Genomic DNA, 115,343 nt, shown 5'->3' on the forward strand with positions numbered 1-115,343 from the left:
TTTCACGTGTTCCGCCGTACTCAGGATCCACTCAGGAGAGAACGAAGTTTTGACTACAGGGCTGTTACCTCCTATGGCGGGCCTTTCCAGACCTCTTCATCTACCTCGTTCTTTTGTAACTCCGTACAGAGTGTCCTACAACCCCAAGAGGCAAGCCTCTTGGTTTGGGCTAATCCCGTTTCGCTCGCCGCTACTCAGGGAATCGCATTTGCTTTCTCTTCCTCCGGGTACTTAGATGTTTCAGTTCCCCGGGTCTGCCTTCTCATATCCTATGAATTCAGATATGGATACCACTCCATTACGAGCGGTGGGTTTCCCCATTCGGAAATCTCCGGATCAAAGCTTGCTTACAGCTCCCCGAAGCATATCGGTGTTCGTCCCGTCCTTCATCGGCTCCTAGTGCCAAGGCATCCACCGTGCGCCCTTTCTAACTTAACCGTTAAAAAGAATCACTATGTGATATCTTGTGTTACTAATTGAATGTGATGTCTACTGTTATCTAGTTTTCAAAGAACACGTTTCGAAGGAATGATCCTTCAAAACTAAACAAGACAGGGAACGTTCTGTTTATAAGACCCAAGGTCTTATATTCCGTATAATATCCTTAGAAAGGAGGTGATCCAGCCGCACCTTCCGATACGGCTACCTTGTTACGACTTCACCCCAATCATCTGTCCCACCTTCGGCGGCTGGCTCCTAAAAGGTTACCTCACCGACTTCGGGTGTTACAAACTCTCGTGGTGTGACGGGCGGTGTGTACAAGGCCCGGGAACGTATTCACCGCGGCATGCTGATCCGCGATTACTAGCGATTCCAGCTTCACGCAGTCGAGTTGCAGACTGCGATCCGAACTGAGAACAGATTTGTGGGATTGGCTTAACCTCGCGGTTTCGCTGCCCTTTGTTCTGTCCATTGTAGCACGTGTGTAGCCCAGGTCATAAGGGGCATGATGATTTGACGTCATCCCCACCTTCCTCCGGTTTGTCACCGGCAGTCACCTTAGAGTGCCCAACTGAATGCTGGCAACTAAGATCAAGGGTTGCGCTCGTTGCGGGACTTAACCCAACATCTCACGACACGAGCTGACGACAACCATGCACCACCTGTCACTCTGCCCCCGAAGGGGACGTCCTATCTCTAGGATTGTCAGAGGATGTCAAGACCTGGTAAGGTTCTTCGCGTTGCTTCGAATTAAACCACATGCTCCACCGCTTGTGCGGGCCCCCGTCAATTCCTTTGAGTTTCAGTCTTGCGACCGTACTCCCCAGGCGGAGTGCTTAATGCGTTAGCTGCAGCACTAAGGGGCGGAAACCCCCTAACACTTAGCACTCATCGTTTACGGCGTGGACTACCAGGGTATCTAATCCTGTTCGCTCCCCACGCTTTCGCTCCTCAGCGTCAGTTACAGACCAGAGAGTCGCCTTCGCCACTGGTGTTCCTCCACATCTCTACGCATTTCACCGCTACACGTGGAATTCCACTCTCCTCTTCTGCACTCAAGTTCCCCAGTTTCCAATGACCCTCCCCGGTTGAGCCGGGGGCTTTCACATCAGACTTAAGAAACCGCCTGCGAGCCCTTTACGCCCAATAATTCCGGACAACGCTTGCCACCTACGTATTACCGCGGCTGCTGGCACGTAGTTAGCCGTGGCTTTCTGGTTAGGTACCGTCAAGGTACCGCCCTATTCGAACGGTACTTGTTCTTCCCTAACAACAGAGCTTTACAATCCGAAAACCTTCATCACTCACGCGGCGTTGCTCCGTCAGACTTTCGTCCATTGCGGAAGATTCCCTACTGCTGCCTCCCGTAGGAGTCTGGGCCGTGTCTCAGTCCCAGTGTGGCCGATCACCCTCTCAGGTCGGCTACGCATCGTTGCCTTGGTGAGCCGTTACCTCACCAACTAGCTAATGCGCCGCGGGTCCATCTGTAAGTGGTAGCCGAAGCCACCTTTTATGTTTGAACCATGCGGTTCAAACAACCATCCGGTATTAGCCCCGGTTTCCCGGAGTTATCCCAGTCTTACAGGCAGGTTACCCACGTGTTACTCACCCGTCCGCCGCTAACATCAGGGAGCAAGCTCCCATCTGTCCGCTCGACTTGCATGTATTAGGCACGCCGCCAGCGTTCGTCCTGAGCCAGGATCAAACTCTCCGATAAAGTAGTTTGACTGACTACGCACATCGCTGTGCGATTTTTTAAAAACTGAATTAACAGGTACGTTTTGTCTTGTTTAGTTTTCAAAGATCATTTTGTTTGTCCACTTTGTTAAAGTAACTTTATTAGTATACAACGTCACTTCTTCAAAGTCAACAACTTTTTAAAAAAATTACACTAACGTGCAATTGCTTGGCGGCGTCCTACTCTCACAGGGGGAAACCCCCGACTACCATCGGCGCTGAAGAGCTTAACTTCCGTGTTCGGTATGGGAACGGGTGTGACCTCTTCGCTATCGCCACCAAACAAATTGAGAGTGTTCTCTCAAAACTAGATAACAGGTGTGACATCATTCAAAAATATGGTTAAGTCCTCGATCGATTAGTATCTGTCAGCTCCATGTGTCGCCACACTTCCACCTCAGACCTATCAACCTGATCATCTTTCAGGGATCTTACTTCCTTGCGGAATGGGAAATCTCATCTTGAGGGGGGCTTCATGCTTAGATGCTTTCAGCACTTATCCCGTCCGCACATAGCTACCCAGCGATGCCCTTGGCAGAACAACTGGTACACCAGCGGTGCGTCCATCCCGGTCCTCTCGTACTAAGGACAGCTCCTCTCAAATTTCCTGCGCCCGCGACGGATAGGGACCGAACTGTCTCACGACGTTCTGAACCCAGCTCGCGTACCGCTTTAATGGGCGAACAGCCCAACCCTTGGGACCGACTACAGCCCCAGGATGCGATGAGCCGACATCGAGGTGCCAAACCTCCCCGTCGATGTGGACTCTTGGGGGAGATAAGCCTGTTATCCCCGGGGTAGCTTTTATCCGTTGAGCGATGGCCCTTCCATGCGGAACCACCGGATCACTAAGCCCGACTTTCGTCCCTGCTCGACTTGTAGGTCTCGCAGTCAAGCTCCCTTGTGCCTTTACACTCTGCGAATGATTTCCAACCATTCTGAGGGAACCTTTGGGCGCCTCCGTTACCTTTTAGGAGGCGACCGCCCCAGTCAAACTGCCCACCTGACACTGTCTCCCCGCCCGATAAGGGCGGCGGGTTAGAAGGTCAATACAGCCAGGGTAGTATCCCACCGATGCCTCCACCGAAGCTGGCGCTCCGGTTTCCAAGGCTCCTACCTATCCTGTACAAGCTGTACCAACATTCAATATCAGGCTGCAGTAAAGCTCCACGGGGTCTTTCCGTCCTGTCGCGGGTAACCTGCATCTTCACAGGTACTATAATTTCACCGAGTCTCTCGTTGAGACAGTGCCCAGATCGTTGCGCCTTTCGTGCGGGTCGGAACTTACCCGACAAGGAATTTCGCTACCTTAGGACCGTTATAGTTACGGCCGCCGTTTACTGGGGCTTCAATTCACACCTTCGCTTACGCTAAGCGCTCCTCTTAACCTTCCAGCACCGGGCAGGCGTCAGCCCCTATACTTCGCCTTACGGCTTCGCAGAGACCTGTGTTTTTGCTAAACAGTCGCCTGGGCCTATTCACTGCGGCTCTCTCGGGCTTGCACCCTAACAGAGCACCCCTTCTCCCGAAGTTACGGGGTCATTTTGCCGAGTTCCTTAACGAGAGTTCTCTCGATCACCTTAGGATTCTCTCCTCGCCTACCTGTGTCGGTTTGCGGTACGGGCACCTCTCACCTCGCTAGAGGCTTTTCTTGGCAGTGTGGAATCAGGAACTTCGCTACTATATTTCGCTCGCCATCACAGCTCAGCCTTATGGGAAACGGATTTGCCTATTTCCCAGCCTAACTGCTTGGACGCGGATATCCAATACCGCGCTTACCCTATCCTCCTGCGTCCCCCCATTGCTCAAATGGTGAGGAGGTGGTACAGGAATATCAACCTGTTGTCCATCGCCTACGCCTTTCGGCCTCGGCTTAGGTCCCGACTAACCCTGAGCGGACGAGCCTTCCTCAGGAAACCTTAGGCATTCGGTGGAGGGGATTCTCACCCCTCTTTCGCTACTCATACCGGCATTCTCACTTCTAAGCGCTCCACCAGTCCTTCCGGTCTGGCTTCACAGCCCTTAGAACGCTCTCCTACCACTGTTCGAAGAACAGTCCGCAGCTTCGGTGATACGTTTAGCCCCGGTACATTTTCGGCGCAGAGTCACTCGACCAGTGAGCTATTACGCACTCTTTAAATGGTGGCTGCTTCTAAGCCAACATCCTGGTTGTCTAAGCAACTCCACATCCTTTTCCACTTAACGTATACTTTGGGACCTTAGCTGGCGGTCTGGGCTGTTTCCCTTTCGACTACGGATCTTATCACTCGCAGTCTGACTCCCAAGGATAAGTCATTGGCATTCGGAGTTTGACTGAATTCGGTAACCCGGTAGGGGCCCCTAGTCCAATCAGTGCTCTACCTCCAAGACTCTTACCTTGAGGCTAGCCCTAAAGCTATTTCGGAGAGAACCAGCTATCTCCAGGTTCGATTGGCATTTCACCCCTACCCACACCTCATCCCCGCACTTTTCAACGTGCGTGGGTTCGGGCCTCCATTCAGTGTTACCTGAACTTCACCCTGGACATGGGTAGATCACCTGGTTTCGGGTCTACGACCACGTACTCATGCGCCCTATTCAGACTCGCTTTCGCTGCGGCTCCGCATCTTCTGCTTAACCTTGCACGGGATCGTAACTCGCCGGTTCATTCTACAAAAGGCACGCCATCACCCGTTAACGGGCTCTGACTACTTGTAGGCACACGGTTTCAGGATCTCTTTCACTCCCCTTCCGGGGTGCTTTTCACCTTTCCCTCACGGTACTGGTTCACTATCGGTCACTAGGGAGTATTTAGCCTTGGGAGATGGTCCTCCCGGATTCCGACGGAATTTCACGTGTTCCGCCGTACTCAGGATCCACTCAGGAGAGAACGAAGTTTTGACTACAGGGCTGTTACCTCCTATGGCGGGCCTTTCCAGACCTCTTCATCTACCTCGTTCTTTTGTAACTCCGTACAGAGTGTCCTACAACCCCAAGAGGCAAGCCTCTTGGTTTGGGCTAATCCCGTTTCGCTCGCCGCTACTCAGGGAATCGCATTTGCTTTCTCTTCCTCCGGGTACTTAGATGTTTCAGTTCCCCGGGTCTGCCTTCTCATATCCTATGAATTCAGATATGGATACCACTCCATTACGAGCGGTGGGTTTCCCCATTCGGAAATCTCCGGATCAAAGCTTGCTTACAGCTCCCCGAAGCATATCGGTGTTCGTCCCGTCCTTCATCGGCTCCTAGTGCCAAGGCATCCACCGTGCGCCCTTTCTAACTTAACCGTTAAAAAGAATCACTATGTGATATCTTGTGTTACTAATTGAATGTGATGTCTACTGTTATCTAGTTTTCAAAGAACACGTTTCGAAGGAATGATCCTTCAAAACTAAACAAGACAGGGAACGTTCTGTTTATAAGACCCAAGGTCTTATATTCCGTATAATATCCTTAGAAAGGAGGTGATCCAGCCGCACCTTCCGATACGGCTACCTTGTTACGACTTCACCCCAATCATCTGTCCCACCTTCGGCGGCTGGCTCCTAAAAGGTTACCTCACCGACTTCGGGTGTTACAAACTCTCGTGGTGTGACGGGCGGTGTGTACAAGGCCCGGGAACGTATTCACCGCGGCATGCTGATCCGCGATTACTAGCGATTCCAGCTTCACGCAGTCGAGTTGCAGACTGCGATCCGAACTGAGAACAGATTTGTGGGATTGGCTTAACCTCGCGGTTTCGCTGCCCTTTGTTCTGTCCATTGTAGCACGTGTGTAGCCCAGGTCATAAGGGGCATGATGATTTGACGTCATCCCCACCTTCCTCCGGTTTGTCACCGGCAGTCACCTTAGAGTGCCCAACTGAATGCTGGCAACTAAGATCAAGGGTTGCGCTCGTTGCGGGACTTAACCCAACATCTCACGACACGAGCTGACGACAACCATGCACCACCTGTCACTCTGCCCCCGAAGGGGACGTCCTATCTCTAGGATTGTCAGAGGATGTCAAGACCTGGTAAGGTTCTTCGCGTTGCTTCGAATTAAACCACATGCTCCACCGCTTGTGCGGGCCCCCGTCAATTCCTTTGAGTTTCAGTCTTGCGACCGTACTCCCCAGGCGGAGTGCTTAATGCGTTAGCTGCAGCACTAAGGGGCGGAAACCCCCTAACACTTAGCACTCATCGTTTACGGCGTGGACTACCAGGGTATCTAATCCTGTTCGCTCCCCACGCTTTCGCTCCTCAGCGTCAGTTACAGACCAGAGAGTCGCCTTCGCCACTGGTGTTCCTCCACATCTCTACGCATTTCACCGCTACACGTGGAATTCCACTCTCCTCTTCTGCACTCAAGTTCCCCAGTTTCCAATGACCCTCCCCGGTTGAGCCGGGGGCTTTCACATCAGACTTAAGAAACCGCCTGCGAGCCCTTTACGCCCAATAATTCCGGACAACGCTTGCCACCTACGTATTACCGCGGCTGCTGGCACGTAGTTAGCCGTGGCTTTCTGGTTAGGTACCGTCAAGGTACCGCCCTATTCGAACGGTACTTGTTCTTCCCTAACAACAGAGCTTTACGATCCGAAAACCTTCATCACTCACGCGGCGTTGCTCCGTCAGACTTTCGTCCATTGCGGAAGATTCCCTACTGCTGCCTCCCGTAGGAGTCTGGGCCGTGTCTCAGTCCCAGTGTGGCCGATCACCCTCTCAGGTCGGCTACGCATCGTCGCCTTGGTGAGCCGTTACCTCACCAACTAGCTAATGCGCCGCGGGTCCATCTGTAAGTGGTAGCCGAAGCCACCTTTTATGTTTGAACCATGCGGTTCAAACAACCATCCGGTATTAGCCCCGGTTTCCCGGAGTTATCCCAGTCTTACAGGCAGGTTACCCACGTGTTACTCACCCGTCCGCCGCTAACATCAGGGAGCAAGCTCCCATCTGTCCGCTCGACTTGCATGTATTAGGCACGCCGCCAGCGTTCGTCCTGAGCCAGGATCAAACTCTCCGATAAAGTAGTTTGACTGACTACGCACATCGCTGTGCGATTTTTAAAAACTGAATTAACAGGTACGTTTTGTCTTGTTTAGTTTTCAAAGATCATTTTGTTTGTCCGCTTTGTTAAAGCAACTTTATTAGTATACAACGTCACTTCTTCAAAGTCAACAACTTTTTTAAAAAAACTTTTGGTGGAGCCTAGCGGGATCGAACCGCTGACCTCCTGCGTGCAAAGCAGGCGCTCTCCCAGCTGAGCTAAGGCCCCATAAAAAATGGTCGGGAAGACAGGATTCGAACCTGCGACCCCATGGTCCCAAACCATGTGCTCTACCAAGCTGAGCTACTTCCCGATTCCCTATCTATTCTATTAAAAGATATGGCGCGCCCGAGAGGAGTCGAACCCCTAACCTTTTGATCCGTAGTCAAACGCTCTATCCAATTGAGCTACGGGCGCAATTCAATTTACAATATCCCGTTAGGATAAATGGAGCGGAAGACGGGATTCGAACCCGCGACCCCCACCTTGGCAAGGTGGTGTTCTACCACTGAACTACTTCCGCATATCGCAATAAAAAAAGCTTTCTCCTTATGAGAAACCTTGGTAATAATACATTTAATAAAGCTTCCAAGCGGGCTCGAACCGCTGACCTCTTCCTTACCATGGAAGTGCTCTACCTGCTGAGCTATGGAAGCAATGGCTCCGCAGGTAGGATTCGAACCTACGACCGATCGGTTAACAGCCGATAGCTCTACCACTGAGCTACTGCGGAATAATATAAAGCTTCATAAACAAACATGGTAGAATTAATAAACTGCTTGGCGGCGTCCTACTCTCACAGGGGGAAACCCCCGACTACCATCGGCGCTGAAGAGCTTAACTTCCGTGTTCGGTATGGGAACGGGTGTGACCTCTTCGCTATCGCCACCAAACAAATTGAGAGTGTTCTCTCAAAACTAGATAACAGGTGTGACATCATTCAAAAATATGGTTAAGTCCTCGATCGATTAGTATCTGTCAGCTCCATGTGTCGCCACACTTCCACCTCAGACCTATCAACCTGATCATCTTTCAGGGATCTTACTTCCTTGCGGAATGGGAAATCTCATCTTGAGGGGGGCTTCATGCTTAGATGCTTTCAGCACTTATCCCGTCCGCACATAGCTACCCAGCGATGCCCTTGGCAGAACAACTGGTACACCAGCGGTGCGTCCATCCCGGTCCTCTCGTACTAAGGACAGCTCCTCTCAAATTTCCTGCGCCCGCGACGGATAGGGACCGAACTGTCTCACGACGTTCTGAACCCAGCTCGCGTACCGCTTTAATGGGCGAACAGCCCAACCCTTGGGACCGACTACAGCCCCAGGATGCGATGAGCCGACATCGAGGTGCCAAACCTCCCCGTCGATGTGGACTCTTGGGGGAGATAAGCCTGTTATCCCCGGGGTAGCTTTTATCCGTTGAGCGATGGCCCTTCCATGCGGAACCACCGGATCACTAAGCCCGACTTTCGTCCCTGCTCGACTTGTAGGTCTCGCAGTCAAGCTCCCTTGTGCCTTTACACTCTGCGAATGATTTCCAACCATTCTGAGGGAACCTTTGGGCGCCTCCGTTACCTTTTAGGAGGCGACCGCCCCAGTCAAACTGCCCACCTGACACTGTCTCCCCGCCCGATAAGGGCGGCGGGTTAGAAGGTCAATACAGCCAGGGTAGTATCCCACCGATGCCTCCACCGAAGCTGGCGCTCCGGTTTCCAAGGCTCCTACCTATCCTGTACAAGCTGTACCAACATTCAATATCAGGCTGCAGTAAAGCTCCACGGGGTCTTTCCGTCCTGTCGCGGGTAACCTGCATCTTCACAGGTACTATAATTTCACCGAGTCTCTCGTTGAGACAGTGCCCAGATCGTTGCGCCTTTCGTGCGGGTCGGAACTTACCCGACAAGGAATTTCGCTACCTTAGGACCGTTATAGTTACGGCCGCCGTTTACTGGGGCTTCAATTCGCACCTTCGCTTACGCTAAGCGCTCCTCTTAACCTTCCAGCACCGGGCAGGCGTCAGCCCCTATACTTCGCCTTACGGCTTCGCAGAGACCTGTGTTTTTGCTAAACAGTCGCCTGGGCCTATTCACTGCGGCTCTCTCGGGCTTGCACCCTAACAGAGCACCCCTTCTCCCGAAGTTACGGGGTCATTTTGCCGAGTTCCTTAACGAGAGTTCTCTCGATCACCTTAGGATTCTCTCCTCGCCTACCTGTGTCGGTTTGCGGTACGGGCACCTCTCACCTCGCTAGAGGCTTTTCTTGGCAGTGTGGAATCAGGAACTTCGCTACTATATTTCGCTCGCCATCACAGCTCAGCCTTATGGGAAACGGATTTGCCTATTTCCCAGCCTAACTGCTTGGACGCGGATATCCAATACCGCGCTTACCCTATCCTCCTGCGTCCCCCCATTGCTCAAATGGTGAGGAGGTGGTACAGGAATATCAACCTGTTGTCCATCGCCTACGCCTTTCGGCCTCGGCTTAGGTCCCGACTAACCCTGAGCGGACGAGCCTTCCTCAGGAAACCTTAGGCATTCGGTGGAGGGGATTCTCACCCCTCTTTCGCTACTCATACCGGCATTCTCACTTCTAAGCGCTCCACCAGTCCTTCCGGTCTGGCTTCACAGCCCTTAGAACGCTCTCCTACCACTGTTCGAAGAACAGTCCGCAGCTTCGGTGATACGTTTAGCCCCGGTACATTTTCGGCGCAGAGTCACTCGACCAGTGAGCTATTACGCACTCTTTAAATGGTGGCTGCTTCTAAGCCAACATCCTGGTTGTCTAAGCAACTCCACATCCTTTTCCACTTAACGTATACTTTGGGACCTTAGCTGGCGGTCTGGGCTGTTTCCCTTTCGACTACGGATCTTATCACTCGCAGTCTGACTCCCAAGGATAAGTCATTGGCATTCGGAGTTTGACTGAATTCGGTAACCCGGTAGGGGCCCCTAGTCCAATCAGTGCTCTACCTCCAAGACTCTTACCTTGAGGCTAGCCCTAAAGCTATTTCGGAGAGAACCAGCTATCTCCAGGTTCGATTGGCATTTCACCCCTACCCACACCTCATCCCCGCACTTTTCAACGTGCGTGGGTTCGGGCCTCCATTCAGTGTTACCTGAACTTCACCCTGGACATGGGTAGATCACCTGGTTTCGGGTCTACGACCACGTACTCATGCGCCCTATTCAGACTCGCTTTCGCTGCGGCTCCGCATCTTCTGCTTAACCTTGCACGGGATCGTAACTCGCCGGTTCATTCTACAAAAGGCACGCCATCACCCGTTAACGGGCTCTGACTACTTGTAGGCACACGGTTTCAGGATCTCTTTCACTCCCCTTCCGGGGTGCTTTTCACCTTTCCCTCACGGTACTGGTTCACTATCGGTCACTAGGGAGTATTTAGCCTTGGGAGATGGTCCTCCCGGATTCCGACGGAATTTCACGTGTTCCGCCGTACTCAGGATCCACTCAGGAGAGAACGAAGTTTTGACTACAGGGCTGTTACCTCCTATGGCGGGCCTTTCCAGACCTCTTCATCTACCTCGTTCTTTTGTAACTCCGTACAGAGTGTCCTACAACCCCAAGAGGCAAGCCTCTTGGTTTGGGCTAATCCCGTTTCGCTCGCCGCTACTCAGGGAATCGCATTTGCTTTCTCTTCCTCCGGGTACTTAGATGTTTCAGTTCCCCGGGTCTGCCTTCTCATATCCTATGAATTCAGATATGGATACCACTCCATTACGAGCGGTGGGTTTCCCCATTCGGAAATCTCCGGATCAAAGCTTGCTTACAGCTCCCCGAAGCATATCGGTGTTCGTCCCGTCCTTCATCGGCTCCTAGTGCCAAGGCATCCACCGTGCGCCCTTTCTAACTTAACCGTTAAAAAGAATCACTATGTGATATCTTGTGTTACTAATTGAATGTGATGTCTACTGTTATCTAGTTTTCAAAGAACACGTTTCGAAGGAATGATCCTTCAAAACTAAACAAGACAGGGAACGTTCTGTTTATAAGACCCAAGGTCTTATATTCCGTATAATATCCTTAGAAAGGAGGTGATCCAGCCGCACCTTCCGATACGGCTACCTTGTTACGACTTCACCCCAATCATCTGTCCCACCTTCGGCGGCTGGCTCCTAAAAGGTTACCTCACCGACTTCGGGTGTTACAAACTCTCGTGGTGTGACGGGCGGTGTGTACAAGGCCCGGGAACGTATTCACCGCGGCATGCTGATCCGCGATTACTAGCGATTCCAGCTTCACGCAGTCGAGTTGCAGACTGCGATCCGAACTGAGAACAGATTTGTGGGATTGGCTTAACCTCGCGGTTTCGCTGCCCTTTGTTCTGTCCATTGTAGCACGTGTGTAGCCCAGGTCATAAGGGGCATGATGATTTGACGTCATCCCCACCTTCCTCCGGTTTGTCACCGGCAGTCACCTTAGAGTGCCCAACTGAATGCTGGCAACTAAGATCAAGGGTTGCGCTCGTTGCGGGACTTAACCCAACATCTCACGACACGAGCTGACGACAACCATGCACCACCTGTCACTCTGCCCCCGAAGGGGACGTCCTATCTCTAGGATTGTCAGAGGATGTCAAGACCTGGTAAGGTTCTTCGCGTTGCTTCGAATTAAACCACATGCTCCACCGCTTGTGCGGGCCCCCGTCAATTCCTTTGAGTTTCAGTCTTGCGACCGTACTCCCCAGGCGGAGTGCTTAATGCGTTAGCTGCAGCACTAAGGGGCGGAAACCCCCTAACACTTAGCACTCATCGTTTACGGCGTGGACTACCAGGGTATCTAATCCTGTTCGCTCCCCACGCTTTCGCTCCTCAGCGTCAGTTACAGACCAGAGAGTCGCCTTCGCCACTGGTGTTCCTCCACATCTCTACGCATTTCACCGCTACACGTGGAATTCCACTCTCCTCTTCTGCACTCAAGTTCCCCAGTTTCCAATGACCCTCCCCGGTTGAGCCGGGGGCTTTCACATCAGACTTAAGAAACCGCCTGCGAGCCCTTTACGCCCAATAATTCCGGACAACGCTTGCCACCTACGTATTACCGCGGCTGCTGGCACGTAGTTAGCCGTGGCTTTCTGGTTAGGTACCGTCAAGGTACCGCCCTATTCGAACGGTACTTGTTCTTCCCTAACAACAGAGCTTTACAATCCGAAAACCTTCATCACTCACGCGGCGTTGCTCCGTCAGACTTTCGTCCATTGCGGAAGATTCCCTACTGCTGCCTCCCGTAGGAGTCTGGGCCGTGTCTCAGTCCCAGTGTGGCCGATCACCCTCTCAGGTCGGCTACGCATCGTTGCCTTGGTGAGCCGTTACCTCACCAACTAGCTAATGCGCCGCGGGTCCATCTGTAAGTGGTAGCCGAAGCCACCTTTTATGTTTGAACCATGCGGTTCAAACAACCATCCGGTATTAGCCCCGGTTTCCCGGAGTTATCCCAGTCTTACAGGCAGGTTACCCACGTGTTACTCACCCGTCCGCCGCTAACATCAGGGAGCAAGCTCCCATCTGTCCGCTCGACTTGCATGTATTAGGCACGCCGCCAGCGTTCGTCCTGAGCCAGGATCAAACTCTCCGATAAAGTAGTTTGACTGACTACGCACATCGCTGTGCGATTTTTTAAAAACTGAATTAACAGGTACGTTTTGTCTTGTTTAGTTTTCAAAGATCATTACCGCCGCTTAACGAAGCAGCTTTATTACTATAACATTTAGCTTCTTTTAAGTCAACAACTTTTTTCAGAGTACTTAATGAAGCTTTTAGTTGATGTCAGCTGTTTATCAGCGACGAATAATAATATATCACGGATATTATCAAAAGGTCAACACCCAATTTAGGCTGTATGTGAAGAGACATTTTATCGGTTATATTCAATTGTCCATGCTCATAAGATGTAAAACAAGAATGATGGACAAGATAAGGAGGCATCATCAGTGAATCACTTCTATGTGTGGCACATTAAACGGGTGAAACAATTAATTATTATACTTATCGCCGCATTTGCAGCTGCCAGCTTTTTTTATATCCAAAGAGCTGTCCCGCTTCCCGTGTTTTCAACTGACACCGGACCTAAAGCCATTTATAAAGGAGAAACAGATTCTAAAGATATTTCACTTACTTTCGATATCAGCTGGGGCGATGAGAGAGCAGAACCGATACTTAATACTCTGAAAGCAAACGGGATTAAAAATGCAACGTTTTTTCTTTCAGCTTCTTGGGCAGAACGCCATCCCGACACAGTGGCCCGTATCGTAAAGGACGGCCATCAAATCGGGAGCATGGGCTACGCTTATAAAAACTATGCCAATTTAGAGAGCAGCGAAATAAAAAAGGACATGAACCGTGCGCAAACAGCCTTTGAAAAGTTAGGGGTCAAAGACATACAGCTATTAAGACCCCCTACCGGCCAATTCAATAAGAATGTTCTAAAGGTCGCAAAGCAATACAATTATACAGTCGTTCATTACAGTGTGAACTCTCAAGACTGGACAAATCCCGGAGTTGAAAAAATCATCGACAATGTGACCAAGCAAGTTTCCGGTGGAGACATTATTCTTTTACATGCCTCCGATTCGGCAAAACAAACAGAAGAAGCATTGCCTGATATCATCCATCAGCTGAAAGAAAAAGGATTAAAAAATGTAACCGTGGGTGACCTCATCGCAAATTCTGATGCCAAATCCGCAGAGGTAAAGTAATTACTTTGCTGCAAACTTCGGCAGCATCAGCAATTGGAAGGCATTACATGCCATTAACGGAAAAAGCATTAAATAAAGCCAGTCCTCATCATTTACTCTTAATGCAGGGAACCATTCTAATGCGGTAATCACAACCATCAAAAACAACGATGACACAAATGTTTTCTTAGAGGACTGCTTTTGCTTTATATAAGCTGTAATCACTCCAAAGATCAATAAAAACATCGGTAACCACGCATAGCCAGCCAGCGATTCTCCGCTCTCTCCAAAAAATAAAAAACGCACGTACATTAAATCAAAAGCAACAAACAGGATGAAAAACAACTGCAGCAAATTCCACAAAGAGGAGGACCTTAATATCTCAAGCGCAAACCGATGAACTGTTAAAAACACGAAAAAACCCATTTGGCTGATCACACTGAAAATCATGCCTACACCGATAAACCAAAATAAAACAGAGAAAATCTGCCCCGCTTCAAATGTAAGAAACAGCCCTCTATATTCTCCCCATTTTAAAGCAAAACCCACAATACTCGTGATAAGCGCTCCGACAGCTAAAATAGAAAAGAAAAAACGAACTAAACCACGGCTTTTCATTTCTTTATTCATCCCCTCAAAAATCGCGAACAGCGATATTTTGTTATGTATAATTCCAAACAGATGAATCATATTAAAGGTAAGACAAGTATGTGAAAGGAGCTTAAGCATGTCAAAAGCCAAAACGCTATTGATGAGCTGTTTTTTGTTATTATCTGTAACAGCTTGCGCTCCAAAAGACCAAGCAGCGGATATGGACTATGATCAGACCAAAAAAATGGTTGTTGATATATTAAAAACTGATGATGGAAAGAAAGCTATTAAGGAATTATTAAATGATGATGCCATGAATGAAGCGCTGGTGATTGACCAAGATGCAATTAAAGGAACAATAGAAAAAACACTCACATCTAAAAAAGGTGAAGAATTTTGGAAAAACATCTTTGAAGACACTGATTTTGCTGAGGGCTTTGCCAAAACTCTTCAGACAGAGCATGAAAAAGTGATTAAAAAGCTGATGAAGGATCCAGATTACCAGAAGATGCTGATGAGCGTTATGCAGGATCCCGGCATGGATAAAAAGTACAGCCAGCTGGCAAAAAGCCAAGAATTCCGCAGTTATTTAGAAGAGGTTATTAACGAAACACTTTCTAGTCCGCTTTACAAAAAGCAGTTCGAAGATGAGCTGAAAAAAGCAGCAAAAGACACAGCCAAAGAAAGTGAATAAAGGGAAAGCCGGGATCTGGAATCCCGGTTCACCTTTTATACCTGCACAGACATTTTTGCATCTATTTTTTTTGCGATGTCCTGATATATTTCTCCGATTGGATGATTCTCGTCGTAAACAGACGGAGCAAATTGGTCCTTATCCCAATCTGGCTGTTTCAATGGGATTCTGCCGAGCAAAGGCACATTTAGTTCCTCAGCCAGTTTATCTCCTCCGCCTTTTCCAAAGACATATTCTCTTTCCCCTGTCTTTGCACTTTCATAATAAGCCATGTTCTCTATGACCCCCACGACCTCATGATCGGTTTTAATCGCCATAGAGCCCGCTCTGGCCGCGACAAAAGCAGCTGTCGGATGCGGCGTAGATACGATGATTTCTTTGCAGCTCGGAAGCATTGTATGTACATCGAGAGCAACATCCCCTGTACCAGGCGGAAGATCAAGAACGATATAGTCTACTTCTCCCCACTCTACTTCATGGAAAAAGTTATTCAGCATTTTGCCGAGCATCGGTCCTCTCCATACGACCGGAGCATTTTCTTCTACGAAAAAGCCCATTGACATGACCTTTACTCCAAAGCGTTCAACAGGAAGAAGTTTCTCTCCTTCAATCGTTGGACGCACAGTGATACCCATCATGTCCGGCACACTGAACCCATAAATATCCGCATCAATTAAACCAACCTTTTTCCCTAGACGAGCCAGAGAAATAGCTAGGTTTACGGACACAGTTGACTTGCCTACGCCGCCTTTTCCACTTGCTACGGCAAGAAAGACTGGCGGGTTATCCATATTTAATAATGTTTTTTTCTCAGCTGACGGCGCCCGGAATTTAGCAACCGTTTCTTCAGGCAGCTCTTCAAATCGAAGGCCGACTGTCTCAGCTCCTGCCCCTTTTAATACGTTTACGATCTCTTGCTGAATCTGCATTTGTTCTGCAGTTCCTGTTTTTGCAAGAGCGACTTTTACACTGATATGCCGTTTTTCAGGCTTTATTTTAATTTCCTTAACGGCATCCAATTCTCCCAGAGGTCTTTGAAGAAAAGGTTCGCGCATTTCTCCGACTAGTTTTCTTACTTCATCTTCTCTTATCATCGAACCTCACCCTTTTGTGTATTCGTTTACAATTATTATTATATCATACATAAATGGCGGGTGTCTTATGCTTAGAACCACAAGAAAACCCTCCATTACTCCGGAGGGTCTCCTTTTTCTGTGAAATATCGCAAAATGCCTTTATATATGGAAGATGCCACCTTGTCTTGATATTTCGGTTTACCGAGCAACGTTGCTTCACTTGGATTGGATAAAAACCCGACTTCTATAAGCGCCCCCGGTTTGGTGACGTTTTGCATTAAGTAGATACCATGAATCCGCTTTGCTTTCCGGGTTGTGTTTTCCAGATTTCTTCTCAGCTCATCCTGAATGTATTTTGCGACTTTCTCATTTTCCGCATATTTCCCGTAATAAAAGCTTTGGGCGCCGCTCCATTTTTGTGACGGAATCGCATTAAGATGAATGCTGATATAGAGCTCCGCCTCTGAATGGTTTATTAATTTGACTCGTTGTCTTAGATCCTCAGCTTTTCGTCGGCTATAGCCTTTTGTTCCTTCTGGAGCGAGATCAGTATCACTTTCTCTGGTCATGATAACAAGCGCTCCTTGTTCTTGAAGATAATCCCTGACTCTAAAGGCCACTTCCAGGGTAACATCCTTCTCTAACAGCTTTCCGCCGACTGCTCCGCCGTCAGGCCCGCCATGACCTGGATCTAGATAAATGATTTTACCGCTCAAGGGCAGGCTCCACGGCTTCCAAGAGTCGTTATTGCTGAACTGATACTTGAACAGAAATAGTAATATGATGAAGCCTAGCAAAAAACTGAGCCATTTAAGCTTTTTCCTCATCCCTTCCCCTCCCGCTTGTCCGTTATTACATAACTATGGGACAGGGCCGGGAAATATGATTACCGCATGCGAAGCTTACACTGTTTTTCTCTTTGAACAAACCCTGCTGTCCACCAATCTTTAATGAACTTGCGTGCCGCTTCATAAACCGTGTTTTTATCAAATGTTGCGTATTGCTCGTGTATCCAATTATAGAGATAATCAAAAAACTCCATACGTAGCTCTTCTTCTTCTCTTGCAGAGCGGGCACTGATACTCTGCATGGATTCTCCGTAATAGCCGAATATCCCAAAACGCCCGCCTAACAAATAGGCTTCTATAGCAAAATCAATACAGCCTTCGGTAATAATATCTCGTTCATCATGTAAAAATGGAAATAATGGTTCTAAACAATCCTTAACAGACTGGATAATTTGTCTCAGAGAGAGTTCTTTGAGCAAGTTCTTTTCTAATTCAAAATCCTTTTGGCGTTTCACATCCATAAAAGACAGTACTTCTGCCATATAAATTCACTCTCCTTTTATCGATTATTTTGAGGTTTGGATGATGAAACAATGCCCGAATTCGGTTGGAAATTCGCCCAAATGAAGGTGTAAAATTGATAAAAAATCACCTTTCTGCAGGGTCTGGAACAAACGTTCTATAATTAGTTATGAAAAAAGCAGCCCCTCTAACAGGTCGCTGCTTTTCATACTTTCACGCTTCTTGTTGCAGAATATGTATGGATATATTGGTCTAATACAAACCCGCCTTTATCTTCATAAAAACCAGTAACGATAAAACCGGCATCAATTTGGCCTTTGATTTGGTCTTCTAAGGAATGGCCGAATTCCAAAGCCTCATTATTTTCGATCAGTTTTTTCACTTTATGTTTCGGAAGATCTTCTGGGTCAGCGTATGGAATGGAGTGTTTTACTTTTAAAACACCTTGCTGTTCTAATTCTGTATCAAACAGAAATACAACAGGATTGACAAAACCCGAGATTAGAACGCCGTTCCTTTTCAACACACGGTGCGCTTCCTTCCATACCGGGAGGACATTCTCAACAAAAACATTGGCAACAGGATGTACAATGACATCAAATGATTCATCATTAAATACACTTAAATCGTCCATGCTTCCTTTGACAGTGTGTATTGTGAGACCATCTCGCTCAGCAATCATTTTATCCTGATTCAGCTGTTTTTCTGAGTTATCTAGTACGGTGACATCCGCGCCTGCGGCTGCCAAAACTGGGCCCTGCTGGCCGCCGCCTGATGCTAAACAGAGTACTTTCAGACCTTTGACAGGCGGAAACCAATCCTTCGGTACATCTTTCATTGGTGTTACCCTTATATCCCAATTGCCTTTTTTTGCTTGTTCGATCACCTGCTGCTCAACAGCAACAGTCCATTCATTGCCTGTTTCTACTTTTTTATCCCAGGCTTTGCTATTATGAGCTACTAACGCATTCATGAATCTTCTCCTTACTTTAATGTATAGAGTATAACAAATATTTCTAGATTAATATCGCTTTCCCTTTGCATATTTAGAAAAAAGTTCATAAAAACGCAAAAAAACCACAAAGGAGATATGTGATTTATATCATCAGATTTACTTTTACTTCGTTACATAAAGCCATTAGCAATGAGAGCTATTGTTTCTCCGGGTTAGGAATCAGCAGTGAACTTTAACGGATGAGATACAGTGGTTAGATGAAGCTGGGCTGATCACATAACGATAATAAACATTGACCGAAGTTCCAATTGAATAAGAATGAAAGCTATCATGATTATTACAAAGAGACCGTTTATAAACAAACAATTAACCCCGTCAAGCGTCCATTCAGTTGTTATTTTTATGCGGGGCTGCCACGTTTTATTAAAGAAAAAAGCTCCCAACCCAAGGTCGAGAGCTTTTTGAAAACGCAAAATTAACGTTTTGAGAACTGAGGTGCACGACGAGCGCCTTTAAGACCGTATTTTTTACGTTCTTTCATACGAGCGTCACGAGTCAGAAGACCTGCACGTTTAAGAGTTGTACGGTATTCTGGATCTGCTTCAAGCAAAGCACGAGCGATACCGTGACGGATTGCTCCAGCTTGACCAGATAAGCCGCCTCCATGTACGTTTACTAAAACATCATAAGTGCCAGCTGTTTCAGTCAAAGTTAATGGTTGTTTGATATCTTCGATTAAAGCTGCAGATGGGATGTGTTCGCTGATTTCACGATTATTAACGACGATACGGCCTTCTCCTGGAACTAAACGCACACGCGCTACAGAGCTTTTACGACGGCCAGTACCGTAATATTGAACCTGTGCCAAATTGGTAACCTCCTTTTTAATTAACCGCGAAGTTCGTAAACTTCAGGTTTTTGTGCTTCGTGTGGATGCTCAGAACCACGGTATACGTTCAATTTTTTGAACATTTGACGACCTAGAGAACCTTTTGGAAGCATGCCTTTGATAGCAAGCTCAAGCATTTTCTCAGGGTAGTTTGTACGCATTTCAAGAGCAGTTCTTGATTTTAATCCGCCTGGATGTTGAGTGTGACGGTAGTAGATTTTGTCAGTTAACTTTTTACCAGTTAACTCGATTTTTTCAGCGTTGATGATGATCACATGATCTCCAGTATCAACGTGTGGTGTGTAAGTTGGTTTGTGTTTTCCGCGAAGGATAGCTGCAACTTCTGAAGAAAGACGACCTAAAGTCTTGCCAGCAGCATCAACAACTAACCACTTGCGTTCAATAGTACTTGCGTTAGCCATAGGTGTTGTACGCATTGAATTTCCCTCCTAAATGATCTGTCATTTTCAATAAACTTCGATTACGTTCTATTTCACAACACAATAAGTTCCGGGGCTTATCGTGGGGTTGAAATACATACCATATGATATCTTATAACTTTATGCAGACTCTGTCAAGAAAATATTATACACCTGGTTTAGTTGTCATAGTAAACGTTCCATAAATATAGCCCGTGCCCCGGCGCTGTGCGCCCTGCCGCTTCGCGATCCTTCGCTTCCAGCATGGATTTCACCTCATCGGGAGAAATTTTTCCAATACCTGCATCAAGCAAAGTACCCGCAATAATTCTGACCATATTATATAAGAAACCGCTGCCTGTGATCCGCATTTGCAGGCCGTCAGCCGTCTCAGTCCAATCAAGTTCGTATATCGTTCTTACCTTGTCCTGCACTTCTGTTTTAGCCGCGCAAAAGCTCGTAAAATCATGTGTCCCTATAAGATGCTTTGCCGCTTCTCTCATGTCCTGCACATTAAGGCGATATGAAAAATGGTAAGCGTAATGCCGTTTAAATACGTCCGGGTGTTTCTCCGTGTATACAAAGTAGCGATATTCTTTTTTGACTGCGCTAAATCGTGCATGGAACCCATCATCCGCAATTTCTGCCTGTTTGACTGCGATATCGTCCGGAAGCAGTGCATTTAAGGCATATGGCCATCTCTCAGCCGGGATAGACAGTGGAGTGTCAAAATGAATCACCTGTCCGGCTGCGTGAACCCCGCTGTCTGTTCTTCCAGACGAAACGACCGGAATTCTGTCTTTTGACTTATGCAGGACAGCCAAAGCCTTCTCCAGTTCATCCTGAACCGTTCTTTTGCCCGGCTGAACCTGATAACCGTTAAACAAATGTCCGTCATAAGAAATCGTGCATTTCAGTCTCATACAGCACCTCTAAGCCCTTAAGAAAAATAACAAAGCAGCTAATACAATTAAGCTGACAATGACAGAAGTGTCTTTTCCTGTCCATACAAGCTTTCTATATTTCGTACGTCCTTCTCCGCCTTGATAGCCTCTTGCTTCCATTGCCACCGCAAGCTCTTCGGCGCGTTTAAATGCGCTGACGAAGAGCGGGACAAGAAGCGGGACAATAGCCTTCACTCTTTCTTTGACAGGCCCGCTTGTAAAATCAACGCCTCGCGCCATCTGAGCCTTCATGATCTTATCTGTCTCCTCCATCAGTGTCGGAATAAACCGTAAAGAAATTGACATCATAAGAGCCAGCTCATGAACAGGAAGCTTTAATTTTTTCAATGGGTTCAGCAGCTGCTCCATTCCATCGGTAATCTCAATCGGTGTGGTCGTAAGCGTTAATAAAGTTGTGATTAAAATCAAATAGACGAATCTAAGAGAAATGAATATCCCCTGAACCAGACCGCCCTCATAGACTTTGAAAAAACCTATTTGAAAGATAATCGGTCCTTCATGTGTCATAAGGATGTGAAGAAGGAACGTAAAAAGGACAATCCAGATGATTGGCTTCAGCCCTTTCATTAAAAAAGAGAAAGGAACTCTTGTTAAAGAAACGACGCCAATTGTAAATAAACCAAGCAACGCGTATGTCTGAACATTATTGGCTAAGAATACAATGCAGACAAATAAAAAGATCGTGATCAGTTTTGTTCTGGGGTCAAGCCGGTGAACAAGTGAAGTCCCCGGTACATACTTGCCGATAATCATGCTGTCCATCATAAAGTCTTCTCCCCCTGAAAAAGAGCACGGATTTCAGCAGCGGCATCTTCGATTGTGAGCATAGGCTCATTAAATCTCACACCCAGTACAGCTTCAAGGTGTCTTTGGAATTTTATTGTTTCAGGAAGATCCAGCCCCCAGCCGGCCATCTCTTCACCCTTTAAAAACAGATCACGCGGACTGCCTGATGCTTGTATCGTTCCTTTATGCATAACAATCATTTCATCAGCGTATGCAGCTGCATCCTCCATGCTGTGTGTCACAAGGATCGTCGTCAGGTTCCCGCGTTGATGAAGCTCATAAAACATGTCCATAATCTCTTTTCGCCCTCTTGGGTCCAATCCTGCAGTCGGTTCATCCAGAACAAGCACTTCAGGGTCCATTGCAAGTACGCCGGCAATTGCAACTCTGCGCATTTGTCCCCCGCTTAATTCAAAGGGTGACCTGTCCAAAAGCTCTTCTGATAAACCTACAAGCTGCAGCATCTCTCTCGCTTTTTGTTCCGCATCTTCTTTTTTAACACCAAAGTTCATCGGTCCGAATGAAATATCTTTAAGAACTGTTTCTTCGAATAATTGATGCTCAGGAAATTGGAAAACGATTCCGACTTTTTTACGAAGTTTTTTCAGATCTTTATTCTTTTTCCCTGCCTGAATGACAGTGCTGCCTAGTGATATCTGTCCCTTCGTCGGCTTCAGGAGACCATTTAGGTGCTGAAGAAGAGTGGACTTGCCAGAGCCTGTATGCCCGATAACGGCTACGTAGCTTCCTTCTTTAATCGATGCATTGATATCATACAGTGCTAGGCGCTCAAACGGCGTCTTCATCTGATAGCGATGCTCTACATCTTTGATTGTAATGTCCACAGCTCTTTCACCAGCCCTTCCTGAGTCAAATGGTTTTCTTCCAAAGCCAGTCCATTTTCTCTTAAAAGCTGGCTAAGCTGGAATGAGAAGGGTAAATCAAGCCCGATTCGAACAAGTTCTTTATTCAATTTAAAAATCTCTTCAGGCGGCCCTTCAGCATATTTTTTACCGCCATTCATGACAATGATCCTGTCTGCTTTTGCTGCCTCATCCAGATCATGTGTAATGGATATGACAGTCGCCATGCCCTGCTCTTTTAAATGTCTTACCGTTTCAAGCACTTCTTCTCGCCCGATCGGATCAAGCATGGATGTTGCTTCATCTAAGATAATAATATCAGGACGTGCGGCAATAACCCCCGCAATCGCAACTCTCTGCTTTTGGCCTCCGGAGAGATGGTGCGGCTCTTGATCGAGAAAATCTTGCATATTAACCTGTTTTACTGCCCAGTCTACTCTCTCAATCATTTCTTCCCGCGGTACACCATTGTTTTCTAAACCAAAAGCCACATCATCGCGAACAGTCGTTCCGACAAATTGGTTATCCGGATTTTGAAAGACCATACCTATCTTCTTACGCACTTCCCAAACAGATTCCTCTGTCAATTGAATCCCGGCAACCTCAATGTCGCCTGATTCAGGAAGAATTAAACCATTCAATGCCCGGGCCAGTGTTGATTTCCCTGAACCGTTATGACCTACGATTGCAAGCCATTCACCCTCATACACCTGCAGGGAGACGCCGTCTAGTGCTCGTCTTTCTGCGTCCTTCCGATATCGAAATACGATATCCTCTACCGATATCAACTGATTTTGATTCATGGAAAACCGGCCTCCTCTCAGCTAATGCTCTGCTTTTCTCTCTATATTAAAAGTTGCAGTATCTAAAAAAAGGGCATAGATCCAGTTAGAAACTGTCCCGCCCTTCTTTAGATACACAAAAATATGTGATTAAACCAATTCGATAATTGCCATTGGTGCTCCGTCACCACGGCGAGGACCAAGCTTCATAATACGTGTGTATCCGCCTTGGCGCTCCTCGTAACGAGTTGCAATGTCAGAGAATAATTTTTGAAGTGCATCTTGGTTATTTTCTTCGTTTGCAACCTCGTTGCGGATGTATGCAGCAGCTTGACGACGAGCGTGAAGATCACCGCGTTTGCCAAGCGTGATCATTTTTTCAACTACAGAGCGAAGTTCTTTCGCACGTGTTTCAGTTGTTTCGATTCTTTCGTTGATGATCAAATCAGTTGTAAGATCACGAAGCATAGCTTTACGCTGTGCACTCGTACGTCCTAGTTTTCTGTATGACATGTGATGTCCCCTCCTTTATTGGAATGCTGTTTCTGAATAATAAACACACGAAAATCCTAGTTCACAAGGGAAACTAGTCAATCGTCTTTGCGAAGTCCGAGTCCAAGTTCTTCTAGTTTCGCTTTCACTTCTTCAAGTGATTTGCGTCCTAGATTTCGAACTTTCATCATATCTTCTTCCGTCTTGTTCGCAAGCTCTTGAACCGTGTTAATACCCGCACGCTTTAAGCAGTTGTAAGAACGAACAGAAAGATCCAATTCTTCAATTGTCATTTCAAGAACTTTCTCTTTTTGATCTTCTTCTTTTTCAACCATGATTTCAGCATGTTGAGCTTCGTCAGTTAAACCAACGAATATATTAAGGTGTTCAGTTAAAATCTTTGAACCAAGCGCAATTGCTTCTTTCGGTCCAGTGCTTCCATCAGTCCAAACATCAAGTGTAAGTTTATCATAGTTTGCAACTTGGCCTACACGAGTGTTCTCTACCTGATAAGATACACGAGAAACTGGCGTATAGATAGAATCGATCGGAATCACGCCGATTGGCTGATCGTCTCTCTTGTTTGCGTCAGCAGGCGTATACCCACGTCCTCTTTGAGCAGTAAGGCGAACTCGGAAACTCGCATTCTCACCAAGAGTCGCGATATGAAGATCAGGATTTAAGATCTCTACATCACTATCGTGTGTAATATCAGCTGCCGTTACAGTTCCTTCACCCTGTACATCAATTTCTAGCGTCTTCTCTTCATCAGAGTAGATTTTCAATGCAAGCTTTTTAATGTGTAAGATAATCGTTGTAACATCTTCCACAACGCCTTCAATTGTCGAGAATTCGTGCAGTACACCATCTATCTGGATTGATGTTACAGCGGCACCAGGGAGTGAGGATAAGAGGATACGACGTAAGGAGTTACCCAGAGTTGTACCATATCCACGCTCAAGTGGCTCTACGACAAACTTACCAAATTTGGCATCGTCGCTGATTTCAACCGTTTCGATTTTTGGTTTTTCAATCTCGATCATTACTTAAAACCCTCCTTCAAAACGTCGAAACCTCGAATAGAATCATATGAGATTCCATCCGAAATTCCCCATTGTTTAGTCCCGTATGTGCTCAGGCAACGAGTCGGTGCATTCGTTTCATAAATAACTGTATCATAACCCATTATTGACAGGGACACAAAATCTATACAAACAAATTACACGCGGCGACGTTTTGGTGGACGGCATCCGTTATGAGGAACAGGAGTTACGTCTCTGATAGCAGTGACTTCTAGTCCAGCAGCTTGAAGTGCACGGATTGCAGCTTCACGGCCTGAACCAGGTCCTTTAACAGTAACCTCTAGAGTTTTAAGACCATGTTCGATTGAACCTTTAGCAGCTGTTTCTGCAGCCATTTGCGCAGCAAAAGGAGTAGATTTACGAGAACCTCTGAATCCTAAAGCTCCGGCACTAGACCAAGAAATAGCATTACCATGAGTGTCAGTGATCGTAACGATCGTGTTATTGAAAGTTGAACGAATATGAGCAATTCCAGACTCAATATTCTTTTTCACGCGACGTTTACGCGTGTTAGATTTACGAGCAGCAGCCATTGTTTAAGAACCTCCCTTACTTATTTTTTCTTGTTAGCTACAGTACGACGCGGACCTTTACGAGTACGCGCGTTGTTTTTAGAGTTTTGTCCGCGAACAGGTAATCCTCTGCGATGACGGATTCCGCGGTAGCTTCCGATTTCGATCAGACGTTTGATATTAAGAGAAACTTCACGGCGAAGGTCACCTTCTACTTTCAGTTTGTCAATAATATCACGGATTTTACCAAGTTCTTCTTCAGTAAGATCGCGCACACGAGTATCTTCTGAAACTCCAGCTTCTTTTAAAACTTGCTGAGCCGTTGTGCGGCCAATTCCGAAGATGTATGTTAAAGAAATAACAACACGTTTGTCACGTGGGATATCTACACCAGCAATACGAGCCATTCTCTGGGCACCTCCTTATAAATTATCCTTGTTTTTGTTTATGCTTTGGATTTTCACAGATCACCATTACTTTTCCTTTTCTGCGAATAACTTTACATTTTTCGCAGATTGGTTTAACTGATGGTCTCACTTTCATGTGTTTCCAACCTCCTTCAGTTTCCGGAGTGCTTTATTTGTAACGGTACGTAATCCTGCCACGAGTTAAGTCATATGGAGATAATTCTACCGTAACTTTGTCTCCAGGTAAAATGCGAATGAAGTGCATGCGGATTTTACCAGATACATGAGCCAAAACAGTGTGGCCATTTTCAAGTTCAACTTTGAACATCGCGTTTGGCAGTGTTTCGACTATAGTACCTTCCACTTCAATTACATCGTCTTTCGCCATTCAAGTGTTCTCCCTTCTTCAAATCAGTAACTTGCTTTCTGACAAATTTCAAAAGAAGTTTGTCACACGCCCTGTTTCGTTTATACTGTTCTGAACTTCCGGAGATACGCAATCATAAAGGGTTAAATGATTGATATTCTTTTTCTTAGGAGAATGAAATGTACGCTTTTCTCCGTCTGCTGTTAGTACATTGATGATGGTTAAAATTCCAACGACAAGCAGCAAGATGAATTCAGTCTTGCCAATGTTCACCCAAGCTTTCTGCCCTATCAAGCTTGAAAAACATCTGTCTTCGGAATTATTTTCATCATCTAGACTCTCGTCAGTATATCAAAACCCGTTTCCGTAATCGCAATCGTATGTTCAAAATGAGCACACTTTTTCCCATCTACCGTTACAACCGTCCAGTTATCAGCCAATGTTTTCACGTAGCGGCTGCCAGCGTTCACCATAGGTTCAATAGCGAGAACCATGCCAGGTTTAAGCCGTGGTCCTTTGTTGGGCGGACCGTAATGAGGAATTTGCGGGTCCTCATGCAAGTCTTGACCAACACCATGTCCGACATACTCCCTAACAACTGAAAACTGCTCATTTTCGACATACGTTTGTATTGCGTGGGAAATATTCGACAAACGTTCACCTGGTTTTGCTTCCTGCAAGCCTTTATATAAAGACTCCTCTGTCACTTCCAGAAGTTTTTTGTCATCATCGCTGATGTTTCCTACCGGATATGTCCATGCAGAGTCACCATGATAACCATTTAATTTAGCACCGATATCAATACTGATGATGTCACCGTCCTTCAGCACCCTGCTGCCAGGTATGCCGTGAACGAGTTCTTCATTAACTGATACGCAAATGCTCCCGCGAAACCCATTATACCCCTTAAAAGATGGGATTGCACCCTGCTTCTTAATAAAACGTTCGGCAATTTGATCCAATTCTTTTGTCGAGATTCCTGGTTTAATGTGCTTTTTTAACTCTTCATGAGTTAAAGCCACGATTCGCCCTGCTTCCCGCATGATACCAAGTTCACGTGGGGTTTTACAGATAATCATTTTTTTAATCCTCCAAGAAGATCCTTCACATCTGCATAAACGTCTTGAATGTCCTGTTGGCCATTCACGTTTGCAAGATAACCTTTCTCTGAATAGAAATCAAGTAAAGGCTGAGTTTGCTTCATGTTTACCTCAAGCCGTTTAGAGACGGTTTCCTCATTATCATCTGCCCGTTGATAGAGTTCGCCTCCGTCTTTATCACAAATACCCGGCGTTTTCGGCGGATTAAAGACTAAATGATAGGTTGTGCCGCAAACACTGCAAATTCTGCGTCCAGTCAGACGTTCCATGAGAGCGTCTTTGTCGACTTCAATGTTAATGACATAATCAATCGGCTTGCCGTATTCCTCAAGAATTTCTTCAAGAGCTTCGGCTTGAGCGACTGTTCGCGGAAATCCGTCCAGAAGAAAACCTCTTTCACAATCATCTTTGCCAAGTCTCTCTTTTACAATTCCGATTGTGACTTCGTCAGGTACGAGCTCTCCCTTATCAATATAAGATTTTGCTTCAAGTCCGAGTGGTGTTTCTTCTTTCATAGCAGCACGGAACATATCTCCTGTTGAGATATGAGGAATCCCATAATCCTCAACAATTCGTTCGCCCTGTGTGCCTTTACCGGCACCAGGAAGCCCCATTAAGACTAAGTTCATTCGGATTTCCCCCGTCCTCTCTTTATTAAGAGGGAATGGATAAATCCATTTCCTCTAGTTTTTCATAAATCCACGGTAGTTTCGTTTCACCAACTGGCTTTCTAGTTGTTTCATTGTCTCCAAGGCTACCCCGACAACAATTAACAAAGATGTTCCGCCAATTTGTGCACTTTGAGGCAATCCAGCGAATTGAATGAAAAAGATAGGAAGAATGGAAATCACGGCTAAGAATATAGAACCCACAAACGTAAGTCGATACAAAATGCTCGTAATTCTATCTTGAGTCATTTTCCCTGGACGAACCCCCGGGATATAGCCACCCTGTTTTTTAAGGTTATCAGCCATTTGTTCAGGGTTTACCTGTACAAAAGCATAAAAGTACGTAAAGGCAATAATCAACGCAACATATATCGCCATACCCACCGGATGCGTATTATCAAAGTTGTTTTGAATCCACTTTGTCACATCGTTTGTTCCAAAGAATGACGCGATCGTCCGCGGCGTTATCAAAAACGCAACCGCAAAGATTACCGGAATAACCCCTGCAGGATTCACTTTCAATGGAAGGTGTGTAGACTGACCCCCGCCAGCAGGTGAACGACCTGTGCCTTTAGCATATTGAATCGCAATTTTCCGTACGGCTTGCTGAATGAAAATAACTCCAACAATAACTGCTAAAATCGCAATCACAAGAAGTGCGACTTTCACAATATGAATAAACAACTGATCGTTGCTGCCGACAAATTGAGTCTCATATATTTGCCCAATTGTTTTTGGAATACTAGACACAATCCCCGCGAAGATAATGATCGATATTCCGTTGCCTACTCCATGAGAAGTAATTTGTTCCCCAAGCCACATTAAAAAGGCAGTTCCGCCAGTGAGTACTAAAGCAATGATAAGATATGTCGATACACCGGATTTTTCGATCAGCATACCGTTTGCCAGATTGTTGAATCCATATGACATACCTAACGCTTGGATGAAACCAAGCACAATCGTAAAGTACCTTGTGAACTGAGCTAATTTACGGCGGCCAACTTCACCTTGCTTAGACCACTCGGTAAACTTCGGTACAACATCCATCTGAAGCAGCTGAATGATGATCGAAGCCGTGATATAAGGAGTAATTCCCATTGCGAAAATGGAAAATTGGTAAAGCGCACCGCCGCCAAATGTATTAAGGAGATCAAAAACACCCATTTGAGACTGCGCCTGTAACGCTTCAGCGTTAACGTAAGGCACAGGAATAAACGCACCTATGCGAAAGACGATAAGCATGAGTAAAGTGAATATGATTTTATTCCTGATATCACTCACACGCATAAAGTTGGAGATTGTTTTAAACAAGTTAGATCACCTCAGCTGTACCGCCAGCAGCTTCAACAGCTTCTTTCGCAGAAGCAGAGAATTTATTGGCTTTTACAGTTAATTTTTTCTCTAATTTACCGTTGCCAAGAATCTTTACTCCTGCATTAAGTTTGCTAATAACACCAGTCTCTAGAAGAAGTTCAGGAGTGACTTCCGTTCCTTCTGCAAAACCGTTCAATTTGTCTAGGTTGACTACAGCGTATTCCTTGCGGTTGATGTTAGTGAAACCGCGTTTAGGAAGACGTTGGAATAAAGGCATTTGTCCCCCCTCGAATCCAGGGCGTACACCGCCGCCAGAACGAGCGTTTTGACCTTTGTGACCTTTACCAGCTGTTTTACCGTTGCCAGAACCAATACCACGACCTACGCGATTACGCGTTTTGCGTGAACCTTCTGAAGGTTTTAATTCATGAAGTTTCATTAGGACACCTCCTTATCCGATCAAATATTTTTATTGTTCTTTAACAGAAACTAAATGAGATACTTTATTAATCATACCACGGATCGCAGCGTTGTCTTCATGAACAACAGTTTGGTTTGTTTTCTTTAAACCAAGTGTTCTTACAGTAACGCGTTGGTCTTCCGGGCGACCGATTACACTTCGTTTGAGGGTAATTTCTAATTTAGCCATTAATGTTCCCTCCTTATCCTAACAGTTCTTCTACAGATTTTCCACGAAGCTTCGCAACGTCTTCAGCACGTTTAAGTTCACTTAAACCTTGAAGTGTTGCACGAATCATGTTGATCGGTGTGTTAGAACCTAAAGACTTAGAAAGGATATCAGCTACACCAGCTAGCTCAAGTACCGCACGTACAGGGCCTCCAGCGATAACTCCAGTACCTTCAGAAGCAGGTTTTAACAAGATGTTACCTGCACCGAAACGTCCGATGATTTCGTGTGGAATTGTAGTTCCAACCATTGGTACTTCAATCAAATTCTTTTTCGCATCTTCAACAGCTTTGCGGATCGCTTCTGGTACTTCTTGTGCTTTACCAGTACCGAATCCTACGTGTCCGTTTTTGTCACCGACAACGACTAGAGCTGCGAAGCGGAAACGACGACCACCTTTAACAACTTTCGCTACGCGGTTAACCGTAACTAAGCGTTCTTCTAACTCTAATTTGCTTGGGTCAATACGACGCATAATCATGTGTCCCTCCTTCTTTTATTAAAATTTAAGTCCAGCTTCACGAGCGGCATCAGCCAAAGCTTTTACACGTCCATGGTATAAGTATCCGCCACGGTCAAATACTACGTCAGAAATGCCTTTTTCAGCAGCGCGTTTTGCAACTAATTCTCCAACTTTAGTAGCAGCAGAAGTATCTCCAGTGCTTTCAACGTTCAAGTCTTTATCGAGAGTAGATGCACTAGCAAGTGTTACACCATTTACATCATCGATGATTTGAGCGTAAATGTGCTTGTTAGAACGGAAAACGTTCAGGCGCGGTCTTTCAGCAGTACCGGAAAGTTTAGCGCGAACACGAGCGTGTCTTTTAAGACGAGCAGCATTTTTGCTAGTTTTCGTAATCATCTAGGTCACTCCTTTCTTCACTTTAAGCGATCTTACTTAGCAGATTTACCTTCTTTACGGCGAACAACTTCACCTTCGTAGCGGATTCCTTTACCTTTGTAAGGCTCTGGAGAACGTACAGCGCGGATGTTAGCAGCAATAGCTCCTACGCGTTCTTTGTCTGTACCTTTTACAACTACTTTTGTTTGAGAAGGAACTTCGATTTCGATGCCTTCTTCAGGAACGATCTCAACAGGATGAGAGTATCCAACGTTTAAAACAAGTTTATTTCCGGATTTAGAAGCACGGTAACCGACACCGACTAATTCCAAACCTCTTTCAAATCCTTTAGATACACCTTCAACCATGTTGCCAAGCAGACTGCGAGTCGTACCATGCAGGGCACGGTGCTCTTTTTGATCAGAAGGACGAGCGACTGTAAGCACATTGTCCTCTACTTTAATCTCCATATCAGGGTGAAACGTACGAGTTAATTCTCCTTTTGGTCCTTTCACAGCTACAGTGTTGTTATCATTTAACGTTACTGTAACATCAGAAGGAATCTCAAGTAGCTTCTTACCTACACGAGACATACCAAACACCTCCATTCATGTTAAACTTCTTACCAAACGTATGCTAGAACTTCTCCACCAGCTTGTTTTGCACGGGCTTCTTTGTCCGTTAAAACACCTTGTGATGTAGAAATAATCGCGATTCCAAGACCGTTAAGTACGCGAGGTACTTCATTAGATTTAGCATAAACACGCAAACCAGGCTTGCTGATTCTTTTAAGACCAGTGATAACGCGCTCGTTGTTTTGTCCGTATTTCAAGAAAACGCGGATAATACCTTGTTTGCTGTCTTCTACGAACTCAACGTCACGAATGAAACCTTCACGCTTTAAAATTTCAGCAATTTCTCTTTTCAATTTAGAAGCAGGAATTTCAAGCTTCTCATGACGTACCATGTTTGCATTGCGAATACGAGTTAGCATATCTGCAATTGGATCTGTCATAACCATTATATAATTACCTCCTTCCCTTTCTTGGGGATTACCAGCTGGCTTTTTTCACGCCAGGAATTTGTCCTTTATATGCAAGCTCACGGAAACAAATACGGCAAAGTTTAAATTTACGAATGACTGAATGCGGACGTCCGCAGCGTTCACAGCGTGTGTACTCTTGTACTTTAAACTTTGGTGTACGTTGTTGTTTCGCAATCATAGACTTTTTAGCCACGATTTCGCCTCCCTTTCATTGATTATTTCTGGAACGGCATACCTACTTGAGTTAATAGCTCACGAGCTTCTTCGTCAGTATTAGCAGTTGTTACGATAACGATGTCCATTCCGCGAACCTTTGTTACTTTATCGTAGTCAATTTCAGGGAAGATTAACTGTTCTTTGATACCAAGTGTGTAGTTACCGCGACCGTCGAAAGATTTTTTAGAAACCCCGCGGAAGTCACGTACACGCGGTAAAGATACAGAAATAAGTTTATCAAGGAAATCATACATGCGCTCTCCGCGAAGAGTTACTTTCGCACCGATAGGCATTCCCTCACGAAGACGGAATCCAGCAATTGATTTCTTCGCACGAGTAACGACAGGTTTTTGACCTGCGATAAACGTTAATTCTTCAACAGCACTGTCGATTGCTTTGGCGTTTTGAACAGCGTCACCAACACCCATGTTGATTACGATTTTTTCGATTTTAGGCACTTGCATGACTGAATCATAGTTGAACTTAGTCATTAAAGCAGGTGCAATTTCTTTATTGTACTTTTCTTTAAGGCGGTTCATGAGATAGACCTCCCTTCCTTTTAATACTATTTATCTAGAACTTGCCCAGATTTTTTTGCTACACGAACTTTTTTGCCATCTTCCACTTTGTATCCTACGCGAGTCACTTCACCTGTTTTAGGATCGAGCGGCATAACGTTTGATACATGAATTGGCGCCTCTTGATTAGAAATACCGCCTTGAGGGTTAGCTTGAGTTGGTTTAGAGTGTTTCTTTACCATGTTAACACCTTCAACTAAAACGCGGTCCTTTTTAGGGAAAGCAGCAAGGATTGTTCCTTGTTTGCCTTTATCTTTACCAGAGATAACCATAACTTTATCGCCTTTTTTTACATGCATCCTGATCGCACCTCCTTGAGTAAGGCATTTATTTCATTAGATAACTTCTGGAGCTAGAGAAACAATTTTCATAAAGTTGTTTTCACGCAATTCACGAGCAACTGGTCCGAAGATACGAGTTCCGCGTGGGCTCTTGTCGTCACGGATGATAACACATGCATTCTCATCGAAGCTGATGTATGAACCGTCACTTCTGCGCGCTCCGCTTTTAGTGCGAACGATAACAGCTTTTACGACTTCACCTTTTTTGACAACGCCTCCTGGTGTTGCTTGTTTAACCGTGCAAACAATTACATCACCAATGTTAGCTGTTTTACGTCCAGAACCACCAAGAACTTTAATAGTAAGTACTTCACGTGCGCCAGAGTTGTCAGCTACTTTTAAACGAGTCTCTTGTTGAATCATTATTTGTTACCTCCCTTCGGAAAAAGAATTCCGAACTTTATTAGATAATAACAGCTTCTTCGACAACTTCAACTAGACGGAAACGCTTAGTTGCAGACAATGGACGAGTTTCCATGATCTTAACGATGTCACCGATTTTAGCTTGATTATTTTCATCATGTGCTTTGAATTTTTTTGAGTATTTTACGCGTTTACCGTAAAGTGTATGTTTTTTGTATGTCTCAACAACAACAGTAATGGTTTTATCCATTTTGTCAGAAACAACACGGCCTTGGTAAACTTTGCGTTGGTTACGTTCGCTCATGCTCACGACCTCCCCTCAGTGATTATTTATTAGCAGCAATTTCTCTTTCACGAATCACAGTTTTCATGCGCGCGATAGCTTTGCGCACTTCACGAATGCGAGCAGTATTTTCAAGTTGTCCTGTCGCTAATTGAAAGCGAAGATTGAAAAGTTCTTCTTTAAGAGACTTTACTTTTTGTTCAATTTCAGCAGTGGTAAGGTCACGAATTTCATTAGCTTTCATTTGATTCACCACCAATTTCTTCACGTTTTACGAACTTCGTTTTAATTGGCAATTTGTGAGATGCAAGGCGAAGCGCTTCACGAGCAACCTCTTCAGACACACCAGAAATTTCAAATAAAACTTTGCCCGGTTTTACAACAGCTACCCAACCTTCTGGAGCCCCTTTACCGGATCCCATACGTACCTCAAGTGGTTTAGCAGTGTAAGGTTTAGAAGGGAAAATTTTGATCCAAACTTTACCGCCACGTTTCATGTAACGAGTCATCGCAATACGTGCAGCTTCGATTTGACGGTTAGTAATCCAAGAAGCTTCAAGAGCTTGGATACCGAATTCTCCAAAATGTACTTCAGTACCGCCTTTCGCACGGCCACGCATTTTTCCGCGATGCTCTCTGCGATATTTAACGCGTTTTGGTAATAACATATTATTTTCCTCCTTCCTCTTTTTTCTTCTTAGTAGGAAGAACCTCTCCACGATAGATCCAGACTTTTACACCAAGCTTACCGTAAGTAGTATCAGCTTCAGATGTTGCATAGTCAATGTCCGCACGTAATGTGTGCAATGGAACAGTTCCTTCACTGTAGTATTCAGAACGAGCGATATCTGCACCGCCAAGACGACCAGAAACCATTGTTTTCACACCTTGTGCTCCAGCACGCATAGTACGTTGGATTTGTTGTTTCTGCGCACGGCGGAAAGAAACACGGTTTTCTAATTGACGAGCGATGTTGTCAGCAACTAGCTGTGCATCAAGATCTGCTCTTTTGATTTCAAGAATGTTAATGTGTACACGCTTGCCAGTAAGGCTGTTAAGGGCTTTGCGAAGTGCTTCGACTTCAGAACCGCCTTTACCGATAACCATACCAGGCTTAGCTGTGTGGATCGTAATGTTAACGCGGTTTGCTGCACGCTCGATTTCTACTTTAGAAACAGAAGCGTCAGAAAGGCGTTTGCTAATGTATTCACGAATTTTTAAATCTTCGTGCAGGAAGTCAGCGTAATCTTTACCAGCGTACCACTTAGATTCCCAATCACGAATGACTCCGATACGAAGACCGACTGGATTTACCTTTTGACCCACTACTTATCCCTCCTTCTTTTCTGATACAACGATTGTAATGTGGCTCGTACGTTTGTTGATTTGGCTCGCACGTCCCATAGCACGTGGGCGGAATCTTTTTAACGTAGGGCCTTCGTCAACGAATGCTTGAGAAATAACCAGGTTGTTAGCGTCCATTTCATAGTTATGCTCAGCATTTGCAATAGCGGATTTTAATACTTTCTCGATAATTGGAGAAGCAGCTCTTGGTGTAAGGTTCAAGATTGATACTGCCTCACCTACTTGCTTGCCTCGAATCAGGTCCATTACTAGACGTGCTTTACGAGGAGCAATACGGACTGTTCTTGCAACAGCTTTAGCTTGCATTTAAAAGCCTCCTCTCTTAGCGTCTTGTTTTTTTGTCATCACTAGCATGACCTTTGTACGTACGAGTTGGAGCGAATTCACCCAACTTGTGCCCTACCATATCTTCAGAGATGAATACAGGCACGTGTTTACGTCCGTCATAGACTGCGATTGTGTGACCAATAAACTGTGGGAAAATAGTTGAACGACGAGACCAAGTTTTTACGACTTGTTTCTTGTCTGTTTCATTTAATTTCTCGATTTTAGTCATCAAGTGTCCATCGACAAATGGTCCTTTTTTTAAGCTGCGAGCCATTTTGGAACCTCCCTTCGTGATTGCACTACGGTCCGAAAAGAACCGTAGACAACCCCGTTATTTATTTTTACGACGACGTACGATAAATTTATCGGATTTGTTCTTTTTCTTACGAGTCTTGAATCCAAGAGTTGGTTTGCCCCATGGAGACATTGGTGATTTACGTCCGATTGGCGCACGTCCTTCACCACCACCGTGTGGGTGATCGTTAGGGTTCATTACAGAACCACGAACTGTAGGACGGATGCCTTTCCAGCGAGAACGTCCAGCTTTACCAATGTTGATAAGTTCGTGCTGTTCGTTACCTACTTGACCGATAGAAGCACGGCAAGCAGAAAGGATCATGCGAACTTCACCAGAGTTAAGACGTACAAGAACGTATTTACCTTCTTTACCAAGAACCTGAGCAGATGTACCAGCTGAACGTACAAGCTGTCCGCCTTTACCAGGTTTTAATTCAATGTTATGCACAACTGTACCAACAGGGATGTTGATAAGTGGAAGTGCATTACCTACTTTAATGTCAGCTTCAGGACCTGACATGATTTCAGTACCTACTTGAATTCCTTTAGGAGCAAGAATGTAACGTTTTTCTCCGTCTGCATAGTTGATTAGAGCGATGTTAGCTGAACGGTTTGGATCGTATTCAACTGTAGCAACGCGTCCAGGTATACCATCTTTATCGCGTTTGAAGTCGATAACACGGTATTGGCGTTTATGTCCGCCACCTTGGTGACGTACAGTCAATTTACCTTGGTTGTTACGTCCGCCTTTTTTGTGAAGGGGAGCAAGCAAGGATTTTTCCGGCTTGTCAGTCGTGATTTCAGCAAAATCTGAAGTTGTCATGCCACGACGTCCATTAGAGGTCGGTTTATACTTTTTAATCGCCATTTTGAATTTCCCTCCTTCTTTTTACAGATAATTAAGCTTCAAAAATTTCGATTTCTTTGCTGTCTGCAGTAAGTTTTACGATCGCTTTTCTGCGACGGCTAGTCATACCAGTGTAGCGTCCAACACGTTTTGATTTACCTTTGTAGTTCATGATGTTGACTTTGTCAACTTTCACTCCAAAGATGCTTTCAACCGCGTCTTTCACTTCTGTTTTGTTAGCTCTTACATCAACTTCAAAAGTATATTTCTTTTCAGTCATTAAATCAGCAGAACGTTCAGTAATGACGGGGCGCTTTAGAACATCACGAGGATCTTTCATTATGCAAGCACCTCCTCTACTTTTTCAACCGCTGCTTTTGTAATCAGAAGCTTCTCGTGGTTGACAACGTCTAAAACGTTGATTCCATTAGCTTCAACAACAGTAACTCCAGGAATGTTACGAGCAGATAATGCTACTGCTTCGTTTGCATCCGCAGTTACGATTAAAGCTTTTTTCTCAACAGATAACCCTTTAAGGATAGCTGCCATTTCTTTTGTTTTAGCCGTATCAAGAGTAAGATCTTCAAGAACGATGATATTGTTGTCGATCACTTTAGAAGACAATACTGATTTGATTGCCAAGCGGCGAACTTTTTTAGGTAATTTATAAGAATAGCTGCGTGGTGTTGGGCCGAATACGACACCACCTCCGCGCCATTGCGGTGAACGGATTGAACCTTGACGGGCACGTCCAGTACCTTTTTGACGCCATGGTTTACGACCTCCGCCGCGTACTTCAGAACGATTTTTTACTTTGTGAGTTCCTTGACGTAAGGAAGCTCTTTGCATAAGAATAGCGTCGAATACAACACTCTCATTTGGTTCGATACCAAATACAGAAGCGTTTAATTCGATGTCACCAGCAGTAGAACCGTTTTGGTTGTATAATGCTACTTTTGGCATAATCAATTTCCTCCTTTCCTAAGAGAATTATTTAGATTTAACAGCACTTTTAACAGTGATTAAAGATTTCTTCGCACCAGGTACGTTACCTTTGATCAAAAGAAGATTGCGTTCTGCATCAACTTTAACGATTTCAAGATTTTGAACAGTGATTTGCTCTCCGCCCATACGTCCAGGTAATAATTTACCTTTGAATACACGGTTAGGATCTACAGGTCCCATTGAACCAGGACGACGGTGGTAGCGTGAACCGTGAGACATAGGTCCGCGAGATTGTCCGTGGCGCTTGATCGCACCTTGGAAACCTTTACCTTTAGATACTCCTGTTACATCTACGATTTCTCCAGCAGAGAAAATTTCAACCTTGACTTCCTGACCAACTTCATACGCATCCATTTCCACTCCGCGTAATTCTTTAACGAAGCGCTTAGGAGCAGTTTCCGCTTTTGCAACGTGCCCTTTTTCAGGTTTGTTAGAAAGCTTTTCACGCTTGTCGTCAAAACCAAGCTGGATTGCTTCGTAACCGTCGTTTTCAGCTGTTTTCTTTTGAAGAACAACGTTTGGAGCAGCCTCGATAACAGTTACCGGAATAAGATCACCATTCTCAGCGAATACTTGCGTCATACCAATTTTTCTTCCTAAGATTCCTTTGGTCATTCGTCACACCTCCTATTAAGATCATTCTATATTTTAGAATTAAAGTTTAATTTCGATATCGACACCAGATGGTAAGTCTAATCGCATAAGAGCATCAACAGTTTGTGGTGTTGGGTTCACAATGTCGATTAAACGTTTATGTGTACGCATTTCAAATTGCTCACGAGAATCTTTGTATTTGTGCACCGCACGAAGGATTGTGTAAACTGATTTTTCAGTTGGCAACGGAATCGGACCAGATACGCTGGCACCAGAACGTTTTGCCGTTTCAACAATCTTCTCTGCAGATTGATCAAGGATTCTATGATCATATGCTTTCAAACGAATACGAATTTTTTGTTTTGCCATTATTTTCCCTCCTTTTCGCCTACATCACGTTAGACAGTTCTCCGTGAGAAAAACCTGAACACCTTGCCATGGCAAAGCGGCCGGGTGTGTCAGCAACCTCTCACTTCATCGCAGTCAAAGACCAACATACACCATTATACAGAAAATAGGCGCATGTTGCAAGACTTATTTAAAATATGCATGATTTGCACACTTTTTTTATTATACAGGGGTTTTTCTTATTTATCAAGGATCTATCATAAATGGTGTCGTGCATGTCGACTTAATGTGTTCGCGAATAATGCCGGCTCCTCAATATGCGGGGTGTGAGCTGAGTTCTCAAATTGAAACCAGCGCTTTTCGGGTGCCTCAAGCACTTGATAATACTGTTTCGATATTTCAGCAGGAACAATTAAGTCATGTTTCCCTGAAATGAAAACACACGGTACTTTAATAGAAGGAACTGATGTAAAAGCATTAAACCGGTACAACTCACCAGTTAAATGTTTTTTACTGAAGCGCAATCCATTGAGGAAGCTGTGCATGTTCCGCACTCCATACTCATTGCCAGTAAGCATTTGAAATAATACAGCTAGAGATTGACGATGACGGCGAGTGAAGCCTCCCCTGCTTAGCTCGACACAAAACCGATAGATAAGGTGCTGGATATCCTGCTTCCAAGGCGGAGCACCAATGAAACGTGTGAGGAAAGATAATAAGCTGGCTTTTTTTGATTTAGAAATTTCACGAATATTTTGGAAAGCAGTTGATTCTTCATCGTGAGGGTTAACAACCTGGCTGATTCCATAATACGCGTAAAATAAATCAGGACACTGCTGCAGCACATGAAGCGCCAGTATTGACCCCCAAGAATGACCGGCTAGGTAAAGTTTTGATTTTGAAAAATGAGCTAAAAGCCATTGAGTGACTTGGATTGTATCTTTAATGAAGTGATCTATTGTCATAGAGTGATGTGAAATTCGCTTAGAATAAGAAAGCCCCGATCCTCTCTGATCCCAATGAACTACTGTAAAATACTGTTCCAGCTCTTTTTGATAATGTCTAACATATCCGATTTGCGGCGTTCCCGGCCCGCCATGTAAAAAAAGGAGCAATGGATTTTTCACGTCAACTCCATTAATCATCAGCATTTGCTTTGTATTTCCAATGCTTAGTTCTTTCATGATTGCGATTGATTTCTTTTCAGGAATCATAAATATTAACCCCTCGAATATGATAGATCCTATTATACAAGAAAAAGATAAGCAAACAAAAAACGAGACCCACAGGGGTCTCGTTTAAAATCATACTATTACTCAGTGATTGTAGAAACAACGCCTGAACCAACAGTACGTCCGCCTTCACGAATAGAGAAACGAGTTCCTTCTTCGATAGCGATTGTAGAAATAAGTTCAACGTTCATTTCAGTGTTATCTCCAGGCATAACCATTTCTACGCCTTCTGGAAGATGGATGATACCAGTTACGTCAGTTGTACGGAAGTAGAACTGAGGACGGTAGTTAGAGAAGAATGGAGTATGACGTCCACCCTCTTCTTTAGAAAGAACGTAAACTTCAGCTTTGAATTTGCTGTGTGGAGTGATTGTACCTGGTTTAGCAAGTACTTGACCACGTTGGATTTCTTCACGAGATACACCGCGAAGAAGGGCACCAATGTTGTCACCAGCTTCAGCGTAATCAAGAAGCTTACGGAACATTTCAACACCTGTAACAGTTGTTTTCTTGTTCTCTTCTTGAAGACCGATGATTTCAACTTCGTCACCGACTTTAACTTGTCCGCGTTCTACACGGCCAGTAGCAACTGTACCACGACCAGTGATTGAGAATACGTCCTCAACTGGCATCATGAATGGTTTTTCAGTGTCGCGTTCTGGAGTTGGGATGTACTCATCAACCGCATCCATAAGTTCGAAGATTTTAGCTTCCCACTCAGCGTCTCCTTCAAGAGCTTTAAGAGCAGAACCTTTAACAACTGGTACATCATCACCAGGGAAGTCGTATTCGCTAAGAAGATCGCGAACTTCCATTTCAACTAGTTCAAGAAGCTCTTCGTCGTCTACCATGTCGCATTTGTTTAAGAATACAACGATGTATGGTACACCAACGTTTTTAGAAAGAAGGATGTGCTCACGAGTTTGTGGCATTGGGCCATCAGCAGCAGATACTACAAGGATAGCTCCGTCCATTTGCGCAGCACCAGTGATCATGTTTTTAACATAGTCAGCGTGTCCTGGGCAGTCAACGTGTGCATAGTGACGAGTTTCAGTTTCGTACTCAACGTGTGCAGTAGAGATTGTGATACCACGCTCGCGTTCTTCTGGAGCACCATCAATTTGATCGTACGCCATAGCTGTACCTTTACCAGATTTCTTATGAAGTACTGTTGTGATAGCAGCAGTTAAAGTTGTTTTACCATGGTCAACGTGTCCAATTGTACCAATATTGGCATGTGATTTGGAACGGTCGAATTTTTCTTTAGCCATTCTAAAATCCTCCTTAAGAGCTTTTAATTAGTAATGTATAGAGTGATAGGAAGTGAAAGAAAGCTTTCACTTCCTCATCTTACAATAGTAGTTATACTTGAGTTAAGAGGCAAAATCAATTATTCGCCTTTATTTTTTTTGATAATTTCTTCTGCGACGCTCTTCGGCACTTCTTCGTAGTGATCCATGTGCATAGTGAACGTACCGCGACCTTGGGTATTAGAACGAAGTGCAGTAGCGTAACCGAACATTTCAGCAAGAGGAACCATAGCGCGAACAACTTGAGCGTTACCGCGTGCTTCCATACCTTCTACGCGTCCGCGACGTGAAGTGATATCACCCATGATATCTCCCATGTATTCTTCTGGAATAACCACTTCCACTTTCATGATTGGTTCAAGAAGAACTGGGTTACATTTGCTGACTGCATTTTTCAATGCCATAGAAGCAGCAACTTTAAATGCCATTTCGTTTGAGTCAACATCATGGTAAGAACCGTCGAAAAGTTTAGCTTTAATGTCAATAAGCGGGAAGCCTGCTAGTACACCATTTTCAAGTGCCTCTTCCAGACCTGCTTGAACAGCTGGGATATATTCACGAGGAACGACCCCACCGACAATCGCATTTTCAAATTCAAAGCCAGCGCCTTCTTCGTTTGGTTCGAATTCGATCCAAACGTGTCCGAACTGACCGCGTCCACCAGACTGACGTACGAATTTACCTTCAACTTTTGCACCGGTACGGAATGTTTCACGGTACGCAACTTGAGGAGCACCAACGTTGGCTTCTACTTTAAATTCGCGTTTCATACGGTCAACAATGATATCAAGGTGAAGTTCACCCATACCAGAGATGATCGTTTGGCCAGTTTCTGGGTTTGTTTGAGTACGGAATGTAGGATCTTCTTCAGCAAGTTTCGCTAAAGCGATACCCATTTTATCTTGGTCAGCTTTTGATTTAGGCTCAATAGCAACGTCGATAACTGGTTCTGGGAATTCCATTGACTCAAGGATAACAAGATCCTTCTCATCACATAGAGTATCTCCAGTAGTTGTATCTTTTAGACCTACAGCAGCTGCGATATCCCCTGCGTATACAGTAGAGATTTCTTCACGGCTGTTAGCGTGCATTTGAAGAATACGTCCAACACGCTCACGTTTGCCTTTAGTAGAGTTTTTCACGTATGAACCAGAATCAAGTGTTCCAGAGTACACACGGAAGAACGTCAACTTACCAACGTAAGGGTCAGTCATAACTTTAAATGCTAATGCAGAGAATGGCTCTTCGTCAGAAGAATGACGCTCAATCTCTTCATTTGTATCAGGACGTGTACCTTTGATTGCAGCAACGTCAGTTGGTGCAGGAAGGTAGTCAAGAACAGCATCAAGTACTAGTTGAACACCTTTGTTTTTGAAGGCAGAACCAACAAGAACAGGGTAGAATTCAACATTTAATGTACCTTTACGAATTCCTGCTTTTAACTCGTCAATTGTGATTTCTTCACCCTCAAGGTACTTATCCATAAGCTCTTCATCAAGCTCACATACAGCTTCAATAAGGCTGTTGCGAAGCTCTTCAGCTTGCTCTTTGTACTCTTCAGGGATTTCTTTTGCATCAGAACGAGTTCCGAGGTCATCTTCGTAGAAATACGCAACGTTTTCTACAAGGTCAATAATACCTTCGAAGTTATCTTCAGCACCGATCGGCAATTGAATTGCATGAGCGTTTGCTTGAAGACGGTCTCTTAAAGTTCCTACAGAGTAAAGGAAGTCTGCACCGATTTTGTCCATTTTGTTAACAAAAACGATACGCGGTACTCCATAAGTTGTTGCCTGACGCCAAACAGTTTCTGTTTGAGGCTCAACGCCTGATTGCGCGTCAAGTACAGCAACAGCACCATCAAGTACACGAAGAGAACGTTCAACTTCAACTGTGAAGTCTACGTGTCCTGGAGTATCGATGATGTTTACGCGGTATCCTTTCCACTGTGCAGTTGTCGCAGCGGAAGTGATTGTGATACCACGTTCTTGTTCCTGCTCCATCCAGTCCATTTGTGAAGCTCCTTCATGAGTTTCACCAATTTTGTGGATACGACCAGTATAGAACAAGATACGTTCTGTAGTTGTCGTTTTACCGGCATCGATGTGAGCCATGATACCGATATTACGAGTTTTTTCTAAGGAGAACTCTCTTGCCATTGGGTAATTTCTCCTTCCTTATTAGGAAATTGTGTTTTGTTAATCTATAAATCCTACCAACGATAGTGAGCAAATGCTTTGTTTGCTTCAGCCATCTTATGAGTGTCTTCACGTTTCTTAACAGCAGCACCAGTGTTGTTAGCTGCGTCAAGGATTTCGTTAGCTAAACGCTCTTCCATCGTTTTTTCTCCGCGAAGACGAGCGTAGTTAACTAACCAGCGAAGTCCAAGAGTCGTACGACGTTCAGGACGAACTTCTACAGGAACTTGGTAGTTCGCACCACCTACACGGCGTGCTTTTACTTCAAGTACAGGCATGATGTTTTTCAATGCTTGTTCGAAAACCTCCATTGCATCATTGCCAGTACGTTCTTTAATGATATCGAATGACTTGTATAGGATTGTTTGAGACTTACCTTTTTTACCATCGATCATCATTTTGTTGATTAGACGAGATACAAGCTTAGAGTTGTAAATCGGATCAGGTAAAACATCTCTTTTTGCTACAGGACCTTTACGTGGCATCTGAATATCCTCCCTTCATCAATTATGCGTATTTTCGTATATTATTTTGCTTTAGGTTTTTTCGTACCGTATTTAGAACGGCCTTGTGCACGGTTTTCAACTCCAGCAGTATCAAGCGCACCACGAACGATGTGGTAACGTACCCCTGGTAAGTCTTTTACACGTCCGCCGCGGATAAGTACAACACTGTGCTCTTGCAGGTTGTGACCGATACCAGGAATGTAAGCAGTAACCTCGATTCCGTTAGTCAAACGAACACGAGCATATTTACGAAGTGCTGAGTTCGGTTTTTTCGGTGTCATTGTACCAACACGAGTACATACCCCGCGTTTTTGTGGAGAAGATACGTTAGTGTGCTCTTTTTTAAAGCTGTTGTATCCTTTGTTAAGTGCAGGAGACTTTGAGTTTTCTACTTTACTCACGCGTCCTTTGCGAATTAGCTGATTAATTGTAGGCATGAATTTTTCCTCCCTTCATTACGTTTTATAACCCACATACCCAGGTGGTTCATCAAAAGGCAAAAAACAATGTCTTTACACAAGATGGAATCTTACGCAAAAACAAAAGTACGTTATAAAATAATGGCAACAGCGGCTGCTCCTACCTCAATTCCGCAGGCTTTGCCGAGCTTTTTCATGGATTCAACCATTGAGACAGAGATACCTTGATCTTCAGCAAGTGAAACAACACTTGACGTGAGTATCGGATCTGCGTCTTTTGCAACGACTACTTCCTTTACTGAACCTCGCTTTAGAGCTTTCACTGTTTGCTTCGTACCAATAATAATTGATTTGGCCTGTGATACTTTATCATAAGACATAAACATATCCTCCAAAGTAACAGGTTTATTTCGAGCACCTTGGTTATATTATCATTCTAGGAGACGAATGTCAACAAGGTATGACATTTTTTAGTTTCGTTCTTCTCATAGAGTGACTTTTTCATAAATATATCTGCTGAAAGACTGTTTTTGCAGTCTTTCAGCAGCATTAAATCAGTTATTCAACCGGGACCATATCGTCAGTCGGCTGAACATTTGATACTGGTTTTACTTTACGGTATTTCATCATTCCTGTACCAGCTGGAACAAGCTTACCGATGATAACATTCTCTTTCAAGCCGAGAAGCTCGTCACGCTTACCTTTGATCGCTGCATCTGTAAGGACACGTGTTGTTTCCTGGAAGGAAGCAGCAGATAAGAATGAATCAGTTTCAAGAGATGCTTTTGTAATACCGAGTAAGACAGGACGGCCTGTGGCAGGTCGATTGCCTTCAAGTAATACCTTTTTGTTCGCTTCAGTAAATTGGTGAATATCAAGCAATGTACCTGGAAGCACATCAGTGTCACCGGCATCAATTACGCGTACTTTGCGAAGCATCTGGCGAACCATTACTTCTACGTGTTTATCACCGATTTCAACACCCTGCATACGGTAAACCTTTTGAACCTCATGGAGAAGATACTCTTGAACAGTCGTCAGGTCAGTCACTTTAAGAAGTTCTTTCGGATCGATTGAACCTTCTGTCAGTACTTGGCCTCGAATAATTTTATCTCCTTCCGCTACTTTCAGGCGGGAGTTGTAAGGTGCCGTATAAGAACGTGTTTCCACTGCGCCTTGAACCACAATTTCCTGTTGCTTATCACGAACCTCATTGATCTCAACGACTGTACCGTCGATTTCTGTAATTGTTGCCTGACCTTTCGGATTACGCGCTTCGAAAAGCTCTTGGATACGCGGAAGACCCTGTGTGATGTCGTCTCCGGCAACCCCGCCTGTATGGAATGTACGCATTGTTAACTGTGTACCAGGCTCACCGATTGATTGGGCAGCAATGATTCCGACAGCTTCACCGACTTCAACATCGGAGCCAGTTGCAAGATTTCGGCCATAGCATCGTTTACATACACCATGAGGCGTATTACATGTGAAGGCAGAACGAATCCACACTTCTTCAATGCCGGCTTCGACAATCTCCAGTGCTTTATCTTCATCGATCAGTTCGTTTTCATTCACAAGCACTTCACCTGTTTCAGGGTGCTTCACTTGTTTTCTTGCAAAACGTCCGATTAAGCGTTCTTCTAAGCGCTCAATTGTTTCAGTTCCTTCTTTAAGAGGCTTAGCAAGAATGCCTCGGTCAGTTCCGCAATCAGTTTCACGGATGATAACATCCTGTGCAACGTCAACGAGACGGCGTGTAAGGTAACCTGAGTCAGCAGTTTTAAGAGCGGTATCGGCAAGACCTTTACGCGCACCGTGTGTGGAGATAAAGTACTCCAATACTGTCAGACCTTCACGGAAACTTGATTTGATCGGCAACTCAATGATACGTCCAGCCGGGTTGGCCATCAGGCCGCGCATTCCGGCAAGCTGCGTAAAGTTAGATGCGTTACCACGGGCACCAGAGTCACTCATCATGTAGATCGGGTTGAGTTCATCAAGTGATTTCATCAGTTTGCCTTGGATAACGTCTTTTGCAGCACTCCAGATAGAGATGACTCTCTCATAGCGTTCTTCTTCAGTGATAAGACCGCGGCGGAACTGCTTCATAACGTTGTCAACTTTGCTTTGCGCTTCCTCAAGAATTTCTTGTTTATCATCGAGTACGACGATGTCAGAAACCCCAACTGTAATACCAGCTTTAGTTGAATATTTGAAGCCTAGGTTTTTCATGCGGTCAAGCATTTTAGACGTTTCCGTAATATGGAATCGTTTAAAGATTTCCGCGATGATTTTACCCAGAATGCCTTTTTTAAACGGCGCATTGATTGGCTGCTGTGCGATAACAGCTTTAACGTCAGCACCTTTTTCTAAGAAGAAACGGTCAGGTGTTTTTTCTTCAATGTTGCTCTTCGTTGGTTCATTCATGTAAGGGAATGATTCCGGAAGAATTTCATTGAAGACAAGCTTACCGACAGTTGTAATTAACAATTTTGAGCGCTGTTCTTCGGTAAATGTCACATTCTTAAGTGAGTTAGCTGCAACAGCTACTCTCGTATGAAGGTGAACATATCCGTTTTGATAAGCAAGAAGCGCTTCGTCTGTATTCTTGAAGACCATACCTTCACCGACAGCACCGGCACGCTCAAGTGTCAGGTAATAGTTACCCAGTACCATATCCTGAGAAGGTGTTACAACCGGTTTACCATCTTTAGGGTTCAAGATGTTTTGAGCAGCAAGCATCAAGATGCGTGCTTCAGCTTGTGCTTCAGCAGATAATGGTACGTGAACCGCCATTTGGTCACCGTCAAAGTCAGCGTTGTAAGCTGTACATACGAGCGGGTGAAGACGGATTGCGCGTCCTTCAACAAGCGTTGGTTCAAACGCCTGGATACCTAATCTGTGAAGTGTAGGGGCACGGTTCAGCAATACCGGGTGCTCCTTAATAACTGACTCTAGTACATCCCAAACTTCAGGCTGTACGCGCTCAATTTTGCGTTTCGCACTCTTAATGTTGTGAGCAAGACCTTTTTCAACAAGTTCTTTCATAACGAAAGGTTTGAAAAGTTCAAGCGCCATTTCCTTCGGTAATCCGCATTGATACATTTTCAAATGAGGACCAACAACGATTACAGAACGTCCGGAGTAATCGACACGTTTACCAAGAAGGTTTTGACGGAAACGGCCTTGCTTCCCTTTCAGCATGTGAGAAAGAGATTTTAACGGTCTGTTACCAGGACCTGTTACAGGGCGTCCGCGGCGGCCGTTGTCAATTAGGGCATCGACAGCCTCTTGAAGCATACGCTTTTCGTTTTGAACGATGATGCTAGGCGCACCAAGGTCCAAAAGGCGTTTCAAACGATTGTTACGGTTGATGACACGACGATAAAGGTCATTCAAATCAGAAGTCGCAAAACGTCCGCCATCTAGCTGAACCATCGGTCTAAGCTCCGGAGGAATAACAGGAAGCACATCAAGGATCATCCAAGAAGGCTTGTTTCCTGAGTTACGGAAGGCTTCTAAAACTTCAAGACGTTTGATCGCACGAGTACGGCGTTGTCCTTGTGAAGTTTTTAGCTCTTCTTTTAACATATCAACTTCTTTGACAAGATCGATATCTTGAAGAAGTTTATGAATTGCTTCAGCACCCATAGATGCTTGGAATTTATTACCGTATTTATCAAGATAAGCACGATATTCTTTCTCAGACAGAAGCTGTTTCTTTTCAAGCGGTGTATTCGCCGGATCAGTTACAACGTAAGAAGCAAAGTAAATGACTTCTTCTAAAGCACGAGGTGACATATCCAGCACAAGACCCATACGGCTTGGAATACCTTTGAAATACCAAATGTGGGAAACTGGGGCAGCCAGTTCAATGTGCCCCATTCTCTCACGACGGACTTTAGCCCGTGTTACTTCGACTCCGCAGCGGTCACAAACTACGCCTTTATAACGAACTCGCTTGTACTTCCCGCAATGACATTCCCAGTCCTTAGTAGGTCCGAAAATGCGTTCGCAGAATAGACCGTCCTTTTCAGGTTTTAACGTACGATAGTTTATCGTTTCAGGCTTTTTCACTTCACCAAAAGACCATGAACGGATTTTATCTGGTGAAGCAAGACCGATGTTCATATACTCAAAATTGTTCACATCTAGCAAGGGGCCTACCTCCCTTTTTATCTTCGGATTAACCGATGTCACTTGCCTTTATAACTAGAGATTATTCTTTTGTTACTACATCGCGTTCAACGTCTGCAGATGCTGTTTCTTCCGGCTCTTCATCACCTGATAATGCCAGGCCGTCAGCTTGTTTCGCATCTTCTTCGTCTTCTAAATCTCTCATTTCTATTTCTTCTTCATCACCAGAAAGGATTTTGACATCCATACCTAAGCTTTGAAGTTCTTTGATTAATACTTTGAATGATTCCGGAACACCTGGTTCAGGAACATTGTCGCCTTTAACGATGGCTTCGTATGTTTTCACACGTCCAACCACGTCATCAGACTTAACAGTCAGAATTTCTTGAAGAGTGTAAGCCGCACCGTAAGCTTCAAGTGCCCAAACCTCCATCTCACCAAAACGCTGTCCGCCAAATTGCGCTTTACCGCCAAGAGGCTGCTGCGTAACAAGTGAGTAAGGGCCTGTAGAGCGTGCATGAAGTTTATCGTCAACCATGTGAGCTAGTTTGATCATGTACATGATACCTACAGATACACGGTTATCAAACGGCTCTCCAGTACGTCCGTCGTAAAGCACTGTTTTGGCGTCACGAGACATGCCGGCTTCTTCAAGTGTTTCCCAGACATCCTCTTCTCGCGCTCCGTCAAATACAGGAGATGCAATGTGAATGCCAAGGTAACGAGCGGCCATACCCATGTGAAGTTCCAATACCTGCCCGATGTTCATACGTGATGGTACGCCCAGCGGGTTAAGCATGATATCAATCGGTGTGCCGTCAGGAAGGTAAGGCATATCCTCTTCAGGAAGAATCTTAGAGATAACACCTTTGTTACCGTGACGACCGGCCATTTTATCCCCTTCAGAAATCTTACGTTTCTGAACGATATATACGCGTACTAACTGGTTAACACCTGGAGGAAGTTCGTCTCCGTCTTCACGGTTGAAGACTTTAACGTCATGGATAATTCCGCCGCCGCCGTGAGGCACACGAAGAGAAGTATCACGAACCTCGCGGGCTTTCTCGCCAAAAATGGCGTGAAGAAGGCGTTCTTCTGCAGTCAGTTCAGTTACGCCTTTAGGCGTTACTTTACCAACAAGAAGATCTCCGTCTTTTACTTCTGCCCCAATACGGATGATTCCGCGGTCATCAAGATTGCGAAGCGCATCTTCACCGACGTTTGGAATATCGCGAGTGATTTCTTCAGGTCCAAGTTTCGTATCACGTGCTTCTGATTCGTATTCTTCAATGTGGATAGATGTATAAACATCATCCTTCACTAGGCGTTCACTCATGATGATGGCATCCTCATAGTTGTAGCCATCCCATGTCATGAAGCCGACCATTACGTTACGGCCAAGTGCAAGTTCACCAAGCTCCATAGAAGGACCGTCAGCAAGGATTTCTCCTTTTACCACTTCATCGCCGACACTTACGATCGGACGCTGGTTGTAGCACGTACCTTGGTTAGAGCGGACAAATTTCAGCAGGCTGTATTTATCCAGGTTTCCTTTTACTTTTTGACCGTCTACTTCTTCATAACGGCGAACCCAAACGTTTTTCGCTTCTACGCGTTCAACGATACCAGGGTGTTTACAAATAACAGCGGCACCAGAGTCTTTTCCTGATACGTATTCCATACCAGTTCCAACAAATGGAGCTTCCGGCTGCATCAAAGGCACAGCCTGACGCTGCATGTTCGCTCCCATGAGGGCACGGTTGGAGTCATCGTTTTCTAAGAACGGGATACATGCTGTCGCAGCAGATACAACCTGCTTAGGCGATACATCCATGTAGTCTACACGGTTTCTGGAAACAACAGTGTTCTCCCCGCGGAAACGAGCTACGATGCTGTCATCAATAAAGGCGCCTTCGTCATCAAGACGAGCATTCGCTTGAGCGACAACATAGTTATCCTCTTCATCAGCAGTTAAGTAATCGATTCTGCCCGTTACCTTCCCTGTTTCAGGGTCAACGCGGCGATATGGCGTTTCAATAAAGCCAAAACGGTTTACTTTTGCATAAGATGATAGTGAGTTGATCAAACCGATGTTCGGGCCCTCAGGCGTTTCAATCGGACACATACGGCCATAGTGGGAGTAGTGAACGTCACGCACTTCCATTCCGGCACGCTCACGTGTCAATCCGCCCGGTCCTAATGCTGACAGACGACGCTTGTGCGTTAATTCAGCAAGCGGGTTTGTCTGATCCATGAATTGAGAAAGCTGTGAGCTTCCAAAGAACTCTTTAATGGACGCAATAACAGGACGAATATTGATCAGCTGCTGAGGCGTAATTGTATTCGTATCTTGAATTGACATTCTCTCACGAACCACACGCTCCATACGGCTTAAACCGATACGGAATTGGTTCTGGAGAAGCTCGCCTACAGAACGTAAACGGCGGTTTCCAAGATGATCGATATCATCTGTGTCGCCTACTCCGTGCAGCAAGTTGAAGAAGTAGCTGATTGAAGAAATAATATCAGCAGGCGTGATGTTTTTAATCTCTTCTTCGATGTAAGCATTGCCGATTACATTAATAACCTGTTCTCCTTCTTGATCAGTCGGAGCAAAGATTTTAATTGATTGAAGAGTCACTTCATCTTCAACAACGCCGCCATTCGGATACAGCTTTCTAAAACCGATTCCGTTTTCTAAGTATGGCAGTACTTTATCAAGTGTTCTTCTATCAAGAATCTGGCCTTTTTCAGCAAGGATTTCTCCTGTTTCAGGATCAACAAGCGTTTCAGCAAGTCTCTGATTGAAGAGGCGATTCTTAATATGAAGTTTTTTATTAATTTTATAGCGTCCTACATTGGCAAGATCGTATCGTTTCGGATCAAAGAAACGAGAATCAAGCAAGCTTTTCGCATTTTCTACTGTAGGCGGCTCTCCAGGACGGAGACGCTCGTAAATTTCCAGCAACGCTTTGTCGCTGTTTTCTGTGTTATCTTTATCAAGCGTATTTCGCAGGTATTCGTTTTCTCCTATGAGATCAAGAATCTCTTGATCGGAGCCGAAGCCGAGAGCACGCAAAAGAACCGTAACCGGCAACTTACGTGTGCGATCAATGCGGACATAAACAACATCTTTCGCATCAGTTTCGTATTCTAACCATGCGCCACGGTTTGGAATGACAGTTGCGGTAAAACCTTTTTTACCGTTTTTGTCTACTTTACCACTGAAATATACACTTGGAGACCGAACAAGCTGGGAAACGATAACGCGTTCCGCACCGTTAATGATAAAAGTACCTGTATCTGTCATAATAGGGAAATCACCCATGAAGACATCTTGGTCTTTTACCTCTCCAGTTTCTTTGTTAATTAAACGAACCTTCACTCTTAGCGGAGCTGAGTAAGTCACATCACGTTCTTTTGATTCCTCTACAGGATATTTAGGCTCACCTAAACTATAATCAATGAACTCAAGAGAGAGGTTACCAGTGAAATCCTCAATTGGTGATATGTCTTGAAACATCTCTCTAAGACCCTCATCAAGAAACCACTGATAAGAAGAGGTTTGAATTTCAATGAGATTTGGTAATTCTAACACTTCGCTAATGCGAGCATAGCTTCTGCGCTGGCGGTGTCGTCCATACTGAACTAGTTGACCTGTCAACTGATTCACCCCTCAAATCATGCGTATTATATGTGTAATAAGCATTTCTTCCAAAGAAAGAAAATACTTTTACAAGACAAAAGAAAAAAGGGTTTCTAATTAAGAAAACCACATCCAAAAACAAATACCGATTTTATTAGCATTTCCATACTTGTATAATTTATACATAGATATTGACAATTCATCATATCAAGCAAAATATATACATTGGCATTTTACAATATTAACATAGTTAAAATACCGAGTCAAACTTTTTTTGCTTTTATGATATAATAGCCTTTCTTTTTTTGAACGACAGAAACCTCATCGAACAGTTCCTCGAGCTTTTCAATGGCAGAAGGCGCGCCCTGCTTTTTCTGTATGACGATCCACAATTCACCTGAAGCTTTTAAGTGTTCAGCGCTTTTCTCAAAGATAGCATGGACAACTTTTTTTCCGGCTCGGATTGGGGGATTTGTAAGAATAGAAGCAAATGTTTGAGCAGAATCAATGTTTGAAAACAAATCGCTTTGATAAATCTTAACATTTGTTATTCCGTTTTGTTCCGCATTTTCATTTGATAGTTCTACGGCTCTCTCATTAACGTCAATCATGTGGATAGTCCGGTCTTTAAAGTCGCTGGCCAGCGATAAACCAATCGGGCCGTACCCGCAGCCTACATCCAAAAAGCTGCCCTCAACCTCAGGCTCTTCAAAAGAATCAATCAGCAGGCGGGAGCCGAAATCAACTTCTTTTTTAGAAAAAACCCCGCTGTCGCTGGTAAACGTGAAATCTTTATTCCGAAGCCTAAAAGACCAGGTTTGCTTGTTGCTTTTCACTGAAGGTTTTTCTGAATAATAGTGCTCACTCATTATTAGAACCTCCTTTTTTCATGGCTTAAAGAATGGCAAAGAAAAAGCTCGCCTCATAAAAGCGAGCTTCCCCTACAGGTAAGTGAAGATTACTTAACTTCTACAGAAGCGCCAACTTCTTCAAGTTTAGCTTTAAGCTCTTCAGCTTCTTCTTTAGCAATACCTTCTTTAAGTGGTTTTGGAGTGTTGTCAACAAGTTCTTTAGCTTCTTTCAAGCCAAGACCAGTGATTTCACGTACAACTTTGATAACTTTGATTTTTTGAGATCCTGCACCAGCAAGGATAAGATCGAATTCGCTTTGCTCTTCAGCAGCTCCGCCTGCAGCAGCTCCGCCAGCTACAGCTACAGGAGCAGCAGCAGTTACGCCAAATTCTTCTTCGATTGCTTTTACTAGGTCGTTCAATTCAAGTACAGTTGCTTCTTTAACGGAAGCAATGATTTCTTCGATATTTAAAGCCATTTGTAATTCCTCCATTTTGTTTTAATTTATGAAAAACTAATTAGATTAAGCGCCTTGTTCTTCCTTTTGTTCTGCCACAGCTTTTGCAGCAAAAGCAAGGTTGCGAACTGGAGCTTGAAGTACGCTAAGCAACATAGAAAGCAAGCCTTCGCGTGATGGAAGTTCAGCAAGAGCTTTCACTTCTTCAACAGTAGAAACTTTACCTTCGATAACGCCAGCTTTGATTTCAAGAGCTTCGTGATTTTTAGCGAAGTCATTAAGAACTTTAGCCGGAGCGACAACATCTTCAGTGCTGAATGCGATCGCGTTCGGTCCAGTTAAGAAATCATTCAAACCATTAAGCTCAGCTTGTTCAACCGCACGGCGAGTCATCGTATTTTTGTAAACTTTGAACTCAACGTTAGCTTCGCGAAGCTGTTTACGAAGTTCAGTTACTTCAGAAACGTTAAGTCCGCGATAGTCAACGATGATCGTTGATTTACTTTCTTTCAGTTTAGAAGCAATTTCTTCAACAACAACTTTTTTTGTTTCAATTGCGCTGCTCATGGTTACACCTCCTGTAGATTCTTGTGTAACACTTATACCGTTAGGTGATCACGACTGAGACGACGGATTCCATATAAAAAGCCTCCATGAGACATGGAGGCTGTATATACAAGCATACGTAACGTAATAGCTGTGATAATATACACCTCGGTAGGATAATTAAGCGGTTAGGCCCCTACTGTCTACGGTATAAATGATATTCTATTTTACAACATTTTGAATAATATCAGAATGTTGATGTCGTGTCAATATTATTTTACGTTAAAAGTTGAAGAGTCTACTTTGACACCAGGTCCCATAGTAGAAGTTACAGCAACGTTTTTCACGTAAACGCCTTTAGCTGCAGCAGGTTTAGCTTTAAGGATTGTATCGTACATTGTTGTGAAGTTCTCAACAAGTTTTTCATCCTCGAAAGAAACTTTACCGATAGGAACATGAATGTTTCCAGCTTTATCAACGCGGTATTCAACTTTACCAGCTTTGATTTCGCCGATCGCTTTTTCAACTTCGAAAGTAACTGTACCAGTTTTAGGGTTTGGCATTAAACCTTTTGGTCCAAGTACACGACCGATTTTACCAACTTCACCCATCATGTCAGGTGTAGCTACGATAACATCGAAATCGAACCAGCCTTGTTGAATTTTGTTGATGTAGTCAGTGTCGCCTACGAAATCTGCACCAGCAGCTTCAGCTTCTTTCGCTTTTTCGCCTTTTGCGAAAACGAGAACGCGCTGAGTTTTACCAGTTCCGTTTGGAAGCACAACTGCTCCACGGATTTGCTGGTCGTTTTTACGAGGGTCAACCCCTAAACGGAAAGCCACTTCAACTGTAGCGTCGAATTTAGCTGTGTTTGTTTTTTTAACGAGAGCTACTGCTTCAGAGACGTCGTAAGCTTTAGAACGGTCTACAAGCTTAGCAGCTTCAACGTACTTTTTACCTTTTTTAGCCATTTTAAAATTTCCTCCTTATGTGGTTATAGCGGAATAACCTCCCACGAATAAGGGTTGCGAACTTGTTAAAACTCGCAACCCGACAAGAAACAAATTAATCCTCGATTACAATACCCATACTGCGGGCAGTACCTTCAACCATGCGCATTGCCGCTTCAACGTCTGCTGCGTTTAAGTCAGGCATTTTCGTTTCAGCGATTTCGCGTACTTTATCGCGCTTAACGGTTGCCACTTTATTACGGTTTGGTTCACCAGAACCAGACTCAATTCCAGCTGCTTTTTTAAGCAATACTGCAGCAGGTGGAGTTTTTGTAATAAATGTAAATGAACGGTCTTCGTAAACCGAAATTTCAACAGGAATGATTAAACCAGCTTGGTCAGCTGTACGAGCGTTAAACTCCTTACAGAATCCCATGATGTTAACACCGGCTTGACCAAGTGCAGGTCCAACTGGTGGTGCTGGGTTAGCTTTTCCAGCAGGAATTTGCAATTTTACAACTTTAACTACTTTTTTAGCCACGAGACACACCTCCTTAAGTCCGTGATGTGGTAATAGGGTAAACCCTCCCACTCAAGGTTTCATTCTTTATATGAATGACGAAATATCATGCTAGTTGCCTTGGATAAGTCCAAGACGTACCTTTGCTATATTATCATTTATATATAGCAATTTCAAGTTTTTTCACATTACAATTTATCGATTTGGGTAAATTCCAGCTCAACCGGCGTTTCACGGCCGAACATATTAACGAAAACTTTGACCTTGCTTTTATCATAATCAATCTCTTCAATTGATCCTGTAAAGTTAGCAAAAGGTCCGTCTATTACTTTCACTGTCTCTTTCAGTTCAAAGTCAATATCAGTTTTGCGTTCATCCATGCCCATTCTCTTCAGAATGGTTTCTGCTTCGCCCGGAAGAAGCGGCGTCGGTTTTGAACCTGACCCGGCAGATCCTACGAATCCAGTAACGCCCGGCGTGTTTCGGACAACATACCAAGAGTCGTCTGTCATTACAATTTCAACAAGCACATAACCAGGGAACACTTTCTTTTTCACGACTTTTTTCTTGCCGTTTTTGATATCCGTTTCTTCTTCTTCGGGTACGACTACACGGAAAATTTTATCCTGCATCCCCATTGATTCAACACGTTTTTCCAAGTTGGCTTTTACTTTATTCTCATAACCAGAGTACGTGTGAACAACATACCAATTCTTTTCCATTCTATTCAGGACTGTCCAGTCCTTCCCTCCCCGCATTTGGTTTTAGTGAATTACCATAACGCTTCAAAAAATAGGCGGCAAGCCTATGATAACTATCATTTTAAGCCACAATAAAAAACCCGCTGAACGGGTTTTGGCAAGTAATATTATGATCTATTATAGCACGTATTGCTGATCATTATTCAACTATAAAACGAATTAATTGAGAAATTCCTGTGTCAAGGAGGGCAAAAAAGATAACAAAAAAGATAACTGTTGAAATTACCGTAATGGTATAACGCGTTAACTCTTTTCCTTTAGGCCAGCTTACCTTTTTCATTTCTTTCCCAACATCTTTAAAGAATTTCATAATACGCATGTAAAAGACCTCCACAATTTAAAAGCGCAAAAACTATTTTGTTTCAAGATGAGCTGTATGTGAATTGCAAGTACTGCAGTATTTCTTTACTTCTAATCGCTCAGCCGCTGATGCAGAGCTCTTCATTGTCGTATAATTACGGTTTCCGCATGTCTTGCATGCTAACGTAATCTTTTTTCTCATGTCATTACACCTTTTTCTAAATAGACATTAGTTCTTATCTTTAGTAACATATCATAGTCAGAAAAATACTGTCAATATAGCATAAATTCCTATTACAAACTGATTTCGCGAATTTCCAAGTACTTCTCCAGCTTGCGTTTCACACGCTGAAGGGCATTGTCGATCGATTTCACATGTCGGTTCAGTTCATCAGAAATCTCTTGGTAACTTCTCCCGTCGAGATATAAGACGAGTACTTTTCTCTCTAAATCACTTAATAGTTCTCCCATTTTCATTTCAATATCATCAAATTCTTCCTGATTAATGATCATTTCCTCAGGATTTAAGGTTTTCGCTCCTGAAATGACATCCAGCAGCGTTCGGTCTGATTCTTCATCAAAAATCGGTTTATCTAATGAGACGTAGGAATTCAAAGGAATGTGTTTCTGGCGAGTAGCTGTCTTTATTGCGGTAATAATTTGGCGGGTAATACATAATTCTGCGAAAGCTTTGAATGAGGTAAGCTTGTCCTCTTTGAAGTCACGAATAGACTTATAGAGGCCTATCATGCCTTCCTGAACAATATCCTCTCTGTCCGCCCCTATTAAGAAATAGGATCTTGCTTTTGCCCGAACAAAGTTTCGGTACTTCGTAATCAAGTAATCTAACGCATCACTGTCCCCAACATGAACCTTTTCAATGACCTGCTCGTCCTCCAACTGGCAAAACTGCTCTTTGTTGAATTTTCCCTTGTTGTTCTGTAGATTCACTCCGATCCCCCCGGCGCACGTAGATAGAAATATTATACAGTATTGGGCAAAAAAGCGTCAACTTAATCTAAGTCTCCCCGCCTCCACTTTTCAAACGTTTTCAAAACCTCTTCCGATAAAGCAATTTTACCCGCCGGCTTTTCGGAAGTGATTTTTCTTACCCGTCTCTCTATTCGCCTTTCAATCGTTTCTACCTCTCTCAAAAGCTCCCGGGCCGATTTCCGCAATGCCCCCTGTCCGAAAATCGCCCACTGCTCAGTATAGTCAGAGGTCGCAACGTGAATTTGAGTCGCAATATTATTCAAAGCCTGAGCGAGCTTTTCTATCCGCTCATCAGCCGTCTCATTTTCTTTTGTAAAAATTACTTCAACTCTATGGTTGGTCTGTTTTTTCTCAAGCCCTTTTACGAGATGCGCGTCAAAAACAACAATAACCCTGTTTCCTGTATACGATTGATATTCCGCCATTTTCTGAATCAGTACGTCTCTCGCCTCTTCAAAACTGTTCGCTTTTAAATCCTTCAGCTGCGGCCAGGCTCCAATCATGTTGTACCCGTCTACTAACAGGATATCCATGGGTCTTTATTCTCCCACAGGGTTTCGTTTCCGGTAGACTTCATACATCAAAAGACCAGCCGCGACAGATGCATTTAGTGAAGTTACCTTTCCGGCCATCGGGAGTTTAATGAGAAAATCGCACTTTTCCTTCACAAGGCGGCCCATCCCTTTTCCTTCACTTCCGATGACTAGAGCCAAAGGCATATTGCCGTCCATATTACGGTAATCCTCACGCGCGGACGCATCCGTTCCGACAACCCAGATTCCCCGCTCTTTCATCTCTTCTAACGTCCGTGCCAAATTGGTGACTCTTGCTACAGGAATGTGCTCAATTGCTCCTGTTGAAGCTTTTGCCACTGTTGTTGTCAGCCCGACAGCTCTCCGTTTTGGAATGACGATGCCATGAGCGCCGACCGCATCTGCTGTCCTCATAATGGAACCAAGGTTATGAGGGTCTTCAAGCTCGTCCAGAATGAGGAAGAAAGGCTGTTCATTTTTTTCTTCGGCTGCTTTATATAAATCGTCCAGTTCTGCATATTCATACGCTGCAACCTGTGCCACTACGCCCTGATGCTGTCCTGTCACCATTTGATCGAGTTTTTTTCTCGGGACGTATTGAATCGTGATTCCCTGCTTTTTGGCAAGCTCAATCACTTGCTGTGCTTGTCCCTTTACGGTGTTTTCCGCCATCCACAGCTTATACAGCTTCCGATCAGATTTTAACGTCTCGATCACTGCATTTTTCCCTATGACGTAATCATGTTGCTGACTCATTTGTTTTCCTCCCTGACGTCCCGAATTGTATAGCTTCGGCTACGAGCTGACTAAGTCGTTCCTCTTTTTTCTCTAGAAAAAGGTAGCCCAGAAGCGCTTCAAATGCTGTACTGTAGCGGTACGTCTGAACATCTGTATTTTTAGGTGTTGTCCCTGACTTGGCATTTCTGCCTCTTTTCAGCACCGCTTCCTCTTCTTCCGTAAAAAATGATTGATTCTGCAGAAAAAATAGGATCTCAGCCTGTGACTTTGCTGAAACAATCCGGCTTGATTTCTTATGAAGATCATTTGGTTTGGTAAAGCCCTGCTTAAGCAGGTGATGCCTGACATACACTTCAAAAATGGCATCACCTATATAAGCAAGCGCAAGACCGTTAAGCTGCTTAGAATCTTTTATCGTATCAAATTCAAGCATCTGTTATTCTCCCCGTTTCCAGCGAGTGCCTTGAGCCGTATCTTCAAGAATGATATTCATGCTTTTCAGCTGGTCGCGGATCTGGTCTGACAATGCAAAATCGCGATTCCGGCGCGCTTCATTTCGCTTTTCGATTAAGTCTTCAATCTCTTGATCGAGAAGTTCCTGCTCACCCAACGAAAAACCGAGGACAGAAACAATGCGGTCAAACATCTCAATAAACGCCGTAATCACATGATCAGCCGTATGATCTTTCTGAAGATAATAATTGGCGTGTTTCGCTAAGTCAAACAAGACTGAAATGGCATTCGCCGTATTAAAATCATCGTCCATCGCTTCTTCGAATGCTTTGCGGTGTTCTTCAACTTTTTCAAGCCATTGATCGTCATCTTCGGTTAAATTCGTACTGCTGTTAAGACGGTGCTGAAGATTGCTGTACGCTGTTTTTAAGCGGTTGAACGCGCTTTTCGTATTCTCCAGAAGCTCTTCTGAATAGTTAATCGGATGGCGATAATGAACAGATAGCATAAAGAATCTCAAAAGCTGCGGATCATGCTGTTTAATGATGTCATGGACAAGCACAAAGTTGCCTAGTGATTTTGACATTTTTTCATTATCAATATTGATATAACCATTATGAAGCCAGTACTTCGCAAACGTTTTGCCTGTCAGCGCCTCAGATTGCGCAATTTCGTTTTCATGGTGAGGGAATGTTAAATCCTGTCCGCCCGCATGGATATCAATCTGGTCACCGAGATACTTTTTCACCATTGCTGAGCATTCAATGTGCCAGCCCGGACGTCCTTTCCCCCAAGGGCTATCCCAAGAGATTTCTCCTTCTTTTGCCGCTTTCCACAGTGCGAAATCAAGAGCATCTTCTTTTTTCTCGCCGACCCGGATGCGTGCACCTGATCTTAGTTCATCGATTGATTGCTGAGAAAGCTTTCCGTACCCTTCAAACGCTCTGGTTTTGAAATATACGTCACCTTCTGATTCATATGCGTAGCCCTTTTTCACGAGCTGATCTACGAATTCGATAATGGCATCCATGTTCTCCATTACTCGCGGATGAAGGTCGGCTTTTCGGCAGCCGAGCGCACCTACGTCTTCAAAGTATGCTTTAATAAAACGCTCTGAAATGGTGGGTACATCCTCACCGAGTTCATTTGCCGCTTTAATTAATTTATCGTCTACGTCTGTGAAGTTAGAGACATACTGCACATCATAGCCTTTATACTCTAAATAGTTTCGAACCGTATCGTAAACGATTGCCGGACGCGCGTTCCCGATATGAATGTAATTGTAAACCGTGGGTCCGCATACATACATTTTCACTTTTCCCTCTTCAAGAGGAACGAATGTTTCCTTCTGTCTAGTCAATGTATTATAAAGTGTGATTGTCATTTTTGATTGATCCTTTCTTTTCTGTCTTCAAGTTCTGCCTTCAGCTCTAAAATCTGCTGTTCCAAAGACTTAAAGCGGTCAGCAACTGGATCGGGCAAATCCTGATGGTTTAAATCGCGTCTTACTTTCTTGCCATTTTGTACAACTACCCGTCCAGGGATACCGACAACTGTTGAAAAATCAGGAACATCATGCAGCACTACTGAACCAGCGCCAATCTTTGAGCCTTCACCGACCGTAATAGAACCGAGCACTTTAGCGCCTGTGGCTATCAATGCGTCATCTTTAATCGTTGGGTGCCTTTTTCCCTTTTCTTTCCCCGTTCCCCCGAGGGTAACCCCCTGAAAAACGGTTACGTTATTGCCGATTTCACATGTCTCCCCAATGACAACCCCCATGCCGTGGTCTATGAAAAATCTTCTCCCGATTGTAGCGCCGGGGTGGATTTCTATCCCGGTAAAAAATCGGCTTACTTGAGATATAAAGCGTGCAAGGAAATAAAATTTTCGTTTATATAAAGCATGTGCAATCCGATGCGCCCATATAGCATGTAAACCGGAATAAGTTAAAATCACTTCAAAATAGCTTCTTGCTGCGGGATCTTGATCGAACACAGTATCAATGTCTTCTTTGAGCATTCTAAAAAACACATGCTTCCCCCCGTTTCTCTATCTGATTTCCTCTACCCAATAAAAAAAGCGTCTCTGCATGTAAACATGACAGAGACGCTTTAACCGCGCGGTTCCACTCTGTTTGAAAAGCAGACTTCTGCTCTCCCAACTTCAGCCTGTAACGGCGGCGGCCGCCTTTGAATACTGGTTTCAAAAAACGTTCTTCAAAGGTCTTAAGGGCGCACTTCTAAAACCCGGCTCATGGATCTCTCTCAGCCAATGGAGATCCTTTCTGTAATGGCCTAAAGCTTTATACTCTTCCCTGTCAACAATCATTTATTTAGATATTTTTTAAACGCTGAATTGCAGTCTCTTTACCGATCAATTCAATTGATTGCGGCAGTTCCGGACCGTGAGTTTGCCCTGTTACAGCAACACGAATCGGCATAAACAGTTTTTTCCCTTTATGGCCAGTTTCTTTCTGCACTGCTTTGATTGATGCTTTGATGTTATCCGGAGTGAACTCCTCAAGCTCTTCAAGCTTCGCTGCGAATGTGCTGAGCACTTCAGGAACCTGTTCTTCTTCCAGAACAGCTTTCGCTTCTTGATTATACTCGATCTCATCCGTAAAGAACAAATCAGTCAGCTCAACAATTTCCGCACCGTAGCTTAATTGCTCATGATACAGGGAAATCAGTTTACGAACCCACTCTTGTTCTTCAGCAGAAAGCTCAGTGCCAACTTTGCCCGCTTTTTGCAAATGCGGAAGCGTCAGTTCAACAACCTGATCAAGATCCAGCTTCTTCACATATTGGTTGTTAACCCATTTTAGCTTATGCATATCAAACAAAGCTGGTGATTTAGATAAACGATTTACATCAAAAATTTCAATAAACTGCTCTTTTGTGAAAAGCTCTTCTTCTCCAACCGGTGACCAGCCTAGCAGTCCGATAAAGTTGAACAGCGCTTCTGGCAGGTAGCCAAGCTCTTTGTACTGCTCGATGAATTGAATAATGGATTCATCACGTTTACTGAGCTTTTTACGGCTTTCGTTTACAATCAGCGTCATGTGTCCGAACTGAGGAATATCCCATCCGAATGCTTGATAAATCATAATCTGTTTCGGTGTGTTAGAAATATGATCCTCACCGCGCAGCACGTGTGTCATTTTCATTAAGTAGTCATCAATCGCTACCGCGAAGTTGTAAGTCGGCGTTCCGTCCTTTTTCACAATAACAAAGTCGCCGATGCCATCTGATTCAAAAGAAATTTCGCCTTTTACGATATCATTGAAGGCGATGATTTTTCCTTCCGGCACGCGGAAACGAATACTTGGTTTTCTGCCTTCAGCGATAAATTTCTCCTGTTCTTCCTGAGTCAGGTCTCTGTGTTTTCCAGAATAACGAGGCATTTCTCCGCGGGCAATCTGTTCTTCACGCTCTTTTTCAAGCTCTTCTTCCGTACAGTAACATTTATAAGCAAGCCCTTTTTCAAGAAGCTCTTCATAGTACACTTTATAGATATCGTTACGCTCTGACTGACGGTATGGGCCGTACTCTCCTCCGACATCCACACTCTCATCCCAGTCAATACCTAGCCACTTCAGATAATTCAGCTGGCTTTGTTCTCCGCCCTCAATATTGCGCTTTTTATCTGTATCCTCAACTCGAATGATAAACTTACCGCCTTGATTGCGGGCAAATAAATAATTAAAAAGCGCCGTTCTGGCATTTCCAATATGCAAATGTCCGGTTGGACTCGGTGCATAACGGACGCGTACTTCGTTTCCCATTTTCAAATACTTCCTTTCATGTCATGTATGGCCTCAGGCAAAAATGTATGAATCTATTCTACCACCAAATAGACCCGGCATCAAAACAAGTTAGCCTTTTTGTATCAGCACTGTCGCCTGAGCCGCTATTCCTTCCGCCCGGCCTGTAAATCCAAGCTTTTCTGTCGTTGTTGCTTTTACATTTACTTGAGAAACATCTGCCTCAAGGCCTTCAGCAATTCTTTTTCTCATATCTTCTATGTACGGCAGCATCTTCGGCTTTTGCGCTATGATGGTGCAATCAATGTTCCCAAGGACATACCCCTTCTGTTTCACGATTCCCCAGACATGCTGAAGTAATTTGAAAGAATCTGCGTCCTTGAACTCGGGATCTGTGTCAGGAAAATGCTTGCCGATGTCTCCTTCACCCACAGCTCCCAGGCAGGCGTCAGCGACAGTATGCAGCAATACGTCTGCATCAGAATGGCCAAGCAGCCCTTTTTCGTACGGGATTTCAATTCCGCCAATAATGAGAGGACGGCCCTCCACTAATTGATGCACATCAAATCCTTGTCCAATTCTAAACATGTTTATTCCCACTTTCTGATTCCATGATAGCTTCAGCTGACGTCAAATCGTCTGGCGTCGTCAGCTTAATATTTGTATAGCTGCCTTCTACAACACGGACCGAACCGCCCTCCATCTGTTCAACGAGGCTGGCGTCATCCGTCCCTAAAAATCCCTTGCGCTCGGCCTCAGCGTGAGCCTTCATCAATAAAGAAAGACGAAAAGCTTGTGGCGTTTGGACAGCCCACAAGCTTGAACGTTCAATCGTCTCACTGACTTGTAAATCTTGAACGCGTTTAATCGTATCTTTTACCGGAACAGCAAGGATGGCCGCTCCTGTCTGTTCCGCCTCTGCGATCAGTTCGTCAATTTGTTCATGTTTTATAAATGGGCGGGCACCGTCATGTACAAGGACAATCTTTTCCTGCTTTACGGCTTTCAGCCCCTTATACACACTGTGCTGACGCTCTTCTCCGCCTGCAACAAGCTCAATTGAAGTTTGAAACGGGTAATCGCACAGCAATTGCTGAAAGTGCTCCCGCTCCTGCTCGTTAATCACCAAAATGATTTTATCGCACTGCCGGTGGCTGTCAAACACTCTTAACGTGTGTATGATCACCGGGTCTCCTTTCAGCTCAATGAACAGTTTATTTCTCCCTGCCTTCATCCGCTTTCCCTGTCCGGCTGCAGGAATCACCACATCATAACTCATTGTTTTTTCTCCCTTTACAGCGCCTTCTCCAACAGCTTAGGCTTCGCAAAAATCATTCGTCCCGCTGCTGTCTGCAGCACACTTGTGACGAGTACATCAATATGCTTGCCGATATAATTGCGTCCTTCTTCAACGACAATCATCGTACCGTCATCCAAGTAGGCAACTCCCTGATTATGCTCTTTCCCGTCCTTAATGACCTGAACATTCATTTCCTCGCCAGGAAGCACAACAGGCTTGACCGCATTGGCAAGGTCATTAATGTTTAATACTGCTACCTTCTGAAGCTCGCACACTTTATTTAAATTAAAATCATTCGTCACAACGACCCCGGATGTCAGCTTAGCAAGTTTGACGAGCTTGCTGTCAACCTCCTGAATATCTTCAAAGTCGCCTTCGTAAATTTCAACTTCAATGTCTAATTCTTTCTGAATGCGGTTCAGGATATCAAGACCGCGGCGTCCTCTGTTTCGTTTTAAAACATCTGAAGAGTCTGCAATATGCTGCAATTCCTCAAGGACAAACTGCGGAATCACGATAACTCCCTCTAAAAAACCAGTCTGACAAATATCTGCTATTCTCCCATCAATAATAACACTAGTGTCCAAAATTTTCAGCTTCTTGTCTTGAACCTCATGTTCTTCATCAGCTGTTCCTTTTTTCTTTTGCATTCTGGCGGAAATGGAAAACAGGCTGATCAATTCATCCTTTTTCTTAAAGCCCACCTGGAAGCCGAGATAACCGAGGAAGAAAGCCAAAAATACAGGAATTATTGTGCTGAATATGCGGTAAGGTATATTGTCTAAAGGAATAACATTTACGATAAGATAAGCAATTATAAGTCCAAAAACTAAGCCAAGACTTCCAAATAACAAATCTGGAACCGGCGCTTTTAACAATGAATCCTCTATCCACTTCACCCAGTTCACAACGTATTCTGTACCCCATATACTGATGAGAAAAAAGATAATTGCTCCTATTGCCGCAGACGTATATGCGTTTGTTATTAAAGGTATGTCCTGTATATTTAACAGTACAAACAATTCAGGTATCAAAAATATACCAACAACGCCGCCAAAAATAATGAAGAACGCCTGAACTATTCGTTTTAACATACCCCCACCTCCTTTTTTAACATTTTAATTTCACAAAGTCTTATGCATCCTACGAATATCAGAATAAACAAAAACCAACATTAATATACCCGTATTCATAAGGTTTTAACCGAAATCACAGTTGTCTGTCTAAATAATGCTTCTCTTGCAGGCGTTTTAATCCTTTTTTGATTTTTTGGGCTCGTACTTCACCGATTCCCTCTACTTCATCTAATTCTTCTGCACTCGCCTCAATAATCCTTGGCAGGACTCCAAATGCTTCTACAACATTTTCAACAATCGGCATCGGAAGACGCGGTATCTTATTTAACAGCCTGTATCCTCTCGGCAATACATAATCATCAAGATTAGTAGAAGCAGGGTAACCGAGAAGCTTATACACAATGGAATCATCCAGCAGATCATAACTGGACATATCCTGCAGCTCCTTCAAGAGGACAAACGGATCTTTAATCTTTTCTTTTACATAGTCCTTAATAAATAAAGCGGCCTCTTCTTCCATATCCGTAATCAATTCAATGACTTGCAGTTTGATCAGATGCCCTTCTGTCCCCAGCTCTTTGATATACATATTAATTTCGTTTTTGATTCTCAGTACCATTTCATAACGATGCATGACAGACAAGACATCACTGAAGGTAACAAGTTCCTCAAACTCTAACGCGTTCAGTGCATTAATCGTTTTATCGAGGATTGTCTTATACTTTTCAAGTGTTTGAATGGCTTGGTTCGCCTTGGTTAAAATAAATCCTATGTCTTTTAGTGTATACTTCATGTTTTCCTGATATAACGTTATGACATTTCTTCTTTCAGAAATAGCGATTACAAGACAGCCAGTTTGCTTAGCTACTCTTTCGGCAGTTCTGTGCCGCATTCCTGTTTCTGATGAAGAAATTGTGGCATCCGGCATCAGCTGAGTATTCGCGTAGAGGATCTTTTGACCCGAATCACTTAAAATGATCGCTCCATCCATTTTAGCCAACTCATATAAATGCGCCGGAGAAAAAGCCGTGTTTATGTGAAAGCCGCCGTCCACCACTTCTTTTACTTTATCATTATATCCAACAACAATCAGACCGCCTGTATTTGCTCTCAAGACGTTTTCCATCCCCGCTCTGAGCGGTGTACCCGGAGCAACAAACTGCAATATAGATGACAGGTCTAACTCGTGTTTCGCCCCTTTTTTCTCTTTTTCCATCTATTATCCTCCTAATGAAGTACGAAGCGCTTCTGCAACATTTGCTACTCCGATAACCTCAATCCCTTTTGGTTTTGTCCATCCGTCCAGATTTGCCGCGGGTATGATCATGCGTTTAAAGCCAAGCTTTGCCGCTTCTTTCACACGCTGTTCAATTCTTGAAACCCGCCGGACTTCTCCGGTTAATCCCACTTCTCCAATAAAACAATCTGCAGGATTTGGAGGTGTGTCTCTAAAGCTTGATGCGATACTAATCACAATCGCAAGATCAATTGCCGGTTCATCAAGCTTAACGCCGCCAGCCACTTTCAAATAAGCATCCTGATTTTGCAGCAGCAGTCCAACTCTTTTTTCTAACACAGCCATTAACAGAGAAACCCTGTTATGGTCTATTCCCGTTGCCATACGCCTTGGGTTGCCAAAGCTTGTTGGCGAGATGAGCGCCTGAATTTCAACGAGAATCGGTCTAGTGCCCTCCATAGAGGCAGTGATACTCGAGCCTGCGGAACCAGCAGAGCGTTCTTCTAAGAAAATTTCCGAAGGATTCAAAACCTCAGTGAGCCCCTCTTCCCGCATTTCGAAAATGCCCATTTCGTTTGTAGATCCGAAACGGTTTTTTACAGCCCGCAAAATACGGAAAGTATGGTGGCGTTCTCCTTCAAAATATAAAACAGTGTCAACCATATGCTCCAACAGTCTCGGACCTGCAATAGACCCTTCTTTCGTCACGTGCCCTACGATAAAAATCGGAATACCTTTTGTTTTTGCGATTTTCATCAGCTCAGCAGTACATTCTCTGACCTGTGACACACTGCCTGGAGCCGATGTAATATCGCTTTGGTAAACCGTTTGAATAGAGTCAACAACGACAAACGCTGGATTCATCTCTTGTATAGCAGACGAAATATACTCCATATCGGTTTCAGATAAAACATGCAGTGACGGATTATTAATGCCCAGACGGTCTGCTCGCAGCTTCGTTTGCTTTACAGATTCTTCTCCCGAAATATACAGGACACTGTTTGATGAGCCTGATAATTGAGCGGAAACCTGCAGTAATAGCGTTGACTTTCCGATACCAGGATCACCGCCAATTAAAACGAGGGAGCCTTTAACGACACCTCCGCCGAGTACTCTGTTAAACTCGCCAAGCTGGGTTTTGACGCGGGGTTCTTCTGATGTTTCGATTGATGTAATAGGTGAAGGTTTCTGTACAGTTTGAACAGAATGAGAAAAAGCCGCTCTCCGATTGGCCGGTGCTTTTTTAATCATTTCTTCCACCATTGTATTCCAAGCACCGCAGCCCGGACATTTCCCCATCCATTTTGGAGACTCGTAGCCGCAGGATTGGCAGATGAATTTCGATTTTGTTTTAGCCATATATAGTGTAAGACCTCTCCCTTGTTCTATTTCTTGATATGAAAGTGAGGCATACACTTACATGCTGTATGCCTCATTTCCGTCTTCTATATTAATTCGTTTTAGCAGTCGTTTTTACGACAAATTCGCCATCTTCTACATCAAGAACAATATGCTGTCCTTTATGAATATTTCCTCTGAGGAGTTCTTCAGATAAACGATCCTCGACATGTTTTTGGATCGCTCTTCTTAACGGACGGGCACCGTATTCCAGGTCAACGCCCTCTTCCGCGACTTTCGCTTTTGCAGCATCTGTCAATTCGATAGAAAGATCTTGTTCTTTCAAGCGTTTCGTTAATTGATCAGACATTAATGACACAATTTCAGTAAGATGTTTTTTCTCAAGTGAATGGAAGACAATGATTTCATCGATACGGTTGATGAACTCAGGTCTGAACGCTCGTTTTAATTCACCCATCACTTTGTCTTTCATGTCTTTATGATTTTGAGTTTCATCCTGAACGTTAAAGCCGACATATTTATTGCGTTTCAGCTCACTTGCTCCGACGTTTGATGTCATGATCAGAATGGTATTGCGGAAATCGACTGTGCGTCCTTTAGAATCAGTCAATCGTCCGTCTTCAAGAACTTGCAGAAGGATATTGAAGACATCAGGGTGCGCTTTCTCGATCTCATCAAGAAGCACGACAGAGTAAGGTTTTCTTCTGACTTTCTCTGTCAATTGACCGCCTTCATCATATCCCACATACCCCGGAGGTGAACCAACAAGTCTTGAAGTTGAGTGTTTTTCCATGTATTCAGACATATCAATTCTGATCATGGATTCTTCATCACCAAAAATGGATTCAGCGAGTGCTCGTGCAAGCTCTGTTTTACCTACACCTGTAGGGCCTAAGAAAATGAATGAGCCGATTGGGCGTTTAGGATCTTTCAATCCTGCTCTCGCACGTCTGACGGCTTTTGCAACAGCTACAACTGCTTCATCCTGGCCGATGACGCGGGAATGAAGAATGTTTTCCATATTGAGAAGCTTATCAGTTTCAGTTTGGGCGATTTTAGATACAGGCACACCGGTCCAGCTGGATACAACCATCGCAATATCATCCACAGTAACCTCTGAGTTTTCCTGCCCTTGCTTCTCTTTCCATGATTTCTTCGTATCCTCTACTTGCTCGCGCAGGCGTTGTTCAGTATCACGCAAGGAAGCAGCTTTTTCAAACTCTTGGCTTTGCACTGCCGCATCCTTCTCTTTACGAACCTCATCAAGCTTCTGCTCAAGCTCTTTTAAGTTAGGAGGCGTTGTAAATGAGCGCAGTCTCACCTTTGAACCTGCTTCATCGATCAAGTCAATTGCTTTATCCGGAAGGAAGCGGTCAGAAATATATCTGTCAGAAAGCTTAACCGCAGCTTCAATGGCATCATCAGTGATAGAAACGCGGTGGTGGGCTTCGTATCTGTCACGCAGACCTTGTAAAATTTGAATACTTTCATCTACAGATGGCTGATCAACCTGAATCGGCTGAAAACGGCGTTCCAGTGCTGCATCTTTTTCAATATATTTACGGTACTCATCAAGAGTCGTTGCACCAATACATTGGAGTTCGCCACGAGCAAGTGAAGGTTTTAAAATATTAGATGCATCAATAGCACCTTCTGCTCCGCCTGCCCCGATTAATGTATGGAGCTCATCGATGAATAGAATGATATTTCCTGCCTGGCGAATTTCATCCATGACCTTCTTCAGGCGATCCTCAAATTCTCCGCGGTATTTTGTGCCGGCAACAACTGTTCCCATGTCTAATGTCATCACACGTTTATCACGCAAAATTTCGGGTACTTCATTATTGATAATTTGCTGTGCCAAACCTTCTGCGATAGCCGTTTTACCTACACCTGGTTCCCCAATGAGAACAGGGTTGTTTTTCGTTCTGCGGCTTAACACTTCAATGACACGCTGGATCTCCTTGCTTCTGCCGATTACAGGGTCAAGGCTGTCTTCCTTCGCAATAGCAGTTAAGTCTCTTGCCAAGCTGTCAAGAGTAGGCGTATTCGCATTGCTGTTTGTTCCTGCCGCTGATGATCCTGTTTCATTACTTCCTAGAAGCTGGAGCACCTGCTGTCTTGCTTTATTTAAGCTGACACCGAGATTATTCAGAACTCTCGCAGCAACACCTTCTCCTTCACGAATCAGACCAAGAAGAATATGTTCTGTTCCAACATAAGAATGACCGAGTTTTCTTGCCTCATCCATTGAAAGCTCAATGACTTTTTTAGCTCTAGGAGTATAATGAATCGTTTGAGACATTTCCTGCCCGCGCCCGATCAAACTTTCTACTTCTTTCTGAATTTTATCTGAACCGAGTCCAAGCGCTTGAAGAGCTTTAGCAGCAATGCCCTCTCCTTCTCTTACCAGTCCTAATAAAATATGCTCAGTGCCAATGTTATTATGACCTAACCGAAGTGCTTCTTCCTGTGCTAGCGCCAGTACTTTTTGAGCTCGTTCTGTAAATCTTCCAAACATCATATCGATTCATCCTCCTGTCTTTTCCCATTCATTTCTAAGTGAAGCCGTTCTCTGATGAGAGCCGCTCTTCGAATGTCCCTTTCGTTCGGACGCAAAGCGCCTCCCGAGTATTGCTGTAAAAATCCTGGCTGCGTCAAAATCATAAGTTCGTTAAGTATGTTGCTTGAAAGTCCTTTTATAATGCCTAGGTCTATGCCTAACCGAACATCTGAAAGGCACTTTGCAGTTTCTTTCGATTCTATCATCCGGCAATTAGACAAGACCCCATAAGACCGATATACCCGATCCTCAAGTTCGATTTTAGAAGTTTGATAAATCGCTTCTCGGGCAGATCGTTCTTGTTCAATCAACTGAGCAGCAACACTGTTAAGATCCTCTACAATATCCTGCTCTGACTTACCAAGCGTGATCTGATTTGAAATTTGAAAGATATTCCCTACTGCTTCGCTGCCTTCCCCATAAATTCCTCTAACAACTAAGCCTAATTGATTAATTGCCGGTATAATTCGATTTATTTGCCTAGTTAAAACCAGTGCCGGCAGATGCATCATGACCGAAGCCCTTAAACCTGTACCTACGTTTGTAGGACAGCTGGTTAAGTATCCTCTTTGCTCATTGAATGCATAATCAACTTTTTCTTCGATCCAGTCGTCGACCTGGTTTGCGGCTTTCATTGCTTCTAAAAGCTGAAATCCAGGGAAAAGACACTGAATTCTAATATGGTCCTCTTCATTTAGCATGACGCTTACTTCCTCATTTTCAGAAAGCAAACAGCCGCCAAAAGGAGACTCTGTCAGATTCGGACTGATTAGATGTTTTTCAACAAGTACACGCTTCTCTAAAGGCTGTGCATCATTCATTCTAATCAAAACAAATTTGCCGATTCCGGGAATTTCTTGCTCTGAAAACTGATCTTCAAATTGCTGTATGATGGATGAGGCTTCTTCATTGGAATACCGCGTAGGGAACCGAATATGCTCAAAGTTCCTTGCTAAACGTATGCGGCTGCTGAGTACAATGTCACTTTCAGGTCCTTTCTGCTTCATCCAACTGCTTAGTGCGTCCTGAATAAAATGCTTTAGCGACATTACTCCTGTTCCTCCTCACTATCTGTACTTTTGAGTGATTGTTCTAATGAACGAATTTGATCTCTTACATGAGCTGCATTTTCAAATTCTTCTTGATGGATTAAGGATTCTAATTCCTTTTTTAGCATATCAATCTGCCGTCTGACATGAAGATTGCCGCCTATTCGTTTCGGTATCTTACCTGCATGCACAGTGTTTCCGCTGTGCACTTTACGTAGGATTGGTGTAATGTTGCTATGAAATGTTTTGTAACATTCCGAACATCCAAAACGGCCAATTTTTCTGAATTGCTGAAAAGTCATTCCGCATTTCGGACAAGCAGATATTTGCTCCGAGTGACTGAACATTTGAGTTCCTGCATTTTGAAATGAAGAATCCATGTTCAGTAAACCCGAAAGTAAATTATGAATAGAGAAACCCTGATTTGCACTTATACCATATGAATCACTATTTTCTTTGGCACATTGTTCACAAATATGAACTTCTATTTTTTCTCCGTTAACAACCTTTGTAAAGTGAAAAGTGGCTGGTCTCTCGTGGCACTCTTGACAAATCAATCTTTTCACCCGCTTATTTTAATTTTAAAGAAGTCAGCATTGCCTTCATCATTCTCGCTCTTAATTCATCACGTTCAGGTAAGTCAATGTGTAAAACTGAGCGGTCCATTACACTGACCATCATTTTTGCTTCTCTTTCTGAAATTACCTTGTCTTCTAATAGCCTTAAAATAATGTCATCAGAGGCTGCTTGAGACAAATGGGTATTAATTTGAGAAATTATATTATTGATCAGGACAACTTCATTGTTCATTTTAATTTTAATGATTCTGATGTAACCGCCGCCCCCGCGTTTGCTCTCAACAATATATCCTCTTTCGCTTGTAAATCTGGTGTTGATGACATAATTTATTTGGGAAGGAACGCATTGAAATTTATCTGCAATTTCACTTCGTTTAATCTCTAAAATTTCCTTGCCATTTTGATCTAACACTCGTTTTAAATATTGTTCAATGATGTCAGAAATATTATGTCCCACTCAACCCCCTCCTTTACTGACTTTGACTATATTTGACTATAATCTTACTATAAGCCGTTTCTCGAGAATTTTCAACTTTCTCGCTCTATCCTTTATTATTTCCATTTTCCCGGTCCACAAAACCTGATTGCTGATTTAAAATTCGGTATAAAGTTATTATATTATACAGTTAAGTGGAATTTTATGATACCAATAAACCAAAATACAAAAAACCCAGCTCAATGAGCTGGGTTTAAGCTTGCTTGGCGGCGTCCTACTCTCACAGGGGGAAACCCCCGACTACCATCGGCGCTGAAGAGCTTAACTTCCGTGTTCGGTATGGGAACGGGTGTGACCTCTTCGCTATCGCCACCAAACAAATGCCTTCAGGATGAAGGTACTGGGCGTTTCTCACAGGATGTGAGAGCCCTTAGCGGAGTTTCCTTACCTTCCGCCTTTAGAGAGGTGTTCTCTCAAAACTAGATAACAGGTGTGACATCATTCAAAAATATGGTTAAGTCCTCGATCGATTAGTATCTGTCAGCTCCATGTGTCGCCACACTTCCACCTCAGACCTATCAACCTGATCATCTTTCAGGGATCTTACTTCCTTACGGAATGGGAAATCTCATCTTGAGGGGGGCTTCATGCTTAGATGCTTTCAGCACTTATCCCGTCCGCACATAGCTACCCAGCGATGCCCTTGGCAGAACAACTGGTACACCAGCGGTGCGTCCATCCCGGTCCTCTCGTACTAAGGACAGCTCCTCTCAAATTTCCTGCGCCCGCGACGGATAGGGACCGAACTGTCTCACGACGTTCTGAACCCAGCTCGCGTACCGCTTTAATGGGCGAACAGCCCAACCCTTGGGACCGACTACAGCCCCAGGATGCGATGAGCCGACATCGAGGTGCCAAACCTCCCCGTCGATGTGGACTCTTGGGGGAGATAAGCCTGTTATCCCCGGGGTAGCTTTTATCCGTTGAGCGATGGCCCTTCCATGCGGAACCACCGGATCACTAAGCCCGACTTTCGTCCCTGCTCGACTTGTAGGTCTCGCAGTCAAGCTCCCTTGTGCCTTTACACTCTGCGAATGATTTCCAACCATTCTGAGGGAACCTTTGGGCGCCTCCGTTACCTTTTAGGAGGCGACCGCCCCAGTCAAACTGCCCACCTGACACTGTCTCCCCGCCCGATAAGGGCGGCGGGTTAGAAGGTCAATACAGCCAGGGTAGTATCCCACCGATGCCTCCACCGAAGCTGGCGCTCCGGTTTCCAAGGCTCCTACCTATCCTGTACAAGCTGTACCAACATTCAATATCAGGCTGCAGTAAAGCTCCACGGGGTCTTTCCGTCCTGTCGCGGGTAACCTGCATCTTCACAGGTACTATAATTTCACCGAGTCTCTCGTTGAGACAGTGCCCAGATCGTTGCGCCTTTCGTGCGGGTCGGAACTTACCCGACAAGGAATTTCGCTACCTTAGGACCGTTATAGTTACGGCCGCCGTTTACTGGGGCTTCAATTCGCACCTTCGCTTACGCTAAGCGCTCCTCTTAACCTTCCAGCACCGGGCAGGCGTCAGCCCCTATACTTCGCCTTACGGCTTCGCAGAGACCTGTGTTTTTGCTAAACAGTCGCCTGGGCCTATTCACTGCGGCTCTCTCGGGCTTGCACCCTAACAGAGCACCCCTTCTCCCGAAGTTACGGGGTCATTTTGCCGAGTTCCTTAACGAGAGTTCTCTCGATCACCTTAGGATTCTCTCCTCGCCTACCTGTGTCGGTTTGCGGTACGGGCACCTCTCACCTCGCTAGAGGCTTTTCTTGGCAGTGTGGAATCAGGAACTTCGCTACTATATTTCGCTCGCCATCACAGCTCAGCCTTATGGGAAACGGATTTGCCTATTTCCCAGCCTAACTGCTTGGACGCGGATATCCAATACCGCGCTTACCCTATCCTCCTGCGTCCCCCCATTGCTCAAATGGTGAGGAGGTGGTACAGGAATATCAACCTGTTGTCCATCGCCTACGCCTTTCGGCCTCGGCTTAGGTCCCGACTAACCCTGAGCGGACGAGCCTTCCTCAGGAAACCTTAGGCATTCGGTGGAGGGGATTCTCACCCCTCTTTCGCTACTCATACCGGCATTCTCACTTCTAAGCGCTCCACCAGTCCTTCCGGTCTGGCTTCACAGCCCTTAGAACGCTCTCCTACCACTGTTCGAAGAACAGTCCGCAGCTTCGGTGATACGTTTAGCCCCGGTACATTTTCGGCGCAGAGTCACTCGACCAGTGAGCTATTACGCACTCTTTAAATGGTGGCTGCTTCTAAGCCAACATCCTGGTTGTCTAAGCAACTCCACATCCTTTTCCACTTAACGTATACTTTGGGACCTTAGCTGGCGGTCTGGGCTGTTTCCCTTTCGACTACGGATCTTATCACTCGCAGTCTGACTCCCAAGGATAAGTCATTGGCATTCGGAGTTTGACTGAATTCGGTAACCCGGTAGGGGCCCCTAGTCCAATCAGTGCTCTACCTCCAAGACTCTTACCTTGAGGCTAGCCCTAAAGCTATTTCGGAGAGAACCAGCTATCTCCAGGTTCGATTGGCATTTCACCCCTACCCACACCTCATCCCCGCACTTTTCAACGTGCGTGGGTTCGGGCCTCCATTCAGTGTTACCTGAACTTCACCCTGGACATGGGTAGATCACCTGGTTTCGGGTCTACGACCACGTACTCATGCGCCCTATTCAGACTCGCTTTCGCTGCGGCTCCGCATCTTCTGCTTAACCTTGCACGGGATCGTAACTCGCCGGTTCATTCTACAAAAGGCACGCCATCACCCGTTAACGGGCTCTGACTACTTGTAGGCACACGGTTTCAGGATCTCTTTCACTCCCCTTCCGGGGTGCTTTTCACCTTTCCCTCACGGTACTGGTTCACTATCGGTCACTAGGGAGTATTTAGCCTTGGGAGATGGTCCTCCCGGATTCCGACGGAATTTCACGTGTTCCGCCGTACTCAGGATCCACTCAGGAGAGAACGAAGTTTTGACTACAGGGCTGTTACCTCCTATGGCGGGCCTTTCCAGACCTCTTCATCTACCTCGTTCCTTTGTAACTCCGTACAGAGTGTCCTACAACCCCAAGAGGCAAGCCTCTTGGTTTGGGCTAATCCCGTTTCGCTCGCCGCTACTCAGGGAATCGCATTTGCTTTCTCTTCCTCCGGGTACTTAGATGTTTCAGTTCCCCGGGTCTGCCTTCTCATATCCTATGAATTCAGATATGGATACCACTCCATTACGAGTGGTGGGTTTCCCCATTCGGAAATCTCCGGATCAAAGCTTGCTTACAGCTCCCCGAAGCATATCGGTGTTCGTCCCGTCCTTCATCGGCTCCTAGTGCCAAGGCATCCACCGTGCGCCCTTTCTAACTTAACCGTTAAAAAGAATCACTATGTGATATCTTGTGTTACTAATTGAATGTGATGTCTACTGTTATCTAGTTTTCAAAGAACACGTTTCGAAGGAATGATCCTTCAAAACTAAACAAGACAGAGAACGTTCTGTTTATAAGACCCAAGGTCTTATATTCCGTATAATATCCTTAGAAAGGAGGTGATCCAGCCGCACCTTCCGATACGGCTACCTTGTTACGACTTCACCCCAATCATCTGTCCCACCTTCGGCGGCTGGCTCCTAAAAGGTTACCTCACCGACTTCGGGTGTTACAAACTCTCGTGGTGTGACGGGCGGTGTGTACAAGGCCCGGGAACGTATTCACCGCGGCATGCTGATCCGCGATTACTAGCGATTCCAGCTTCACGCAGTCGAGTTGCAGACTGCGATCCGAACTGAGAACAGATTTGTGGGATTGGCTTAACCTCGCGGTTTCGCTGCCCTTTGTTCTGTCCATTGTAGCACGTGTGTAGCCCAGGTCATAAGGGGCATGATGATTTGACGTCATCCCCACCTTCCTCCGGTTTGTCACCGGCAGTCACCTTAGAGTGCCCAACTGAATGCTGGCAACTAAGATCAAGGGTTGCGCTCGTTGCGGGACTTAACCCAACATCTCACGACACGAGCTGACGACAACCATGCACCACCTGTCACTCTGCCCCCGAAGGGGACGTCCTATCTCTAGGATTGTCAGAGGATGTCAAGACCTGGTAAGGTTCTTCGCGTTGCTTCGAATTAAACCACATGCTCCACCGCTTGTGCGGGCCCCCGTCAATTCCTTTGAGTTTCAGTCTTGCGACCGTACTCCCCAGGCGGAGTGCTTAATGCGTTAGCTGCAGCACTAAGGGGCGGAAACCCCCTAACACTTAGCACTCATCGTTTACGGCGTGGACTACCAGGGTATCTAATCCTGTTCGCTCCCCACGCTTTCGCTCCTCAGCGTCAGTTACAGACCAGAGAGTCGCCTTCGCCACTGGTGTTCCTCCACATCTCTACGCATTTCACCGCTACACGTGGAATTCCACTCTCCTCTTCTGCACTCAAGTTCCCCAGTTTCCAATGACCCTCCCCGGTTGAGCCGGGGGCTTTCACATCAGACTTAAGAAACCGCCTGCGAGCCCTTTACGCCCAATAATTCCGGACAACGCTTGCCACCTACGTATTACCGCGGCTGCTGGCACGTAGTTAGCCGTGGCTTTCTGGTTAGGTACCGTCAAGGTACCGCCCTATTCGAACGGTACTTGTTCTTCCCTAACAACAGAGCTTTACGATCCGAAAACCTTCATCACTCACGCGGCGTTGCTCCGTCAGACTTTCGTCCATTGCGGAAGATTCCCTACTGCTGCCTCCCGTAGGAGTCTGGGCCGTGTCTCAGTCCCAGTGTGGCCGATCACCCTCTCAGGTCGGCTACGCATCGTCGCCTTGGTGAGCCGTTACCTCACCAACTAGCTAATGCGCCGCGGGTCCATCTGTAAGTGGTAGCCGAAGCCACCTTTTATGTTTGAACCATGCGATTCAAACAACCATCCGGTATTAGCCCCGGTTTCCCGGAGTTATCCCAGTCTTACAGGCAGGTTACCCACGTGTTACTCACCCGTCCGCCGCTAACATCAGGGAGCAAGCTCCCATCTGTCCGCTCGACTTGCATGTATTAGGCACGCCGCCAGCGTTCGTCCTGAGCCAGGATCAAACTCTCCGATAAAGTAGTTTGACTGACTACGCACATTGCTGTGCGATTTTTAAAAACTGAATTAACAGGTACGTTTTGTCTTGTTTAGTTTTCAAAGATCATTTTGTTTGTCCGCTTTGTTAAAGCAACTTTATTAGTATACAACGTCACTTCTTCAAAGTCAATAACTTTTTTAAAAAACTTTTGGTGGAGCCTAGCGGGATCGAACCGCTGACCTCCTGCGTGCAAAGCAGGCGCTCTCCCAGCTGAGCTAAGGCCCCATAAAAAATGGTCGGGAAGACAGGATTCGAACCTGCGACCCCATGGTCCCAAACCATGTGCTCTACCAAGCTGAGCTACTTCCCGATTTCCTATCTATTCTATTAAAAGATATGGCGCGCCCGAGAGGAGTCGAACCCCTAACCTTTTGATCCGTAGTCAAACGCTCTATCCAATTGAGCTACGGGCGCAAAACATAATGCCGAGGGCCGGACTTGAACCGGCACGGTAGTCACCTACCGCAGGATTTTAAGTCCTGTGTGTCTGCCAATTCCACCACCCCGGCGTGGATGGTATAGTTGGAGCGGAAGACGGGATTCGAACCCGCGACCCCCACCTTGGCAAGGTGGTGTTCTACCACTGAACTACTTCCGCAGACAGGATGTCCAGTTTTTCTAACTGTTATCCTATATAATGCGGGTGAAGGGACTTGAACCCCCACGTCATAAAGACACTAGATCCTAAGTCTAGCGCGTCTGCCAATTCCGCCACACCCGCGTAAAATGGTGAGCCATGAAGGACTCGAACCTTCGACCCTCTGATTAAAAGTCAGATGCTCTACCAACTGAGCTAATGGCTCTTCTACAAGAGACTTGAGTATTATATCATATAAAAGTGGTGCCGGCAAGAGGACTTGAACCCCCAACCTACTGATTACAAGTCAGTTGCTCTACCAATTGAGCTACACCGGCATAATGGTGGAGGATGACGGGCTCGAACCGCCGACCCTCTGCTTGTAAGGCAGATGCTCTCCCAGCTGAGCTAATCCTCCATAATTGCACTAACGTGCAATTGCTTGGCGGCGTCCTACTCTCACAGGGGGAACCCCCCGACTACCATCGGCGCTGAAGAGCTTAACTTCCGTGTTCGGTATGGGAACGGGTGTGACCTCTTCGCTATCGCCACCAAACAAATTGAGAGTGTTCTCTCAAAACTAGATAACAGGTGTGACATCATTCAAAATATGGTTAAGTCCTCGATCGATTAGTATCTGTCAGCTCCATGTGTCGCCACACTTCCACCTCAGACCTATCAACCTGATCATCTTTCAGGGATCTTACTTCCTTGCGGAATGGGAAATCTCATCTTGAGGGGGGCTTCATGCTTAGATGCTTTCAGCACTTATCCCGTCCGCACATAGCTACCCAGCGATGCCCTTGGCAGAACAACTGGTACACCAGCGGTGCGTCCATCCCGGTCCTCTCGTACTAAGGACAGCTCCTCTCAAATTTCCTGCGCCCGCGACGGATAGGGACCGAACTGTCTCACGACGTTCTGAACCCAGCTCGCGTACCGCTTTAATGGGCGAACAGCCCAACCCTTGGGACCGACTACAGCCCCAGGATGCGATGAGCCGACATCGAGGTGCCAAACCTCCCCGTCGATGTGGACTCTTGGGGGAGATAAGCCTGTTATCCCCGGGGTAGCTTTTATCCGTTGAGCGATGGCCCTTCCATGCGGAACCACCGGATCACTAAGCCCGACTTTCGTCCCTGCTCGACTTGTAGGTCTCGCAGTCAAGCTCCCTTGTGCCTTTACACTCTGCGAATGATTTCCAACCATTCTGAGGGAACCTTTGGGCGCCTCCGTTACCTTTTAGGAGGCGACCGCCCCAGTCAAACTGCCCACCTGACACTGTCTCCCCGCCCGATAAGGGCGGCGGGTTAGAAGGTCAATACAGCCAGGGTAGTATCCCACCGATGCCTCCACCGAAGCTGGCGCTCCGGTTTCCAAGGCTCCTACCTATCCTGTACAAGCTGTACCAACATTCAATATCAGGCTGCAGTAAAGCTCCACGGGGTCTTTCCGTCCTGTCGCGGGTAACCTGCATCTTCACAGGTACTATAATTTCACCGAGTCTCTCGTTGAGACAGTGCCCAGATCGTTGCGCCTTTCGTGCGGGTCGGAACTTACCCGACAAGGAATTTCGCTACCTTAGGACCGTTATAGTTACGGCCGCCGTTTACTGGGGCTTCAATTCGCACCTTCGCTTACGCTAAGCGCTCCTCTTAACCTTCCAGCACCGGGCAGGCGTCAGCCCCTATACTTCGCCTTACGGCTTCGCAGAGACCTGTGTTTTTGCTAAACAGTCGCCTGGGCCTATTCACTGCGGCTCTCTCGGGCTTGCACCCTAACAGAGCACCCCTTCTCCCGAAGTTACGGGGTCATTTTGCCGAGTTCCTTAACGAGAGTTCTCTCGATCACCTTAGGATTCTCTCCTCGCCTACCTGTGTCGGTTTGCGGTACGGGCACCTCTCACCTCGCTAGAGGCTTTTCTTGGCAGTGTGGAATCAGGAACTTCGCTACTATATTTCGCTCGCCATCACAGCTCAGCCTTATGGGAAACGGATTTGCCTATTTCCCAGCCTAACTGCTTGGACGCGGATATCCAATACCGCGCTTACCCTATCCTCCTGCGTCCCCCCATTGCTCAAATGGTGAGGAGGTGGTACAGGAATATCAACCTGTTGTCCATCGCCTACGCCTTTCGGCCTCGGCTTAGGTCCCGACTAACCCTGAGCGGACGAGCCTTCCTCAGGAAACCTTAGGCATTCGGTGGAGGGGATTCTCACCCCTCTTTCGCTACTCATACCGGCATTCTCACTTCTAAGCGCTCCACCAGTCCTTCCGGTCTGGCTTCACAGCCCTTAGAACGCTCTCCTACCACTGTTCGAAGAACAGTCCGCAGCTTCGGTGATACGTTTAGCCCCGGTACATTTTCGGCGCAGAGTCACTCGACCAGTGAGCTATTACGCACTCTTTAAATGGTGGCTGCTTCTAAGCCAACATCCTGGTTGTCTAAGCAACTCCACATCCTTTTCCACTTAACGTATACTTTGGGACCTTAGCTGGCGGTCTGGGCTGTTTCCCTTTCGACTACGGATCTTATCACTCGCAGTCTGACTCCCAAGGATAAGTCATTGGCATTCGGAGTTTGACTGAATTCGGTAACCCGGTAGGGGCCCCTAGTCCAATCAGTGCTCTACCTCCAAGACTCTTACCTTGAGGCTAGCCCTAAAGCTATTTCGGAGAGAACCAGCTATCTCCAGGTTCGATTGGCATTTCACCCCTACCCACACCTCATCCCCGCACTTTTCAACGTGCGTGGGTTCGGGCCTCCATTCAGTGTTACCTGAACTTCACCCTGGACATGGGTAGATCACCTGGTTTCGGGTCTACGACCACGTACTCATGCGCCCTATTCAGACTCGCTTTCGCTGCGGCTCCGCATCTTCTGCTTAACCTTGCACGGGATCGTAACTCGCCGGTTCATTCTACAAAAGGCACGCCATCACCCGTTAACGGGCTCTGACTACTTGTAGGCACACGGTTTCAGGATCTCTTTCACTCCCCTTCCGGGGTGCTTTTCACCTTTCCCTCACGGTACTGGTTCACTATCGGTCACTAGGGAGTATTTAGCCTTGGGAGATGGTCCTCCCGGATTCCGACGGAATTTCACGTGTTCCGCCGTACTCAGGATCCACTCAGGAGAGAACGAAGTTTTGACTACAGGGCTGTTACCTCCTATGGCGGGCCTTTCCAGACCTCTTCATCTACCTCGTTCCTTTGTAACTCCGTACAGAGTGTCCTACAACCCCAAGAGGCAAGCCTCTTGGTTTGGGCTAATCCCGTTTCGCTCGCCGCTACTCAGGGAATCGCATTTGCTTTCTCTTCCTCCGGGTACTTAGATGTTTCAGTTCCCCGGGTCTGCCTTCTCATATCCTATGAATTCAGATATGGATACCACTCCATTACGAGTGGTGGGTTTCCCCATTCGGAAATCTCCGGATCAAAGCTTGCTTACAGCTCCCCGAAGCATATCGGTGTTCGTCCCGTCCTTCATCGGCTCCTAGTGCCAAGGCATCCACCGTGCGCCCTTTCTAACTTAACCGTTAAAAAGAATCACTATGTGATATCTTGTGTTACTAATTGAATGTGATGTCTACTGTTATCTAGTTTTCAAAGAACACGTTTCGAAGGAATGATCCTTCAAAACTAAACAAGACAGAGAACGTTCTGTTTATAAGACCCAAGGTCTTATATTCCGTATAATATCCTTAGAAAGGAGGTGATCCAGCCGCACCTTCCGATACGGCTACCTTGTTACGACTTCACCCCAATCATCTGTCCCACCTTCGGCGGCTGGCTCCTAAAAGGTTACCTCACCGACTTCGGGTGTTACAAACTCTCGTGGTGTGACGGGCGGTGTGTACAAGGCCCGGGAACGTATTCACCGCGGCATGCTGATCCGCGATTACTAGCGATTCCAGCTTCACGCAGTCGAGTTGCAGACTGCGATCCGAACTGAGAACAGATTTGTGGGATTGGCTTAACCTCGCGGTTTCGCTGCCCTTTGTTCTGTCCATTGTAGCACGTGTGTAGCCCAGGTCATAAGGGGCATGATGATTTGACGTCATCCCCACCTTCCTCCGGTTTGTCACCGGCAGTCACCTTAGAGTGCCCAACTGAATGCTGGCAACTAAGATCAAGGGTTGCGCTCGTTGCGGGACTTAACCCAACATCTCACGACACGAGCTGACGACAACCATGCACCACCTGTCACTCTGCCCCCGAAGGGGACGTCCTATCTCTAGGATTGTCAGAGGATGTCAAGACCTGGTAAGGTTCTTCGCGTTGCTTCGAATTAAACCACATGCTCCACCGCTTGTGCGGGCCCCCGTCAATTCCTTTGAGTTTCAGTCTTGCGACCGTACTCCCCAGGCGGAGTGCTTAATGCGTTAGCTGCAGCACTAAGGGGCGGAAACCCCCTAACACTTAGCACTCATCGTTTACGGCGTGGACTACCAGGGTATCTAATCCTGTTCGCTCCCCACGCTTTCGCTCCTCAGCGTCAGTTACAGACCAGAGAGTCGCCTTCGCCACTGGTGTTCCTCCACATCTCTACGCATTTCACCGCTACACGTGGAATTCCACTCTCCTCTTCTGCACTCAAGTTCCCCAGTTTCCAATGACCCTCCCCGGTTGAGCCGGGGGCTTTCACATCAGACTTAAGAAACCGCCTGCGAGCCCTTTACGCCCAATAATTCCGGACAACGCTTGCCACCTACGTATTACCGCGGCTGCTGGCACGTAGTTAGCCGTGGCTTTCTGGTTAGGTACCGTCAAGGTGCCGCCCTATTCGAACGGTACTTGTTCTTCCCTAACAACAGAGCTTTACGATCCGAAAACCTTCATCACTCACGCGGCGTTGCTCCGTCAGACTTTCGTCCATTGCGGAAGATTCCCTACTGCTGCCTCCCGTAGGAGTCTGGGCCGTGTCTCAGTCCCAGTGTGGCCGATCACCCTCTCAGGTCGGCTACGCATCGTTGCCTTGGTGAGCCATTACCTCACCAACTAGCTAATGCGCCGCGGGTCCATCTGTAAGTGGTAGCCGAAGCCACCTTTTATGTTTGAACCATGCGGTTCAAACAACCATCCGGTATTAGCCCCGGTTTCCCGGAGTTATCCCAGTCTTACAGGCAGGTTACCCACGTGTTACTCACCCGTCCGCCGCTAACATCAGGGAGCAAGCTCCCATCTGTCCGCTCGACTTGCATGTATTAGGCACGCCGCCAGCGTTCGTCCTGAGCCAGGATCAAACTCTCCGATAAAGTAGTTTGACTGACTACGCACATCGCTGTGCGATTTTTAAAAACTGAATTAACAGGTACGTTTTGTCTTGTTTAGTTTTCAAAGATCATTTTGTTCACTTCGTTCAAGCGACTTTATTATTATAACTCGTTGACTCAGTGAAGTCAATAACTTTTTTTGAAGTTCTTTTTTTCGTTATCGCCTTGTTTAGCGGCAACGAATAATAATATACCACCTAGTAAATAATAGTGCAATAGTTTTTTTGAAGAAATACTAAGGAATTTAAAAAGAGCGGCATCCTTTCCCTATGGAGGATACCGCTCTTCTTTATTAGCGTTGTCTCATTTGCGGGAATAACAGCACATCGCGAATAGAAGGGGCATTCGTCAGCAGCATAACCAGACGGTCGATACCGATGCCTAAACCTCCTGTTGGCGGCATACCGTATTCCAGAGCTTCAACAAAGTCTTCATCCATTAGATGAGCTTCATCATTACCGGCTTCACGCTCTTTTAATTGCGCTTCAAAGCGTTCTCTTTGATCAATAGGATCATTCAGCTCTGTAAACGCGTTGGCATGTTCACGGCCAACGATAAACAGCTCAAAACGGTCTGTAAAACGCGGGTCCTCAGGGTTTTTCTTAGCAAGAGGAGAAATTTCTACAGGATGCCCGTAAATAAACGTTGGCTGAATAAGCGTTTCTTCAATTTTTTGTTCGAAGAATTCGTTGATGATATGGCCTACTGTCATAGAGTCTTTAATTTCTACTCCATGTTCTTTTGCATATTCACGCGCCTGTTCAACAGTAACCTCTTCCCAGAAATCAACGCCGGTCGCTTCTTTGACTGCGTCAACCATATGGATTCTTTTCCACTCCGGTTTAAGGTCGATTTGCTCTTCCCCGTATTGAATCGTAGTTGTGCCAAGCACTTCTTGGGCGATATGAGCGACAAGGTTTTCAGTTAAGCTCATGATATCTTTATAGTCCGCATATGCTTCATATAACTCAATCATTGTAAATTCAGGGTTATGGCGTGTAGAGACACCTTCGTTACGGAAAACACGGCCGATTTCATATACTTTTTCTAAACCGCCGACAATTAGACGTTTTAGGTGCAGTTCGATAGCAATACGCATATAGAGTGGAATGTCTAACGCGTTGTGGTGAGTGATAAACGGACGTGCAGAAGCTCCCCCAGGAATGCTGTGCATTGTAGGTGTTTCTACTTCTAAGTATCCATGATCATCAAGGTATCTTCTCATAGCTTGAATGATCTTGCTTCGTGTAATAAACGTATGTTTGCTGTCTGGGTTTACGATAAGATCCAGGTAGCGCTGACGGTAGCGCTGCTCAACGTCTTTTAAACCATGGTATTTGTCAGGAAGCGGACGAAGCGCTTTTGTCAGCAATTCAAAGGAAGTTGCTTTAACAGACAATTCGCCTACATTTGTTTTGAAGACTTTTCCGGTTACGCCGATAAGATCACCGAGGTCAGAAGACTTGAAGATTTCATATTGGTCGTCACCGACACTGTCTTTTCTTACGTAGATTTGGATTTGGCCTTCTAAATCCTGAAGATGGGCAAAGCCGGCTTTTCCTTTGCCGCGTTTTGTCATCATGCGGCCTGCGATTGTAACTTCAATCGCTTTTTCTTCTAACTCTTCTTTGGTTAGATCTTGATATGCCGAAATAACTTCTTGAGACTGATGAGTTCTTTCAAAACGTGCGCCGAATGGATCGATGCCGTTATCTCTCAGCTGATTCATTTTATCGCGTCTGACTTGCAGCTGATCATTCAATTCTTCATGGTTATGCTCTTCTTGACTCATTGTTATCACTCCATTACAGATATTGTTTCATGAAAAAAGCAGAAAAACTGCCAGCGTAAAACTAGCAGTGAGCAGCAAATAGAGGTGAGTATTATCCTACTTTTGCATTTTGAAGCTCTTTTGCCTCAACTTCAACCGTAAATGCATCTAAAAGCTGTACAAACTCTTCTCTCGTCTCGCAATGATTGATTTCATTACGAACGTTCGCATTGCCTTTCACGCCTTTCAGATACCATGCAGCGTGCTTTCTCATTTCTCTTACCGCTACGTTTTCACCTTTTAAGTCAATCAGGCGGTCAAGATGCAGTTTGCATACGGCCATTTTTTCGCGTACTTGCGGCTCTTCTTTTAATTTACCTGTTTCAAGATACTGAACCGTACGGTAAATCATCCACGGGTTACCCAATGCAGCGCGTCCGATCATGACCCCGTCTACTCCTGTCTCATCGAGCATACGCTTAGCATCCTGCGGTGTCTTAACATCGCCGTTTCCGATAACCGGAATCGATACTGATTGTTTTACTTCTTTGATGATATCCCAGTTTGCCGTTCCTTCGTACATCTGCACTCTCGTACGGCCGTGAAGCGCCACTGCTTTACCGCCCGCACGTTCTACAGCCTGTGCATTTTTCACTGCGAAAATGTGGTCTTCATCCCAGCCCATTCTCATTTTCACTGTAACTGGCTTATTAACAGCATCCACTACTGCAGAAACCATTTCGTAAATCTTATCAGGATCGAGAAGCCATTTGGCTCCCGCATCGCATTTTGTAATCTTCGGCACGGGACATCCCATGTTAATATCAATGATATCAGCAGTTGTGTTTTGGTCTACAAACTTCGCCGCTTCCACAAGGGTTTCCTTTTTTCCTCCGAAAATTTGAAGGCTCAGTGGTTTCTCACGTTCATCAATATAAAGCATACCCATTGTTCTTGCATTGTTGTAAAGGATCGCTTTGTCACTGACCATTTCAGCGCATACCAATCCGGCTCCGAATTCCTTTACAGTCAATCTGAACGCAGAGTTGCAGACACCAGCCATAGGTGCGAGCACAACCCGGTTTTTCAATTGAATATCTCCAATTTTGAACAATTTTTCTCCTCCTTTCATTTGTTCTATTTTTCTGGCGGCGCCAATTCGTCCGCACTTATATTTAAAACATCTGCTGCATCTTGAATGATGGCAGCTGACGGCAATCGGTTTCCGCGTTCAATTTCGCCGAGAATAGAAACTGATATACCTAATGCTTTTGCAAATCCTTCTTGAGTATAACCTTTCAGCTTTCTGAATGCACGAATTCGTCTACCCCAGATTTCTGCTTCCATACTCTTACACCTTCTTGGTCTGTTTCGGCGCTTGTAGCCTCTTTTTCAACCTGCTGGCAAATTTCCGCAAGCGGCGCAAGGACAAACAAACGCTCATACATTCTCGGATGCGGAACAATTAGTTGCTCTGATTCAATATTTTCACGATTAAATAACAAAATGTCAAGGTCTGCCGTCCGCGGCCCCCATCTTACTTCCCTTGTTCTGCCTAATTCATTTTCTATCTGCTGCGTCAGTTCAAGGAGTTCAAAAGGGTTCAATGATGTCTTGATTTCAACAGCCATATTCAAAAATTGAGCTTGATCTTCGTATCCGACCGGGTCAGTTTCGTAAATAGACGACACTTTAGTGACTGTCACCGCAGCATGCTGATGCAGTGAAGCCACTGCTTGCCTTAAATACGTTTCTCTATCTCCAATATTAGATCCAAGTGCAATATAAGCTATGTTGTTCATGACTTTTTTCTCGTAATTTCAATTGCTACTGATTTATAGTGTCCGGGAATTGGCGGGTCTGGCTTAATCACTTTCACCGTACATTGCTGAACAGGCTGAAATTTTTCGAGAACAGTGCCAGCAATACGTTCCGCCAGCGTTTCTACCAATTTTACAGGCTCCCCTTCCACGATATCTTTACATACATGATAGAGCTCAGCATAGTTGATCGTTTGCTCAAGGTCGTCTGTTTGTCCAGCTTTGCTTAAATCCAGCTCAGCGGTTAAATCGACTTTAAACCGCTGGCCAAGTTTGTTTTCTTCTTTGAACACACCGTGATATCCGTAAAACTCCATACCTTCTACATAAACTTTATCCATGGTGCACCCCTCCCTTATTCAGCATCGCGTCCATCATTTTCGCCATTCTGGCAATTTGCTTTACATCATGGACCCTGACAATGTCACAGCCTTTTTGAATGCCGAGACACACAGTCGCGCCTGTGCCCTCAGCCCGCTCCTCAGGCGGAAGATCCAGAACACGCCCGATGAATCTTTTTCGGGAGGTTGCCAGAAGAACCGGATATCCCACTCCGCTGAAAATCTCTAGTTTGTTCATCACTGCCAAGTTATCGTGATAGGTTTTCGCGAAACCGATACCGGGATCAAGAATAATGTTCTTCTCGTCTACTCCGGCCTCAACAGCAATTTTTACACTCTCCATTAAGTCCGACAGCATATCCGGCAATAAGTCATTGTAGTTTCTTTCAGGGCGGTTATGCATGAGAACAATTGGAACATTATGTTCAGCTGCAACGGAAGCCATCTTCGGATCATGTTTGGCACCCCAAATATCATTGATAATGGATGCGCCGGCTTTCACTGCTTCATCTGCGACAGAAGCCTTGTACGTATCTACAGAAATAGGAACACCAAGCTCTTTCGTAATCCGCTCAATCACCGGAATGACTCTGGACATCTCCTCATCCTCAGATACCCACTCAGCGCCAGGCCTTGTCGATTCCCCTCCGATATCAATGATATGGGCACCATCATCGATCATCTCTTTCGCGTGCAGCAGCGCCTTGTCCAAGCTGTCATATTTTCCGCCGTCCGAGAAAGAGTCAGGCGTTACGTTTAAAATTCCCATCACCAGCGTCTTCTCTTTATATGATAAAGCGCTGGGCTTAGTGTGGATGACTTGTGTTTGATCTATTGTGTGCTGCGCCATGCTCTTCCTCCCTTTTCATGAATCATGTTCTTTATTTCTTTTTTGTATAACAATTGAAGAGCGGAGGTTGCTTCTCCGCTTTGGCTTCCATAGTTTACTTCTTCTATTTTAGTAAACGGGATGATTTCAAGAACCGAGTTCGTCATCCACGCTTCGTCAGCTGTCAAGAGAGCTTCTAGCTCATATCGGCCCGTTTTGAGCTCCAGGCCGATATTCTTTGCATTTTCTATGATAAAACGTCTCGTGACGCCGTCCAGAATACCAGTATCAAGCGATGGCGTATAGATACAACGACCTTTTCTCCAAAAGACATTAGATATGATACCCTCTGCAACAGCTCCATCCTCCGTTAGGAAAATTCCCTCGACACGCGGATCATTTCCAATTTCCCGTTTCGCATACATATTATTTAGATAATGATGAGATTTTAACCGGAACGATCCCTCAGGAGTGTTTCTCCGTATCGATAAAACCTTCCCTTCTTTTTGCAAAGGAAGGCTTTCTGGTTTCAGCTGATTCACAAAGCATAAAACGGTCGGCTTATCGTACGTCTGGGCGACAAAGCCTTTATCGCTGATTCCCGCTGATATGTTCAGTCTGACGCGGGCATTACCATCCTTGATATCATTTAGCTTAAGCAGCTTGTCCAGCATCTCAAGGATCTCATGCTTTGAAACAGTATATTCGATTTGCAGATCCTTAAGCGCGCGTTCAAGCCTTTCTATATGCCAATCAAGCAAAAACGGGCAGCCTTCGTAGAGCCTGAAGGTTTCGAAAACACCGATCCCATATAAAAACCCATGGTCAAAAGGAGAAAGAACTGCATCTTTCTCCTCCATATACCGGCCGTTCACATATATCATCACGCAATAACTTCCTTGCGATATGTCTCAATAAAATTTCTGAGCATTTCTTTCCCAAAGGAGGTCATAATAGACTCTGGGTGAAATTGCACGCCCTCTATCGGGAGGTCATTGTGGCGAATAGCCATGATTTCTCCTTCTTTCGTTTGTGCTGTTACTGTAAAACAGCTTGGCAGCGTCTCAGGTTTTACGATCAGCGAGTGGTATCGCGTCGCAACAAGGGGGTTTTTCAACCCTTCAAAAATGGTTTTGCCGTCATGCTCGATATCCGAGGTTTTCCCGTGCATAAGCCGTTCTGCCCTAACAACGTCACCACCGAACACTTGTGCGATGGACTGATGTCCGAGACATACACCGAAAATAGGAATTTCCCCTGCGAAATGTTTAATTGCTTCGAGGCTGATTCCCGCCTCATCAGGGCTGCACGGTCCGGGAGATATCATCAGAAAGTCCGGAGACAGTTCTTCAATTTCTTCGATTGTGATGCTGTCATTGCGTTTCACAACCAGCTCTTCCCCAAGCTCGCCCAAATACTGTACCAAGTTGTACGTGAATGAATCGTAGTTATCAATCATTAAAATCATTTCTCCGCTCACCTCATCTAATTTTTGTCTCTTCTTTGCTCAGCTCTAATGCTCTTTGCATCGCAAAAGCTTTTTTGAATGATTCCTTGTATTCGTGCTTCGGAACAGAATCAATCACAACTCCTGCGCCGGACTGCATAAATGCCTGCCCTCCGGTTGCATAAATGGTTCGAATGACGATATTAAACTGCAGATCGTGATTATATCCAAACCATCCTATAGATCCAGTATAAAGCCCCCGGCGTGTCGGCTCAAGTTCTTCTATTATTTCCATCGTTCTTACTTTCGGTGCACCAGTAATGGTTCCTCCGGGAAACACAGCATGAATAATATCAACAGCATCATACCCATCCTGCAGTTCACCTTGGACATTAGACACAATGTGCATTACATGCGAGTATTTTTCAATTGCCATGAATTCATTTACGCGCACAGACCCGTAACGCGATACTCTTCCCAGATCATTTCGCTCAAGATCAACCAGCATGACATGTTCCGCGCGTTCTTTTTCATTGTGTATCAATTCGTTTGCAAGCACCTCGTCTTCTTCATTTGTTTTCCCTCTGGAACGGGTGCCCGCAATCGGTCTCGTCTCTAATAGCTTGCCCTTTTTGCTGACAAGCAGTTCAGGCGAGCCGCAAATGATTTGGAAATCAGGTGTTTCTAAATACGCCATATAAGGAGAAGGATTTACTTCTCTCAAGGTTTTGTAAATTTGATATGGGTGGGCAGACAGTGACTGTGACTGCCTTATTGATAGATTGACTTGAAACACATCTCCGCTGGCAATGTATTGTTTGATTTTCTCTACAGCTTGTGAGAACCCATCCTCGGTAAATGGCGCCGCGAAGGAACCATCTGTTTCAGGGTTCATCTCTCGCAAAGAGACAGCGGGAAGCTCAGTCAGCCACATCTGCTCTAACTCAGATAGCTTCACATCCGCTGTTTCCTGATCAGAACCATTAACATGAGTAATCAGCCATAGAGACTCTTCTTGATGGTCATAAACTGCTATATCATCAAAAACAAGAAAATAAATATCTGGTGTTTCTAGATCATCTAATGAGAGCATTTTAAAATTTTCAATGTACCGTGCGTAATCATAGCTGAGAAACCCGATTGCCCCGCCTTGAAAGTCAGGGAACTCATGATTCGTTTCTGTTTCCAGCGTTTTAAACCAGCTGTGGAAGGCCCGTAATGGATCACCTTCTTTAAACAGCATCTCATCACCATGCTTAATTGTAGTTATTCCGTCTTTTCCTTTCACAGTCGCAATTGGATCAAGACCGGCTATACTGTATCTGCCGCCTCTTGCACTTTCGAGAAGTACATGGTGTTTTCGGGATTGCGCAAGTTTCTCAAATTGTTGTAAGAATGAGTCTTTTTGAAAAGGTACTTTTTTGCCTGCCGGTCTGCGTTGTGCCATTTGTATCATTCCTCTATTTTCTTTTTTACTTGTTTTTAATTGTAAAGCAATGTTGTGAGTGAAAAAAGTGAATTTCTCTTCCAAGAATAACATTCGTCGCAGACATGGCATATTTGATGCACGAAATATAAAAAAACTCCCGGCGGACCGGGAGTTTTGGCTTTTTTTAATCGAATTGATACAGCGGCGTGCTTAGATAACGTTCGCCGTTACTTGGAATGATGGCCAATACTTTTTTGCCTTTTCCGAGTTTTTTTGCTACTTGAAGAGCAGCATAAATTGCAGCACCTGATGAGATGCCTCCGAGAATTCCTTCTTCACGTGCAGCTCTGCGGGCATATTCGAATGCTTCTTCATTCTTCACAGGGAAGATTTCATCATATACTTCAGTGTTTAAGATGTCCGGCACGAATCCAGCTCCGATTCCCTGAATTTTGTGGGGGCCTGGTTTTCCTCCTGAAAGCACTGGGGAATCTGACGGTTCAACAGCATAAATCTTAATGGAAGGGTACGCTTCCTTCAGCACTTCGCCCGCTCCCGTAATCGTTCCGCCCGTTCCGATTCCAGCTACAAATGCGTCAAGCTGGTCATCACCGAATTGCTCAACGATTTCTTTACCTGTTGTTTGGCGGTGAATTTCTGGGTTAGAAGGGTTGTTAAACTGCTGAGGCACAAAATATCCGTGCTTTTCAGCAAGCTCTTCAGCTTTCTTAATGGCGCCTTTCATGCCTTCCGCACCAGGAGTCAGCACAAGCTCAGCACCGTATGCACGAAGAAGGTTGCGGCGCTCCATGCTCATTGTATCAGGCATAACCAAAATGGCTTTTAATCCTTTAGCAGCAGCAACCATTGCAAGCCCGATTCCTGTATTTCCGCTTGTCGGTTCAATGATCGTATCACCGGCTTTTAATTTTCCTTCTTTTTCAGCCGCTTCAATCATGGCTAAACCGATACGGTCTTTTACACTGCTTCCAGGGTTCATGTATTCAAGTTTTAGATATACATCCGCACTGTTTTCATCTGCAAGGCGATTTAATTTAACGATTGGCGTATTCCCAATTAATTCAGTAATGGAGTTTGCTACACGTACCATTCTCGACACCTCAATTTCCGACTATTTGTATTGGTATTATGTATATAATCTATCAATTTCAAAATTTTTTGTCAATCACTTAGTACTTTTTTCCCCATAAAACCAAGATACATCGGCTTCTTTCCAAAGTGTCTTAACTGTCGCTTTATCGCCTAGCTGATCCATTGCGATTTGCCGTCTGATCTGGTCCTTTACTTCATCAAATGAGAACGTTCTTGCCTTTAGTTTTTCTTTCAGCTGGATAATGGCATATCCGTTGTTGACCTTTATTGGTTCCTGAGACCATTCATCCTCTTTGAGTGTTTTCGCCTCTTCAATGTATGCTGATGGAATGTTGTCTGATGCCTCTGTGACAAAACCTAAATCTCCGCCGTATGGTGATGTATATCTGTCAGTGGATCTTTCGGCAGCGACAGCTTCAAAGCTTGATCCGCCTTTCAGTTCTTTCAGGACTTCTCTCGCTTCTTCTTCATCCTTTACAACAATGTGCCGAATTCGATACGAATCATCAAACTGATATAGTTCCTTATTTTTATTATAGAATGATTCCAATTCTTTGTTTGAGATATCGATATCCCTTGTTAACAATTCCTCAAGGAGGATATTATAACGAATTTGGTCTTTCCACTCTTTCTCCGTCGTATGTTCATCTTCGTAAAAGGAATTATTGACCGCTTTAATCAGCAAAAACTCACGATCAACTTCGCTTTTGGATATTTTAAGGTTGTTCTTTTTAGCCAGCTGCTCAACAACTCGGACATTGATCATATCTTCAAGCGTTGACTTACCATACTGATCTTCCATTTCTTTCAGCCATTCTTCTCTTGTCACACTCTTGCCTCCGATAGTCGCAATAGACTCACCGGATGACGATGCGCCGGTTTGGGATTTCGTCAGCGTATATGCAACAGCAATACAGCAAACCAACAGCGCCCCTAAAATAATGGTCCAGATTGTTCTTGATTTCAAACCTGCTTTCAGCCCCTTTTCTCAAATTAAAAACCCGCTAAAGAGCTTAGCGGGTAGTTTGGTCACGAAGCCCTTCCAGCTCTTCTTTTGTAAATAAGTACTTTTCATTACAAAAATGGCATACTGCTTCGGCTTGTCCATCTTCTTCTATCATATCTTGAATTTCTTTTTTGCCTAGTCCCAAAATGGCTGTTTCGAACCGTTCTTTTGAACAAGGGCAATGGAATCTGACAGGCATCGTTTCCAAAATCTCAGGTTTCTCGCCTAGGACTTCTTCTAAAATTTCTTCTGGTGTCAGCCCTTTTTGGATGAGCTTAGAAATCGGCTCTACTTGAGATAGACGCTGTTCAATTTTTGTGATTGTTTCATCATCTGTTCCCGGCATCAGCTGAATAATAAAGCCCCCTGCCGCAAGAATGGTATTGTCAGGATTTACGAGCACACCTACGCCCACTGATGAAGGAACCTGCTCAGATGATACAAGATAGTAAGTGAAATCATCGCCTAATTCTCCTGAAACGATTTCTACTTGTCCTGTGAAGAACTCGCGCAAACCTAAATCTTTTACGACACTTAACGTTCCGTTTGTTCCAACCGCACGTCTGACATCAAGCTTGCCTTGTTCATTTAAATCAAAATGAACTTGCGGGTTAGAGACATAGGCTCTGACTTCTCCTTTGGCATTGGCATCAGCTACAATAGCTCCGATCGGACCTCCGCCCTCGATTTTCACGGTCAGCTTATCATCGCCCTTCAGCATAGCGCCGAGCATAAGTGAAGCTGTCATTGTGCGGCCCAATGCAGCGGATGCTGTCGGCCACGTACCATGGCGTCTCTGCCCCTCATTTACCATATCAGTCGTTCTCGCCGCATAAGCCCGAACTTTTCCGTCATACGCAAGTGCTTTTACTAAATAATCCATTACTAAACCTCCTATACACTTCCTACGCGGTTTCTTTCATAAATCAATTCCAGCCCTTTTAGGGTTAAGAATGGATCAACGATGTCTATACAATCTGATTCGTTCGCAATGAGCGGCGCCAGGCCTCCTGTCGCAATGACCTTTGGTTCCTGTTTTGCCTGCCATTTCATTCGCTTAACGATTCCTTCCACTTGGCCGACATAGCCAAATAAAATCCCAGATTGCATCGCGCTAACAGTGTTTTTTCCGATAATATTGTCGGGCCGGGTGATTTCGATACGCGGAAGCTTTGCTGCACGCGAGTAAAGCGCCTCTGTCGAAATTGTAATCCCAGGGGCAATCGCCCCGCCCATGTATTGTTTGTTTTCATCAATATAGCAGTACGTTGTGGCGGTTCCGAAATCGACAACAATTAATGGATTGCCGTACAAGTGTATCGCAGCGACAGCATTTACGATTCTGTCTGCCCCCACTTCTTTCGGATTGTCATATTTTATATTTAAACCGGTTTTCATACCTGGACCAACAATTTGAGGCTCGATATGAAAGTATTTTGTGCACATTCTTTCTAACGCAAACATGATTGGCGGCACTACTGACGAAATAATAATGCCATCTATCTGTTCAAACATAAGCCCGGAGTGATCAAATAAGGAGCGCAAAATCATCCCAAACTCATCTTCTGTTTTATGCCTGCTTGTTTCTATACGCCAGTGATATTCTAATTTTCCATCATGATATACACCAAGTACAGTATTGGTGTTCCCCACATCGATAACCAGTAACAACCTCTATCACCACTTTTGAATAGTTTCTCTACTTTACTTTTTACAAACATTCTACAATACCATACACGATCAGCGGCTCATTTGTAAACAAATCGATACCAGAATTGGATGATTGTAAAAGCCGCAGCTGAGCCCATCATTTACATAAAAAAACTGCCAGCGTCAGCCGGCAGTTTTTTTAGAAAGAAAGCGAATTACTCCTTCGTATCGTCTTTCTTTTCTTCTGTTTTTGTCAGAATGTTTACTTTCACATCATCGTTCTTTTCATCATCTGAGAAATTACGCTCAGGTAATGTTCCATGATCGATAAGGTGTTTGATCTGTTCAGCGTCAAGCGTTTCAACTTTCAGAAGCGTTTGGGCAATCAATTCAAGCTTGTCACGATTTTCAGTCAGGATTTGTTTCGCACGCTCATAACATTCTTTGATGATGCGCTGAATTTCCTGATCAATTTCGTAAGCGATTTGATCACTGTAGTTCTGTTCGTTGTTGAAATCACGGCCTAAGAATACCTGACCGCCCTGAGACTGTCCAAATTGCAACGGTCCCAGTTTTTCTGACATACCGAATTCCGTAACCATTCGTCTTGCAATATTCGTCGCACGCTGGAAGTCATTGTGCGCCCCTGTGCTGACTTCACCGAAGATAATCTCTTCAGCAACACGTCCGCCCAAGAGGCCGACAATTTTATCAAGCAGTTCCGGCTTTGTTTGGAAATAACGGTCTTCTCTTGGCAGCATAACAGCATAACCGCCAGCCTGGCCCCGAGGAACAATCGTTACTTTATGAACCATATCTGCCTCATCTAAAACGAGTCCGATAACGGTGTGTCCGCCTTCGTGATAAGCCACGATATTGCGTTCTTTCTTGGAGATAACGCGGCTCTTCTTAGCAGGTCCGGCAATTACACGGTCCGTCGCTTCGTCAATATCACGCGCATCGATTTTTTTCTTGTTTTGACGAGCTGCTACAAGCGCAGCTTCATTCAAGAGATTTTCTAAGTCAGCGCCTGAGAAGCCTGGTGTTCTCATGGCAATTGATTTTAGGTTAACCGTTTCATCCAGCGGTTTGTTTCTCGCATGGACTTTCAATACAGCTTCACGGCCAATGACATCTGGGCGGTCCACTGTGATTTGACGGTCAAAACGTCCCGGACGAAGTAAGGCTGGGTCCAAGATGTCCGCACGGTTCGTCGCAGCAATGATGATAATTCCTTCATTAGCGCTGAATCCGTCCATTTCAACAAGCAATTGGTTTAGCGTCTGTTCACGTTCATCGTGTCCACCGCCGAGACCAGCACCACGCTGGCGTCCGACTGCATCAATTTCATCAATGAAAATCAAACAAGGCGCATTCTTTTTTGCATTTTCAAACAAGTCACGCACACGGGAAGCACCGACCCCTACAAACATTTCAACGAAATCAGATCCGCTGATGCTGAAGAAAGGTACGCCGGCTTCACCTGCACAAGCCTTGGCAAGCAATGTTTTACCGGTACCCGGAGGTCCGACTAAAAGCACGCCTTTCGGTATTCTGGCGCCAAGCTCGGCAAACTTGCGGGGATCTTTCAGAAACTCAACAACTTCAACAAGTTCTTGCTTTTCTTCGTCAGCCCCTGCAACGTCTTTAAATTTGACGCGTTTCTTTTCCTCTGTATACAGCTTCGCTTTACTCTTGCCAAAGTTCATGACACGGCTGCCGCCACCTTGAGCCTGATTGAGCAGGAAGAAAAACAGAATAAAGATAATGACAAATGGGATGATGGTCGTCAGGAACGTCACCCATCCGCTTGTTTCTTGAGCGGGCTCAACCTTTACGTCTGTCTTTTTCAAAGCGTTAAATATCTGGTCTGCTCCCTTTCCTTCAGGAACATGAGTCAAAAAGTATTGATCTTTGTCGTAGTTTTTCAGCTGCCCTTTTACCTCATAAACACCTCTGACAGGCTGAACCGATACGCTATCAACTTTCCCGTCATCCAGGTTTTTGATGAACGTACTGTACGACATATTTTCTGTTTTCGGATTTGAGGTCTGGAAGTAGCTCACAACCCCGATTACTACTAATAAAATAAGTAAATAAAAAATGGTATTACGGAAGACCCGATTCATTCCTTACCTCCTCCCACAGTAAGCACAACTATGTTCAATAGTACCATAGAAAATCATTCCAATACAAACAATAACCATCTCGGAAGCAGGCTGCCGATCAGCTTTCATAAACTGCCGGTTTTAACACTCCGATATAAGGCAGATTGCGATAGCGCTCAGCATAATCAAGTCCGTAACCCACTACAAACGCGTCAGGAACTTCAAAACCGACAAAGTCTGCTTTGATGTCCGCTTTTCTTCCGCTCGGTTTATCCAAAAGGGTAACAATCTTAATTGATTTTGCTTTACGGTATCGGAAGAGCTCTACGAGATAACTTAAGGTTAACCCACTGTCGATGATATCTTCAATAATTAAGATGTCCCGGCCCTCTACAGATGTATCCAAATCTTTAATGATTTTTACTTCTCCAGAAGAAACCGTAGAATTTCCGTAGCTTGATACATCCATGAAATCCATTTCCAAATATGTATCAATATGCTTGATAAGATCCGCCATAAAAGGAAGTGCTCCTTTTAACACACCGATTGCCAACGGAAATGTATCTTGATACTCGCTCGTTAATTCTGCACCTAACTCTTTTACTTTCTTTTGTATCTCTTCCTCTGAGATCAGTACTTTCTCGATATCATGTTTCATCATGATTTTGCTTGCCCCCTACACTTTTCATGCTGTCTATATTGTAATACAATGCGGTCGCTGTTTGGAATCACAAGATCTTCAAAAATTGATTTTTTCAAGCCAGGTATCCAGATAATTTCACCGCTTGCGTCCGTCACAATCGGCCAGTTGTCTCTTTCTTGGAGAGGCAGTTTCTTATCAATAAATATATCCTTTACCTTTTTTGAGCCGTTCATCCCTTTTAGTTTGATCCGGTCTCCAGCTTTTCTCGTCCGGATTGTTAAGGGAAACCGCACCTTTTTTTCACTTGTGATAAAAACAGCATTCCCATGTTCTTCAGGCGAGTCCGCATAATGCCTTGCCTCTATCAGATATCCATTAGGGAGCACTGCCGTTTCATCAGCAGCTCCGCTAATTTGGTATTCAAAGGGAACATTTTTGCACTGCCATTGTTCAAATGTAAACAAACATGTCTGATATGATTTGACCACCTTCAGTCCTTTCGGAAAGTCCAGTACTCCTGAAGGACTGCCATTTTCCGCCCAATCGAGAAACTGCTGAATGTGATGGGCTGAAAAGGATGATGGAACGTTTTCATAAAGATAGTTTAATATTAGTTGAACTCCTCTTCTTTGTAAAGGCATCGGGAGGGCAAGCAATTGAGAGGAATTGATTTCAACTGATGTATTAGACTGGCTTGTGATTACTTTATTCATTTCATCTTTCGTTAATGACTGTAAGAATTGCTCATCTTCCGTCAGTGCTTCACTCACTTTCTGAAACCTTTTATGCACATCCGGAGATTCCTGCTTCAAAAACGGGAGCACTGTTTTTCTGAATCTGTTTCTTGTGTAGTCATCTTTGGCGTTGCTTTCATCCGTCCGGTAGCTCAAACCGTTTTCACGGCAATAGTGAAGGATCTCTTCCTTTGTAATGGTTAAGAACGGCCTGATGATCCGCCCCGTCCCAAAACGTCTAACCGGCTGCATTCCCGCAAGTCCCGTTCCAAGCGTACCCTTAGCCAGTTTCATAAGCATTGTTTCAACCTGGTCATCACCATGATGCGCAAGAGCTAGATAGTCCGCTTGGTGCTTCGACATGATTTCTTCAAAAAACTGGTAGCGGCAATCACGTGCTGCAGCCTGCTTATTGAGTCCTTTTTCCTGTGCATATGCGGTTACATTGATTTGAGCCGTTTCGCACACGAGCTGTTCAGCTTTACAATAAGCTTGGACAAAACGCATGTCCTCCTCGGATTCCGCACCTCTGAACCGATGGTCAACGTGAGCTGCAATAACATTCGCTGAACGGCCGCATAACGTATGCAACGCGTGAAGAAGAGCCATTGAGTCCGGACCGCCAGAAACGCCTACAATGATTGTCGCCCCTTTTAACGTAAGATTGTGTTTGTTTAAAAAATCTTTGACACTTTTCACAATGTCCTCCTCACAATGAGCAGGTATTTTAAAGATATTCATATCCTAACACTTTCAACCCCTCCAAGCAAAGAAGAAGCATAGGCTCTGCAGTTTGCACCATTCAGATTAAGAAAAAAATAATATAGGCGAAATAAAGCGCTAAAACACTGATCACGATCAGCGTTGTTTCAAATAACCCCCCCGACTTAGCCGGTTTCTGTTTTGGGGTATATCGCGTCTTCGTTATTTTTCTTTGGCGCGGTATTTGCTGTCTTTGTCGTGTGGCAGGCTGCGGTGATGCTTTTATATGCTGTTTTCTTTGTGCTGCTTTTTGCCCCGCGTCTAGCATATCCTTTTTCATTTCATCTGCGGATTGATAATCTCCGTTCAAGGCTGAAAAAAGCGCTTTTTTATACTTTTGAAGCAGCGGGTTTCCTTCGATGAGAGACCTAAGCTGTTCTTTGGGCTGGTTCGTTTTCTTAAATTCTTTTTTATGCACACTGTTGATCATAATCATGGCAACTGCGAACAGATCATAGGATGGCTCTGCCTTTCTTGTTCCATACCCCCAATAGCCTCTGTCATAAAACTCCGTATACTCTTTTATCGCCCGGCCTTCCTTTGTCGTGCCGCCCACATCAATGCAGCGGATCCTTGCGGGCGGACCAGTTACGATCAGATTGTCAGGTTTAAGATCGCCGAATATCCATCCTTGCTGGTGAAGCACCGATAAGCTGGATAACAGCTGAATCATTAATACAGGTATCCACTCTCCTCCTTTATCACTGACATACTTCAAAAGCAGCGGCCCTTTTATGTATTCCATTGCATAAAATGAAACTTTCGTATTGGTACCGGGAATATAAGTATCATCCGTATCAAAAAAAGAAGGCCCCATCGTAACGGACTGGGCCTTTGAGAAAGATTTCAAGACATTCACTTCAGAAGTAATAGACAGGCTGTCATCACTCACCTTTAAGGCAACATGTCCATCTGATGCTTCTGCCAAATACACAATTCCATTGGCCCCTTTACCAAGCTGTTTACGCAATGTATAAGTGTTTCCATTCCACTTGCCTTTGATTGTCGTACCCGGCTTGAGGCTACATGCCAAACTCGTCAAAGCGTCGTTCATCATCTGCCAGCATGCCCCTTCTTGAGCGTATTTTTTCAAACTGCAGTGTCGCTTCACGAATTGCCGGACCTGTCGGCGTGATGCCGCCTGTCGAAAGCTTTGCAAAGAGTGTGGAAAGAGATTGCAGCTTCGGTGTCCAGTTCAGCACAAGCTCGACCTCTTGTTTTTTCCCGGGAAATATACACATCGCAAATTCGTTATTCCCGATTCGAGAATTGAGGCTTACAGACAAATCAATCAGTGCCTCTTTTACTGTTGGAAGCTTTGGCGCCATACTTGCACTTGTATCAACAAGAACCAAAACCTGAAGATGCACCGTTTCTCCAAGCTCGTCTACCACTTCCATGACTTCGCCGCGTTTTTCCGGGGAAAGCTCTTCCATTTCCACATTCTTTCCGAGAATCTGTTTCAGTTCTTGATTGACTACACCTTGTAAGGTTTGCGTCATCGCTTTTTTTGTTACCATTTGAACAGTTTGTGAAAGCTGAGATGCATAAACGACTTGGTGCACGCCTCCTCCGGCAAGTGCAATCCCTTCGACTTCCTTCATTGCCTCAGGGTCAATTTGATTTTCTTCCATTATACCAATAACATTTACCGTAATCCCCTGCTCTTTAGCAAAAGCAGCCATTGCAAGCGGGTCTTCCCCATGGTTTGAGCAGCCATCCGTTATCAGCAAAATTTGATTTAAATGTCCGTTGTTCACATTCATTCCTCCTGGAGAATACGAGGATTCTCAGATTCATATATTCCCATCTTCGCCAGAAGAAATTTGATTTATACGGAAGCGTTATGAAATTTCTTGTTTGTTTTGAAAGATTGCCGGAACAGGAATGGATGCCCACTTCGGTGTATTGTGATCAATCCGGACGACAACAACAGTCATATCGTCCTCAATTTGGCCGGATCTTGTGCGGATGACTTCTTCCATAAGCAAATCGGCAATCTCCTGCGGGTCATTTGTTTTCAACCCTTTCATTTTACGTTTCATCCATAAGTCGTGATTTTCCACATGCTTAGGCCCCTCAAAAATGCCATCACTCATCATAATTAAGAGGTCACCCGCTTTCAGCTGTTCACTCACAACCTCCACATCGAATTCATTAATAATACCGATTGGCAGATTGCTCGCTTGAACTTTCATGACCTGGTCACCCCGTTTGATAAAGCTGGGCGTCGATCCAACCTTCAAAAATTTACAGCTGGCATCTTGAAGATCGATAATAGATAGGTCAAGCGTGGAATATATTTCGTCAGTTGTCCTTAGAGACAGTATGCTGTTGATCGTTTTAATTGCTATTTTTTCATCAATGCCCGATTCAAGGATTTTTTCAAGAAGCTTGATCGTTTCATTGCTTTCAAAGTGCGCTCTTGCGCCATTGCCCATTCCGTCACTGATTGCTGCAGCATATTTTCTGGCTCCAAGCTCCATCATGCTGTAGCTGTCACCGGAGACAAGGCCGCCGCCCTTCGCAGCGTGAGCAGCTCCCGTGGACACCCTGTATGATTTTGTTGATCCAAAGGCGACATGGCTGTATCCATTCGGATGCGGAGAGTGCTGTTCGGCTTTCACAAGAATTTGTTCCTCCAGAATGTCAGAAAGCATAGGAGCAATGATTTTTTCACTTTCTCCATGTCCGCTGAACGGAATGGTCATTTCAATATCGATATTTCCTTGTTCAAGACTATAGATCTCGACATGCTGAATCTCAATTCCGAAATGCTGAAGCGCTTCTATGATTTGCTCTTCCTGCAGAAAGTGCTGTTCTCGCTCTCTTTTTATTTCCCGAGAAAAGTCGGCCATAACCTCAGAAACGCCTAAAAGCTGTTCAGCAACAAGGCGCCTGCTGTCTTGGACTTTTTTCTTGAGTGTCAAATGGGCATGATGATGTGCGAGCTCATCCTCAATCAGCTCTTCAACCTGCTTGGATTTAGAACAATACTGTTGAAACTCTTTTTTCAGCCTTCGGTTTGATGCATATTCTTTTTCCTCTGTTTCAAGCATAACTTGTTTCATTAAGTCATATGTTTTATCAAAGTTCTGTACCCAGCACCTGTTTTTCTTGTAGCACGTCTGGCAGGAATGCTCCGTGATTTTGCTTAAGAACAGATCAACTTCGCTGTCATCTGTCTGTTCGTCTGATGCTTGATAAAAGGTTGCAAAGCTTTCAGACAGCGCGTGAAATACATTGGAGAATTGGTCTACCTTCTGAGCAGTGACATCACGGATTTTTCTAGCGTATTGCTGTTGCTCTTGAAGATGCTCGACAGTTCCCGGAATATATCTCGCCACTTTCCTCGTAATAGATTGAGGTGTGAGCAAAAACAGGCCGACTGCGATTAATGACTCATAGAGCGTTGTCATCAGACCGGCAGAGCCTTCACCATATAAAGATATAAGAAGTGATCCAACGATCAAACCAATTGCTGCACCCGCTTTTTTCCCTTCCTTCAGCAAACCGCCCAATAAACCGGAAAAAGCAAGCAGACTCATTTGATATAGGTTTCCGATATTCGCCAAGCCAAGAATCAGGCCGGTCACAACCCCAACCGTACAGCCGATGCTTGCTCCGCCAATAAAGGAAAAACTCAACACAACATAACGAGCCAATATATGTTCTGCCTGCATCCCTTGGTAGGACAAGCCAGCCAGCCCCGTTAAAACAGAGGCAATAAGAATCATAAAGCAAATGATTTCCTCTATTTTTAATGATTGTTTCACTTTTTTCACAGTAAAAATCGGAAGGCTCTGAAGGAAAATCAGTGTTAAGATAAACGATAGTCCAGCCTCAACGATAGCCATTACATAATCATAGGTTGTAAATACGCCATTTTGGGCATAAACAAACCCGGCTCTTGCTGCAGCCATGGAGAAGAACACGACAATCGGGAGCGCTTTAACACGATCGTCGGTAATGAAGGCAGCCACTTTAGAAAATACGAAGAATGCCAGCAATGCCGCCAGTATGAGCAATGAGTGCTTTGGAGATATGGTCAGCGCACCTGCAAGCACAGCCAAAACCGCATAAAACGCTTTGTCTCTTCTGATTAGAAGCATCGCTCCAAAGAAAGGAAGTGCGAAAGGAAGCACCTCGGATAATATGAAAGCCCGTCCAAGCAAAAATCCGATGACAACATAAATGAATCCTTTATAGAAAAACAGTGAATGCAAATGATGAGTCACCAGCTTCGTGCCCCTGTTAAAAAACGATTGGAGTTTTTCCAAAGCTTGTCCCGCCATTGGCCCGTTCACTCTTCTTTCTGCTTTTTCCATTCCTCTCATCTCCCACCTGTTATATTCGTTGCCTGTCATTATAGCGAAAGCACAGATAGGATTTTGTCAAAAGAAGGTAACAATACCAAAGAAATCTTCGACGGTTTCTGCCTTGATATTCGTTTATGAAAAGAATTTCCGGAATGTTGTCTAAAAATGAAAAAAATCGGCTTCTGCAAGAGAAACCGATTTTTTAGGATGACCCGTACGGGATTCGAACCCGTGTTACCGCCGTGAAAGGGCGGTGTCTTAACCGCTTGACCAACGGGCCAAACAAATATGGTAGCGGCGGAGGGGATCGAACCCCCGACCTCACGGGTATGAACCGTACGCTCTAGCCAGCTGAGCTACACCGCCATATTGTTTTGTGCTTCTAAGCACAAGTTATATAATACAAAGGTTTGTCTCTTTCGTCAACAGAAACTTTAATGTTGTAATTTTCTGACTTTTAAAGGGGTGAGGATAATAAAAAAGCATCCGTCGGGATGAACGGATGCTTCATTTATTTTATAGAAAGCAGCAAGTTATCCTCTTCTTGCTCCGCGCCCTCCACGTTTTGATTCCGTATTGCGTTTTAAAGATGACAAGCGATCTTCGCTGTCTTTTAAAAACTTATTCATTTTCTGTTCAAAAGATTCTTTCGGACGGAAATCATTTCTAGGTCTGGCTTGCGGACGGTCTTTAGCTTTTTTAATAGATAAACCAATTTTCCCGTCTTTTTCAACGTTGATGACTTTCACTTCAACTTGGTCGCCGACTTTTAAGTGGTCGTTAATGTCTTTGACATAATTATCAGCTACCTCACTAATGTGAACGAGACCGGTTGAGCCTCCAGGCAATTCAACAAATGCTCCAAAATTTGTAATACCTGTAATTTTCCCTTGCAACTTGCTGCCAACTTCAATCGACATAAAAAAAGTGCTCCTCCTTAGGCTTATAAAAAGATCGTTTGCTTAATTATACCTAAATAAAAATTTAAGTGTCAACAAGGCTACTTGCTCTTCTTCTCCACATTGAAGATAATTTCTCCGTCTCCAGACATGAATAAGTCCCTTCTGGCAAGCTCTGTGACGTAATCCTCATCCTTCAATTTGGATATTTCTTCTTTTAAATCCGTTTGTTTTGTCTTTAAACTTTTCAGTTCTTTTTCAAGCTGTTCTTTCTTTTCTTCTTTTGCACTAAGGGAAGATGTTTGGGACCATACAGAGCTTGCCAGCACAATTGCCGTCAGGAATACTAGGGCGCCGAATACAGTTAACCGTCTGTACAGCCCTTTGCGTCTTCGTTTCTTCAGCTGATTTTGCCGTTCTACTTGTTCTTTATAGTCGTTTTGTATTTCAGTTATCGTTCGTTCCCTGGAAAAATTCAAACCAGACGGTCCTCCTTTCATTTCTTCAAAAACCGTGTAATGGTCGTTCTTATGGTTATCAATAGTTTCTTCTTCTTTTTGAGAAATCCTGCACCTTTTTCAAAATAACGTCTAAAAGTTAGACGCATTTTCACAGGAAGAAGTTTCAAACATTGTTTCGCGATAAAACGGATCGGAAAACACAGAACCATGACTATTTTATATAGACACAGCAGGAGAAAACCTATCAGGCTGTATGTTTTCTTGAATAAAAATGCCGCCAGCCAGATGATCGCTCCGCATGTCCACACAATAGGACGAAATAACACGTGCTGAATGAGTTTTTTGAAGAATTGATAAACAGAAACAACAAGGTAAATGACGAATTTCAGTATTTTTATATAGATTCGTTTGCAAAGGCTCTGATACGTCGCAACGCCCAGCAGAACCGCTAAAAAGATGTAAATCCTGAATTCTCCCTCATTTACATGAAGCAAGACATAAAAGAAAAGCAGCCCTTGCACAATCCAGAAAAGAATATCATGAATAAATAATAGCCATCTGGCTGTTTTGGCACGAATGACAAAGAGCCGGTATGTATCAAGCGAAGCACCAAGCCAGAGACCCATACCGGACATCGCCAGCATTGTATAGAATTGTGTGGTCAGCGTCATTTAAACAACTTGCTAAAAAACCCTTTAGCTTTATCCCCTTGTTGTTCGTCTAAGTACACTAAATCAAATACCCTGCCTTTAATCGAAACAATCCCTTTTTCCACATCAAGATTTTTCATCTGCAGGTTTTGGCCTCTGACGGAGAGCATTCCCATCACCGTTTCCAGCAGGAATTCTTCGTTATCAAAACTCTCCACATGCTTAACCCCAGAAATATCTAAATGCTTCCGGCCTTTCATTGTCACATCATGCTGTTCCGGAACAGACGAAGAACCTTTTTGATCATAATATGAATTCATCTATTCAGCCCCCATATCCTCGATACTTTTAGTATTATTACTGCATTGTATGAGGTGGGGGATTTTTTTAGAACAAGCCTATTCGCCGAGTTTTTCTTCTTTTAGAATCGTGTACATGTTTGCAGCTTCTTCTTTTTTCGTCGTGTCTTTCAATTCATTAACTTGAACCGTTACAAGCTTTTGGCCGAAGCGGACCGTTAGTTCATCTCCCGGTTTTACGTCAGAGCTAGCTTTAGCTTGGTTTCCGTTAATAGAGATTCGTCCTTGGTCAGCTACTTCCTTCGCTAGTGTACGCCGTTTGATCAGCCGTGATACCTTCAAAAATTTATCTAATCTCATATCTATGATCTCCTCTCAGTTTCTTTTGCTTCATTCCACAGTTTGTCCATGTCCTCAAGGGACATATCAGCCAACTCGACTCCCTCTTCCTTCGCTGTTTCCTCAATGTACGAGAACCGTCTCCGGAATTTGTCATTAGTCATGGCCAGCGCTTCCTCTGGCTCTATTTTGTAGAAGCGGGCTACATTCACCAGCGCGAACAAAATGTCGCCAAACTCAGCTTTAAGATTGTGTTCGTGAGGAGCTTCAGAAACCTCAGAAGAAAACTCCTTCATTTCCTCACTTACCTTTTCCCAAATATCGCTGACGTCTTCCCAGTCAAAACCGACCTTCGCTGCTTTTTTCTGCAATTTAGCAGCTTTCGAAAGAGCTGGAAGGGTTTTCGGTACGCTGTCTAGTAACGATGATTCAGATGTATTTTTTTCGGCCTTTTTTATATCTTCCCAATTGGCCAAAACATCGTTTTCATCCTGAACCTTAACATCTTTAAACACATGGGGATGTCTTCGGACCATTTTTTCACTGATTCCTTTTATGACATCATCAATTGTGAAATAACCTTCATCTTCACCAATTTGCGCGTGAAGCAAGACCTGAAGCAAAACGTCACCAAGCTCTTCGATCATATGGTCTGTGTCTTCTTCGTCAATAGCTTCGAGAAGCTCATAACATTCTTCAATCATGTACTGCTTTAATGACTGATGCGTCTGCTTTTTATCCCACGGACATCCATTAGGTCCGCGAAGCTCTCTGATGATGCTTCGGAACGTGGAGAATTCGTGATAAAGCAGCTTCTCTTCTTTAATCGGCGGAATATACACACTTGTTAAGTTGTTCAAGGCGACATTGCGGTCCAGCTCAAATAATGGCACTGTCTTGATCTCCTCGCCACGGCTGCCTGCTGCAGTCACAATGACGACCTCATAATCATCAGGCAGCTTCTCCATCAATGTCAGCTTGACTTCAGAAGCCGTCATTTGGTCGTAAACCTGACATATGATCAGATGATGTCTGAGCTCAAGCTCATCCGCGGACAATGTGCCGGCATCCACAAATTGAAAACCTTCAATCGGGTCAATTTGCAAGGCATTGAATGTGGCATCAAGGAAACTTTGTCCACCCGCGACTTTCACTTGAACGTTTTCCTTTTCCTCCCGCTCCGTCAGCAGCTGAACTGTTTTTTCTGCGACAAAAGGGTGTCCCGGCACAGCGTAAACCACGTCCTCACGCCGCGCCGCTTCAAAGAGGATATCTGCAATTTCTTCATATACCGCCTCGAACTGATCATGTTTCTCATATATATCGTCAAAGTAACGGATGTTCTTCGTTTCTTTTTCAAGCTCCTCAATTAAAGGATGATCCTTGGTTCTGACATACAGCGTATCTGCCTTCGTCAGCAGCTTGTGTATACCAATTGTCAATTGGTCCATGTCTCCGGCACCAAGTCCGACGACTGTAATTTTACCCGCCATTTTGTTCTCTCCTTCTCATGAATTTGCTTAACTTGCTGCCGAATGGCACACTGTTCAGCTCTTCATCTGTAAATATTCCCAATCTCATCATACAATAAATAAACACCGCGCCACCAATGGCAACAGCAGAAAGGCTCTCAATCACAGCCGCTCCTCTTCCTGTTGCAGGAAACAAGAAAGTCCATAGACGCGTATACGCAAGCAAGACAGCTGACATCAAAAGAGCAGATCCAATAATCGGAATCAAAACGCCTCTAAGCTTATCAAGCCATTCCTTTTGCCGAAGCTGATACAAGTTAAGGCCGGCGACAGCCGCAAAGGAAGCCGCTGTCGCAAGCGATGCGCCTTCAATCCCATAGCGCGGAACCAAAAGTGTATTTAACACCCATTTCACCGCAACACCCGCGCCCACCGCTATCGCAGGAAAAACTGTGTACCCCGCTCCCTGTAAGACTGCCGCTGCCGTTACCGCCATAGATGCAAACAAAATGGAACAGCTAAATACTTGTAACGCACCTGTCCCTTCTCCATTTTGAAACAGCATGATATTTACCGGCTTTAGAATGCAAATCAACCCAACCGATGCGCCTGTACCGAGCACAAGGCATAGTTTCAAAGATGACGTGATTTTTTCTTTCATGATCTTCAGCTCTTTGTTTTTTACAGCCATAGAAATATACGGAACGAGTGACGTCGCAATGCTTACGGCAAAAACGGAGCCGAGCTGCAGCAACGGTTGTCCCCGATCATAGATCCCCTTCAGGCGTTTTGCTTCTTCGCTTGCCTCACCACCTGAAAGCAATGCATATAAATTCAAAGCATCAACAAGCTGGATAAACAAAAGCAGCAAACTGCTTACACAAATTGTAACCGAATATAAAAGCAGTTTTTTCGTCAATTCTTTTGTTGTGATGACATTTTCGTTTTGCCTATCCGTTTGGTTTTCTCTTTTCGTTTTGAACCAAAAAACCCCCAGTATCACCAATGCAACCAAACTTCCAGCAAGAGAGCCTGAAGCGGCTGCCGCTCCCGCAGTATAAAGCGAGGCTCCCTTTTTCACGAGCCAAAATGATAAACCCAAGAGCACCGCAACACGCAGAAACTGCTCTGTCATCTGTGATAAGGCTGAAGGGAGCATTTCGTGCCGCCCCTGAAAACCGCCTCTAAGCAACGCGACAAATGGGAACAGCAGAAACGCGCATGCGGCCACTTGAATTAACACGGCTAGATGCGAATCCCCCATAAAGAGTGCAATAGGAACAGCACCCAGATATAAACAAAGAAATAATAAAATACCGATTAAAGACAAAAACAACGCTGATATTTTTAATATGGTGTGATGATTTTTTTCACTATAATCATTCATCAGCTTTGAAATAATGACTGGAAATCCTGATGTGGACAGCATGACCGCAATACCAAGAAAGGGATATACCTGCTGATATATATAAAATCCAACATCGCCGACAATGTTTTGAAACGGGACTCTGTAAACAGCGCTTAAAATTTTTGTGATGACGCCTGCCAGAATTAAAACAAAAGCCCCCTGCCAAATCCAATGCCGTTTAACGCCTATTGAATCGTCCATCCAAAAGCTCCTTCCCAACGTCAGGGGCAATACGGTTCACGTATTACCGCGGCACAAATAAAAACGAGGTTATTATACCACATCCCAACCCTTGGATTCCTTTTTCGGCACGCATGAAAAAGAACAGCGTCCCAAGGAGAGCTGTTCTTTACATACCTATTTTCGAAGAAAGGAATAAGACCTACTGTTCCATTTGACGAGCCAAAAATCCAGCTGCTGTTTCAACGGCTTTATGCTCTACTTCGCCCATTGTCTGGTCTTTTGAAAAGATCACCACAGCACCTATCGGATCACCGTTCGCCACAATTGGGCCGACAGTATAAGAATTCATGTCCTCATCAATTCCATTCACAAGCTGTACTGATTTCGCATCACTCTCAAGCACGGAGCTGCGCTGATCCATTGTTCTTTCCAGCATTTCACTGATTGACTTGTTTAAGTAATCTTTTTTGGAGCTGCCGGACACGGCAATATATACATCACGATCACAAATCAGCACTGAATGGCCGAGGCTGTCGTAAAGCGCGTCTGCATACTCCTTTGCAAAGTCTCCAAGCTCACTGATCGGTGAATACTTTTTCAAAATCACTTCTCCGTCACGATCTACAAAAATCTCAAGCGGATCGCCTTCCCTGATTCTCAGAGTTCTTCGAATTTCTTTAGGAATCACGACCCGGCCTAAGTCATCAATACGACGTACGATACCGGTTGCTTTCATCTCTGGTGCCTCTCTTTCATTTGATGGTATATACATGTGGGAAAGACCTAAAGCAGTTACTTTATGTACCTTCCGCCTCGCTTGAAATTAGTATCCGTCACATCAAATGTAATATACACCAGAGAGTAACAAAATTTACGTTGATGAAATGGTTTGCTTCTTCACATCTTTTAAGCCCTTCAGCATGCCCAGCACGGTGTCGAGCCATTCATCAGCACTACGGCCTTTCGTCTGTATGGAGATTTTGAGTTTTTTTCCTTCCATTCCCAGTCCGATTTGTCTGCCATATTGATTGCCAAGCTCAAACAGCTTCTGCCCGTCAATTTCAGCACTTGCTTCTTCAGAAATCGTCAATCTGACAGCATCTTTATCCTGCTTAATCAGCTCGACACGTTCCTGTCTCGCATAGACCTTCATTTCTGCAACAGTAAACAAGTATTCGACTTCTTTTGGATAGTTTCCAAAGCGGTCGATCATTTCATCTTGAAGCTCATTCTTCTCTTCAATTGTCGCCACAGACCTGAAGCGTTTATACATATCAATTTTCTGTTTGCCGTCTTGAATATAAGTTTCCGGAATATACGCATCAAGCTCGACATCAATTTCTGTTTCAAACTGCTCTGTCTTCGCTGTGTCTCCTTTACGCTCCTCAATGGCCTCCTTCAGCATTTGTGAATAGAGGTCAAATCCGACTGAATCGATGAAGCCATGCTGCTGGGCACCAAGAAGATTCCCGGCTCCGCGAATCGTTAAGTCACGCATTGCGATTTTAAAACCGGAACCTAGCTCTGTGAATTCTTTAATAGCCTGCAGCCTTTTTTCAGCCACTTCTGTCAGCACTTTATCCCGGCGGTACGTGAAGTACGCATACGCCACACGGTTAGAACGGCCGACACGCCCCCGCAGCTGGTAAAGCTGAGAAAGTCCCATCTTGTCGGCGTCAAATACGATCAGCGTATTGACGTTCGGGATGTCCACGCCAGTTTCGATAATGGTTGTGCTGACGAGAACGTCTGATTCTCCTTCAAGGAAACTTAGCATAACGGTTTCTAATTCATTTTCTGTCATTTTCCCATGCGCATATGCTACCTTCGCGTCAGGGACTAGCATTGAAATTTCATCCGCTTTCCGCTCAATGTCCTCTACCCGGTTGTACAAGAAATAGACCTGGCCTCCGCGTGCAAGCTCACGTTCAATTGCCTCTCTGACAAGAGCTCCGTTGTATTCCACAACATACGTCTGTACAGGGAACCGATTTTCCGGCGGAGTCTCGATGACTGAAAGGTCCCTTACGCCAAGCATAGACATATGCAGCGTACGCGGAATCGGCGTTGCTGTTAACGTTAATACATCAACATTGGCTTTTATTTGCTTGATCTTTTCTTTATGGGTTACACCGAAACGCTGCTCTTCATCAATGATGAGGAGCCCTAAGTCTTTATACACGACATCCTTTGATAGCAGCCGGTGCGTCCCGATGACGATATCAACCGTTCCGTTTTTCAGCCCTTTGATTGTTTCGTTTGCTTCTTTTCTCGTTCTGAACCTGCTGAGAAGGCCGATATTAATCGGATAGTCCTGGAAGCGCTCTTTTATGGTTTCATAGTGCTGCTGTGCCAAAATTGTTGTCGGAACGAGCAGAGCTACCTGCTTTCCGTCACCGATCGCCTTAAACGCGGCACGTATGGCAACCTCTGTTTTACCGTAGCCCACATCTCCGCACAGCAAGCGGTCCATCGGACGTTCTCTTTCCATGTCTTTTTTGATTTCGTGAATAGAACGGAGCTGATCCTCAGTCTCTTGATAAGGGAAAGCCGATTCGAATTCCCGCTGCATCTCATGGTCAGGAGAAAACGCATAGCCCTTGCTCGCTTCTCTTTCGGCATACAGCTTAATTAAGTCATCAGCAATATCCTGAACGGATGTCTCTACTTTTTTCTTGACCCGCTTCCATTCACTTCCGCCTAATTTATACAGCTTTGGCTCTTTTCCTTCGGAGCCGACATATTTTTGGACCTGATCAATTTGTTCTACAGGGACGTAAAGCTTGTCACTTCCCTGATAATGTATATTTAAATAGTCTTTATGAATGCCGTTGATTTCAAGAGTTTCGATCCCCAGGTATTTTCCGATCCCGTGATTAATATGAACGACATAATCTCCAATTTGAAGCTCAGAATAGCTTTTGATGCGCTCTGCATTGGTAAGCTTCTGTTTTCGCGGCTTCTTCTTTACACGGTTTTTGAACAGTTCTTCTTCCGTAATAACGGCAAGCTTCATTAACGGCAGCTCAAATCCCGATTGGAGCTCGCCTTCCATGATATAGACCTGTCCCTGAACAAGCGCTTTTTTGCTGTCTGTCACGGCGGCCTCGATATCATAATCAGCCAAAACAGATGACAATTTCTGTGTACGTTCCTTGTTTGCTCCTAAGAACACAACAGTGAAATTTGATTTTTTAAAACGCTCCATTTCGCCCGCAAGCACGTTCATTTGGCCATGGAAACTCTGCATTTGCCGGCCTGACACATTGACGATGTTTTGCGGGCTCGTATGGTGTACATGCCGTAAAAATAAAGAGTAGTACAGCAGAGGCCGTTTTTGCTCAGCCACTATTTTTTGGAAGCTGAATGACAAACGAATGTCATGCAAAATCTTCCCTTCCTCAAGAAGATTTGTTATAAACTCCGCTTCTTCTTTTTGAAGCTGTTCTTCCATCTCATGAATCCGACTGACTTCATCCAAAATCAGAAGTGTATTATCAGGTGTATAATCTAGTAAACTAGCAGGTTTTTCATAGAAATATGAGAGATACTTCACGAGCTCCTGATCTGTCTGGCCTTCAGACAAGCGTTCTTTATCGTGGGAAATATTCGCATGAAGTATTTCTTTTTGTTTGTCAGCCTTTAATTTTTTCAGACTCGCGGCAAGACCACTATCGATTTTCTCCATCGCCCGCGCTTTTTCTTCCGGTCTGATAATTAATTCCTTCGCGGGACCGATATTGATCGAGGTAAGGGTCTCAATTGACCGCTGATCATCTGAATTAAAGCTGCGGATTGAATCCACCTCGGTGTCAAAAAGTTCAATTCTCACCGGATTCTCTGAAGTCAACGGATAAATGTCAATGATTCCACCGCGAATACTGAATTCCCCGGGCGCAGAAACCATATCAGACCGCTCATACCCTACCTCTACCAGCCGTGAGGCAAGCTGGTCAGGTTCGATATCATGGCCTACTTGAATGAGCATCTGGCTGCTTTTCCACACCTCTACAGGCGGCAGCATTCTTCTGATTGCAGCTACCGGAGCAACGACAATTGGCGCTTCTCCATTCGTTAGTCTATTAATGACATCTAATCGCTGCGCCCGCAATTCAGGGCTTGCAACTGCGATTTCTGATGAAATGAGTTCATTGACGGGGTACAAAAGGACAGACCGATCCTCTAGAAGTGAAGTCAGATCATCTGTTACTTTCTGGGCTTGATATAAGTTATGGGTGATTAGAAAGATAGGCTTATTCGTTTCATTAGCCAGAGCAGAAGTAAAAACAGAACGCGCGGAACCCGACAGACCCGCGAGCAGCTGTTCCTTCAGGCCCTCGTGTAAACCGTTGATGATGGATTTAAAGTCATCGCTTTCTTTTATAAAGGTTTGAATGTTGTCCATATGGCCCCTCCTCTCTGTTTCCTGTGAGAACAGAAAAACGCTTTGGTCTAGTGTCTACACCAAAGCTTTTTATTGAATAAATGTGTGATATTCGTGGTAATGCGGATTTCGGTCAAGCGCCTCTTGGCAGTCTTCACATATCGTCAAAACATGGACATCTCCATTTTCTTTATAAGAAATCATATCGTTTCTTTCCTCATTTGTTAAGTGCTGAAATCCAAGTGAGTCTGTCGATACCATTGAAGATTCGAGACTGCCTACTTTCACTCCGCAATGACGACAATAATAATGCAAAGCCATACAAGGGACCTCCTGATGAAAAAGTCATTTTGGTGTAGTATGGACTTTGTTGTTACATTTTATACCTTTGCGTTAAATTCGTTCATGACTTCTAAAAACGGTTTACTCAAAGAAGCCTCACAAGCCTTCACAGATTTATCAACCGCTTCTTCGATCTCAGGTGCCTCCTCCTTGGTAAAGGAGCCTAACACATAATCAACGACCTTCATGCCGTTTACAGGCCTGCCGATTCCGATGCGGATACGGTCAAACTCGGATGTACCAAGATGCTGGATCAGTGATTTGATGCCATTGTGCCCTCCGGCGCTTCCTTTCGTTCTTAAACGGATCTTGCCAGTAGGAAGGTCAAGGTCGTCGTAAATGACTGTCAAATCTTCGTTATCGACATCATAGTAGTCCATTAAAGGCCGCAAACATTCTCCTGATAAATTCATATATGTAAGCGGTTTAACAAGTAGAACCTTTTTGCCGGAAACAAATCCGGTTCCGTATAATCCGTTAAATTTATTTTGATTCAGCTCTATATTCCATTCCTTTGCAAGCTGATCTATCACCATAAATCCGACATTATGCCGTGTATTTTCATAGTTCTTCCCCGGGTTTCCGAGACCGGCAATCACAAGCATGGCGAATCCTCCCTTAGTCACATAACTCCCGTCTTCATAAACGGGCTATAATTCTTCTCATTCTAGCACAAAAGACGTAACCGCGGGAGGGTTACGCCTTAAGCTATTATTGTTCGTTTTCACCTTCTGGCTGAGCATCGGCAGATTCCTCTTCATCGACCTCAGCTGCTTCCTGCTGCTGCGGAGGAAGGATTGAAGCCACAACCTCATCTGACTCATGATTAAAGGAGTAGTCACCGCCAGCAGGCAAATCCGCAATCGTCAGTACTTCATTTACATCGAGGCTTGAAATATCAGCCTCAATCGTTTGCGGAATGGCTTTTGGCTTGGCCTTTACAGTAAGTGCATATAACGGCTGCTGCAGTACGCCTCCGTTTTTCACTCCAATGGCTTCTCCGGTCAGATGAATCGGAACTTCCACTTCAATGTCCTCACTCATATTAACTACTTGAAAATCAGCATGAGTGATTTCATTTTTCAGCGGGTCCGTCTGCAGGTCTGTTACCATGACTGAGTGTTTTTCTCCGCTGACCTCAAGCGTAATGACTGCATTTTTGCCTTCGTCCCTCAGCGTTTTGATGAGCTCCACACTGTCTAATGACACAGGTTTGTTACCCGTATCCTTCCCATATATGATACCTGGAACATGTCCTGAAGTACGGATATTCCGAAGAGACGAACGAGTAAAGTCCGTTCTTTCTTTTGCCGTTAAAGTTGCCATATTCAGCACCATCCTATTGTCGTTTTAGTTGTCCTATTACAAACAATACCCATAACGATAAGGATTTAAACCTCGAAAAATGGTTTAGCTGAACAGATAGCTGACTGATTGCTGCTCATGAACGCGAATAATTGCTTCTGCCAGAAGCGGTCCGACTGAAAGCTGCCTAAAGCGTTCAATTTTCTTTTCTTCGGGAAGCTTGATGCTGTTTGTCACAACAAGCTCTTTAATTGTTGAATTATTAATCCGTTCTACCGCAGGGCCTGATAGTACAGGGTGTGTACAGCATGCATATACTTCTTTCGCTCCGTTTTCAACGAGCGCATTAGCAGCAAGTGTAATCGTACCTGCAGTATCAATAATGTCATCGAT

107 protein-coding genes, 17 tRNA genes, 14 rRNA genes, 1 pseudogene and 2 other annotated features (2 of these 141 running past the window's edge) are annotated in these 115,343 nt (G+C 44.8%); of the genes and pseudogenes, 2 read left to right on the forward strand and 137 right to left on the reverse strand.

The genetic code is table 11. The annotated features are described in order from the left end of the window. The 14 genes from PUN35_RS13870 to PUN35_RS13935 form a co-directional block, all read right to left on the reverse strand. A 23S ribosomal RNA gene (locus PUN35_RS13870) occupies positions 1–438 on the reverse strand (it extends 2,490 nt beyond the left edge of the window). Positions 439–608: 170 nt separating this feature from the next. After that, positions 609–2,158: ribosomal RNA gene (locus PUN35_RS13875) — 16S ribosomal RNA — on the reverse strand. Between the two features lie 187 nt (positions 2,159–2,345). Then, positions 2,346–2,461 (reverse strand): 5S ribosomal RNA (rrf, locus tag PUN35_RS13880). 55 nt (positions 2,462–2,516) lie between these two features. Further along, positions 2,517–5,444: ribosomal RNA gene (locus PUN35_RS13885) — 23S ribosomal RNA — on the reverse strand. A gap of 170 nt (positions 5,445–5,614) precedes the next feature. Continuing rightward, a 16S ribosomal RNA gene (locus tag PUN35_RS13890) occupies positions 5,615–7,164 on the reverse strand. Positions 7,165–7,337: 173 nt separating this feature from the next. Next, positions 7,338–7,413, reverse strand: a tRNA-Ala gene (locus tag PUN35_RS13895). An 8-nt stretch (positions 7,414–7,421) separates the two neighbouring features. Beyond that, positions 7,422–7,498, reverse strand: a tRNA-Pro gene (locus PUN35_RS13900). A 27-nt stretch (positions 7,499–7,525) separates the two neighbouring features. Further along, positions 7,526–7,602 (reverse strand) — tRNA-Arg (locus PUN35_RS13905). Positions 7,603–7,633: 31 nt separating this feature from the next. Then, positions 7,634–7,708 (reverse strand) — tRNA-Gly (locus tag PUN35_RS13910). Positions 7,709–7,768: 60 nt separating this feature from the next. Then, a tRNA-Thr gene (locus PUN35_RS13915) sits at positions 7,769–7,841 on the reverse strand. Between the two features lie 2 nt (positions 7,842–7,843). Then, positions 7,844–7,918: transfer RNA gene (locus tag PUN35_RS13920), tRNA-Asn, on the reverse strand. A gap of 44 nt (positions 7,919–7,962) precedes the next feature. Further along, positions 7,963–8,078, reverse strand: a 5S ribosomal RNA gene (gene rrf, locus PUN35_RS13925). A gap of 55 nt (positions 8,079–8,133) precedes the next feature. Continuing rightward, positions 8,134–11,061, reverse strand: a 23S ribosomal RNA gene (locus PUN35_RS13930). Between the two features lie 170 nt (positions 11,062–11,231). Next, positions 11,232–12,781: ribosomal RNA gene (locus PUN35_RS13935) — 16S ribosomal RNA — on the reverse strand. The 16S, 23S and 5S rRNA genes sit together here with 6 tRNA genes alongside, the layout of an rRNA operon. A 352-nt stretch (positions 12,782–13,133) precedes the next feature. Between PUN35_RS13935 and pdaB the strand changes: the two genes are divergently transcribed. Further along, a complete protein-coding gene (pdaB, locus tag PUN35_RS13940) occupies positions 13,134–13,898 on the forward strand; it encodes a polysaccharide deacetylase family sporulation protein PdaB (protein WP_003235130.1) in 765 nt (254 codons plus the stop codon). Here the strand turns inward: pdaB and kbaA are convergent, their stop codons facing one another. Then, positions 13,899–14,495 (reverse strand): KinB-signaling pathway activation protein, encoded by a 597-nt coding sequence (gene kbaA / locus PUN35_RS13945; RefSeq protein WP_033881155.1) that lies wholly within the window; start codon positions 14,493–14,495, stop codon positions 13,899–13,901. 109 nt (positions 14,496–14,604) lie between these two features. Here kbaA and gerD point away from each other — a divergent pair, with 109 nt between their 5' ends. Then, on the forward strand, positions 14,605–15,162 hold the full coding sequence (gene gerD, locus PUN35_RS13950) for a spore germination lipoprotein GerD (RefSeq protein ID WP_003235126.1): 558 nt from the start codon (positions 14,605–14,607) through the stop codon (positions 15,160–15,162). Positions 15,163–15,197: 35 nt separating this feature from the next. On the opposite strand, the gene salA is transcribed toward gerD, so the two are convergent. The 122 genes and pseudogenes from salA to PUN35_RS14560 all read right to left on the reverse strand — a co-directional run. After that, complete coding sequence (gene salA, locus PUN35_RS13955; protein ID WP_003235124.1) at positions 15,198–16,256, reverse strand: iron-sulfur carrier protein/transcriptional regulator SalA; 1,059 nt, start codon at positions 16,254–16,256, stop codon at positions 15,198–15,200. A 95-nt stretch (positions 16,257–16,351) separates the two neighbouring features. Then, complete coding sequence (gene cwlD, locus PUN35_RS13960; RefSeq protein WP_004399672.1) at positions 16,352–17,065, reverse strand: N-acetylmuramoyl-L-alanine amidase CwlD; 714 nt, start codon at positions 17,063–17,065, stop codon at positions 16,352–16,354. A 59-nt stretch (positions 17,066–17,124) separates the two neighbouring features. Further along, a complete protein-coding gene (locus PUN35_RS13965; RefSeq protein ID WP_003235118.1) occupies positions 17,125–17,568 on the reverse strand; it encodes a YbaK family protein in 444 nt (147 codons plus the stop codon). 185 nt (positions 17,569–17,753) lie between these two features. Further along, the gene (locus PUN35_RS13970; RefSeq protein WP_014478632.1) at positions 17,754–18,521 is read right to left on the reverse strand and encodes a class I SAM-dependent methyltransferase; all 768 of its coding nucleotides are present in this window, start codon (positions 18,519–18,521) and stop codon (positions 17,754–17,756) included. A 457-nt stretch (positions 18,522–18,978) separates the two neighbouring features. Beyond that, on the reverse strand, positions 18,979–19,371 hold the full coding sequence (gene rpsI, locus PUN35_RS13975) for a 30S ribosomal protein S9 (RefSeq protein ID WP_004399691.1): 393 nt from the start codon (positions 19,369–19,371) through the stop codon (positions 18,979–18,981). 20 nt (positions 19,372–19,391) lie between these two features. After that, entirely contained in the window at positions 19,392–19,829 is a 438-nt protein-coding gene (gene rplM, locus PUN35_RS13980) for a 50S ribosomal protein L13 (RefSeq protein ID WP_003241966.1), read from the reverse strand. Positions 19,830–19,990: 161 nt separating this feature from the next. Beyond that, positions 19,991–20,734, reverse strand: coding sequence for a tRNA pseudouridine(38-40) synthase TruA (gene truA / locus PUN35_RS13985; protein WP_004399657.1), 744 nt, complete (start codon positions 20,732–20,734; stop codon positions 19,991–19,993). Between the two features lie 9 nt (positions 20,735–20,743). Next, a complete protein-coding gene (locus tag PUN35_RS13990; protein ID WP_004399656.1) occupies positions 20,744–21,541 on the reverse strand; it encodes an energy-coupling factor transporter transmembrane component T family protein in 798 nt (265 codons plus the stop codon). After that, on the reverse strand, positions 21,538–22,407 hold the full coding sequence (locus PUN35_RS13995; protein ID WP_031600082.1) for an energy-coupling factor ABC transporter ATP-binding protein: 870 nt from the start codon (positions 22,405–22,407) through the stop codon (positions 21,538–21,540). The genes PUN35_RS13990 and PUN35_RS13995 overlap by 4 nt, the downstream gene beginning before the upstream one ends. After that, entirely contained in the window at positions 22,383–23,228 is an 846-nt protein-coding gene (locus PUN35_RS14000; protein WP_014478629.1) for an energy-coupling factor ABC transporter ATP-binding protein, read from the reverse strand. Before PUN35_RS14000 ends, PUN35_RS13995 begins: the two co-directional genes overlap by 25 nt. 129 nt (positions 23,229–23,357) lie before the next feature. After that, a complete protein-coding gene (gene rplQ, locus PUN35_RS14005) occupies positions 23,358–23,720 on the reverse strand; it encodes a 50S ribosomal protein L17 (RefSeq protein ID WP_003225836.1) in 363 nt (120 codons plus the stop codon). Positions 23,721–23,797: 77 nt separating this feature from the next. Continuing rightward, on the reverse strand, positions 23,798–24,742 hold the full coding sequence (locus PUN35_RS14010; RefSeq protein ID WP_003225835.1) for a DNA-directed RNA polymerase subunit alpha: 945 nt from the start codon (positions 24,740–24,742) through the stop codon (positions 23,798–23,800). 176 nt (positions 24,743–24,918) lie between these two features. Next, the gene (gene rpsK, locus PUN35_RS14015) at positions 24,919–25,314 is read right to left on the reverse strand and encodes a 30S ribosomal protein S11 (protein WP_009966385.1); all 396 of its coding nucleotides are present in this window, start codon (positions 25,312–25,314) and stop codon (positions 24,919–24,921) included. Positions 25,315–25,334: 20 nt separating this feature from the next. After that, the gene (gene rpsM, locus PUN35_RS14020; protein WP_003235095.1) at positions 25,335–25,700 is read right to left on the reverse strand and encodes a 30S ribosomal protein S13; all 366 of its coding nucleotides are present in this window, start codon (positions 25,698–25,700) and stop codon (positions 25,335–25,337) included. 22 nt (positions 25,701–25,722) lie between these two features. Continuing rightward, on the reverse strand, positions 25,723–25,836 hold the full coding sequence (rpmJ, locus tag PUN35_RS14025) for a 50S ribosomal protein L36 (protein ID WP_003156543.1): 114 nt from the start codon (positions 25,834–25,836) through the stop codon (positions 25,723–25,725). Between the two features lie 33 nt (positions 25,837–25,869). Continuing rightward, positions 25,870–26,088 (reverse strand): translation initiation factor IF-1, encoded by a 219-nt coding sequence (gene infA, locus PUN35_RS14030; protein WP_003156508.1) that lies wholly within the window; start codon positions 26,086–26,088, stop codon positions 25,870–25,872. After that, positions 26,066–26,334 (reverse strand): annotated as a pseudogene (locus tag PUN35_RS14035) (ribosome-binding protein ybzG). The gene infA and the pseudogene PUN35_RS14035 overlap by 23 nt, the downstream one beginning before the upstream one ends. A gap of 65 nt (positions 26,335–26,399) precedes the next feature. Then, positions 26,400–27,146 carry a type I methionyl aminopeptidase gene (map, locus tag PUN35_RS14040; protein WP_003225828.1) on the reverse strand — a complete coding sequence of 249 codons (747 nt, stop codon included), beginning with the start codon at positions 27,144–27,146 and terminating at the stop codon, positions 26,400–26,402. Beyond that, positions 27,143–27,796, reverse strand: a complete 654-nt coding sequence (locus PUN35_RS14045; protein ID WP_003241987.1) for an adenylate kinase — start codon at positions 27,794–27,796, stop codon at positions 27,143–27,145. The genes map and PUN35_RS14045 overlap by 4 nt, the downstream gene beginning before the upstream one ends. A gap of 54 nt (positions 27,797–27,850) precedes the next feature. Further along, complete coding sequence (secY, locus tag PUN35_RS14050; RefSeq protein ID WP_004399662.1) at positions 27,851–29,146, reverse strand: preprotein translocase subunit SecY; 1,296 nt, start codon at positions 29,144–29,146, stop codon at positions 27,851–27,853. A 1-nt stretch (position 29,147) separates the two neighbouring features. Then, complete coding sequence (rplO, locus tag PUN35_RS14055; RefSeq protein WP_003225819.1) at positions 29,148–29,588, reverse strand: 50S ribosomal protein L15; 441 nt, start codon at positions 29,586–29,588, stop codon at positions 29,148–29,150. 30 nt (positions 29,589–29,618) lie between these two features. Next, a complete protein-coding gene (rpmD, locus tag PUN35_RS14060) occupies positions 29,619–29,798 on the reverse strand; it encodes a 50S ribosomal protein L30 (RefSeq protein WP_003156497.1) in 180 nt (59 codons plus the stop codon). A gap of 13 nt (positions 29,799–29,811) precedes the next feature. Next, positions 29,812–30,312: a 30S ribosomal protein S5 gene (gene rpsE / locus PUN35_RS14065; RefSeq protein WP_003328273.1), complete on the reverse strand. Its 501-nt coding sequence runs from the start codon at positions 30,310–30,312 to the stop codon at positions 29,812–29,814. 24 nt (positions 30,313–30,336) lie between these two features. Next, positions 30,337–30,699: a 50S ribosomal protein L18 gene (gene rplR, locus PUN35_RS14070; RefSeq protein ID WP_003225816.1), complete on the reverse strand. Its 363-nt coding sequence runs from the start codon at positions 30,697–30,699 to the stop codon at positions 30,337–30,339. 32 nt (positions 30,700–30,731) lie between these two features. After that, positions 30,732–31,271, reverse strand: a complete 540-nt coding sequence (gene rplF / locus PUN35_RS14075; RefSeq protein WP_004399690.1) for a 50S ribosomal protein L6 — start codon at positions 31,269–31,271, stop codon at positions 30,732–30,734. 29 nt (positions 31,272–31,300) lie between these two features. Next, positions 31,301–31,699, reverse strand: a complete 399-nt coding sequence (gene rpsH / locus PUN35_RS14080) for a 30S ribosomal protein S8 (RefSeq protein WP_003241998.1) — start codon at positions 31,697–31,699, stop codon at positions 31,301–31,303. A gap of 31 nt (positions 31,700–31,730) precedes the next feature. Then, a complete protein-coding gene (gene rpsN / locus PUN35_RS14085; RefSeq protein ID WP_003156488.1) occupies positions 31,731–31,916 on the reverse strand; it encodes a 30S ribosomal protein S14 in 186 nt (61 codons plus the stop codon). Positions 31,917–31,938: 22 nt separating this feature from the next. Next, positions 31,939–32,478 carry a 50S ribosomal protein L5 gene (gene rplE / locus PUN35_RS14090; protein WP_003225809.1) on the reverse strand — a complete coding sequence of 180 codons (540 nt, stop codon included), beginning with the start codon at positions 32,476–32,478 and terminating at the stop codon, positions 31,939–31,941. Between the two features lie 26 nt (positions 32,479–32,504). Next, positions 32,505–32,816: a 50S ribosomal protein L24 gene (gene rplX / locus PUN35_RS14095; protein WP_003156486.1), complete on the reverse strand. Its 312-nt coding sequence runs from the start codon at positions 32,814–32,816 to the stop codon at positions 32,505–32,507. A gap of 36 nt (positions 32,817–32,852) precedes the next feature. Then, positions 32,853–33,221: a 50S ribosomal protein L14 gene (gene rplN, locus PUN35_RS14100; protein WP_003225805.1), complete on the reverse strand. Its 369-nt coding sequence runs from the start codon at positions 33,219–33,221 to the stop codon at positions 32,853–32,855. 40 nt (positions 33,222–33,261) lie between these two features. After that, on the reverse strand, positions 33,262–33,525 hold the full coding sequence (gene rpsQ / locus PUN35_RS14105) for a 30S ribosomal protein S17 (protein ID WP_003225804.1): 264 nt from the start codon (positions 33,523–33,525) through the stop codon (positions 33,262–33,264). Positions 33,526–33,547: 22 nt separating this feature from the next. Beyond that, a complete protein-coding gene (rpmC, locus tag PUN35_RS14110) occupies positions 33,548–33,748 on the reverse strand; it encodes a 50S ribosomal protein L29 (protein ID WP_003156482.1) in 201 nt (66 codons plus the stop codon). Next, positions 33,738–34,172, reverse strand: a complete 435-nt coding sequence (gene rplP / locus PUN35_RS14115) for a 50S ribosomal protein L16 (RefSeq protein ID WP_003225801.1) — start codon at positions 34,170–34,172, stop codon at positions 33,738–33,740. Before rplP ends, rpmC begins: the two co-directional genes overlap by 11 nt. 1 nt (position 34,173) lies before the next feature. Beyond that, positions 34,174–34,830 carry a 30S ribosomal protein S3 gene (gene rpsC, locus PUN35_RS14120; RefSeq protein ID WP_014478628.1) on the reverse strand — a complete coding sequence of 219 codons (657 nt, stop codon included), beginning with the start codon at positions 34,828–34,830 and terminating at the stop codon, positions 34,174–34,176. 3 nt (positions 34,831–34,833) lie between these two features. Beyond that, positions 34,834–35,175, reverse strand: a complete 342-nt coding sequence (rplV, locus tag PUN35_RS14125) for a 50S ribosomal protein L22 (RefSeq protein WP_003156475.1) — start codon at positions 35,173–35,175, stop codon at positions 34,834–34,836. Positions 35,176–35,191: 16 nt separating this feature from the next. Further along, entirely contained in the window at positions 35,192–35,470 is a 279-nt protein-coding gene (rpsS, locus tag PUN35_RS14130; protein ID WP_003156472.1) for a 30S ribosomal protein S19, read from the reverse strand. Between the two features lie 57 nt (positions 35,471–35,527). Then, on the reverse strand, positions 35,528–36,361 hold the full coding sequence (rplB, locus tag PUN35_RS14135) for a 50S ribosomal protein L2 (RefSeq protein WP_003225795.1): 834 nt from the start codon (positions 36,359–36,361) through the stop codon (positions 35,528–35,530). Between the two features lie 31 nt (positions 36,362–36,392). Continuing rightward, positions 36,393–36,680, reverse strand: a complete 288-nt coding sequence (gene rplW, locus PUN35_RS14140) for a 50S ribosomal protein L23 (RefSeq protein WP_003156467.1) — start codon at positions 36,678–36,680, stop codon at positions 36,393–36,395. Continuing rightward, positions 36,680–37,303 carry a 50S ribosomal protein L4 gene (gene rplD / locus PUN35_RS14145; RefSeq protein ID WP_004399658.1) on the reverse strand — a complete coding sequence of 208 codons (624 nt, stop codon included), beginning with the start codon at positions 37,301–37,303 and terminating at the stop codon, positions 36,680–36,682. Before rplD ends, rplW begins: the two co-directional genes overlap by 1 nt. Positions 37,304–37,330: 27 nt before the next feature. Beyond that, positions 37,331–37,960, reverse strand: coding sequence for a 50S ribosomal protein L3 (rplC, locus tag PUN35_RS14150; protein WP_004399671.1), 630 nt, complete (start codon positions 37,958–37,960; stop codon positions 37,331–37,333). Positions 37,961–37,999: 39 nt separating this feature from the next. After that, positions 38,000–38,308 (reverse strand): 30S ribosomal protein S10, encoded by a 309-nt coding sequence (gene rpsJ / locus PUN35_RS14155; RefSeq protein ID WP_003156464.1) that lies wholly within the window; start codon positions 38,306–38,308, stop codon positions 38,000–38,002. Between the two features lie 236 nt (positions 38,309–38,544). Next, positions 38,545–39,501 carry an alpha/beta fold hydrolase gene (locus PUN35_RS14160; RefSeq protein WP_014478627.1) on the reverse strand — a complete coding sequence of 319 codons (957 nt, stop codon included), beginning with the start codon at positions 39,499–39,501 and terminating at the stop codon, positions 38,545–38,547. Positions 39,502–39,599: 98 nt separating this feature from the next. Then, a complete protein-coding gene (tuf, locus tag PUN35_RS14165; RefSeq protein WP_003235058.1) occupies positions 39,600–40,790 on the reverse strand; it encodes an elongation factor Tu in 1,191 nt (396 codons plus the stop codon). Between the two features lie 119 nt (positions 40,791–40,909). Further along, positions 40,910–42,988 (reverse strand): elongation factor G, encoded by a 2,079-nt coding sequence (gene fusA, locus PUN35_RS14170; protein WP_017695826.1) that lies wholly within the window; start codon positions 42,986–42,988, stop codon positions 40,910–40,912. Positions 42,989–43,041: 53 nt separating this feature from the next. After that, positions 43,042–43,512 carry a 30S ribosomal protein S7 gene (gene rpsG / locus PUN35_RS14175; RefSeq protein WP_003225784.1) on the reverse strand — a complete coding sequence of 157 codons (471 nt, stop codon included), beginning with the start codon at positions 43,510–43,512 and terminating at the stop codon, positions 43,042–43,044. A gap of 41 nt (positions 43,513–43,553) precedes the next feature. Beyond that, positions 43,554–43,970, reverse strand: coding sequence for a 30S ribosomal protein S12 (gene rpsL / locus PUN35_RS14180; protein ID WP_003225781.1), 417 nt, complete (start codon positions 43,968–43,970; stop codon positions 43,554–43,556). Positions 43,971–44,083: 113 nt separating this feature from the next. After that, positions 44,084–44,332, reverse strand: coding sequence for a 50S ribosomal protein L7ae-like protein (locus tag PUN35_RS14185; protein ID WP_003225778.1), 249 nt, complete (start codon positions 44,330–44,332; stop codon positions 44,084–44,086). A 178-nt stretch (positions 44,333–44,510) separates the two neighbouring features. Continuing rightward, positions 44,511–48,110: a DNA-directed RNA polymerase subunit beta' gene (rpoC, locus tag PUN35_RS14190; protein WP_014478624.1), complete on the reverse strand. Its 3,600-nt coding sequence runs from the start codon at positions 48,108–48,110 to the stop codon at positions 44,511–44,513. A 61-nt stretch (positions 48,111–48,171) separates the two neighbouring features. Then, entirely contained in the window at positions 48,172–51,753 is a 3,582-nt protein-coding gene (gene rpoB / locus PUN35_RS14195) for a DNA-directed RNA polymerase subunit beta (RefSeq protein ID WP_009966326.1), read from the reverse strand. A 245-nt stretch (positions 51,754–51,998) separates the two neighbouring features. Next, complete coding sequence (locus PUN35_RS14200) at positions 51,999–52,604, reverse strand: class I SAM-dependent methyltransferase (protein WP_014478623.1); 606 nt, start codon at positions 52,602–52,604, stop codon at positions 51,999–52,001. Between the two features lie 89 nt (positions 52,605–52,693). Then, complete coding sequence (gene rplL / locus PUN35_RS14205; RefSeq protein WP_003156436.1) at positions 52,694–53,065, reverse strand: 50S ribosomal protein L7/L12; 372 nt, start codon at positions 53,063–53,065, stop codon at positions 52,694–52,696. A gap of 45 nt (positions 53,066–53,110) precedes the next feature. Next, entirely contained in the window at positions 53,111–53,611 is a 501-nt protein-coding gene (rplJ, locus tag PUN35_RS14210) for a 50S ribosomal protein L10 (protein WP_014478622.1), read from the reverse strand. 65 nt (positions 53,612–53,676) lie between these two features. Continuing rightward, positions 53,677–53,817, reverse strand: a sequence feature (ribosomal protein L10 leader region). A 45-nt stretch (positions 53,818–53,862) separates the two neighbouring features. Next, a complete protein-coding gene (gene rplA / locus PUN35_RS14215; protein ID WP_003235040.1) occupies positions 53,863–54,561 on the reverse strand; it encodes a 50S ribosomal protein L1 in 699 nt (232 codons plus the stop codon). Between the two features lie 94 nt (positions 54,562–54,655). Beyond that, positions 54,656–55,081: a 50S ribosomal protein L11 gene (gene rplK / locus PUN35_RS14220; RefSeq protein WP_003156430.1), complete on the reverse strand. Its 426-nt coding sequence runs from the start codon at positions 55,079–55,081 to the stop codon at positions 54,656–54,658. 167 nt (positions 55,082–55,248) lie between these two features. Beyond that, positions 55,249–55,782, reverse strand: a complete 534-nt coding sequence (nusG, locus tag PUN35_RS14225; RefSeq protein ID WP_003225764.1) for a transcription termination/antitermination protein NusG — start codon at positions 55,780–55,782, stop codon at positions 55,249–55,251. Positions 55,783–55,960: 178 nt separating this feature from the next. Next, positions 55,961–56,140, reverse strand: a complete 180-nt coding sequence (gene secE / locus PUN35_RS14230; protein ID WP_014478621.1) for a preprotein translocase subunit SecE — start codon at positions 56,138–56,140, stop codon at positions 55,961–55,963. 33 nt (positions 56,141–56,173) lie between these two features. Next, positions 56,174–56,323 (reverse strand): 50S ribosomal protein L33, encoded by a 150-nt coding sequence (rpmG, locus tag PUN35_RS14235; RefSeq protein ID WP_003156421.1) that lies wholly within the window; start codon positions 56,321–56,323, stop codon positions 56,174–56,176. Positions 56,324–56,415: 92 nt separating this feature from the next. After that, on the reverse strand, positions 56,416–57,072 hold the full coding sequence (gene sigH, locus PUN35_RS14240; RefSeq protein WP_003225758.1) for an RNA polymerase sporulation sigma factor SigH: 657 nt from the start codon (positions 57,070–57,072) through the stop codon (positions 56,416–56,418). Positions 57,073–57,134: 62 nt separating this feature from the next. Further along, positions 57,135–57,647: a ribosome-dependent mRNA decay endonuclease Rae1/YacP gene (rae1, locus tag PUN35_RS14245; protein ID WP_003235032.1), complete on the reverse strand. Its 513-nt coding sequence runs from the start codon at positions 57,645–57,647 to the stop codon at positions 57,135–57,137. A 6-nt stretch (positions 57,648–57,653) separates the two neighbouring features. Continuing rightward, positions 57,654–58,403, reverse strand: a complete 750-nt coding sequence (gene rlmB / locus PUN35_RS14250; protein WP_014478620.1) for a 23S rRNA (guanosine(2251)-2'-O)-methyltransferase RlmB — start codon at positions 58,401–58,403, stop codon at positions 57,654–57,656. Next, on the reverse strand, positions 58,387–58,818 hold the full coding sequence (locus tag PUN35_RS14255) for a mini-ribonuclease 3 (protein ID WP_004399685.1): 432 nt from the start codon (positions 58,816–58,818) through the stop codon (positions 58,387–58,389). The genes rlmB and PUN35_RS14255 overlap by 17 nt, the downstream gene beginning before the upstream one ends. A gap of 3 nt (positions 58,819–58,821) precedes the next feature. Then, entirely contained in the window at positions 58,822–60,222 is a 1,401-nt protein-coding gene (gene cysS, locus PUN35_RS14260; protein WP_014478619.1) for a cysteine--tRNA ligase, read from the reverse strand. Then, entirely contained in the window at positions 60,219–60,872 is a 654-nt protein-coding gene (cysE, locus tag PUN35_RS14265; RefSeq protein WP_014478618.1) for a serine O-acetyltransferase, read from the reverse strand. Before cysE ends, cysS begins: the two co-directional genes overlap by 4 nt. 68 nt (positions 60,873–60,940) lie before the next feature. Continuing rightward, positions 60,941–61,171 (reverse strand) — a binding site (T-box leader). Between the two features lie 2 nt (positions 61,172–61,173). After that, positions 61,174–62,625: a glutamate--tRNA ligase gene (gene gltX, locus PUN35_RS14270; protein ID WP_014478617.1), complete on the reverse strand. Its 1,452-nt coding sequence runs from the start codon at positions 62,623–62,625 to the stop codon at positions 61,174–61,176. Between the two features lie 90 nt (positions 62,626–62,715). Continuing rightward, positions 62,716–63,192 (reverse strand): 2-C-methyl-D-erythritol 2,4-cyclodiphosphate synthase, encoded by a 477-nt coding sequence (gene ispF / locus PUN35_RS14275; protein WP_003225745.1) that lies wholly within the window; start codon positions 63,190–63,192, stop codon positions 62,716–62,718. Further along, entirely contained in the window at positions 63,185–63,883 is a 699-nt protein-coding gene (gene ispD, locus PUN35_RS14280; RefSeq protein ID WP_014478616.1) for a 2-C-methyl-D-erythritol 4-phosphate cytidylyltransferase, read from the reverse strand. The genes ispF and ispD overlap by 8 nt, the downstream gene beginning before the upstream one ends. Positions 63,884–63,897: 14 nt before the next feature. Further along, positions 63,898–64,998, reverse strand: coding sequence for a PIN/TRAM domain-containing protein (locus tag PUN35_RS14285; RefSeq protein WP_003235014.1), 1,101 nt, complete (start codon positions 64,996–64,998; stop codon positions 63,898–63,900). Between the two features lie 115 nt (positions 64,999–65,113). After that, positions 65,114–66,196: a DNA integrity scanning diadenylate cyclase DisA gene (disA, locus tag PUN35_RS14290; protein WP_003225736.1), complete on the reverse strand. Its 1,083-nt coding sequence runs from the start codon at positions 66,194–66,196 to the stop codon at positions 65,114–65,116. Between the two features lie 3 nt (positions 66,197–66,199). After that, entirely contained in the window at positions 66,200–67,576 is a 1,377-nt protein-coding gene (gene radA / locus PUN35_RS14295) for a DNA repair protein RadA (RefSeq protein WP_014475593.1), read from the reverse strand. A 91-nt stretch (positions 67,577–67,667) separates the two neighbouring features. Beyond that, positions 67,668–70,100, reverse strand: coding sequence for an ATP-dependent protease ATP-binding subunit ClpC (gene clpC, locus PUN35_RS14300; RefSeq protein WP_014475592.1), 2,433 nt, complete (start codon positions 70,098–70,100; stop codon positions 67,668–67,670). Further along, on the reverse strand, positions 70,097–71,188 hold the full coding sequence (locus tag PUN35_RS14305) for a protein-arginine kinase McsB (RefSeq protein ID WP_003235007.1): 1,092 nt from the start codon (positions 71,186–71,188) through the stop codon (positions 70,097–70,099). The genes clpC and PUN35_RS14305 overlap by 4 nt, the downstream gene beginning before the upstream one ends. Continuing rightward, positions 71,188–71,745 carry a protein-arginine kinase activator protein McsA gene (gene mcsA / locus PUN35_RS14310; RefSeq protein ID WP_015252993.1) on the reverse strand — a complete coding sequence of 186 codons (558 nt, stop codon included), beginning with the start codon at positions 71,743–71,745 and terminating at the stop codon, positions 71,188–71,190. Before mcsA ends, PUN35_RS14305 begins: the two co-directional genes overlap by 1 nt. A 13-nt stretch (positions 71,746–71,758) precedes the next feature. Next, positions 71,759–72,223: a transcriptional regulator CtsR gene (gene ctsR / locus PUN35_RS14315; protein WP_003225724.1), complete on the reverse strand. Its 465-nt coding sequence runs from the start codon at positions 72,221–72,223 to the stop codon at positions 71,759–71,761. Between the two features lie 240 nt (positions 72,224–72,463). Then, a 5S ribosomal RNA gene (gene rrf, locus PUN35_RS14320) occupies positions 72,464–72,579 on the reverse strand. Positions 72,580–72,712: 133 nt separating this feature from the next. Further along, positions 72,713–75,640: ribosomal RNA gene (locus PUN35_RS14325) — 23S ribosomal RNA — on the reverse strand. A gap of 170 nt (positions 75,641–75,810) precedes the next feature. Further along, positions 75,811–77,360, reverse strand: a 16S ribosomal RNA gene (locus PUN35_RS14330). 172 nt (positions 77,361–77,532) lie between these two features. Continuing rightward, positions 77,533–77,608, reverse strand: a tRNA-Ala gene (locus tag PUN35_RS14335). A gap of 8 nt (positions 77,609–77,616) precedes the next feature. Further along, a tRNA-Pro gene (locus PUN35_RS14340) sits at positions 77,617–77,693 on the reverse strand. Between the two features lie 27 nt (positions 77,694–77,720). After that, positions 77,721–77,797: transfer RNA gene (locus PUN35_RS14345), tRNA-Arg, on the reverse strand. Between the two features lie 9 nt (positions 77,798–77,806). Then, positions 77,807–77,892, reverse strand: a tRNA-Leu gene (locus tag PUN35_RS14350). 14 nt (positions 77,893–77,906) lie between these two features. Next, positions 77,907–77,981, reverse strand: a tRNA-Gly gene (locus tag PUN35_RS14355). A gap of 40 nt (positions 77,982–78,021) precedes the next feature. Beyond that, a tRNA-Leu gene (locus PUN35_RS14360) sits at positions 78,022–78,104 on the reverse strand. Between the two features lie 6 nt (positions 78,105–78,110). Then, a tRNA-Lys gene (locus tag PUN35_RS14365) sits at positions 78,111–78,186 on the reverse strand. Between the two features lie 36 nt (positions 78,187–78,222). After that, positions 78,223–78,298: transfer RNA gene (locus PUN35_RS14370), tRNA-Thr, on the reverse strand. 4 nt (positions 78,299–78,302) lie between these two features. Next, positions 78,303–78,378: transfer RNA gene (locus tag PUN35_RS14375), tRNA-Val, on the reverse strand. A gap of 22 nt (positions 78,379–78,400) precedes the next feature. Continuing rightward, a 5S ribosomal RNA gene (rrf, locus tag PUN35_RS14380) occupies positions 78,401–78,516 on the reverse strand. A gap of 54 nt (positions 78,517–78,570) precedes the next feature. Beyond that, a 23S ribosomal RNA gene (locus PUN35_RS14385) occupies positions 78,571–81,498 on the reverse strand. Positions 81,499–81,668: 170 nt separating this feature from the next. Continuing rightward, positions 81,669–83,218: ribosomal RNA gene (locus PUN35_RS14390) — 16S ribosomal RNA — on the reverse strand. A 310-nt stretch (positions 83,219–83,528) separates the two neighbouring features. After that, positions 83,529–85,028, reverse strand: coding sequence for a lysine--tRNA ligase (gene lysS / locus PUN35_RS14395; protein ID WP_003226674.1), 1,500 nt, complete (start codon positions 85,026–85,028; stop codon positions 83,529–83,531). 91 nt (positions 85,029–85,119) lie between these two features. Continuing rightward, positions 85,120–86,121 (reverse strand): tRNA dihydrouridine synthase DusB, encoded by a 1,002-nt coding sequence (gene dusB, locus PUN35_RS14400; RefSeq protein WP_003243741.1) that lies wholly within the window; start codon positions 86,119–86,121, stop codon positions 85,120–85,122. A 23-nt stretch (positions 86,122–86,144) separates the two neighbouring features. Beyond that, positions 86,145–86,354, reverse strand: a complete 210-nt coding sequence (locus PUN35_RS14405) for a helix-turn-helix domain-containing protein (protein ID WP_003226678.1) — start codon at positions 86,352–86,354, stop codon at positions 86,145–86,147. Continuing rightward, positions 86,306–86,809 carry a 2-amino-4-hydroxy-6-hydroxymethyldihydropteridine diphosphokinase gene (gene folK / locus PUN35_RS14410; RefSeq protein WP_014478614.1) on the reverse strand — a complete coding sequence of 168 codons (504 nt, stop codon included), beginning with the start codon at positions 86,807–86,809 and terminating at the stop codon, positions 86,306–86,308. The genes PUN35_RS14405 and folK overlap by 49 nt, the downstream gene beginning before the upstream one ends. Next, positions 86,806–87,168, reverse strand: coding sequence for a dihydroneopterin aldolase (folB, locus tag PUN35_RS14415; protein WP_014478613.1), 363 nt, complete (start codon positions 87,166–87,168; stop codon positions 86,806–86,808). The genes folK and folB overlap by 4 nt, the downstream gene beginning before the upstream one ends. After that, positions 87,161–88,018 (reverse strand): dihydropteroate synthase, encoded by an 858-nt coding sequence (gene folP, locus PUN35_RS14420; RefSeq protein WP_014478612.1) that lies wholly within the window; start codon positions 88,016–88,018, stop codon positions 87,161–87,163. Before folP ends, folB begins: the two co-directional genes overlap by 8 nt. Beyond that, positions 88,000–88,881 carry an aminodeoxychorismate lyase gene (gene pabC / locus PUN35_RS14425; RefSeq protein WP_014478611.1) on the reverse strand — a complete coding sequence of 294 codons (882 nt, stop codon included), beginning with the start codon at positions 88,879–88,881 and terminating at the stop codon, positions 88,000–88,002. The genes folP and pabC overlap by 19 nt, the downstream gene beginning before the upstream one ends. After that, on the reverse strand, positions 88,881–89,465 hold the full coding sequence (gene pabA, locus PUN35_RS14430) for an aminodeoxychorismate/anthranilate synthase component II (protein ID WP_014478610.1): 585 nt from the start codon (positions 89,463–89,465) through the stop codon (positions 88,881–88,883). The genes pabC and pabA overlap by 1 nt, the downstream gene beginning before the upstream one ends. Positions 89,466–89,478: 13 nt before the next feature. Further along, complete coding sequence (locus tag PUN35_RS14435) at positions 89,479–90,891, reverse strand: anthranilate synthase component I family protein (protein WP_033881151.1); 1,413 nt, start codon at positions 90,889–90,891, stop codon at positions 89,479–89,481. Between the two features lie 166 nt (positions 90,892–91,057). Next, positions 91,058–91,984, reverse strand: coding sequence for a cysteine synthase A (gene cysK, locus PUN35_RS14440; RefSeq protein ID WP_003218399.1), 927 nt, complete (start codon positions 91,982–91,984; stop codon positions 91,058–91,060). Positions 91,985–92,059: 75 nt separating this feature from the next. After that, positions 92,060–92,953, reverse strand: a complete 894-nt coding sequence (locus PUN35_RS14445) for a peptidyl-prolyl cis-trans isomerase (RefSeq protein ID WP_014478608.1) — start codon at positions 92,951–92,953, stop codon at positions 92,060–92,062. A 46-nt stretch (positions 92,954–92,999) separates the two neighbouring features. Continuing rightward, entirely contained in the window at positions 93,000–93,875 is an 876-nt protein-coding gene (gene hslO / locus PUN35_RS14450; RefSeq protein WP_003226695.1) for a redox-regulated molecular chaperone HslO, read from the reverse strand. Between the two features lie 11 nt (positions 93,876–93,886). Then, the gene (locus PUN35_RS14455; RefSeq protein WP_010886388.1) at positions 93,887–94,663 is read right to left on the reverse strand and encodes a type III pantothenate kinase; all 777 of its coding nucleotides are present in this window, start codon (positions 94,661–94,663) and stop codon (positions 93,887–93,889) included. Positions 94,664–94,857: 194 nt separating this feature from the next. Next, positions 94,858–96,771, reverse strand: coding sequence for an ATP-dependent zinc metalloprotease FtsH (gene ftsH / locus PUN35_RS14460; RefSeq protein WP_003243881.1), 1,914 nt, complete (start codon positions 96,769–96,771; stop codon positions 94,858–94,860). Positions 96,772–96,868: 97 nt separating this feature from the next. Then, complete coding sequence (gene hpt, locus PUN35_RS14465; protein WP_003226700.1) at positions 96,869–97,411, reverse strand: hypoxanthine phosphoribosyltransferase; 543 nt, start codon at positions 97,409–97,411, stop codon at positions 96,869–96,871. Further along, entirely contained in the window at positions 97,408–98,826 is a 1,419-nt protein-coding gene (gene tilS, locus PUN35_RS14470) for a tRNA lysidine(34) synthetase TilS (protein ID WP_014478607.1), read from the reverse strand. Before tilS ends, hpt begins: the two co-directional genes overlap by 4 nt. A gap of 103 nt (positions 98,827–98,929) precedes the next feature. Continuing rightward, positions 98,930–99,946 carry a serine/threonine protein kinase PrkT gene (prkT, locus tag PUN35_RS14475; RefSeq protein ID WP_033881150.1) on the reverse strand — a complete coding sequence of 339 codons (1,017 nt, stop codon included), beginning with the start codon at positions 99,944–99,946 and terminating at the stop codon, positions 98,930–98,932. Then, entirely contained in the window at positions 99,912–100,649 is a 738-nt protein-coding gene (locus tag PUN35_RS14480) for a vWA domain-containing protein (protein WP_003243782.1), read from the reverse strand. Before PUN35_RS14480 ends, prkT begins: the two co-directional genes overlap by 35 nt. A gap of 84 nt (positions 100,650–100,733) precedes the next feature. Beyond that, the gene (gene spoIIE, locus PUN35_RS14485; RefSeq protein ID WP_015253002.1) at positions 100,734–103,217 is read right to left on the reverse strand and encodes a stage II sporulation protein E; all 2,484 of its coding nucleotides are present in this window, start codon (positions 103,215–103,217) and stop codon (positions 100,734–100,736) included. Between the two features lie 199 nt (positions 103,218–103,416). Continuing rightward, positions 103,417–103,488, reverse strand: a tRNA-Glu gene (locus tag PUN35_RS14490). A gap of 9 nt (positions 103,489–103,497) precedes the next feature. Next, positions 103,498–103,574, reverse strand: a tRNA-Met gene (locus tag PUN35_RS14495). Between the two features lie 167 nt (positions 103,575–103,741). After that, positions 103,742–104,128, reverse strand: a complete 387-nt coding sequence (locus PUN35_RS14500; protein ID WP_003218379.1) for a S1 domain-containing RNA-binding protein — start codon at positions 104,126–104,128, stop codon at positions 103,742–103,744. Positions 104,129–104,208: 80 nt separating this feature from the next. Beyond that, on the reverse strand, positions 104,209–104,586 hold the full coding sequence (divIC, locus tag PUN35_RS14505; RefSeq protein ID WP_003243211.1) for a cell division protein DivIC: 378 nt from the start codon (positions 104,584–104,586) through the stop codon (positions 104,209–104,211). A 17-nt stretch (positions 104,587–104,603) separates the two neighbouring features. Beyond that, positions 104,604–105,239 (reverse strand): spore cortex biosynthesis protein YabQ, encoded by a 636-nt coding sequence (gene yabQ / locus PUN35_RS14510; RefSeq protein WP_014478604.1) that lies wholly within the window; start codon positions 105,237–105,239, stop codon positions 104,604–104,606. After that, positions 105,236–105,538 (reverse strand): sporulation protein YabP, encoded by a 303-nt coding sequence (yabP, locus tag PUN35_RS14515; RefSeq protein ID WP_003226714.1) that lies wholly within the window; start codon positions 105,536–105,538, stop codon positions 105,236–105,238. The genes yabQ and yabP overlap by 4 nt, the downstream gene beginning before the upstream one ends. A 78-nt stretch (positions 105,539–105,616) precedes the next feature. Next, positions 105,617–105,877, reverse strand: a complete 261-nt coding sequence (locus PUN35_RS14520; RefSeq protein ID WP_003226716.1) for an RNA-binding S4 domain-containing protein — start codon at positions 105,875–105,877, stop codon at positions 105,617–105,619. 2 nt (positions 105,878–105,879) lie between these two features. Continuing rightward, complete coding sequence (gene mazG / locus PUN35_RS14525) at positions 105,880–107,349, reverse strand: bifunctional methyltransferase/pyrophosphohydrolase YabN (protein WP_014478603.1); 1,470 nt, start codon at positions 107,347–107,349, stop codon at positions 105,880–105,882. Next, positions 107,339–108,937, reverse strand: a complete 1,599-nt coding sequence (locus PUN35_RS14530; protein ID WP_014478602.1) for a putative polysaccharide biosynthesis protein — start codon at positions 108,935–108,937, stop codon at positions 107,339–107,341. Before PUN35_RS14530 ends, mazG begins: the two co-directional genes overlap by 11 nt. A 181-nt stretch (positions 108,938–109,118) precedes the next feature. Beyond that, entirely contained in the window at positions 109,119–109,655 is a 537-nt protein-coding gene (spoVT, locus tag PUN35_RS14535; RefSeq protein WP_003218365.1) for a stage V sporulation protein T, read from the reverse strand. Between the two features lie 135 nt (positions 109,656–109,790). Further along, positions 109,791–113,324 carry a transcription-repair coupling factor gene (gene mfd, locus PUN35_RS14540; protein ID WP_014478601.1) on the reverse strand — a complete coding sequence of 1,178 codons (3,534 nt, stop codon included), beginning with the start codon at positions 113,322–113,324 and terminating at the stop codon, positions 109,791–109,793. Between the two features lie 69 nt (positions 113,325–113,393). Next, the gene (fin, locus tag PUN35_RS14545) at positions 113,394–113,624 is read right to left on the reverse strand and encodes an anti-sigma-F factor Fin (RefSeq protein ID WP_003243417.1); all 231 of its coding nucleotides are present in this window, start codon (positions 113,622–113,624) and stop codon (positions 113,394–113,396) included. 59 nt (positions 113,625–113,683) lie between these two features. After that, positions 113,684–114,250, reverse strand: coding sequence for an aminoacyl-tRNA hydrolase (gene pth, locus PUN35_RS14550; RefSeq protein WP_003226727.1), 567 nt, complete (start codon positions 114,248–114,250; stop codon positions 113,684–113,686). Positions 114,251–114,356: 106 nt separating this feature from the next. Next, positions 114,357–114,971 (reverse strand): 50S ribosomal protein L25/general stress protein Ctc, encoded by a 615-nt coding sequence (locus tag PUN35_RS14555; RefSeq protein ID WP_003243443.1) that lies wholly within the window; start codon positions 114,969–114,971, stop codon positions 114,357–114,359. A gap of 84 nt (positions 114,972–115,055) precedes the next feature. Next, positions 115,056–115,343: the final stretch of a ribose-phosphate diphosphokinase gene (locus PUN35_RS14560; RefSeq protein ID WP_014478600.1), read on the reverse strand. It continues 666 nt past the right edge of the window; the window shows 288 of its 954 coding nt (coding positions 667–954); its start codon lies off the right edge, out of view; the stop codon is at positions 115,056–115,058.

Source organism: Bacillus sp. N3378-2at (assembly GCF_033412715.1).
In the GTDB taxonomy this organism is placed as follows: Bacteria; Bacillota; Bacilli; order Bacillales; family Bacillaceae; genus Bacillus; species Bacillus subtilis.

Excerpts from the sequence above, each read along its gene's own strand:
- kbaA (WP_033881155.1), bottom strand. The coding sequence starts at position 14,495 with ATGAAAAGCCGTGGTTTAGTTCGTTTTTTCTTTTCTATTTTAGCTGTC.
- gerD (WP_003235126.1), top strand. The coding sequence starts at position 14,605 with ATGTCAAAAGCCAAAACGCTATTGATGAGCTGTTTTTTGTTATTATCT.
- salA (WP_003235124.1), bottom strand. The coding sequence starts at position 16,256 with ATGATAAGAGAAGATGAAGTAAGAAAACTAGTCGGAGAAATGCGCGAA.
- cwlD (WP_004399672.1), bottom strand. The coding sequence starts at position 17,065 with ATGAGGAAAAAGCTTAAATGGCTCAGTTTTTTGCTAGGCTTCATCATA.
- PUN35_RS13965 (WP_003235118.1), bottom strand. The coding sequence starts at position 17,568 with ATGGCAGAAGTACTGTCTTTTATGGATGTGAAACGCCAAAAGGATTTT.
- PUN35_RS13970 (WP_014478632.1), bottom strand. The coding sequence starts at position 18,521 with ATGAATGCGTTAGTAGCTCATAATAGCAAAGCCTGGGATAAAAAAGTA.
- rplM (WP_003241966.1), bottom strand. The coding sequence starts at position 19,829 with ATGCGTACAACACCTATGGCTAACGCAAGTACTATTGAACGCAAGTGG.
- truA (WP_004399657.1), bottom strand. The coding sequence starts at position 20,734 with ATGAGACTGAAATGCACGATTTCTTATGACGGACATTTGTTTAACGGT.
- PUN35_RS13990 (WP_004399656.1), bottom strand. The coding sequence starts at position 21,541 with ATGATGGACAGCATGATTATCGGCAAGTATGTACCGGGGACTTCACTT.
- PUN35_RS14000 (WP_014478629.1), bottom strand. The coding sequence starts at position 23,228 with ATGAATCAAAATCAGTTGATATCGGTAGAGGATATCGTATTTCGATAT.
- rplQ (WP_003225836.1), bottom strand. The coding sequence starts at position 23,720 with ATGTCATACAGAAAACTAGGACGTACGAGTGCACAGCGTAAAGCTATG.
- PUN35_RS14010 (WP_003225835.1), bottom strand. The coding sequence starts at position 24,742 with ATGATCGAGATTGAAAAACCAAAAATCGAAACGGTTGAAATCAGCGAC.
- rpsK (WP_009966385.1), bottom strand. The coding sequence starts at position 25,314 with ATGGCTGCTGCTCGTAAATCTAACACGCGTAAACGTCGCGTGAAAAAG.
- rpsM (WP_003235095.1), bottom strand. The coding sequence starts at position 25,700 with ATGGCTCGTATTGCTGGTGTAGATATCCCACGTGACAAACGTGTTGTT.
- rpmJ (WP_003156543.1), bottom strand. The coding sequence starts at position 25,836 with ATGAAAGTGAGACCATCAGTTAAACCAATCTGCGAAAAATGTAAAGTT.
- infA (WP_003156508.1), bottom strand. The coding sequence starts at position 26,088 with ATGGCGAAAGACGATGTAATTGAAGTGGAAGGTACTATAGTCGAAACA.
- map (WP_003225828.1), bottom strand. The coding sequence starts at position 27,146 with ATGATTATCTGTAAAACCCCACGTGAACTTGGTATCATGCGGGAAGCA.
- PUN35_RS14045 (WP_003241987.1), bottom strand. The coding sequence starts at position 27,796 with ATGAACTTAGTCTTAATGGGGCTTCCTGGTGCCGGTAAAGGCACACAG.
- rplO (WP_003225819.1), bottom strand. The coding sequence starts at position 29,588 with ATGAAACTTCATGAATTAAAACCTTCAGAAGGTTCACGCAAAACGCGT.
- rpmD (WP_003156497.1), bottom strand. The coding sequence starts at position 29,798 with ATGGCTAAATTAGAAATTACCCTCAAACGAAGTGTAATCGGTCGCCCG.
- rpsE (WP_003328273.1), bottom strand. The coding sequence starts at position 30,312 with ATGCGTCGTATTGACCCAAGCAAATTAGAGTTAGAAGAACGCTTAGTT.
- rplR (WP_003225816.1), bottom strand. The coding sequence starts at position 30,699 with ATGATTACGAAAACTAGCAAAAATGCTGCTCGTCTTAAAAGACACGCT.
- rplF (WP_004399690.1), bottom strand. The coding sequence starts at position 31,271 with ATGTCTCGTGTAGGTAAGAAGCTACTTGAGATTCCTTCTGATGTTACA.
- rpsH (WP_003241998.1), bottom strand. The coding sequence starts at position 31,699 with ATGGTTATGACAGATCCAATTGCAGATATGCTAACTCGTATTCGCAAT.
- rplE (WP_003225809.1), bottom strand. The coding sequence starts at position 32,478 with ATGAACCGCCTTAAAGAAAAGTACAATAAAGAAATTGCACCTGCTTTA.
- rplX (WP_003156486.1), bottom strand. The coding sequence starts at position 32,816 with ATGCATGTAAAAAAAGGCGATAAAGTTATGGTTATCTCTGGTAAAGAT.
- rplN (WP_003225805.1), bottom strand. The coding sequence starts at position 33,221 with ATGATTCAACAAGAGACTCGTTTAAAAGTAGCTGACAACTCTGGCGCA.
- rpsQ (WP_003225804.1), bottom strand. The coding sequence starts at position 33,525 with ATGAGCGAACGTAACCAACGCAAAGTTTACCAAGGCCGTGTTGTTTCT.
- rpmC (WP_003156482.1), bottom strand. The coding sequence starts at position 33,748 with ATGAAAGCTAATGAAATTCGTGACCTTACCACTGCTGAAATTGAACAA.
- rplP (WP_003225801.1), bottom strand. The coding sequence starts at position 34,172 with ATGTTATTACCAAAACGCGTTAAATATCGCAGAGAGCATCGCGGAAAA.
- rplV (WP_003156475.1), bottom strand. The coding sequence starts at position 35,175 with ATGCAAGCTAAAGCTGTTGCAAGAACAGTCCGTATTGCTCCTCGTAAA.
- rpsS (WP_003156472.1), bottom strand. The coding sequence starts at position 35,470 with ATGGCTCGCAGCTTAAAAAAAGGACCATTTGTCGATGGACACTTGATG.
- rplB (WP_003225795.1), bottom strand. The coding sequence starts at position 36,361 with ATGGCGATTAAAAAGTATAAACCGACCTCTAATGGACGTCGTGGCATG.
- rplW (WP_003156467.1), bottom strand. The coding sequence starts at position 36,680 with ATGAAAGATCCTCGTGATGTTCTAAAGCGCCCCGTCATTACTGAACGT.
- rplD (WP_004399658.1), bottom strand. The coding sequence starts at position 37,303 with ATGCCAAAAGTAGCATTATACAACCAAAACGGTTCTACTGCTGGTGAC.
- rplC (WP_004399671.1), bottom strand. The coding sequence starts at position 37,960 with ATGACCAAAGGAATCTTAGGAAGAAAAATTGGTATGACGCAAGTATTC.
- rpsJ (WP_003156464.1), bottom strand. The coding sequence starts at position 38,308 with ATGGCAAAACAAAAAATTCGTATTCGTTTGAAAGCATATGATCATAGA.
- PUN35_RS14160 (WP_014478627.1), bottom strand. The coding sequence starts at position 39,501 with ATGATTCCTGAAAAGAAATCAATCGCAATCATGAAAGAACTAAGCATT.
- tuf (WP_003235058.1), bottom strand. The coding sequence starts at position 40,790 with ATGGCTAAAGAAAAATTCGACCGTTCCAAATCACATGCCAATATTGGT.
- fusA (WP_017695826.1), bottom strand. The coding sequence starts at position 42,988 with ATGGCAAGAGAGTTCTCCTTAGAAAAAACTCGTAATATCGGTATCATG.
- rpsG (WP_003225784.1), bottom strand. The coding sequence starts at position 43,512 with ATGCCACGTAAAGGTCCTGTAGCAAAAAGAGATGTTTTACCTGATCCG.
- rpsL (WP_003225781.1), bottom strand. The coding sequence starts at position 43,970 with ATGCCTACAATTAATCAGCTAATTCGCAAAGGACGCGTGAGTAAAGTA.
- PUN35_RS14185 (WP_003225778.1), bottom strand. The coding sequence starts at position 44,332 with ATGTCTTATGATAAAGTATCACAGGCCAAATCAATTATTATTGGTACG.
- PUN35_RS14200 (WP_014478623.1), bottom strand. The coding sequence starts at position 52,604 with ATGAGTGAGCACTATTATTCAGAAAAACCTTCAGTGAAAAGCAACAAG.
- rplL (WP_003156436.1), bottom strand. The coding sequence starts at position 53,065 with ATGGCTTTAAATATCGAAGAAATCATTGCTTCCGTTAAAGAAGCAACT.
- rplJ (WP_014478622.1), bottom strand. The coding sequence starts at position 53,611 with ATGAGCAGCGCAATTGAAACAAAAAAAGTTGTTGTTGAAGAAATTGCT.
- rplA (WP_003235040.1), bottom strand. The coding sequence starts at position 54,561 with ATGGCTAAAAAAGGTAAAAAGTACGTTGAAGCTGCTAAGCTTGTAGAC.
- nusG (WP_003225764.1), bottom strand. The coding sequence starts at position 55,782 with ATGGAAAAGAATTGGTATGTTGTTCACACGTACTCTGGTTATGAGAAT.
- secE (WP_014478621.1), bottom strand. The coding sequence starts at position 56,140 with ATGCGTATTATGAAATTCTTTAAAGATGTTGGGAAAGAAATGAAAAAG.
- rpmG (WP_003156421.1), bottom strand. The coding sequence starts at position 56,323 with ATGAGAAAAAAGATTACGTTAGCATGCAAGACATGCGGAAACCGTAAT.
- rae1 (WP_003235032.1), bottom strand. The coding sequence starts at position 57,647 with ATGGATATCCTGTTAGTAGACGGGTACAACATGATTGGAGCCTGGCCG.
- rlmB (WP_014478620.1), bottom strand. The coding sequence starts at position 58,403 with ATGAGTCAGCAACATGATTACGTCATAGGGAAAAATGCAGTGATCGAG.
- PUN35_RS14255 (WP_004399685.1), bottom strand. The coding sequence starts at position 58,818 with ATGCTTGAATTTGATACGATAAAAGATTCTAAGCAGCTTAACGGTCTT.
- cysS (WP_014478619.1), bottom strand. The coding sequence starts at position 60,222 with ATGACAATCACACTTTATAATACATTGACTAGACAGAAGGAAACATTC.
- gltX (WP_014478617.1), bottom strand. The coding sequence starts at position 62,625 with ATGGGAAACGAAGTACGCGTCCGTTATGCACCGAGTCCAACCGGACAT.
- ispF (WP_003225745.1), bottom strand. The coding sequence starts at position 63,192 with ATGTTTAGAATTGGACAAGGATTTGATGTGCATCAATTAGTGGAGGGC.
- ispD (WP_014478616.1), bottom strand. The coding sequence starts at position 63,883 with ATGAGTTATGATGTGGTGATTCCTGCAGCCGGACAGGGAAAGCGGATG.
- PUN35_RS14285 (WP_003235014.1), bottom strand. The coding sequence starts at position 64,998 with ATGTTAAAACGAATAGTTCAGGCGTTCTTCATTATTTTTGGCGGCGTT.
- disA (WP_003225736.1), bottom strand. The coding sequence starts at position 66,196 with ATGGAAAAAGAGAAAAAAGGGGCGAAACACGAGTTAGACCTGTCATCT.
- radA (WP_014475593.1), bottom strand. The coding sequence starts at position 67,576 with ATGGCTAAAACAAAATCGAAATTCATCTGCCAATCCTGCGGCTACGAG.
- clpC (WP_014475592.1), bottom strand. The coding sequence starts at position 70,100 with ATGATGTTTGGAAGATTTACAGAACGAGCTCAAAAAGTACTGGCGCTA.
- PUN35_RS14305 (WP_003235007.1), bottom strand. The coding sequence starts at position 71,188 with ATGTCGCTAAAGCATTTTATTCAGGACGCACTAAGCAGTTGGATGAAG.
- lysS (WP_003226674.1), bottom strand. The coding sequence starts at position 85,028 with ATGAGTCAAGAAGAGCATAACCATGAAGAATTGAATGATCAGCTGCAA.
- PUN35_RS14405 (WP_003226678.1), bottom strand. The coding sequence starts at position 86,354 with ATGGAAGCAGAAATCTGGGGTAGACGAATTCGTGCATTCAGAAAGCTG.
- folK (WP_014478614.1), bottom strand. The coding sequence starts at position 86,809 with ATGAACAACATAGCTTATATTGCACTTGGATCTAATATTGGAGATAGA.
- folB (WP_014478613.1), bottom strand. The coding sequence starts at position 87,168 with ATGGATAAAGTTTATGTAGAAGGTATGGAGTTTTACGGATATCACGGT.
- folP (WP_014478612.1), bottom strand. The coding sequence starts at position 88,018 with ATGGCGCAGCACACAATAGATCAAACACAAGTCATCCACACTAAGCCC.
- pabC (WP_014478611.1), bottom strand. The coding sequence starts at position 88,881 with ATGATATATGTGAACGGCCGGTATATGGAGGAGAAAGATGCAGTTCTT.
- pabA (WP_014478610.1), bottom strand. The coding sequence starts at position 89,465 with ATGATTTTAATGATTGATAACTACGATTCATTCACGTACAACTTGGTA.
- PUN35_RS14435 (WP_033881151.1), bottom strand. The coding sequence starts at position 90,891 with ATGGCACAACGCAGACCGGCAGGCAAAAAAGTACCTTTTCAAAAAGAC.
- cysK (WP_003218399.1), bottom strand. The coding sequence starts at position 91,984 with ATGGTACGTGTAGCAAACTCCATTACTGAATTAATTGGGAATACGCCA.
- hslO (WP_003226695.1), bottom strand. The coding sequence starts at position 93,875 with ATGGATTATTTAGTAAAAGCACTTGCGTATGACGGAAAAGTTCGGGCT.
- ftsH (WP_003243881.1), bottom strand. The coding sequence starts at position 96,771 with ATGAATCGGGTCTTCCGTAATACCATTTTTTATTTACTTATTTTATTA.
- hpt (WP_003226700.1), bottom strand. The coding sequence starts at position 97,411 with ATGATGAAACATGATATCGAGAAAGTACTGATCTCAGAGGAAGAGATA.
- prkT (WP_033881150.1), bottom strand. The coding sequence starts at position 99,946 with ATGATGAACGACGCTTTGACGAGTTTGGCATGTAGCCTCAAGCCGGGT.
- spoIIE (WP_015253002.1), bottom strand. The coding sequence starts at position 103,217 with ATGGAAAAAGCAGAAAGAAGAGTGAACGGGCCAATGGCGGGACAAGCT.
- PUN35_RS14500 (WP_003218379.1), bottom strand. The coding sequence starts at position 104,128 with ATGTCGATTGAAGTTGGCAGCAAGTTGCAAGGGAAAATTACAGGTATT.
- yabQ (WP_014478604.1), bottom strand. The coding sequence starts at position 105,239 with ATGACGCTGACCACACAATTCTATACAATGCTGGCGATGTCCGGTATG.
- yabP (WP_003226714.1), bottom strand. The coding sequence starts at position 105,538 with ATGAATTCATATTATGATCAAAAAGGTTCTTCGTCTGTTCCGGAACAG.
- PUN35_RS14520 (WP_003226716.1), bottom strand. The coding sequence starts at position 105,877 with ATGAGATTAGATAAATTTTTGAAGGTATCACGGCTGATCAAACGGCGT.
- mazG (WP_014478603.1), bottom strand. The coding sequence starts at position 107,349 with ATGGCGGGTAAAATTACAGTCGTCGGACTTGGTGCCGGAGACATGGAC.
- PUN35_RS14530 (WP_014478602.1), bottom strand. The coding sequence starts at position 108,937 with ATGGACGATTCAATAGGCGTTAAACGGCATTGGATTTGGCAGGGGGCT.
- spoVT (WP_003218365.1), bottom strand. The coding sequence starts at position 109,655 with ATGAAAGCAACCGGTATCGTACGTCGTATTGATGACTTAGGCCGGGTC.
- mfd (WP_014478601.1), bottom strand. The coding sequence starts at position 113,324 with ATGGACAACATTCAAACCTTTATAAAAGAAAGCGATGACTTTAAATCC.
- fin (WP_003243417.1), bottom strand. The coding sequence starts at position 113,624 with ATGGCTTTGCATTATTATTGTCGTCATTGCGGAGTGAAAGTAGGCAGT.
- pth (WP_003226727.1), bottom strand. The coding sequence starts at position 114,250 with ATGCTTGTGATTGCCGGTCTCGGAAACCCGGGGAAGAACTATGAAAAT.
- PUN35_RS14555 (WP_003243443.1), bottom strand. The coding sequence starts at position 114,971 with ATGGCAACTTTAACGGCAAAAGAAAGAACGGACTTTACTCGTTCGTCT.